The sequence below is a fragment of the Pigmentiphaga soli genome (genome assembly GCF_039541095.1).
GTDB classification, from domain to species: Bacteria; Pseudomonadota; Gammaproteobacteria; order Burkholderiales; family Burkholderiaceae_B; genus Pigmentiphaga; species Pigmentiphaga soli.
Genome location: NZ_BAABFO010000005.1, coordinates 1 through 111,314 on the forward strand (window position 1 = coordinate 1; position 111,314 = coordinate 111,314).

The window sequence follows — 111,314 nt, forward strand, 5'->3', positions numbered from 1 at the left end:
ACGCCGCCGATCCGGCTCCGCCGGTCGGCCAGCGTCGCCCCCTGGGGGGCGCGCGTCAGCGCGTAGGGGGGAACTCCATACACCCTGAGCGGCTGTAGGCGGGGTCGGCGCCGCAGGCATGGGCGAGGGCGGCCAGGCGGGCGGCGGAGTTGGTGGCGTTGAGGGTGGCGAGTTCGGCGCCTACGCGGACCGGGGGCGAGGCTTCTTCGATCAGCGCGAGCCAGGCCTGGCGCACGTCGGGCGGGCAGGAGGCGAGCAGGGCGCGGGTTTGCGGCGCCTGGCGTTCCAGGGCCAGGGCGGCGTCGGCCAGGCGGGCCGCGGCGGCGTGGATCTCGCCGTCGGTGCCGGCCGCCACGCGGTCGGCCAGTTGCTTGCCGGCGGTGGCGAAGGCGTCGAGCAGGCGGGCCAGCGAGTCGAGCGTGATGCGGGGGGCGGACGGCGTCATGGCGCGGGCGGGAGCAGGTCGCGTTCGAATTCCAGCAGTTTGTCGGCCACCGCTTCGGCATCGACCGTGAAGCGGCCTTCGCGCATGGCCTGCTTGATGCGCTCGACCTGCTCGACGTCGACCGGCGGCTCGCCGGCCTGGCGGGCCGCCAGCCGCGCCGCCATCGCCGACAGGCTGATGGAATCGGGTTCGCCGCCGGGGGCCGGTGCCGGCGTGGACGCCGCCCGCGGCTCGCCCGGCATTGGCCGGGAGCCCTGGATCGCATCCGTGCCTTTCCGGGTGATCTTCAAGGTGTGGCTCCGTTTGTGCGCCGGCGGCAACGCCCCGGTGCGGTCATGCGCATTTTATCGGCGCCCCCGGCTCGAACTTAATGCCGGATGCCTTTTGCTTACAAAGAAAGAATCGGCGGCGCCGGCCGGGGCCTACAGTCCGACTTCGATCTCGTGGTCATTGCGCAGGGTGCCGGCCACGGTACGGCCGGAGTCGAGCTGCACGCGCGCCGATTGCCCCGGGTTGGCGGCGTTCAGCGCCTTGCCGGTGGCTTTCACGGTGAAGCCGCGGCCCACCAGGATGACCTGGACCGAATCACCGGCGTCGAGCCGGCCCGGCGCGACCAGGGCATCGGGCGGCACCGGTTCGCCGGTACGCAGCGGGCGCGATACGCGTGCGCCCGCCAACTGCCCGGCGTCGGCCACCGCGCCGCGCGGCCAGTCCGCCAAGTCCACCTCGGCCAGCGCCCAGTCGGAATCCTGCACGGCCGTGCCGGCCGCCAGCGGGCGCAGCAGCACGGGGATCTTCGCGTAGGCCGAAACCTGGGCGGGAATGCGCGCCTGCCAGCGGCGGTCGGTACAGCGCAGTCCGACCGTGGTGCGGCCCCAGGGCCGCGCGCCCGGTACGATGAAGGCCTGCGGAGCGCACGGCGCAAGGCCCGCGCGCGCGCGCGCCGCCGCCGGGAACCGGACCTCGATGCGCGCGCCGGCCGCCTGCGCGGCCGGCCCGGCATGTTCGGCCAGCGCCTGCCGCGCGCTTTCGAGCGCCGCATCCGCGGCAGATGCGGCTCCCGCAACAGGCGCGGCCACCGCGAAAGAGGCGGCTGCCGTCGCGGCGCTGATACACAGCGCGCAGATCCACGGCATGGCCGCGGCGGCGAGGCGTTTCATGGCGGAATCCCGGATATCGCAGACGGCCCACTCTACCGCGCCGCCCCACCGCACAAGAACGAAACAGCAAGGAAAAACCCGCGGTACTCCCTCTTTGCCTGGCGCCGTCCACGCCAATAATGATAGTGGCCCCTCAAAGCCCGCTCCGCGCAAGCCATCCCTCTACCCGGGGCGCCGCGGATCCGGCTCCGCCGGCCCGCCAGCGCCGCCCCCCGGGGCCGCGAAGCGGGTAGGGGGCATATGAAGCGGGGCATATAGGAGCTCTTGTGATCAATCGCATCGGTGACGAACTGAAGTTCAACGCCCAGGCCCTCGAACTGCGCGCCCAGCGCCAGGAGGTGCTGGCCGCCAACCTGGCCAACGCCGAGACCCCGGGCTACAAGGCGCAGGATTTCGACTTCGGCGCAACGCTGCGCGCGGCCGTGGGCGACGCCGGCGCGGGGCTGCCTGCGGTCCGGATGGCCGTCACCCAGCCCGGCCACATGGCGGGCGATGCCGGTGCCGGCCTGCCCGTCGCGCTGCAGTACCGCACGCCGTCGCAGCCGGCCATCGACGGCAACACGGTCGATCCGGACATCGAGCGCACGCAGTTCACCGACAACGCCATGCGCTACGACGCCGCGCTGCGGATGCTGAACGGCCAGATCCAGACCCTGCAGCGCGCCATCCAGAACAACTGAGCCGGAGCCCATCATGTCCCTCAACAAGGCATTCGAGATCGCGGGGTCGGCGCTCACCGCCAACAGCCAGCGCCTGAACGCGGTCGCCAGCAACCTTGCCAATGCCGAGAGCGTGGCCGGCCCCGACGGCCAGGTCTATCGCGCCCGCAAGGTCGTGTTCGAGTCCTACATGGTGCCGGGCGCGGCCGACGGCGGGCAGGGCGTGCGCGTGAGCGAGGTGGTGGCCGACCCGTCGCCGCCCAAGCGCATCTACCAGCCGCAACACCCGATGGCCGACGCCGAAGGCTACGTGAGCATGCCTAACGTCGACGTAGTCGACGAAATGGTCGACATGATCGCCGCCTCGCGCGCCTACCAGACCAACGTCGAGGTCATGAACACGACCAAGACGCTGATGCAGAAAACCCTGACGCTGGGCAGCTGAGGAGTCCGCCTGTGAGCACCGTACCCAATGTAGGCGGCACGCAGTCGCCGCAGTCGGGCATCGCGCCCGACGACACGTCGGCCCAGGAGCTGTCCGACCGCTTCCTGACCATGCTCACCGCGCAGATGAGCAACCAGGATCCGCTCAACCCCCTCGACAATGCCGAGATCACGTCCCAGCTCGCGCAGATCAGCACCGTCACCGGCATCAGCCAGCTCAACAGCACCATGCAGTGGCTCGGCTACAGCATGGGCAGCCTGCAGTCGACGCAATCGGCCTCGCTGATCGGCCGCAAAGTGCTGATGACCGGCAGCGACCTGGAACTGGCCGACGGCACCGCCACCGGCGGCTACCAGCTCGACATCCCGGTCGAGCGCGCCGAGGTCGCGGTACGCAATGCCGACGGCACCGAGGTCGCGCGCTTCCAGGTGGCCGGGGTCGACGCCGGCACGCACGTGTTCCAGTGGGACGGCAGGATGGCCAACGGCGACACGGCCCCCGACGGCAGCTACACCTTCGAGGTCGACGTCGGCCAGGACGACGACGTTGGCGTGGCGCCTTCGCTGATGGTGGCGCAGATCGCCGCCGTGCGCCCCTACGCCGGCGGCACGTCGGTCATCGACGAGAAAGGCAACGTGGTCAATCTTTCCGACGTCTACCAGGTCTGGTAAGACGGTCGGGCAGCCCCGCATCGCGCAAGGAAGGCATCGATGAGTTTCCAGCAGGCACTGAGCGGCTTGAACGCCGCGAGCAAGAATCTCGACGTGATCGGCAACAACGTGGCCAATGCCAACACCGCCGGTTTCAAGGGCGCGCGCGCCGAGTTCGCCGACGTCTACGCGTCGACCTCGATGGGCGTGAACACCGGCACGGTCGGCATCGGCACCCAGGTGTCGGGCGTGAGCCAGTCCTTCACGCAAGGCAACGTGTCGGTCACCGACCGGCCGTTCGACATCGCGATCTCGGGCGACGGCTTTTTCCGGATGGACGACAACGGCAACATCGTCTACACCCGCAACGGCCAGTTCCAGCGCGATGCCAACGGCTACCTCGTGAACGCCAACGGCATGCGCCTGACGGGCTTCCCGGCCGACGCCACGGGCAACATCAATATGTCGCAGCCGGGGCCGCTGCAGTTGCTGGTCAACTCGATCGAGGCGCGCGCCACGCAGACCGCCACCCAGGGCGCCATCATCGATTCGCGCTCCGACGTGATCGACGCCGCCGATGTGCCGTTCGATCCCGACAATTCCCAGTCGTTCACGCACGCCACGTCGATGAACGTCTACGATTCGCTCGGCAACAGCCACATGATGTCGACCTACTACGTCAAGCGCGACTCGGGCGACTGGGCCGTCTACGTCAGCATCGACGGCCAGTTCGCCAACCAGCCGACGCCGCCTTCGGCCACGATCGAGCCGGTGACCACGCTGGCCTTCGGCAACAACGGCAAGCTCGATACCTCGGGCTCCAACTCCAACGGCCACGTCACCATCGGCCCGATGGACCTCGACAATGGCGCGGCGCCCATCTCGTTCGCCTACGACCTGTCGCAGACCACGCAGACCGGCCAGGATTTCAGCAACGACGTGCAGCTGCAGGATGGCTACACCTCGGGCCGGCTGACCAGCTTCTCGATCGACGACCACGGCATCATCACGGCCAACTATTCCAACCAGCAGTCGCGCGCGCAGGGCCAGATCCTGCTGGCCACCTTCAACAACCCGGAAGGCCTGGCCTCGGTCGGCAACAACAACTTCGCCGAGACCACCACCTCCGGCGTGCCGCGCCTGGGCGGCCCGGCCAGCAGCGATTTCGGCTCGGTGCGGGCCGGCGCGCTGGAAGACGCCAACGTCGACCTCACCAAGGAACTGGTCGACATGATCACCGCGCAGCGGGTCTACCAGGCCAACGCGCAAACGATCAAGACGCAGGACTCCCTGATGCAGACCCTGGTCAACCTGCGCTGACTGCCAGCCCATGGACCGAGCCCTCTACATCGCCGGCACCGGCGCGCGCGAACTGATGCGGCGCCAGGACGTGCAGGCCTCGAACCTGGCCAACGCGCTCACGCCCGGCTTCCGCGCCGAGATCGCGGCCCAGCGCACCGCCCCCGTGGTGGGCGGCGCCGGCATGCCGACCCGCGCCTATGCAGTGGAATCCACGCCCGGCGCCGATCTCACGCCCGGCGCGCTGATGGCCACCGGCCGCCCGCTCGACGTCGCGGTGCAGGGTTCCGGCTGGTTCGCGGTGCGCGCCGCCGGCGGCGAAGAGGCCTATACGCGCGCCGGCAATTTCGCCGTGTCGCCCGACGGCATGCTGGTCGACCACGCCGGCCGGCCGGTGCTGGGGGTCGATGGCGCGCCGATCGCGATACCTCCCGATGCCAGCGTCGACGTCAACCCCGACGGCTCGATTTCGTCGGTGGCCGCCAACGACCGCGTGACCGCCCTGGTGCTGGGCCAGCTCAAGCTGGTCGACCCGGCCCCCGGCCAGCTGGTGCGCGGCGGCGACGGCCTGTTCCGGCTGGCCGGCGGCGCCGCGGCGCCGGCCGACCCCGGCGTGCGCGTGGCGCCCGGCATGCTCGAGAGCAGCAACGTCAGCGCGGTCGAAACCATGGTCACGATGATCTCCGCGGCCCGGCATTTCGACCTCCAGGTGCAGATGATGCAGAACACCGAACAGAACCAGCGCGCGGCCGACCAGCTGCTGTCGCTGAGCTAGCCTTTCACCCGACGGGATTTCCGCCATGATGCGATCGCTCTGGATAGCCAAGACCGGGCTCGATGCCCAGCAGACCCAGCTGGACGTGATTTCGAACAACCTCGCCAACGTCAGCACCAACGGATACAAGCGCGCCCGCGCGGTATTCGAAGACCTGCTCTACCAGACGGTGCGGCCGGCCGGCACCCAGTCGACCCAGCAGAACCAGGTGCCCGCCGGGCTCACGCTGGGCACCGGCACGCGGCCGGTGGCCACCGTGCGCAACGACGAGCAGGGCGGCCTGCAGCAGACCTCCAACGCCTTCGACGTGGCCATCAACGGCGCCGGCTATTTCCAGGTGCAGATGCCCGACGGCACCCTGGCCTATACGCGCGACGGCGGCTTCCACGTGGACAGCCAGGGCCAGCTGGTCAACGCCAACGGCTTCGTGATCGATCCCGGCATCGTGGTGCCCGAAGGCGCGAAGGAATTCACCGTAGGCCAGGACGGCACCGTGACAGTGACGGTGCCCGGCCAGGTCGCGCCGGTGCAGCTTGGCCAGATGCAGCTGGCCACCTTCATCAATCCGGCCGGCCTGGCGCCGCTCGGCCAGAACCTGTTCGGCGAGACCGCCGCCTCGGGCGTGCCCACGGTCAACGAGCCCGGACAGAACGGCGCGGGCCTGATCAACCAGGGCTATGTCGAGGCCTCCAACGTCAACGTGGTCGAAGAGCTGGTCGGCATGATCCAGACCCAGCGCGCCTACGAGATCAACTCGCGGGCGATCTCCACCGCCGACCAGATGCTGCAGCGCATCGCCCAGTTGTGATGGCAAGCCGCGCCTTCCCCATCGCCGCCGCGCTGGCGGCCGCCATGCTGGCGGGCTGCGCGGTGCCGAAGGTCGACGTGGCCGAACCCACCACGGTGCGCCCGCCCGACCAGGTCGCGGTGGCCGCGGCGCAGCGCCCCACCGGCGCCATCTACGGCGCCGCGCAGGGCGGCTACCGGCCGCTGTTCGAAGACGTGCGCGCGCGCAGCGTGGGCGACACGCTGGTGATCCGGCTGGAAGAGCAGATCAATTCCTCGCAGCGCAACAACACCTCGGCCCAGCGCACCGCCTCGGCCAACGTCGGCATCCCCGTCATCGACAAGCTGCCCGGCGGCGGGCTGCTGCGCGGCCTCGGGATCCAGTCCAACAGCGACAACAAGTTCAACGCGCGCGGCGAGACCGGCGCCTCCAACGCGCTGACCGGCACCATCGCGGTCACCGTGACCGAAGTGCTGCCCAACGGCAACCTGGCGGTGGCCGGCGAAAAGCAGATCGGCACCAACCGCGAGACCGAGCGGGTGCGCTTCTCGGGCGTGGTCAACCCGGCCACCATCATCGGCGGCAATTCGGTCAGTTCCACGCAGGTGGCCGACGCCCGTATCGAATACCGCGGCGCGGGCGCCGTCGACGAAGCGCAGACGGTGGGTTGGCTGTCGCGCTTCTTCTTCTCGTTCCTGCCTTTCTGAGGAGCGGTCCATGGCGTCGATCCCGCTCCGCGCGCCTGGTGCCCCGTGGCGCATCGCGGCCGCCGCGCTGCTGGCGCTGGCCACCGTCGCCGCCGGGCCCGCGCGGGCCGCGCGTATCAAGGACATCGCCTCGGTGCAGGGCGTGCGCAACAACCAGCTGGTGGGCTACGGCCTGGTGGTCGGCCTCGACGGCACCGGCGACCAGACCACGCAGACGCCGTTCACCACGCAGACGCTGATGTCGATGCTGTCCAACCTGGGCATCAACGTGCCGCCGGGTACGCGGCTACAACTGCGCAACGTCGCGGCCGCGATGGTGACGGCCACGCTGCCGCCGTTCGCCCAGCCCGGGCAGGCCGTGGACGTGACCGTCAGCTCGATGGGCAACGCCAAGTCGCTGCGCGGCGGCACGCTGCTGCTGACGCCGCTCAAGGGCGTCGACGGCCAGGTCTACGCGATGGCCCAGGGCAGCGTGTCGGTCGGCGGCGCCGGCGCGCAGGCCGCCGGCAGCCGGGCGCAGATCAACCACCTGAGCGCGGGCCGCATTCCGGCCGGCGCCACCGTCGAGCGTTCGGTGCCGACGCCGTTCGCCGACGACGGACGGCTGCGGATCGAGCTGACCGATGCCGATTTCTCCACCGCGCGCGCGGTGGTCGAAGCCGTGAACCGTTTCTTCGGCATGCGCGTGGCGCGCGCGGTGGACGGCCGGGTGATCGAACTCGACGCGCCGCCGTCGCCCGATGCCCGGGTCGCTTTCATGGCTCAGCTCGAAGACATCGAGGTGGCCGGCAGCCGCGCGCCCGCGCGCGTGGTGGTCAATGCCCGCACCGGCTCGGTGGTGATGAACGAAAGCGTGCGGCTGGCGCCGGTCGCGGTGGCGCACGGCAACCTCAGCGTGACGGTGAGCGCCTCGCCGGTGATCAGCCAGCCGGGACCGCTGTCTTCGGGGCAGACGGTGGTCACCGAACGGGCCGACATCGAGGTCCGGCAGGCTGGCGGCGCGCTGGTCCACCTCGACGGCGGCGCGCAACTGGCCGACGTGGTCAAGGCCCTGAACATGCTGGGCGCGACGCCGCAGGATCTCATTTCCATCCTGCAGGCCCTGAAGACCGCCGGCGCGCTCACGGCCGACCTGGAGATCATCTGATGGCCCGCACGCCGCCGCTGCCCGACGTCGCAGCCGATTCGCGCGCGCTCGACGCGCTGCGGCTGCGCGCCGAGCGCGATCCTTCCGGCAGCGCGCGCCAGGCGGCGCGCCAGTTCGAGGCGCAGTTCGCGCAGACGCTGCTGTCGCAGATGCGCCAGACCTCGCTGGCCGGCCAGGGTGGCCTGGCCAGCGTGCTGAACAGTCCGGCCACGCAGACCTGGCGCAGCATGCTCGACCAGCAGATGGCGCAGTCCATCGCCGGCGTGGCCAGCGCGCAGGGCGCCGGGCCCGCCGTCGTCCCGGAACACAGCGGCCTGGGCCTGGCCGACATGATCGAACAGCAATTGAACCGCAAGGCCGTGTCGCCCGATTCGCTGCGCGGGCTGCCGCCGTCGATGTCGACACTGGAGCTGGCGCGCCGGCGCGGCCCGTCCGCGCAGCCGGGGCCGGGTTTCGCCGGCGATCCCGGCGGCGACCTACCGGCGGCAAGCTTGGCCGGCGCTGCGCGGCGCATCCAGTCGGGCAAGTTCGTTGCCTATGCGCCGCCTGACACGCCGCCTTCGCCGGCGGCGTCGGCGCCGACTTCGGGAGCCGCATCGGGATCGGCTGCCGCGGCGGACGGACGAGCCGCCGGGACGCGCGCCGGCGGCCGCGCCGCCGCAGCCGGCAACGATACCCGCGCGCCCGCGTCCCCCGCCGAGATCCGCGCCGAATTCCTCGGCAAGTACCTGCCCGCCGCGCGCCGGGCAGAGGCGGCCACCGGCATTCCCGCCGTCTACATCCTGGGCCAGGCCGCGCTAGAGTCCGGCTGGGGCCGCCACGAGATCCGCGGCAGCGACGGCCGCCCCAGCCACAACCTGTTCGGCATCAAGGCCACCGGCTGGAGCGGCCGGGTGGCCGAGGTCCGCACCACCGAATACCGCAACGGCCAGCCCGAGCGCGTCTCGGCGCGCTTCCGCGCCTACGATTCCTACGAGGATGCGTTCGAAGACTACGCCCGCATGCTGGCCTCCAACCCCCGCTACGCCGGCGCGCTGCGCGCCTCGGGCAACGCCGAGCAGTTCGCGCGCGGCCTGCAGCGCGCCGGCTACGCCACCGACCCGCGCTACGCCGAAAAGCTCGCCAGCACCATCCGGCATGCGATGAAGGTGGTGGTATGAGAGTACGCGCTCAAGCCGGCGCAATACCCGCCGTTAAGACTAGTTGTATGGCCGGACGACACGGCGGCGCCGCCGCGGCGGACCGGCAGGCTGCCCAACCATGACCACCAATATCGTCAACATCGCGTTGACCGGGCTGAAGGCCGCGCAGGCGGGCCTGACCGTCACGGCCAACAATATCTCCAACCAGGGCACTCCCGGCTATTCCCGGGAAGAACTGGTGCAGCAGGCCTCGTTCTCCACCTTTTCGGGCGCGGGCTATTTCGGCCAGGGCGTCGACGTCAAGGCGGTGCGCCGCGCCTACAGCGACTTCCTGACCAGCCAGGCCACGCAGTCGGCGTCCCGGCTGTCTTACCTGAGCACCTATTCCGACCAGATGAGCAGCCTGATGAACCGCCTGGGCGACGTCCAGACCGGCATCAACAGTTCGCTCAACGACCTGTACGGCGCCTTCGGCGATTTCTCCCAGCATCCCGACGAATCGGCGTCGCGCGGCGCGGCGCTGTCGGCCGCCCAGGCCACCGCGGCGCGCTTCCGGTCGCTGGGCCAGGACCTCGCCACGCTGAAGCAGGGCACCAACCAGCAGATCGGCGCCGCGGTCGACCAGGTGAACTCGCTGGTGCAGTCGATCGCGTCGTACAACGACAAGATCGGGCTGGCGATCGCCTCCGGCGGCGGCCAGGCGCCGAACGACCTGCTCGACCAGCGCGACGTGCTGGTGCGCCAGCTGGGCCAGCTGACCGGCATTTCCACCAGCACCCAGGGCAGTTCGATCAACATCTTCCTGAGCAACGGCCAGCCGCTGGTGGTCGGCAACACCACCTCGCAGCTCAAGTTCGCCGACGACCCCTCCAGCCCGTCGGGTTCCAGCGTGTGGCTGGTCAGCGGCGGCCATAGCGTGCTGATGCGCGAATCCGACATCGACGGCGGCCAGGTCGGCGCGCTGCTGCAGTTCCGCGACAACGAACTGGCCCAGGCCAGCTCCCAGCTGGGCCGGCTGGCGATCGGCATGGCCTCGGCCTACAACCAGCAACAGCAGTTCGGGCTCGACGCCCAGGGCGATCCCGGCGGCGCGCTGTTCAAGATCGGCGCGCCCCAGGCCTGGGCCGGCCGCGCCAACGCCGGCGACGCCGTGCTGCGCGTGGGCGTCGGCGATACGCGCGCGCTGACGGGCGACGATTACGATCTTACGCGGGTGGACGGCGATTACGTACTCACGCGCGCCGGCTCCGGAGAGGTGGTGGGCACCTTCGATTCGCTGCCGCAAGACGTGGCGGGCCTGCACATCGAACTGGCCGGCGGCGAGATGGAAGACGGCGATACCTTCCACATCGACGTGACCGGTTCGGCCGCCAGCGGCATGGCGGTGTTGCTGACCGATCCGCAGCAACTGGCCGCGGCCGCCCCGATGCAGATCGACACCTCGGCCGCCAACACCGGCACCGGCGCCGCCGGCCGCCTGCGCTCGGTGGCCGGCGGCACGCCCGACTACGGCACCTCGGTCGACCTGGTGTTCACCAGCGCCTCGGCATACGAGCTGCGCGCCACCGACGGCACGGTGCTCGGCAGCGGCACGCTGTCGCCGTCGTCGACCACGATTTCGCTCAACGGCTGGGCGCTCGATTTCACCGGCACGCCGGCGGCGGGCGACCGCTTCACGATCAGCGCCTCGCCGGGCGACCCGTCGGGCGACAGCCGCAACGCGGTGGCGCTGGCCGCGCTCGGTACCGCCAAGCTGGTCGACGGCGACACGCTCACCAACCGCTATGCCGCGGTGGTGTCGCAGGTCGGCACCCGCGCGGCGTCGATCAACGTGGCGAAGTCGGCGCAGCAGTCCGCCTACGACCAGGCGATCGACGCCGAGCAGTCCACCGCCGGCGTCAACGTCGACGAAGAAGGCGCGCGCCTGATCCGCTACCAGCAGGCTTATTCGGCTGCCGGCAAAGTACTGTCGATGGCCTCGCAGCTGTTCGACGAACTCATCACCGCCATGGGTTGATGGGACCTCCCCTATGCGCGTCGCGCGCTCCCCAGGGGCGGCACTGGCGGACCGGGGAGCCGGATCCGCGGTGCCCTGGATGGGGGCGCAGATTTCGTGTGCGGGGGAAACTGAAATGACGAGGGCAGAGCGATGAGAATCAGCACCAACCAGTTCTACGACGCCAGCATCCGCTCGATCACCGACCAGCAGAGCGCGCTGCTGAAGGTGTCGCAGCAGTTGTCGGCGCAGCGCACCCTGCTGAACCCGGCCGACGATCCGGTGGCGGCCGGCCGCGAGGTGGCGCTCGACGCCAGCCTGAGCCTGTCGAACCAGATGGTCAAGAACCAGGCCGACGTCAGGAGCCAGCTCCAGCAGACCGAGAACTACATCCAGCATGCCAGCGACGTGCTGCAGTCCTTCCAGTCGCGCATGGTGCAGGGCGGCAGCGGCATCCTGGCCGCCAACGAGCGCCAGTCGATCGCCACCGACCTGTCGGCCCTGCGCGACGAGCTGCTGGGCGTGGCCAATACGCAGGACGAGAACGGCAACTACGTGTTCGCCGGCTACAAGCGCGACACCCGCCCCTTCGTGCAGACCGCCGACGGCGTGGTCTACCAGGGCGACGGCGGCGTGCGCCAGAGCCAGATCGGCCCCGACCGCTTCATCGACACCAATTTCTCGGGCACCTACCTGTTCGACAACATTCCCGGCGGCAAGGGCGGGCTGACGGTCTCGGCCGGCGACGGCAACATGGGCAGCCTGCTGCTGAACGGTATCTCGACGACGGATCGCGACGCCTGGCAGGCGGCGTCGGCTGCCGGGCCCTTCACGGTCACCTTCGGCGCCGACGGCGCCTACAGCGTGGCCGACGGCGCCGGCGAGGAAGTGTCTACCGGCACGCTGGCAGCCGGCGCGCAGTCGCTTACGGTGAACGGCGCCACCGTCACGTTCACCGGCACCCCGGCCGACGGCGACACGCTGTCGATCGGCGCCTCCGGCAACGCCAGCATCTTCGATTCGCTCGACAAGGCCATCGCCGCTCTGCAGATGCCCGATTCGCCGCAGGAATCCGTGCGGCGCGCCAATGCGCTGTTCTCGGCCGGCCTCGACATCGACGCCGGCTTCTCGCGCGCGCTGGAGGCGCGCACCGCGATCGGCACCCGCATCAACGAGATCGACGCCGCCACCAACGCCGACACCGCGCGCGGCGATGCGGTGCAGGACGAGATCTCGCGCGTGGTCGGCAGCGACATTTCGACGCAGACCGAATTGACCGGCGAACTGGCCAAACGAACGTACACTGTGCAGGCTGCGCAGTTGACCTACACCCGCGTATCGCAGCTGTCGATTTTCGACTACCTGTGACCGCATCCGCGCCCCGGCGCAGGGCCGCGGCGCAGCGGCCCGTGTCACGGAAGGACGCGCAGGCGCGATGGCGCGGTCTGTTTTCAACATCCTCGCGGTCGACGACGACCCGCCCAGCCTCGAACAGCTATCCGAACATCTGTCGTCCTACCGGGTGTGCGGCGTGCGCGATGCCGAACAGGCATGGGACGTCCTGCAGCACAGCGGCGTGGAGTTCGACCTCGCGCTGCTCGAGCGCCGGATGCCGGGCGTGGGCGGCACGGGCCTGCTGGCCCGCATCAAGGCCGACCGCCGCTTCGCCGACCTGCCCGTCATCATGCAGGCCGCCGACCCCGCGCCGCACGGCCGCGGCATCGCGATGGCGAAGATGCTGGCCTTCGACGACCTCGCCTATGCCGACGGCGGCCGCCAGGCCGTGGCACCATCCTGGCGCCTACTCCACCAGCTTGTGTTTGAGCGCGTAGTGCGTCAGCTCGGAATTGTTCTTGAGCTTCATCTTTTCGAGCAGGCGCGCGCGATACACCGACACCGTCTTGGGCGACAGCGACATTTCCTCGGCGATCTGGGTGAGGGTGCGGCCGGAGGCGATCATCGACATGGTCTGGTATTCGCGGTCCGACAGCAGTTCGTGCGGCGGCCGCTCGTCGCCCTGGCTCAGGTGGCTGGCCAGCTGTTCGGCCAGTTCGGGAGTGATGTACTTCTTGCCGCGCGACACCGTGTGGATGGCCTCCAGCACGGTCTCGGGCGGCGAATTCTTGTGCAGATAGCCCGACGCGCCGGCCTTGACGCAGCGCACCGCGTACTGGTCTTCTGGGTACATGCTCAGCATCAGCACGGCCATCTTGGGCCAGCGCTCGCGCACCTGCTTGAGGGCGTCGAGACCGCTCTTGCCGGGCATCGAGATGTCCATCAGGATCACGTCGGTCTCGGTCTTGCGCAGCAAGTCAAGCAGTTCGCCCGAGTCGGCCGCGTCGCCCACTACGTTGATGCCGCCGTCGGTCTGGGCGATCTGGCGCAGGCCGGAACGGACGATGGCGTGATCGTCGACGATGACCAGGCGGATCATTCTGCATCCTCGCGTTGCCGCGCAGGCTTGGCCGGGGTGGGTGGCATGGCCGTCTCCTGGGGATGAAGGGGAATCGAAATCATAAGTGTAGTGCCTCGCGATGCCGAGCCGTCAGTGCCCGGGCCGCCGCTGACGTCCATCCAGCCGCCCAGGCTGTGCACCCGTTCCATCATGCCGCGCAGGCCGAACGAGGTCTGCTTGCGCAGCGCATCGGGCGCCAGCCCGACGCCGTTGTCGTGTACTTCGAGGCTGAGCGCGGTGCCGTCGGAAAACAGTTCGATGTCGACCCGCGTGGCCTTGGCGTGCTTGAAGATATTGGTCAGGGCTTCCTGGAAGATGCGGAACACCGCGGTCGACTGCTCCAGCCCGAGGGCGAGGTCGTCCTGGTTGGTGTGCACATTGATCGCGATGCCCGAGTGCTGCGCGAACTCGCGCGCCTGCCATTCGATGGCGGCGACGATGCCGAAGTCGAGCACCGGCGGCCGCATCGCGCGCGCGATGCGCGAGATCGCCACTCCCAGCGAGGCCACCAGCTGCTCGGCCTCGTCCAGCAACTGGGCGGTGTCTTTCTCGCGCGAGCGGCGGCGGGCAAGCACCAGGTCGGCGCGGATCCGGGTCACCAGCGCGCCGAGGTCGTCGTGGATCTCGCGCGCCAGTTCCGCCCGTTCGTTCTCGCGCAGCATCTCGGTATGGCGCGACAGTTCGCGCAATTGCTGTTCGGAGCGGCTCAGCTCGGCCTGCGCGCGCGCCAGGTGGGTCACGTCCGACATCGACACCACGCAGCCGGCCGGTGGGTCGCCGCTCAGCGGGCTGGCCGACACCAGCAGCTCGCATTGCTCGCCGCGCACCGTCATGCCGAACGGCTCGCCTTCGACCGGCCGGCCATGCAGCGCCGGCGCCACCAGGGCCAGCAGCCGCGCCGCATCGTCGGCATGCGGCAGCGTGAAGGGACGGTGGATGACCTGGGCGGCGTCGAGCCCGGTCAGCGCCTGGGTGGCCGGGCTCCACAGCGTGACGGTATGGTCCTGCGCCACCGCGAACAGCGCCACCGGCGTGGCCGAGAAGATCGCGTTCAGGTGGTCGTGGGCGTCGGCCAGCGCGCTTTCGGCGCGCATGTGCCGCTGGCGCGTGGCGACCTCGCGCAGGCTGCGTTCCAGCGCCGGCGGCAGGCGGCGCAGGTTGTTCTTCATCACGTAGTCGTCGGCGCCGGCACGCATCGCCTCGACCGCGGTTTCCTCGCCGATGGCGCCCGAAACGATCAGGAACGGGCCGCAGAACCCGACTTCCTTGGCGATCTCCAGCGCGCGGTAGCCGTTGAATGTGGGCAGTGAGTGGTCGCTGATGATGGCGTGCCACTGCTGTTCCGCCAGCGCCCGCCGCATGCTCTGCTCGGTATCGACGCAGCGGGCCGAGACGTTCATGCCGGCGTTGATCAGCACGGCCCGCATCAGGGCGAAGTCGGCCATCGAATCTTCGACGAACAGGATCGACAGCAGGTCTGGGTCGGGATCCGGCAGGGACGGGTGGGGGCTTGCCATCGGTTGTGGGGGTATTGCGTGGTGGTGCGGCGGACGCCGCGGTCAAGGTGTGCGGCTTCCTGCCGATAATGATGCAATGATAGCCGGCGGCTGCCCGGCGACAACGAAGGCTAATGGTGAGCTTGAAATCCAGTCCGTCGATTACGCCGGAAAATCCCCTGTTTTCGGCATCGCAGCCGGACGTGCCCGGCGAATTCGCCTTTCACGGCGAAGATTTCGAACGGGTCCGCGCGCTGCTCAAACAGCATACGGGCATTTCGCTGTCGGAGGCCAAGCGCAGCATGGTCTACAGCCGGCTGGCGCGCCGCCTGCGGGCCAACGGCGTCACCTCGTTCCGCGCCTATCTCGACGCGCTGCGGCACGGCAAGCCGGAATGGGAGCATTTCGTCAATGCGCTGACCACCAACCTCACGTATTTCTACCGCGAGGCGCACCACTTCCAGATCCTGGCCGAGCACTTCAAGCGCCGCGCGCGGCCGGGCGAGGTGCTGCAGGTATGGTGCGCGGCCGCCTCCACCGGCGAGGAAGCCTGGACCATCGCGCTGACGGCCGCCGAGACCTTCGCCACGCTCGCGCCGCCGGTCCACATCCTGGCCACCGATCTCGACACCAGCGTGATCGACACCGCCCGCCGCGGCGTCTATCGCGGCGAACAGGTGGCGCGCATTCCGGAAGGACCGCTGCGGAGACACTTCGTGCACGAGGCGCCCGACCTGTACCGGGTCCGGCCCGAATTGCGCGCGCTCGTCACCTTCCGGCAATTGAACCTGCTGGGCGCCGATTGGGCGGTACGCGGGCCGCTCGACGCGGTATTCTGTCGCAACGTGCTGATCTATTTCGATCGCGCCACCCAGCTGCAGGTCGTCGAGCGCATGGCGCCGCTGCTGCGGCCGGGCGGCCTGCTGTTCGTCGGCCATTCCGAGCATTTTTCCCATGGGCAGCGGGTGTTCTCGCTGCAGGGCAAGACCGTCTACGTGCGCAACTAGGGCCGAGGTCGATGAGCGTTTGCGGTACTAACGGCCCGGTCCACGGGCCGGTGCTCCCCGGCCACCGGGTGCTGGTGGCGATCGGCGCCTCCACCGGCGGCACCGAGGCCATCCGCGACGTGCTGCGCGGCCTTCCGCCCAACCTGCCGCCCATCGTCATCACCCAGCACATGCCGCCGGGCTTCACCCGCAGCTTCGCCGAGCGCCTGGATCGCCACTGTGCGCTGCGCGTGAAGGAAGCCGAGCACGACGAGCGCCTGCTGCCCGGCCACGTCTACATCGCGCCCGGCCACGCCCACCTGCTGGTGCGCCCCGCGCTGCAGGGCTATACCGCGGCGCTGTCGGAAGGCGAGCCCGTCAACCGCCACCGGCCTTCGGTCGAGGTGCTGTTCCTGTCGGCCGCGCGCGTGGCCGGCCCGGCGGCGATCGCGGTGCTGATGACCGGCATGGGCAAGGACGGCGCGCGCGCCATGCTGGCGCTGCGCCGCGCCGGCGCCTACAACATCGTGCAGGACGAATCCACCAGCGTCGTGTTCGGCATGCCGCGCGAAGCGATCGCGCTGGGGGCGGCGCACGAGGTGGTGCCGCTGCCGCAGATCGGCGCGCGGCTGGCGGCGGCGGTGGCCGAGCGGCGGCGGATGTTCGGGGAGTAGGGAGGTGCCGCGGGGCGATGCCGCCCCAGGGCCGGTGCCGGCCTCAGCGCAGCCCCAGCACGTCCTGCATGTCGAACAGCCCGCTGTCGCGATCGGCCAGGAAGCGCGCGGCGCGCAGGCTGCCTTCGGCGTAGGTGGCGCGGCTGGAGGAGCGGTGGGTGACCTCGATGCGTTCGCCGGGGCCGCAGAAGAACACCGTGTGGTCGCCGACCACGTCGCCGCCGCGGGCGGAGGAAAAGCCGATGCTGCCCGGCTTGCGCGGGCCGGTGTCGCCGTGGCGGGCCCATTCGGCCACCTGTTCCAGCGGCCGGCCGAGGGCGGCGGCCACCGTCTCGCCCATTTTCAGCGCCGTGCCCGAGGGCGCGTCGACCTTGTGCTTGTGATGCAGCTCGAATACTTCCACGTCGTAGTCGTCGCGCAGGATGCGGGCGGCCACGTCGAGCAGCTTCAAGGTGACGTTGACGCCCACGCTCATATTGGGCGCGAACACGATGCCGACCCGCCGCGCGGCGTCGGCGATGGCGGCGCGGCCGGCCTCGTCGAAGCCGGTGGTGCCGATGACCAGCTTGACGCCGTGGCGAGCGCAGGCCTCCAGGTGGGCCAGCGTGGCCTGGGGCCGGGTGAAGTCGATCAGGCAGTCGGCGCCGGCCAGCGCGTCGAGGTCGGCGCGGATCGGCACGCCGCTGTGGCGGCCGAGGAATTCGGCGGCGTCGCGGCCGATGGCGGCGCTGCCGGCGTGGCCCAGCGCCGCGGCCAGTTCGAGATCGGGCGCCGCCAGGACCGCTTCGGTCAGCATGCGGCCCATGCGGCCGTTGGCGCCGGCGATTGCGATGCGCATGGTGCTCATTCCTTCGGCGTGGCGGAGGGCTGGGCGGACGGGTCGAGCGCGGCGGGCGCGGGCGTGCCGTCGGTGGTGGGCGGGCGATTGCGGTCGGGGATCAGCGGCGGCGAGATGACGGCGCCAGGAGCCGGCGGGGCCGCCTGGCCCTGCGGGGCGGCCCCGCCGGGCTGGCCAGGCGCAGCCTGGGACGCCGGCGCGCCTGTCTGATCCGGCGCGGCCTGGGCGTCAGGGGCGCCAGCCTGGCCGGGCGCGGACTGCGAATCCGGACCGGACGCCTGCGGCGGCTGGCTTGCCTGCGGCGCCGCGGGAACGGCGGCGGCCGGGGCCGGGGGCATGGTCTTGATCGTGTCGGTGGTCTGGAACGGCTGGCGCGCCGGCTGCGGGTCGCCCTCCCAGCGCACCAGGCGGTCGTCGGCGAAATACACGCTGAACTTGCGTTCCTCGGTAACGCCGCTCTTGCCGCCCTTGAACAGATAGGGGTAATCCCAGCGGTCGGCGTGGAAGATGTCGGTCAGCGTGGGGCTGCCCAGCGCGAACCGCACCTGCTCGCGCGTCATGCCGGGCCGCAGCAGGTCGACCTGGCTTTGCGTGATCCAGTTGCCCTGCTGGACGTCGGGCCGGTAGGGCCGGATGAAAGTGGGCACGTAATTGTTGATGGAACTGCAGCCGGCGAGCAGTGCGATCGCGGCCAGGGGCGCCAGGCGGGCGGACCGGCGGACGCGGCCGGCGGACGGACGTAGGGTTCGGGTTACGGCGTTTGGCACGGCGGCGCGACTCGTCTTACTAGAGGAAACCGTTATCATAAGGGCTGGATGCAGCAAGCGGCGACAAAGGTGCCACCATGACAGACCAGAGCGAACTCAAAAGTATAGGCCTGAAGGCGACCTTCCCGCGGCTGAAGATCCTCGACGTCTTCCGCAAATCGGAAGCGCGCCACATGAGCGCCGAAGACGTCTACCGCGCGCTGATCGGCGAAAGCGTGGAAATCGGCCTGGCCACCGTGTACCGCGTGCTCACCCAGTTCGAGCAGGCCGGCCTGCTCACCCGCAGCCAGTTCGACAGCGGCAAGGCGGTGTTCGAGCTGAACGAAGGCGATCACCACGACCACCTGGTTTGCACCAACTGCGGCCGGGTCGAAGAGTTCTACGACCCCGACATCGAAAAGCGCCAGCACCGCATCGCCAAGGAGCACGAGTTCACGCTGACCGGGCACGCGCTGTCGCTGTACGGCATCTGCTCCAAGTGCGCGGCGCGCTGAGGTCAATGGCTGCCGAGCATTTCCCGCGCGTGCTTGCGCGTGGTGGGCGTGATCTCGATGCCGCCCAGCATGCGGGCGATCTCGTCCACCCGGCCGCCGCGGTCCAGCGGCGCCACGGTGGATACCGCCCGGCCGTCGCGCTGTTCCTTGCCGACCCGGAAGTGCACGTTGCCGCAGGCCGCCACCTGCGGCAGGTGCGTCACGCACAGCACCTGGTGCAGGCTGCCCAGCTCGCGCAGCAGGCGGCCCACCACCTCGGCCACCGCGCCGCCCACGCCGCTGTCGACCTCGTCGAAGATCAGCGTCGGTACCCGGGCGGCCCGGCTGGCGATCACCGATAGCGCCAGCGATATCCGTGCCAGTTCGCCGCCCGAGGCCACCTTGGCCAGCGCGCGCGGCGTGGCGCCGGCGTGGCCGGCCACCCGGAATTCGATCGCGTCGGCGCCGGCGGGGCCCGGTTCGGCCGGCCCCAGCTCGATCTCGAAACGGCCGCCGCCCATCGCCAGCGTCTGCATGGCCTGGGTGACGGTTTCCGCCAGCGAGCGGGCCGCCTTGCGGCGCGCGCGGCTGAGCGCGGCGGCGGCGCCGTCGTAGGCCTTGCGGGCGGCGTCGGCGCGGGCCCGCAGCGCCTGCAGGTCGCTGGCGTCCTGCAGGGTGTCGAGCCGGGCCTGCAGTTCTTCCAGCCGTTGCGGCAGTTCCTCGGGCTGCAGGCGGAATTTGCGGGCGGTGTCGAACACGGCCTGCATGCGCTGTTCGACCTCCTGCAGGCGGCGCGGATCGAGTTCGAGCCGGTTCTGGTAGCTGTTGAGGTCGGAAATCGCTTCCTGCAGCGCGATGCGGGCCGATTCCAGCGACTCGGCCACCGGCGCCAGCGCGGCGTCGTGGCCGGCCAGCTGGCCGATCCGGTGCGCGGCGGCCGCCAGCCGGCCGTAGGCCGCGTCGTCGCTGTCTTCCAGCGCGGCCAGCGCCTGGGCGCTGCCGTCGATCAGCGACTGCGCATGGGCCAGCCGCGAATGCTCGGCCTGCAGCGTATCCCATTCGCCGGCGGCCAGCCCCAGCCGGCCCAGTTCGTCGGCCTGCCATTGCAGCCGCTCGCGTTCCTGCTGCAGGGATTCGGCATCGCGCTCGACCGCCTCCAGCCGGCGCGCCACGTCGCGCCAGGCGCGCCAGGCCTCGGCCACCGCGCGCCGCAGTTCGCCGTGGCCGCCGTGGCCGTCGAGCAGCTCGCGCTGGGAATCGGCCTTCAGCAGGCTCTGGTGGGCGTGCTGGCCGTGGATGTCGACCAGCTTTTCGCCCAGCTCGCGCAACTGGGTGAGGGTGGCTGGCACGCCGTTGACGAAGCCCTTGCTGCGGCCCTGGCCGTCGACCAGGCGGCGCAGCACCAGGCTTTCGGTGTCGAGCTCGTGCTGCGCCAGCCAGTCGCGCAGATCGGGCGGCACGTCGAACACCGCGCTGACCTCGGCCCGTTCGGCCCCTTCGCGCAGCACGGAGGCGTCGGCCCGTTCGCCCAGCGCCAGCGCCAGCGCGTCGATCAGGATCGACTTGCCGGCGCCGGTCTCGCCGGAGAAGACGGTGAAGCCGGGGCCGAATTCCACCTCGGTGCGGTCGACGATCACGAAATCGCGGATATGCAGGGCACGCAGCATACGGGCTAGTTAGTCGGCGGCGGCCCCGGACATCTGGTTCCAGTGCAATTTGCGCCGCAACGTGGAAAAGTAACTGTATCCGGCCGGATGAAGGAAGCGGATGGTGTGGTCCGCGCGTTTGACCACCAGACGGTCGCCCTCCTGCAGCGACGACCAGCTCTGCATGTCGAAATGCACGCTGCAGCCCTGGTCGTGGCCGCTGGGGGCCCGGGTGAGCGTGACTTCGATGGTGCAGTCGTCGGGGATGGCGATGGGGCGGTTCGACAGCGTTTGCGGCGCCACCGGCACCAGCACCAGGCCGCGCAGCGCCGGGTGCAGGATCGGGCCGTTGGCCGACAGCGCATAGGCGGTCGAGCCGGTGGGGGTGGCGATGATCAGGCCGTCGGCCCGCTGGTTCGACATGTACAGCCCGTCGACCTGGACGGTGGCCTCGATCATGCCGCCGGCGCCGGCGCGGCTCATGACCACGTCGTTCAGGGCCAGCGCCGATACCATCGGGGTGCCGTCGCGGACCACGCACGACGACAGCAGCGTGCGTTCCTCGGTTTCGTACTGGCCGTCGAGGATGCTGGCGATCGCGTCGGTGGCGTTTTCGAGCGGGATGCTGGTGATGAAGCCCAGCCGCCCGTGGTTGATGCCGGCCAGCGGCACGCCGAACGGCGCCAGCTGGCGGGCTAGCGCCAGCATCGTGCCGTCGCCGCCGACCACGATGGCCAGCGCCGCGCGGCGGCCGATTTCCTCGACCGTGGCCGACGGGTAGCCGGTCACGCCGGTATTGGCGGCGGTGTCGGACTCGAACAGCACTTCGCGGCCGGCATCGCGCAGCATCTGGGCGACGGCAAGCAGCGGCGCGGCGATGCCGGTGTCGTGGTAGCGGCCGACCAGGGCGACGGTGGGAAAATGCATGGGCTGGATTATAGGTCCGGGCCGCGCGCGCGCCGATGACAAAAACGTCCGAAGACCTGTCGTTGCGCGGCCCGGCGGCAAAAAACGCGGCAACCCCACTACAATAGGGACATGGACGAACGCGCGCGAACGCTACTCAAGGCACTGATAGAACGATACATCAGCGATGGGCAGCCCGTCGGCTCGCGTACGCTTTCCAAGGTGTTCGATCTGTCGCCGGCCACCATCCGCAACGTGATGGCCGACCTGGAAGATTCCGGCCTGATCCATAGCCCGCACACCTCGGCCGGCCGCGTGCCCACGCCGCGCGGCTACCGCATGTTCGTCGACACGCTGCTCACCGTCCAGCCGTTCGAGGTCGACGAAGCCTCGCGCATCGAACGGCTGCTGCCGGCGGCCGAGCCGCAGCGCGTGATCGCCGCCGCCGCCGGCCTGCTGTCCAAGCTGTCGAGCTTCGCCGGCGTCGTGATGGCCCCCCGGCGCACCCAGGCCTTCCGCCAGATCGAATTCATGCGCCTGTCGGAAAAGCGCGTGCTGCTGATCATCGTCACCCCCGAGGGCGATGTGCAGAACCGGATGCTCTCGGTGCAGCGCGACTACACCAGCGCCGAACTGACCGAGGTCGCCAATTTCTTCAACACCCATTTCGGCGGCAAGGCGTTCGACGACGTCCGCCAGACCCTCCAGCGCGACCTCAGCCAGCTGCGCGAAGACATCTCCCGCCTGATGCAGCAGGCGGTCGAGGCCGGCACCGAGGTGGCGGCCGACGAGGCCGACTCGGTGGTCATCTCGGGCGAGCTGAACCTGCTGGGCGTGTCCGACATGACGGCCGACATGGCTCGGCTGCGCAAGATGTTCGAGCTGTTCGAGAAAAAGACCGACCTGCTGCAGCTGCTCGACGTCTCCAGCCGGGCCCAGGGCGTGCAGATCTACATCGGCGGCGACTCGCAACTGGTGCCGGTCGAAGAGGTCAGCGTCATCACCGCGCCGTACGGGGTCGATGGCAAGGTGGTCGGCACGCTGGGGGTGATCGGGCCCACCCGCATGTCCTACGACCGGGTGATTCCCATCGTCGACATTACCGCCCGGCTGCTGTCCAACGCCTTGAGCCAACACTGAGCCCGCCGGCCGGGTTCGCGGCGGGCGCCGCGGGGCCCGCCCGCCACAGGATTCGCATGCCCCTTTCCTCCGAAACCTCTTCCCCCCGGGATGGCGCCCGCACCGGCCTGCTGCTGGTCAACCTGGGCACGCCCGACGCGCCTACGCCGGCCGCGGTGCGCCGCTATCTGGCGGAATTCCTGTCCGACCCGCGGGTGGTCGAGCTGCCGCGCGCGCTGTGGTGGCCGGTCCTGCACGGTCCGGTGCTGATGCTGCGGCCGCGCGAGGCCGCCCGGCGCTACGCCTCGGTGTGGACGCCGGAAGGATCGCCGCTGCTGGCCTGGAGCCGGCGGCAGCAGGCGGCGCTGGCCGCCGAACTGGCCGCCCGCGGGCACGAGGTCGAGGTGGCGCTGGGCATGCGCTACGGCAGCCCCTCGCTGGGGCAGGAACTGGACGGCTTGCGCGCGCGCGGCTGCGGCCGCATCCTGGCGTTGCCGCTGTATCCTCAGTATTCGGCCAGCACCACCGCCACCGTGTTCGACGCGCTGGCGCAGCGCATGGGCCGGCTGCGCGACCAGCCGGAGCTGCGCATGGTGCGCCAGTTCCACGACGACCCCGGCTACATCGGCGCGCTGGCCGCCCGCGTGCGCGATTTCTGGCGCCGCAACGGCCGCGGCCGCCTGCTGGTGCTGAGCTTTCACGGCCTGCCGCAACGCAGCGTGCGGCTGGGCGACCCCTACCATGGCCAGTGCCTGGAGACGGCGCGCCTGCTGGCGCAGCGGCTGGAACTGGCCGAGGGCGAAGTCATGGTCACCTTCCAGAGCCGCTTCGGCGCCGCCGAATGGCTGCAACCCTATACCGAGCCGACGCTGCAGGCGCTGGCGCGCGACGGCGTGGCCGAGGCCGACGTGTTCTGCCCCGGCTTCGTGGCCGACTGCATCGAAACCCTGGAAGAGATCGCCCAGCAGGCCCGGGCAGCTTTCTTGCGGGCCGGAGGCCGCGAACTGCGCTACATCGCGGCGCTCAACGACAGCCCCGAGTGGATCGGCGCCCTGGCGGACATGGCCCTACGGAATCTGCAAGGATGGCCGACCCGGCCCGCCGGGGCCGTGGCACCCGGCGCGGGCAACTGAAGCGAGATGGACGAACAACGCATCGACAAATGGCTGTGGGCGGCCCGTTTCTTCAAGACGCGCACCCTGGCCCAGGAAGCGGTGGAGGCCGGCCAGGTACGGATGGGCGGCGACCGCATCAAGCCCTCGCGCGCGGTGCGGCCGGCCGACGTGCTGCAGATCCGCGCCGGCGAGCAGGACTGGGAGGTGGTCGTCAAGGGCCTGTCGGCTCAGCGGGGCCCGGCGGTATTCGCTCGCACCCTGTACGATGAAACCCCGCAGGGGCTGCGGCGCCGGCTCGAGGCCCAGGCCCTGCGCCGGCAGAACCAGGATCCCTCGCTGGGGATCAAGGGCCGGCCCACCAAGCAGGACCGCCGCAGCCTGGACCGCTTCAAGCGCGGCGGGATGCCGTGACGGCCGGGCGCGCCGGGGCAGGCCGGGCGCAATTCCCCTCTTGAAAGCGCTGGCTTTATCCCCATCTCCCGCATAGCAATCGAACAAGTCACTGATTTTTCTGGATTTTTTAACTGGAGGAACCGATGTCGGCTGAGCAATCGCCTGGCGATCCGACCCACACCCGTCCCACGCCGGACGAGCCGAATCAGGCCCAGGCCCAGCCCCAGGCGGCCGAACCCCAGGGCGCCGACCCGCTGGCCGAGCTGCAGGCCCGCCTGGCCGAGGCGCAGGCCCAGGCCCAGGAGCATTTCGACGCTTTGCTGCGCGCCCGCGCCGAGGCCGAGAACGCCCGCCGGCGCGCCCAGGAAGAGGTGGCCAAGGCCCACAAGTTCGGCATCGAGTCGTTCGCCGAGAGCCTGGTGCCGGTCAAGGACAGCCTGGAAGCGGCGCTGGCCCAGCAGAACCAGACGCTGGAGTCGCTGCGCGAAGGGATCGACATCACCCTCAAGCAGCTGGCCGGCGCCTTCGAGCGCCACAAGCTGTCCGAGATCGCGCCCGGGCAGGGCGCCAGGTTCGACCCGCACCAGCACCAGGCCATCGCCTCGGTGCCGGCCGAAGGGCAGGCGCCCAATACCGTCGTGCAAACGCTGCAGAAAGGCTATCTGATCGCCGAGCGCGTGCTGCGCCCGGCGCTGGTGACCGTGGCGGCGCCCAAATGAGGCACCGGCCCGCGCCCGGCAGCCGCGCGATCCCGCCGCGGCGCATTGGCGAAGGCTATCGCCCTCATTGAAAAAAGCGCCAAGCGACTCATTTACTGTTCAACCAAATTTTTTCTGATCATTTTTCAGGAATCCGGATCATGGGCAAAATCATAGGTATCGACCTGGGCACCACCAACAGCTGCGTGGCCGTGCTCGAAGGCACCCAGGTCAAGATCATCGAGAACTCGGAAGGCGCCCGCACCACGCCCTCGATCGTCGCCTACATGGAAGACGGCGAGATCCTCGTGGGCGCGCCCGCCAAGCGCCAGGCGGTCACCAATCCCAAGAACACGCTGTACGCGGTCAAGCGCCTGATCGGCCGCAAGTTCAGCGAAGACGCGGTCCAGAAAGACATCCACCTGATGCCCTACCAGATCGTCAAGGCCGACAACGGCGACGCCTGGGTGCAGGTGCGCGACCGCAAGCTGGCGCCGCCGCAGGTGTCGGCCGAAGTGCTGCGCAAGATGAAGAAGACCGCCGAAGACTACCTCGGCGAGGAAGTGACCGAGGCCGTCATCACGGTGCCGGCCTACTTCAACGACAGCCAGCGCCAGGCCACCAAGGACGCCGGCCGCATCGCCGGGCTGGACGTCAAGCGCATCATCAACGAGCCGACCGCGGCCGCGCTGGCCTTCGGCCTCGACAAGAACGAGAAGGGCGACCGCAAGATCGCGGTGTACGACCTGGGCGGCGGCACGTTCGACATCTCGATCATCGAGATCGCCGACGTCGACGGCGAAAAGCAGTTCGAGGTGCTGTCCACCAACGGCGACACCTTCCTGGGCGGCGAAGACTTCGACCAGGTGCTGATCAACTACATCATCGGCGAGTTCAAGAAAGAGCAGGGCGTCGACCTGTCGAAAGACGTGCTCGCGCTGCAACGCCTGAAGGAAGCCGCCGAGAAGGCCAAGATCGAGCTGTCGTCGTCGACCCAGACCGAGGTCAACCTGCCGTACATCACGGCCGACGCCTCCGGCCCGAAGCACCTGAACCTGAAGGTCACCCGCGCCAAATTCGAAGCGCTGGTCGAAGACCTGATCAACCGCACCATCGAGCCGTGCCGCGTGGCCATCAAGGACGCCGGCATCAAGGTCTCCGACATCAGCGACGTGATCCTGGTGGGCGGCATGACCCGCATGCCCAAGGTGCAGGAGAAGGTCAAGGAATTCTTCGGCCGCGATCCGCGCAAGGACGTGAACCCCGACGAGGCCGTCGCCGCCGGCGCCGCCATCCAGGGCTCCGTGCTGTCGGGCGACCGCAAGGACGTGCTGCTGCTCGACGTCACCCCGCTGTCGCTGGGCATCGAGACCCTGGGCGGCGTGATGACCAAGATGATCAAGAAGAACACCACGATCCCGACCAAGTTCTCGCAGGTCTTCTCGACCGCCGACGACAACCAGCCGGCCGTGACGATCAAGGTGTTCCAGGGCGAGCGCGAAATCGCCGCGGCCAACAAGGCGCTGGGCGAGTTCAACCTCGAGGGCATTCCGCCGGCCGCGCGCGGCACGCCGCAGATCGAGGTCACCTTCGACATCGACGCCAACGGCATCCTGCACGTGTCGGCCAAGGACAAGGGCACCGGCAAGGAAAACAAGATCACGATCAAGGCCAACTCCGGCCTGACCGAGGAAGAAGTCCAGCGCATGGTGCGCGACGCCGAGGCCAATGCCGAGGAAGACCGCCGCGTGGCCGAGCTGGCGCAGGCCCGCAACCAGGCCGACGCGCTGGTGCACGCCACCCGCAAGTCGCTGACCGACTACGGCGACAAGATCGAAGCCTCTGAAAAAGAGGCGATCGAAGCCGCCATCAAGGATCTCGAAGGCGTGCTGAAGGACGGCGACAAGGCCGCCATCGACGCCAAGGTCGAGGCCCTGTCCAAGGCGTCGCAGAAGCTGGGCGAGAAGATGTACGCCGACATGCAGGCCCAGGCGCAGGCCGCGGGCGCGGCCGGCGAGGCCGGCGGCGAAGCCCCGCAGGGCGGCGCCAAGGCCGACGACAACGTGGTCGACGCCGACTTCAAGGAAGTCAAGCGCGACCAGTAAGCGGTACCTACGGAGCCGCCCGCGAGGGGGCTCCTTTTTTTGCATTGACCGGGGCCATGTATCGATGGCCCTGCGTCGTTCAGGCCCCCACGCACCATGGCAAAACGAGATTTCTACGAAGTGCTTGGCGTTGCCCGCAACGCCACTGACGACGAGATTAAAAAGGCCTACCGCAAGCTGGCCATGAAGTACCACCCCGACCGCAACCCCGGCGACAAGGACGCGGAAGAGAAATTCAAGGAAGCCAAGCACGCCTACGAGGTGCTGTCCGAGCCTGAAAAGCGCGAAGCCTACGACCGCTATGGCCATGCCGGCGTCGACGCCGCCGCGGCCGGCGGCATGGGCGCCGGCGCGGGCAGCTTCGCCGACGCCTTCGGCGACATTTTCGGCGAGATCTTCGGCGGCGGCCGCGCCCGCGGCGGCTCCCAGATGTACCGCGGCGCGGACCTGAAATACGGCCTGGAGATCACCCTCGAACAGGCGGCGGCCGGCTTCGACACCGAAATCCGCGTGCCGAGCTGGGACAACTGCGAAACCTGCCACGGCAGCGGCGCCAAGCCCGGCACCCGGCCCAAGACCTGCCCCACCTGCGGCGGCAACGGCGCCGTCCGCATGCAGCAGGGGTTCTTCAGCGTCCAGCAGACCTGCCCCACCTGCCACGGCAGCGGCAAGATCATCCCCGAACCCTGCCCGGCCTGCGAAGGCGCCGGCAAGGTCCGCCGCAACAAGACCCTGCAGGTCAAGATCCCGGCCGGCATCGACGACGGCATGCGCATCCGCTCCAGCGGCAACGGCGAGCCGGGCGTCAACGGCGGCCCCCCGGGCGACCTGTACGTCGAAATCCACATCAAGAAACACCCGATCTTCCAGCGCGATGGCGACGACCTCCACTGCGAGCTGACCATCCCGTTCACCACCGCCGCGCTGGGCGGCGACCTGGAAGTGCCCACGCTGGGCGGCCGCGCGCAGATCTCGATTCCGGAAGGCACGCAGTCGGGCAAGGTGTTCCGCCTGCGCGGCAAGGGCATCCGCGGGGTGCGCGCCAACTACCCTGGCGACCTTTACTGCCACGTGGTGCTGGAAACCCCGGTGCGCCTGACCGAGAAGCAGAAGCAACTGCTGCGCGAGTTCGAGGCGTCGCTGGGCGAGGGCGGCGACAAGCACTCGCCGCAGAGCAAGTCCTGGACGGACCGGGTCAAGGAGTTTTTCAGCTGACGGACCGTTCCGGCGTCGCCGCGACGTTTGTCTAATAAATGAGAATGGCCGCCCGAAAGGCGGCCATTCTCATTTATTGCCGCCGGCCCTTGCCGCGCTTATTCCCGCCGCCCCGTTTCCCGGCGAAATATGCCTTTTATCGGGGCGCTTCGCACTTATTCGGTGCGGAAAACGGGAAAGTCGGCAAAGGCATACAGGATATACATTTTTAGACAAAGGAAATATTATGATTCTCTCGTGACAGCGGAACGAATCCGTCACGGACGCAGCGGCATATGGGAAATGCCGGCGCTACAGGGGGAATATCGATGGGAATCAAGCCGTTCGACATCATGCCGGCCGCGGCCGGCGCAGCGCGCGCCCTGCCGGACGCCGGCCGCAGGCAATTCGCCGCCCGCATGGCCGCGCTCGGGGCGGGCGCCGCCGGGCTGGGCAGCCTGCGTCTGGCGCGCGCTGCCGGTTCCGATATCGTGCTGGCCAATTTCGGCGGCGATGCCTTGCGCGCCACCAATAGCTGTTATGTCGAACCGTTCCAGAAGGCCAATCCCGGCGTGAAGGTGCGCATCGACGGCTCGGGCCCGACCTCGGGCAAGGTCAAGGCCATCGTGGAAAGCGGCCGCATCTCATGGGACGTGGTGGACCGCAACTTCCACGGCTCGCTCGAACTGGGCCCGCAGGGCCTGCTGGAGGAAATGGATTATTCCATCGTCGACGGCAGCAAGGTCCTGCCCGGCTATGCGGGCAAATGGGGCCTGGGTTCCTATACCTACGCCAACGTGCTCACCTGGAACACCAAGGCCTTCGGTGGGCGGGCGCCGCGCACCTGGGCCGACTTCTGGAACGTCAAGGATTTCCCCGGCAAGCGCACCATGCGCAAACATACCGACGGCGTGCTCGAGGCGGCCCTGCTGGCCGACGGCGTGCCGAAAGACAAGCTGTACCCGCTCGACCTGCCGCGCGCTTTCAAGAAACTGCGCGAACTGAAAGACCACCTGATCTTCTGGAACAGCCATACCGAGAGCTACCAGCTGCTGCGCGACCGCGAGGTCACGATGGGCTGCCTGGCTTCGTCGCGCGCGGTGCCGCTCAAGCGCGACACCAAGGGCGAGATCGACTACACCTTCAACGAAGGCAGCTTTTTCGTATCGGGCTGGGCGGTGCTGAAGGGGGCGCCCAGCGGCAAGAAAGTATTCGAATTCATCGCTTCCACCCAGGATCCGCAGAGGCAGGTGGAGTTCTTCAAACAGATGGGCTGCGGGCCCATCAACCCGGCCGCCAACGCGATGATCCCGGCCGACCTGCAGGAAACCAACCCCTCCAATCCCAAGCACCTCGCCGTCATGGTGGCGGCCGACAACGATTGGTATGCCAAGAACAGCGCCGACGCGCTGAAGCGTTTTTTCGACGAAGTCCTGGCCTGAGGCGCCATTCCGGAGACCACAGCACGATGAGTCCGTCCGCCCTGGGCCGTACCGAAAGGCCTTCCACGCTGCACCTGGCCGCCGACGAGATCCCGGTCCTCGATCTCGGCCCCTACCTGGCCGGCGAGCCCGGCGCCATCGATGCCGTCGCCCGCGACCTGCTCTATGCGTCGACCAACGTGGGCTTCTATTACCTGAAGAACCACGGCATCCCGCAATCGATGATCGACCGCGTGTTCGCCGAATCGGAGCGTTTCCACCGCCTGCCCGAAGAGGAAAAGCAGAAGCTGAAGATCGACAAGAACAAGATCGGCTATTTCGGCGCCGAATCCACCGTCACGCGGCACAGCGAGCTGGGCAAGGGCACCAAGCCCAATCTTTATTCGGCCTTTTGCGTGCGCAACGACCTTGCGGCCGACGATCCCGACGTGCTGGCCGGCAAGCTGTTCCGCGGCTTGAACCAATGGCCCGGCAACCTGCCCGGCTTTCGCGAAAACGTGATGGCCTACAGCAACGCGCTGGAAAACCTGGGCCGCCGCCTGCTGCCGATTTTCTCGCGCGCGCTGAACCTGCCGCCGGATTTCTTCGACGCCGCGTTCAGGAAGCCGCTGCTCAACATGCAGTTGAACTACTACGCGCACCAGCCGGATTTCGACGGCAGCCAGTACGGGCTGGCCCCGCATACCGACCGCACCTTCATCACCATCCTGTGCCAGGCGAAGGTGCCCGGCCTGGAGATCCGCACGGCCGACGGCCGCTGGGTGGTGGCGCCCGCGCTGCCGGGGCATTTCCTGGTCAATACCGGCGACCTGCTGCGCCTGTGGACCAACGAGCTGTTCCTTTCGACGCCGCACCGGGTCATCAATACTTCCCAGGTGGAGCGCCATTCGATCCCGTTCTTTTTCAATCCCGATCCGGATACCGTGATCGAATGCCTGCCGACCTGCCAATCGGCCGAACGCCCGGCCAAGAATCCGCCGGTCACGTATTCGGACTATTACGAGTGGTTCGTGCGGCAGAACTACCCCGACGTGGTGACCGCGATGGCGGCCCACCGGCCGGCCGCATCCGCGTCGTCGTGAACGTGCCGCAACGGGACCGAAGAACTTGAGCCTAGTCGTAAGAAAGCTGAGCAAGCGGTATGGCGTCGTCAAAGCGCTCGACGACGTCGACATGGTGATCGAAAAAGGCAGCTTCACCACGCTGCTGGGGCCGTCGGGCTCGGGCAAGAGCACGCTGCTGATGTGCATGGCGGGTTTCATCGAGCCGACCTCGGGCGAGATCGAACTCAACGGCCGTTCGCTGGTGGGGGTGTTGCCCGAGAAGCGCGGGCTGGGCGTCGTGTTCCAGGGCTACGCCTTGTTCCCCACGATGACCGTGGCGCGCAACATCGCCTTTCCGCTGCGCATGCGCGGCTGGAGCGCGGCCGACATCGACCGCGCGGTCAGGCGCATGCTGCAGCTGGTGCAGCTGGAGTCCTTTGCCGGGCGCAAGCCGGCCGAGCTGTCCGGCGGCCAGCAGCAGCGCGTCGCGCTGGCGCGCGCGCTGTCGTTCAATCCCGAGATCGTGCTGCTCGACGAACCGCTGAGCGCGCTCGACCGCGCACTGCGCGAAAGCCTGCGGGCCGAACTGAAGGAGATCCATCGTTCCACCGGCACCACCTTCGTCATGGTCACCCACGACCAGGAAGAGGCCTTGTCCCTGTCGCAGAAGATCGTCGTCCTCAACGGCGGCCGCGTGGAGCAGCAGGGCGATCCGGTGGACATCTATCTGCGGCCGCGCACGCTGTTCGCGTCACGTTTCGTCGGCATGGCCAATCTGTTCGAGGTGACGGTGTCGGCCGTCGAAGACGGCGTGGCGGTTTGCGCGCTGCCCGACGGCGGCCGGCTGTTCGCGCCGGTCGACCCCGGGCGGCCGTTCTGCGCCGGCGACAAGGCCGTCCTGTGCGTGCGGCCCGAATCGGTCGAGGCGGGCGAATCGCCGGCGGCGCCTGGCGCGGCGGTCAACGTCCAGCGGGGCCGGCTGGTCTCCGACTGTTTCGAGGGCTTCGACCGCATACTGGAAGTCGATACCGCGGCCGGCCTGCAAAAAGTGCGGCTGCGCGCCGCCGGCGCGCAGCGCCGGTTCGACGTCGGCCAGCCGCTCACGCTGTCCTGGCCGGCCAGCGCCGGCCACCTGATCGCGGCGCAAGCGGCATGAGCCGGCGTGGCGCTTCCACGGCCTATCTGGCCTGGCCCGCGGTTGCCGTGCTGACCGTGCTGTTCCTGGTGCCGCTGGCGGCGGTGCTGGCCATCAGCGTGACCGATCCGCAGCCGGGGCTGGGCAACTACCGGCTGCTGCTGGAGTCGCGGGCGAGCCAGGCCATTTTCCTGAAGACGGCGCAGATCGGCGTCATCGTGACGCTGCTGGCCACCGCCTTCGGCTACCTGATCGCGTTCGCGATGATCCACGGCCAGCGCCGCTGGCAGACGGTGATCCTGGCCGGCGTGCTGATCCCGCTGTGGTCGTCGGTGTTGATCCGCGCCTTCGCCTGGGTGACGCTGCTGCGCAGCAACGGCCTGGTCAACCAGGCGCTGATGGCGGCCGGCATCGTCGACATGCCGCTCGAACTGATGCGCAACGACGTCGGCGTGGTCATCGGCATGGTGCATGTCATGATCCCGCTGGCCACGCTGCCGATCTATTCCGTGATGCGCGGCATCGATCGCCGGCTGGTCAGCGCCGCCCGCACGCTGGGCGCCAGCGAGACGCGGGCCATGCTGGAGGTGTTCGCGCCGCTCACGCTGCCCGGCGTGGCGGCCGCGGCGGTGCTGGTGTTCGTGACCTCGATCGGCTTCTACGTGATCCCCGCCGTGCTGGGCGGCGGCAAGACCGTCATGATCGCCGAATACATCGAGGTGCAGATCAATTCCACGCTGCGCTGGGGCCTGGGGACGATGCTGGCCGCGGTGCTGCTGGCCGCCGTGGGCTGCCTGTTCGCGATCGGCGCGCGCATCCCGGCGCTGCGCCAGCGCTACGGAGGCTGACGCCATGCTGCAACGCGTTGCCAGGCTCTGCACCGTGGCGCTCCTGATCTATCTGGTGCTGCCGCTGCTGGTCATCGTTCCGGTATCGTTCACCGACGAACGCACGCTGTCGCTGCCCAGCGAATCGCTGTCGCTGCAGCACTACGCCAGCCTGTTCGCCGACGGCGACTGGCTGGCGGCTGCCGCGCAGAGCCTGCTGATCGGCGCCAGCTCCGCCACGCTGGCCACCGCGCTGGGTTTCCTGGCCGCCAGCGCCGTGTGGCTGAACCGGGGGCTGTCCACGCGCATGGTCACGGCGCTGGCGGTCATGCCCATGGTCGTGCCGCCCATCGTCACCGCGCTCGGGCTGTACAAGCTCTACGTGCCGACCCGGCTGATCGACACCTATGCCGGCGTCATCGCCGCGCACGTGATCGTCGGCCTGCCCTATGCGTTCGTGCTGTGCCTGGCGGGGCTGTCTGCCACCGCGCCGAGCCTGTTCCATACGGCGCGCTCGCTGGGGGCGCCGCCGCTGGCGGCTCTGTGCCGGGTGGTGCTGCCCAGCGTCTGGCCGGCCGTGCTGTCGGGCTGGATCTTCGCCTTCCTGCACTCCTGGGACGAACTGCTCATCACGCTGTTCGTGTCCAGCCGCACGGTCTACACGCTGCCGCGCATGATGTGGGACGGCCTGAACGAGAACCTCGACCCGGTCATCGCCTCGGTGTCGGTCCTGCTGCTGCTGCTTTCCACGCTGCTGCTGTTCGCCAGGGAACTGCTGGGCAGGAAAGCCGCCCCCCTACGCGCTTCGCGCGCCCCCCAGGGGGCGATGCGGGCGGAACGGCGGAGCCGGATCCGCCGCATCCTGGATGGAGGCGGCGCAGGTTCGCACGATTGAGGTGGCGCGTGGCGCCATGGAATTGGACGGAGATATGGAATGCCAGATACACCGCTGCCGTTGCTGATCCAGGGGAGCCGGCTGCTGGACCCGGTGTCCGAACTGGACGACCCCGCCGTCGAAGACCTGTTCCTCGACGGCGGCCGGATCGCCGCGCGCGGCGCCGAGGCCGTCAGCCGCGCGGCGGCGGTCGCACATCGACGCATCGACGGCGAAGGCATGCTGGCCGTGCCCGGCTTCGTCGACGCCCACTACCACTCGCACGACGTGCTGCTGCGCGGCCTGTTCGAACAATGGCCGCTGGACGTATGGAGCCTGCACAGCTTTCCGTCGTACTACCCGCCGCGCAGCGCCGACGAAGTGGCGCTGCGCACCGCGCTGGGGGCGGCGGAATGCCTGCTGGGCGGCATCACCACGGTCCAGGACATGGTCACCATCGTGGGGCCGAACCGCGCCCACGTCGACGCCGTTTCAGCGGCCTATGCCGAGGCGGGGCTCAGGGTCTGCCTGGCGCTGCAGATCGGCGACCGGCCGACGATAGACACCATGCCGTTCTGGCGCGAACAGCTGCCCGCCGGGATCGCGCAGCGGTTCGCGGCGCCGATCAGCCCCGGGGCGATGCAGGAGCTGGTGCTGGCGGCGATGGACGCCGGCGCGCGCGACGGACTGAGCTGGGCCCTGGCGCCATCGACCCCGGAGCGCTGCAGCGAGGAACTGCTCGGCTGGGTCCGCGACGCCTCGGCGCAACGCGGCCTGCGCGTGTTCACCCATGTGTACGAGGCCCGCGCCCAGGCCGTGCTGGCGCGGCTGCGGCACCAGCGCGACGGCGGCTCGATGATCGCGCTGCTCGACCGCGTGGGGCTGCTGAACGAACGCCTGACGGTGGCGCACGGCATCTGGATCGCACCCCACGAAATCGAGCGCATGGCGGCCGCCGGCGCCAGCCTGGCCAGCAACCCGGTGGCCAACCTGAAGCTGCTCGACGGCGTGGCGCCGGTCCACTCCTATATCGAGGCCGGCGTCAACGTCGGCCTGGGCACCGACAACTGCAGCTGCAGCGATGCGCACAATATCTTCCAGGCGATGAAGATGTTCGCCATCTTCCTGGCGTACCAGGACGGCGACGGCGAACAGCGCGCCGCCCGCCGCGCTTTCCGGGCAGCCACGCTCGGCAGCGCGCGGGCACTCGGACTCGAAGGCGAGGTCGGCACGCTGGAGGTCGGCCGCCGCGCCGACGTCGTGCTGATCGACACCCGCAACCCCGCCTACCGCCCGCTGCACAGCGCCGTCCGCCAGCTGGTGTACGGCGAATCGGGGCGCAACGTGCATACGGTGGTGGCGGGCGGCAGGGTGGTGGTCGAGGGCGGCAGGCTCGTCTCGCTGGACGAGGAAGCGCTGTACCGCCGCGCCGACGCGGCCCGCGCCGCGGTGCAGGCCGACCACGCCGCGCTGCGCGACAGCCACCGCGACGTGCTCGGCCACCTCTGGCGGATCCGCCGGCTGGTCGAGGATTTCCCGCTCGACATCGACCGGCTCCGGTTGAACTGAGCGCGGCTGAGGCAGGTCCGGTTCAAGGCTTGCGCAGGAAGGCGCCGACCGCATCGGCATGCTCGGCGCTGGTGGCGCATAGGGCCTGCGCATGCCGGGCGAGATCGAAAATGTGCGTGGCCGACGCGTCCAGGGATTGGTTCAGGATGCTCTTGCTCAGCGCCAACGCGGTCGGAGAGCCCTTGCACAGGGACGCTGCCCAGGAGATCGCCGCGGGCAACAGCGTTTCCGCCGTTTCGAGCTTGTCGACCAGTCCGATCGACAGGGATTCGGCCGCGTCCACCCGGCGGCCGGAATAAATGAGTTCCTTGGCTCGCGACAGGCCGACGCGCCGGGGCAGCAGGTACAGGGCGCCATCGGGGACGAGGCCGCGCGCGACGTAGCTGAAGATCATGGCGGCGGAGTCGGCCGCCACGACGAGATCGCAGGCCAGCGCCATGTCGCAGCCGACGCCGGCTGCCACGCCATTGAGCGCCGCCACCGTCGGCTTGCCCAGGTCCATCAAGGCGCGGATGCTCTCCATGGTGCGCGTCTGCCGCTGCCACGTCGAGAAAGCCTGTCGCCCGGGCGGCAGCGCCAGCCGTTGCCGCATGGCCGAGATGTCGCCGCCGGCGCAGAAAGCCGGGCCGGCACCGGTCAACACCAAGGCGCGCGCCTGGTCGTCGCGGCCTACGGCGTGCAGCGCCTGGAGCAATTCTTCGCGCATCGCGTCGTCGATGGCATTGCGCACCTGGGGGCGGTTCAGCGTGAGGATGGCGACTCCGTCGGCGCGATCGAGTGTCAGGTGGCTGTATGGGGATGTCGTCATGGCGATGGCGTCGCGGGATAGTACAGGGAGATAGCCTCGGCTACGCAGGCTGGCCGGGCCGAGCCGTCGATTTCCACGACGCACAGCCATTCGAACTGCCAGGCTGCTTGTTTCTCCGCAAAAGCGGCCGACGCCAGCGTGAAGCGCGCGCGGATCCGGTGATCCACGGGCACGGGCGCGGTGAAGCGTACGCGGTTCAGGCCGTAGTTGACGCTGTGCGCGGCGTCGGTCACGCGGATGGCGTCGGTCCTGAAGCGGGAAAGCATCGACAGGGTCAGGTAGCCATGGGCGATGGTGGAGCCCGCCGGCGTGGCGCGTGCGCGCACCGGGTCGGTATGTATCCATTGGAAGTCGCCCGTCGCCCGCGCGAACAGATCGATCTGTTCCTGGGTGACCAGGTGCCAATCGCCGACGGCCACTTCCCGTCCGGCGCACGCCGCCAGTTCCCGCAGTGTGAAATCACGCCTCATCGTCGCTCCGGACATCGGTCATTGCAGCGGAATGTTGGCGGCTTTGATGAGATCGGCCCACCGTTTGGCGTCGCTGGCTACGCGCTCGCCCAGTTCGTCCGGCGTGCTCGACTTGACGACATACCCGCCGGTGGCTTCCAGCCGCTTCCTGACCTCGGCGTCGTCGAGCGCCGCCACGATTTCCTCGTTCAGGCGGCGAATGATTTGCGGCGGCGTGCCCGCCGGCGCGAAGAAGGCCAGCCAGCCGTCGGGCATTGAAAAGCCGGCCAGTGTTTCGCCTGCGACCGGTATGGACGGCATCGCGCTCACGCGGCGCACTCCGGTCAGTGCGATGGCCTTGACCTTGCCCGTCTGCAAGTGAGGATAGGCCACTGGCAGATTGAGGAACATGAAATCGACCTGGCCGCCCAGCAGATCGGTCAGGCCGTAAGGCTCGCCGCGATACGGCACGATGACCGCTTCGAACTTGCCTGCCTTCTGGAGCATTTCGCCGGCCACCCGGTTGGTCGTGTTGCCGATACCGAACGTGAGCCTGCCGGGCGCTGCCTTGGCCAGGTCCACGACGTCTTGCAGCGTGTTCGCGCGGTGGTCGGCCCGCGCAATCATGACCGCCGGGATCTCTCCGGCCATCGACACCGGGACGAGGTCCTTGATCGGATCGTAGGGCAGGCTCTTGAACAGGCTCTGGTTGATGGCGTTGGTCGAGTTCGAGCCCAACAGCAGCGTGTAGCCGTCAGCCGGCGCCTTGGCGACGTTGGCCGCGCCGACTATGCCGCCCACGCCTGGCTTGTTTTCCACGATCACAGGCTGGCCGAGTCCTTCGCGCATGTGCTCGGCGATCACGCGCGCCACGACATCGGTGATCGAGCCAGCGCCGAACGGAACCACGATCTGGACCGGCTTGGCCGGGAAGCCGCCGGCGCCGGCGGCCAGCGGCGCCAGCAGCGTGGCCAGTCCCAGCGCGCGCCGGATTGTTGAAATCGAAATCTTGTTGTGCATTTCTGGTCTCCTCCAGAGGTTCATGAAAGTTCGTCGAGCAGGATCCGGTCGAACATGCCTCGCCGCCGCAGTTCGCCGTCGATCATCGCGGCTTGTCCCATCGCGAAGACGCTGCGTATGCCCAGGTTCCGGTCCAGCACCAACAGGTCGGCGTCACATCCGGGAGCCAGCCGGCCCTTCTGCGTCAGACCCGTGGCCCGCGCCACGTTGCTGGTGACGGCCGCCAGCGCCTGCGGCAGTTCGGCTATCCCTTCATCCATAATGCGGCACAGTGCCCGGTGCAGATTGCGCATCGGCATGTAGTTCGCCACCCGCGGCTTGTTTTCCCCCTTTTCTTCCTTAGGGGGCGCCCCGTTGCCATCGGAACTGATCAGGATCCGGTCGGCGCCCACGCCGGCTTCCAGCAGGCGCCGGTAGGCCTCGCTGGGCAGCGTCGCGCGGGCGTAATTGTTCTCGGGCGAATAATTGGCGCCAATGTCGACCCAGCCGCCGCGTCGGCCCCATTCCGCGGCGTCCTCCATGTAGCCGTCGGTCTGGTTGACGTGCGAGGGGATGAAATGCGTGATCGGTATGCCCGTTTTCTCGACGACCTGGAACATGGGCTTGAGCACCTGGCTCAGGTATGGGGGAACCTGCAGGCACAGATAGCCTGCCTTGCGGCTGAGCCGACCTGCCAGCAGGCCGGCGACGGCCGCCTCGGCCACGTACTGGGCGCCGGCGCCGAAACTGTCGTAGCCGTATCCCAGTTCGGAGATGGAAATCTCGCCAACGCCAATGATCTCGTCCACGAACGCGATGTCGGTCCGGATCATGCCGGTCAGCGTGGGGACGGGATGTTCCAGCGTGGCACCGGTCAGGCAGTAGGCCGATACGCCGTCCTCGCGCAGTGCTTTTGTCTTGGACACCAGCGCGGCCATGTTCTTGGACGTGGCGTCGAAGCCGAGCATGCCGATGACGGAGGTGATGCCCGCCTTGATCAGTTGCGACGCCTGGAGCTCCGGCGCGCGGCTGCTGAAGCCCAAACCGCCCCCGCCGCCCAGCACGTGGGCGTGATTGTCGACGAAGCCGGGGCACACGATGTCGCCGCCGGCGTCGTATTCGTCGCATTCCAGGCCGCCGGTGGTCACGCCGCATTGATGGATGGCGGCGATCTTGCCCGAACAGACGACGATGTCCCGCAGACCTAGCGGTTCGGGGGCATGGAGATTTGCGTTGCGGATGATTTTCATGGTTTGTCTGCTCCCGTTTCCTCCAGTTCCTCAAGTACTTCTTGAGTGTGTTCCCCCAGCTGGGGGGCGTGGTGCCGCAACTGCCAGTCGTGGCCGGCGAAGCGGATCGGGCTGCGCCAGAGCCGGTAGCGGCCTTGCGTGGGATGGTCGGCCGACAGGAGCATGCCGACCTGTTCCAGGTGAGGGTCCGCCCAGAGCGCTTCCATGGCCAGCACCGGCGCCGCGGGAATGTCGCGGCGCTCGCAGAATTCGAGCAGTTCCGCGGAACTGCGAGTGGCGGCAAAGGCCTCGACGATGCGGTACAGGTCGTCGATGTTCAGCGCCCGGTCGGCCAGCGTGGCGTAGCGCGGATCGGCCGCGATCTCGGGGCGTCCGGCGTAGGCCAGGAAGTCCTGCCAGTTGCGATCGGAATACGGCAGCAGGCATACGTAGCCGTCGAGCGTGCGGAAAGGCTTGCGCATCGGGCTGACGTTGCGGGCCCAGCCGATTTCGCCCAGCGGCGGATCGAAAGTGGCGCTGGCGAGGTTTTCGGCCAGGTTGAAGGCCACCATGCTTTCGAACATCGGGACCTCCACCTCGGCGCCGATGCCGCGGACGGCGCGCTGGTGGCAGGCGGCCAGAATCGCAATGGCGATCATCTGGCCGACAACCTTGTCGCAGATCATGGCCGGTACGTATTGGGGCGTGCCCTGGACCTTGGCGAACATGGCCGCGAGACCCGACCTGGCCTGGATGACGTCGTCGTAGGCGGGTTTGTCTGCATCTGCGCCGCCCGAGCCGAATCCATAGGCCTTGCAGACGATGATGCGGTCGTTGACGGCTTTCAGCCGTTCATAGCCGGCGCCCAGCCGTTCGGCCACTTTGGGGCGGAAGTTGTGGAGCACCACGTCGCAGCTGGCCGCGAGCCGCCACAGCTGCTCGCGTCCCTCTTCCGTCTTGAGATCGAGGACGGCACTGCGTTTGTTGCGGTGCAAGGATAGGAACAGGCCGCTCATGCCGGTGCCGCGCTGTGGCTTGTAGTAGCGCGTCTGGTCGCCGGAGGGGGGCTCCAGCTTGATGACGTCGGCGCCGAGGTCGGCCAGGATCTGGGATGCATATGGGCCCATCACGACGGTGCTCAGGTCGAGAATCCTGAGTCCGTGCAGGGGGCCGGAGGGAGAGTTCGCTGGTGAAGTCATTCGCTGCCTCGTTGGTGCACGCATTCTCGAGGCAGCATCGCTATTCGTGAAATACTGTTTTCAGGATAGACTGATACGAAATTCGAATGACCGGAACAGAATTCGAGGGCAGTGGTGGAACTGAAGCGTATTAGGTACTTCCTGGCGGTTGCGGAAGAACTGCACTTCGGCAGGGCGGCGGCGCGGCTGAATATGTCGCAGCCGCCATTGAGCGAGCAGATCCGGCTGATGGAGGAAGACACGGGCATCCGCCTTTTCGATCGCTCCACCCAAGGCGTGCGCCTGACCGCGGCCGGCAGCGTCTTGTACGACGCAGTACGGCGCGGCGTCCAGATCATGGATCTGGGCGTCCATTCCGCGCGGCTGGTAGCCGCCGGTCAGGGCGGCCGGCTGGTCATTGGCTTCGTCAGTTCCGCGAGCATCACGATCGTGCCCCGGCTGGTGCGCCACCTCACCCAGAGCTTGCCGGCGGTAGAGCCCCAGCTCAGGCAGTACGGCAGCGCCCGTGAGATCGAAGAAGACCTGGTCGGGAACGCGCTCGACATCGGCCTGGTCCGTCCGCCTGTCGTAAGCGCGGGGCTGACGGCGGTGCACCTTATCGACGATGCGATGTTGTGCGCGCTGCCGGATGTACACCCGCTGGCGAAGCGCAAGTCGATCGCCATCGAAGAACTGGCCACCGAGCGTTTCATCATGTTCTCGTCCAGCACGCCCAATAACGTGAACTTGCTCGTGCAGCGCGCCTGCGCCAGGGCCGATTTCATTCCCCGAGTGTCGCAGTACGTCAACGACGTCTATGCCATGGTGGGGCTGGTGGCGTCGGGCCTTGGCGTGGCGTTGGTGCCTCGTTCATTGGCCAATCTGGCAGTGCACGGGGCGAAATTCGTGCCGGTAAGGAATGTGGTCGAACAGTTCACGCTGAGCGTGGCCTGGCGCGCCGACGAGCGCATGCCGGTGGTCCGCCGCGCGGCCGAGACGATCATCGAACTGTTCGCCGGCGCCGGCAAGGCGCCGGCGTCGTTCCCCGCTACTCTTTGAATGTGCCGGCCACCGCCGTGCTGAACGATCCGGGCTTCAGGTACTTGCGCAGCGCCTCGTTCACCTGACCGGCCGTCAACGCCCCAAACTTGCGGTCCAGCTCGGCCGAGTAGGCGAAGCTGCGCTTGAGTTCGATGTAGTCGGACCACGTACGCACCACCGTGCGGTCCTGCGCGCGCGCCAGGCGGCGCAGGTTCAGCAGCGAGGCGACGCCGTCCTTGACCTCGTCGGCGGTGAAGCCGTCGCGCAAGGCGCGCTGGATCTCCTCGTTCACCGCCGTTTCCAGCCGGGCGCGGTTCGACGGCGCATAGATCGCGTAGATCGTCCAGTTGCCCACCGGCAGGAACGAGGATACCGACAGCGCGCTGCGCACGTTGTACGACAGGCCCTCGCGTTCGCGCACCCGGGTCCAGAGGCGCGACGTTTCCGAGCCGCCGAGCAGGTAGTTGGCCAGGTAGGCGGCCGGGAAGTCGGGGGCGGTGTCCTGCATCTGCACCGGCTGGGTGGCCGAATAGTAGGCGTTGGCCTTGTCGGGCAGCGACAGGTCGAAGCGCTTCGGCGGGATCGGCCGGTACGGGTCGTCCACCCGGGTGTAGGCCGGCGCCTGCCGCCAGCCCTGCAGGCCGCGCGCCAGCGATTGCTGCACCGCCTGGGCGTCGAAATCGCCCACCGCCACGAAGGAAATGTTGCCGGCGCCGTAGAAGCGCCGGTGGAAGGCCACCAGGTCGTCGCGCTTCAGGCTTTTCGTGATGGCCACTTTCTCGTCGAAGGTGGGCACGTAGCGCAGGTCGTCGGCCGGCCACGGATTGCCGTTGCGCGCCAGCGCGCGGCGCGCCACCGCCACCGGCTCCTGGCGGTCGTTTTCGATCGCGGTCAGCTCGCCGCGGCGGAATTCGTCGAGCTGGTCGTCGGGGAAGCTGGCGTTGCGCAGCACGTCGAGCGCCAGCTCCACCGCCGGGCCGAGATTGTCGCGCGTGGTGGAAATGCTGACACCGACGTCGGTGGCGCTGCCGCCGAAGCCCACGCTGGCGTGCAGCGCGTCGAAGCGGTCTTCGATCTGCTGGCGCGTCATGCTGGCGGTGCCGCGGTCGAGCAGCGCCGCGGTGGCGTAGGCTACGTCGCGCTGGCCGCGCAGGCTGTCGGCATCGCCGAAATGCAGGATCAGCCGTGCGTTGACCACCTTGCCGCGGGTCTGCTTGGGCAGCAGCGCCAGTTCGACCGGGCCGTTGTCCAGCTTCAGCGTCGTGCGCCGGGTGCGCGCGTCGATGTTGGCCGGCGTCGGGTCGAACGCCTCGCCCTGCGCGAAATCGGGGTCGCCGCGATAGCCCTTCAGCGCCGCCGCCAGGTCGACCGGCTGCGGCAGCGGGGCGCGCTGCGGCGTTTCGGTCGGCACGTAGCTGCCCAGCGTGCGGTTGGATTGCAGCAGATAGCTTTCGGCCACGCGCTGCACGTCGGCCAGCTTGACCCCGCGGACGCGGTCGCGCTCCAGGAAGAACAGGCGCCAGTCGCCCTGGGCGATGCTTTCCGACAGCGACACGCCCACCCGCTGCGGATCGCTGTAGGCCTGGTCCCAGTCCTTCAGCCATTTGGTGCGGGCGCGTTCCAGTTCCTCGGCGGTGATGGGCTCGGTCCTGGCCGATTCCAGCGTGGTCAGCAGCAGGTCGCGCGTGGCGTCCTGGATCGGGCCCGGCGGCAGCTGCGCGCCGAACATCGCCACGCCGGGATCGTACATGTCGAAGGTGAAGCCGAAGGTGTCGGAGGCCAGCTTGGACTCCACCAGCGCCTTGTACAGCCGGCCCGACGGCGCGTCGCCCATGATGCCGGACAGCAGTTCCATCGCGGCCGAGTCGGGATGGCCGCCTTGCGGGATGTGGTACATCGCGCCCAGCAGCGGAGCGCCGCCGGTGCGGCGCAGCGTCACGGCACGCTCGCCGTCCTGCACCGGCTCCACCGTGTACAGGCGCGGCAGCGCGCGCGTCGGCCGCGGCAGCGGGCCGAAGGCCGAGGCGATGGTGGCCAGCGTGCGCGCCGGGTCGAAATGGCCGGCCACGATCAGCACCGCGTTGTCGGGCTGGTAGTAGGTGCGGTAGAAAGCGCGCAGGCGGTCGATGTCGACGCCTTCGACGTCGGAGCGGGCGCCGATGGTGGTCTTGCCGTAGTTGTGCCACTGGTAGGCGGCGGCCATCATCTTGCTCATCAGCACCCGGAACGGGTTGTTCTCGCCGCTTTCCATCTCGTTGCGCACCACGGTCATCTCGGAATCGAGGTCTTCGCGGGCGATGCGCGAATTGACCATCGCGTCGGCCTGCCAGCGCAGGTACCAGTCGAGGTTGTCGTCGTTGGCGGCGAAGCTGGCGAAGTAGTTGGTGCGGTCGGTCCAGGTGCTGCCGTTGGCCTGCAGGCCGCGGCGGGAGAACTCGCCCAGCGCGTTGCGCTGGGTCTGCGTGCCCTTGAACATCATGTGTTCCAGCAGGTGGGCCATGCCGGTCTCGCCGTAGTTCTCCTGCCGCGAGCCCACCAGGTAGGTCATGTTGACGGTGGTGGTGGGCTTGGACTGGTCGGGCGCCAGCAGCACGCGCAGGCCGTTGTCGAGACGGTATTCGGTGATGCCTTCGACCGCGGTGACTTCGGCCACGCCGGCCGGCGGCGCGGGCGGCGTCTGGGCCTGGACGGCAGGCAGCAGCAGGACGGCGGGAAGGATGGCGCGGGTGGCGAAGCGGCGGAAACCGTAGGCGAAGGGCGGGAGCGGCTTGGTCATTTGGGCTTCTTGTAAGGGCTGCTGGTCGGCGGCGGGATCGAGCTTGGAGTGCGGACTCGCGCCGGTGTTCCCGCCGGCAGGCCGCGTTATGTTACGCCCGGCACGTCGGCCCTGGGCGGCGTGCGGCCGGCCGCGCTATTTCGACAGCAGCCGCATGGCCTGTTCCAGCCCGCTGAGCGTGACCGGATACATCCGGCCCTGGACGATGCGGCGGATGATGTCGACCGACTGGCGGTAATTCCACAGGCCCTCCGGCTCGGGGTTGAGCCAGGCGAAGCGCGGGAAGGCCGCCGTCATGCGCTGCAGCCACGCGGCGCCGGCCTCGGCGTTGTTGTATTCCACCGAGCCGCCGGGCTGCAGGATCTCGTACGGGCTCATGGTGGCGTCGCCCACGAAGATCAGCCGCCAGTCTGGGTTGTAGGTGCGCAGCACGTCCCAGGTATGGAAGCGCTCGGCGTGCCGGCGCCGGCCGCTTTTCCACAGCCACTCGTACAGGCAGTTGTGGAAGTAGAAGACTTCCAGGTTGCGGAATTCGCTGCGCGCCGCCGAGAACAGCTCTTCGACCCGCTGCACGTGGCTGTCCATGGTGCCGCCCACGTCGAGCAGCATCAGCACTTTCACCGCGTTGCGCCGCTGCGGCACCATGCGCAGGTCGAGCCAGCCGGCGTTGCGCGCGGTCTGGCGGATGGTGCCGTCCAGGTCCAGTTCGTGTTCGGCGCCTTCGCGCGCGAAGCGGCGCAGGCGCCGCAGCGCGACCTTGATGTTGCGGGTGCCGAGTTCCACGCCGTCGTCGTAGTCGCGGAAGCTGCGCGCGTCCCAGGCGCGCGCCGCGCCGTTGCCGCGTTCGCGCTGGTCGCGGCCGTCGTCATCGCCGCCGATCCGGATGCCCTCGGGGTGGTAGCCGCCGTTGCCGAAGGGCGAGGTGCCGCCGGTGCCGATCCACTTGCTGCCGCCTTCGTGGCGTTCGCGCTGTTCCTCCAGGCGCTGGCGGAACAGTTCCATCAGCTTGTCCCAGCCGAGCTTCTCGATGGCCGCCTTGTCGGCATCGGACAGGTCGCGCGCCAAGCGCTTGACCAGCCAGTCGAGCGGGATCTCCTTGCCGGGCGGGAAGGCGGCCGCGATGCCGCGGTAGTAGCTGCCGAACGCGAGGTCATAGCGGTCGAACAGGGTTTCGTCCTTGATCAGCGCGATACGCGCGAGCAGGTAGAACTCGTCCAGCGACGGCGCGATCACCTGCCGGCCCAGGGCTTCGAGCAGGGCCAGGTATTCCTGGATCGACACCGGCAGCTGGTGCCGGCGCAGGTGGTAGAAGAAATCGATCAGCATCGCGGATCTCCACGGCGTGCCCAGGCCATGGGCGTCAGGGCCCGCGCCGGCCGTTGCGCGCCATCAGCACCAGCCGCTCGAACAGGTGGACGTCCTGCTCGTTCTTCAGCAGCGCGCCGTGCAGCGGGGGGATGAAGGCGTCCTGGTCGCCGCTGCGCAGCGCCTCGGCGGGAATGTCTTCGGCCAGCAGCAGCTTGAGCCAGTCCAGCAGTTCCGAGGTCGACGGTTTCTTCTTCAGGCCCGGCGTTTCGCGCAGGCGGAAGAAATTGTCCATCGCGGCCGCCAGCAGCTCCTGCTTGAGGGTGGGGAAATGCACGCCCACGATGCGCTGCATGGTTTCCTTGTCGGGGAAGCGGATGTAGTGGAAGAAGCAGCGGCGCAGGAAGGCGTCGGGCAGGTCTTTCTCGTTGTTGGAGGTGATGATCACCAGCGGCCGGTGCGCCGCGCGGATGGTCTGGCGCGTTTCGTACACGTGGAATTCCATGCGGTCCAGCTCGCGCAGCAGGTCGTTCGGGAATTCGATGTCGGCCTTGTCGATCTCGTCGATCAGCAGCACCACCGGGCGGTCGGCCTCGAAGGCCTGCCACAGCACGCCGCGCACGATGTAGTTGCCGATGTCGCGCACCCGTTCGTCGCCCAGCTGCGAGTCGCGCAGCCGCGAGACCGCGTCGTATTCGTACAGCCCCTGGCTCGCCTTGGTGGTCGACTTGATGTGCCATTGCAGCAGCGGGCGGCCCAGCGCGCGGGCCACTTCCTCGGCCAGCATGGTCTTGCCGGTGCCCGGCTCGCCCTTGATCAGCAGCGGCCGCTCGAGCGTGAGCGCCGCGTTGACGGCCAGTTTCAGGTCGTCGGTGGCCACGTAGCTGTCGGTTCCGTCGAAGCGGGCCGGCGCGGCGGAGGAAGAGGGTGCGGACATGGGGTTCGGGGTTCCTGATGTATTATTAGGGGTTGAGTGGAGGAGGGGACTGCGCCCAGGGCCGGTCCAGGCCCTGCTCTTGCCGCCCGGTACCGGTTTCTTCGATCTGCAGCGCCTTCCAACAAGAGCCTTCTAAATGAAGTTGAGCATAACGAAGCGGGCCGCGCCCGCGCTGGCCGCCCTTGCCGCCTGTGCGGCCGTCGGCTCCGCCGCCGCCCAGTCCGCCGCACCCGCCCCCATCACCGGCAACGCCGAAGCCGCGCGCGACAAGGTCTCGATGTGCATCGGCTGTCATGGGATCCCGGGCTACCGGGCCAGCTTTCCTGAAGTGTATTCCGTCCCGATGATCGCGGGGCAGAACGCCAAGTACATCGAATCCGCGCTGAAGGAATACGCCAGCGGCGCGCGCTCGCACCCCACCATGGTTGGCATTGCCAAGAGCCTGTCCGAGCAGGACATCGCCGATGTGGCGGCTTATTACTCCAACCTGAAGTGAGGCGGGGCACCATGAAATCGATCAAGCGCGTATCCCTGGCCCTCGCGGGCGCCCTGCTGGCCTGCGCCGGCGCTTCGGCCGTGGCGGCCGGCTCGGCCGAGGCCGGCAAGGCCGTCTACCAGCGCGTCAACTGCGCCCAGTGCCACGGCGCCGACGCCAAGACCACCACCGATCCCAGCTACCCCAAGCTGGCCGGCCAGCATCCCGACTACCTCGTGCACGCGCTGCGGGCCTACCAGCGCGGCCAGACCAACGCCGCGCCCAGCGCCAACATCCGCAAGAACCCCATCATGGGCGCCTTCGCCGTGCAACTGTCCGACCAGGACATCCAGGACGTCGCCGCCTACCTGTCCGACCTGCCGGGCGACCTGGCCGTACGCAAGTAAGCCGGGCCCGCGCAACGCGGGCTCGCGCCAGACGGGCCGCGCCGCCCGGCAAGGCCGCTAGCGGCCGGCGCGCCGCCGGATGAGGTCGATGTAGGCCTCGGTATCGAGCGGCCTGCCCAGGCGCTGGGCTTCCCATACCACCTGTCCCAGGCATTCCATGACCTCGTGGGCCGCCTGGTGGGCGTCGCTGCGCTGCACCAGCGCCTGGTAGGCGGCGCGAACGCCGGGCGGCTGATCGATCGAGAGCTGTTCGGCGATCGCCAAATGCATGGAGAGATGCAGGAAGGGGTTGGTGCGGCCGGCCTCGACGCTGTAGTCGGCGGCCAGCGCGTCGCCCCGTTCCAGGTCGGCATGGTATTCCGGGTGTTCCAGGATCCAGTCGAGCGCCATCGCCTCGATCGGCGCGAGGACTTCCCCGGCGCGGTGCTTGCGCCAGGTGTCGACGAAGAATTGGCGGACCTGGTCGCGGGTCGGATTGAAGATCATGGCTTCATTGTACGGCGCCCGCCCGGGCCGCGTGGCGCTGGCCCGGCGAATACGGGATAATCGTCGCCACACAGAAGAGACGGCGGCGCCGGCCGCCCGCACAGCCGGAAATCCCATCGCATGTCCTACCAGCACATCCAGGTGCCCGCCGAAGGGGCCCCCATCCGCGTCAGGGCCGATTTCTCGCTCGACGTGCCCGATCAGCCCATCGTTGCCTATATCGAAGGCGACGGCACCGGCCGCGACATCACCCCGGTGGCGATCGCCGTGGTAGACGCGGCGGTGGCCAAGGCCTACGGCGGCGCGCGTCGCATCCACTGGATGGAGGTCTATGCCGGGCGCAAGGCCACGGAGCGCTACGGGCCGGACGTGTGGCTGCCGGACGAGACCGTGGCCGCGCTGCGCGAGTTCGCGGTCGCGCTGAAGGGGCCGCTCGGCACGCCGCCCGGCGGCGGCTGGCGCTCGCTGAACGTGATGCTGCGCCAGCGGCTCGACCTGTACGTATGCCTGCGGCCGATCCGCCACGTGCGCGGCGTGCCGTCGCCGCTGCTGCGGCCCGAGAAGACCAATATGGTCATCTTCCGCGAGAACTCGGAAGACATCTACGCCGGCATCGAATACGCCGCCGGCTCGCCCGAGGCCATCGAGCTGATCTCGGTGCTGAAAGACCGCCTCGGCGCGCGCCAGCTGCGCTTCCCGGCCACCTCCGGCATCGGCGTCAAGCCGGTCTCGCGCGAGGGCACCGAACGCCTGGTACGCAGGGCGATCCAGTACGCGATCGACCACGACCGCCGCTCGGTCACGCTGGTGCACAAGGGCAACATCATGCGCTACACCGAGGGCGCTTTCCGCGACTGGGGCTACGAGGTCGCGCGCCGCGAGTTCGGCGCGGTCACCATCGACGGCGGGCCGTCGTGCCGCATCGCCAATCCCCGCACCGGTCGCGACGTCATCGTCAAGGACAGCCTGGTCGACGGCTTCGCGCAGTCGATGCTGCTGCGTCCGGTCGAATTCGACGTGATCGCCACCATGAATCTCAACGGCGACTATCTTTCGTCGGCGCTGGCCGCGCAGGTGGGCGGCGCCGGCATCGCCCCGGGCGCCAACATGAGCGATTCGGTGGCCGTGTTCGAGGCCACGCACGGCACGGCGGTCAAGTACGCCGGCAAGGACTATGTCAACCCCAGTTCCGAGATCCTGTCGGCCGAAATGATGCTGCGCCACATCGGCTGGAGCGAAGCGGCCGACCTGATCGTGCCGGCGATGGAAAAAACCATACTCTCCAAGCACGTGACCTACGATTTCGCGCGCCAGATGGAAGGCGCCACCCAGCTGTCGTGCTCGGGGTTCGGGCAGGCGGTGATCGGGAATATGTAGCGCGCAGCCGCCGAGGCGGCCGGCCGGAAAATCAGCGCGCGTATTAGACGCTGCGGCGCCGCCACGCTTGGTGGTCGACAAGTTGCATGGGGCGATTCAGAAGGCCCTGCAGGTGTCCGGCGGACGCGCCCGGCTGGTCGACATGGGCGGCGAGGTGCCCGGCAGCACGCCGGAGGCGACGGCGGCGGTCAGAGGTTATTGGCCGCGAAGGTGTCGCACTGGTCGAGCCGGCCGGACTTCCAGCCGCGTTCGAACCATTGCACCCGCTGCGCCGAACTGCCGTGGGTGAACGAATCGGGCACCACGTAGCCCTGGCTCTGCTTCTGCAGCCGGTCGTCGCCGATGGCGCTGGCGGCGGTGAGCGCCTCCTCGATGTCGCCGGCTTCGATGATGTGGCGGGCCTGGTCGGCGTTGCGCGCCCAGATGCCGGCGTAGCAGTCGGCCTGCAGTTCGATCCTCACCTGGATCTGGTTGGCCTGGCGCTCGCCCACGCTGCGCTGCATCTGGCTGGCCTTGCCCAGCGTGCCGAGCAGGTTCTGCACATGGTGGCCCACTTCGTGGGCGATCACGTAGGCCTGGGCGAAGTCGCCCGGCGCCTTGAAGCGCTGGCTGAGCTCGTCGAAGAAGCTCAGGTCGATGTAGACGCGGCGGTCGTTCGGGCAGTAGAAGGGGCCCATCGCGGCCTGGCCGGTGCCGCAGGCCGTTTGCGTGGCGCCGCGGAACAGTACCAGGCGCGGGTCTTCGTAGCTGCCGTTGGTCTGTTCGCGGAACACGGCGCTCCAGGTGTCTTCCGTTTCGCCCAGCACGCGGGCGACGAAGCGGGCCTGCGGATCGTCGGTCGGCACGCCTTGCGATTCCGTCTGCGGCGCCTCGCCCGGGCCGCCCGCCATCTGCAGCACGACCGAGGGATCGACGCCGAAGTACATGGCCACCAGGGCCAGCACGATGGTGCCGATGCCGATGCGGCCGCCCAGGCCTGCCATGCCGCCGCCGCGGCGGTCTTCCACATTGCTGCTTTCTCTTGAATTGTCCAGGCGCATGACGGTTCCGTCGGTCGGGTCCGCAGGTTTTTTTCCGGCGGCAATATCGCACGAATTTCTCATAAATCACGGCCGCCGCGCGCGCTGCCGCGCCCACTATTTGCAAACAATCGTCACCAACCGCCGGCGTGGCAAGCCCGTTCGGAACCGGTAAATATTGCAAGAGGGTTGTATATTCGGAACGAGGCCCGGCCCGGGCCGGGCCGGCCGCGATGCGGGCGCGGCGCAGAGTCCGGCCCGCGCCGGGCGCGTGCCGGCGCCACGCGCCCGGCCACGGGGGCCAGGGCGCGCAAAACAGGCATCGGTTTTGCATGGCTGACGGATTCGCATCGCCACCCAGGGAGTCACATGCTTATTTCCTTCGATAACGCCGCCGGCCGCCGGGCCGCCGCCTCCCCGCCCGCGCCCGCCAGCCGGCCGCGCCCGGCCAGGCCGGAGAGCCCCGCCGACGCCGATCCGCGCGCCGCCGAACTTTGCGAGGGGCTGCTGCGCCGCTCCGCGCGCATCGATCCGAAATTCCTGTACGACGCCCAGGGTTGCGTGCTGTTCAGCGCGATCTGCGAACTCGACGAGTACTATCCCACCCGCACCGAACGCGAGATCTTCCGCAGCCAGCGAGAGGCCATCGCCCAGGCGCTGCCCGACCCCTTGCAATGGGTGGACCTGGGCTGCGGCGACTGCGCCAAGTCGCGCGACTGGCTGTCCCACGTGGGCGCGCGCCGCTATCTGGGCGTGGACATCGCCGCCGAGTGGGTGACGGGCGCGGTGGCCTCGCTGGGTGCGCAGCATCCCGGCATCGAATGCGTGGCGGTGGGCGCCGATTTCACCGCCGGGTTCGACATCCGCGACCGGCTGGGCGATGTGCAGGCGCTGCCGCCGGTGCTGTTCTATCCCGGCTCTTCGATCGGCAATTTCGCGCCCGATGTCGCGGTGCCGATGCTGGCGGGCTTTCGCCGGCACCTGGGGCCGCACGGCCGGCTGCTGATCAGCGCCGACCTGCGCAAGGACACCGCCGTGATGAAACGCGCCTACGCCGACGCGCTGGGCGTGACCGCGGCCTTCAACCGCAACGTGCTGCGGGTGTGCAATCGCCTGACCGGCAGCGATTTCCGGCCCGAGAACTTCCTGCACCAGGCGCGCTTCGACGAAGCCCGCAGCTGTATCGAGATGCGCCTGGTGGCCGGCAGCCGCCAGTTCGTGCGCATCGGCGGTCAATTGCGCGTGTTCGAGGAAGGCGAGGCCATCGTCACCGAGCACTCGTACAAATACACCCCTGAACGCTTCGGCGCCCTGCTGGACGAGGCCGGCTTTTCCTCGCACCGGATGTGGACCGATCCGCACGGATGGTTCGGCGTGTTCCTGGCGCAGCCGTGATGGCGGCGGTGGCGGCCGTACGGCCGTTCGAAGGCGAGGACCGGCACGTTGCGCTGGCCGGGCGGCTGCGGGCCGTGCGCGCGGCCACGCTGGCGCTGCTGGAAGGCCTCACGCCCGAAGACTGCATGATGCAGTCGATGGCGGAGGCCAGTCCCGTCAAGTGGCACGTCGGCCACGTCAGCTGGTTTTTCGAGACCTTCCTGCTGGAAACCGGCGAACCGGGGTTCCGCCCCTTCCATCCGCGCTTCCGCGAGCTGTTCAATTCCTACTACGTCGGGGTCGGCGCGCGCCAGCCGCGCGGCTGGCGGGGGTTGCTGTCGCGGCCGGCGCTGCAGGAGGTGCTGGATTACCAGCACGCCGTGCAGCAGCGGCTGCTGGCCTTGCTGGGCCGCGGCGGATTGCCGGCCCAGGCGCTCGACCTGATCGAGCTCGGCATCAATCACGAACAACAGCACCAGGAACTGATCGTCACCGACCTCAAGCATCATTTCTGGCACAACCCGCTGCGGCCCGCGTGGCGCGGCAGCCCGGCGGCGCCCGCGGAAAACGCCGCGCCGGCCGGCTTCGTCGCCTTCGACGGCGGCCTTTGCGAAATCGGCCACGCCGGCCCGTCGTTCGCGTTCGACAACGAGCGGCCGCGCCACCGCGTCTGGATCGCTCCGTTCGAATTGGCGGCGCGGCCGGTGTCCAATGCCGAATTCCTGGCCTTCATCGACGACGGCGGCTACCGCCGGCCCGAGCTTTGGCTGTCGGACGGCTGGGACGAGCGCTGCCGGCAGGGCTGGGAGGCGCCGCTCTACTGGTGGCGCGACGACGGCCCCTGGCACAGCTACACGGTGGCGGGCGACGCTCCGCTCGACCCGGCCGCGCCGGTATGCCATGTGAGCCATTACGAGGCGGACGCCTACGCCCGCTGGGCCGGCGCACGCCTGCCGACCGAGGCCGAATGGGAAGTCGCCGCCGCGGCGACGGCGCCCGGCCCCGCCGACGACTTCGCCGAAGGCGGCGGCTTTCATCCGCGGCGTCCGGGCGCCGGCCGCCTGGCCGGCCTGTGGGGCGGCGTATGGGAATGGACCCAGAGCGCCTATTTGCCGTATCCCGGTTTCGAGGTGGCTCCCGGCGCGGTCGGCGAATACAACGGCAAGTTCATGATCAATCAGATGGTGCTGCGCGGCGGCTCGTGCGCGACGCCGCGCAGCCACATTCGCGCCAGCTACCGCAATTTCTTCGGGCCGGCGGCGCGCTGGCAATTCTCGGGCCTCCGGCTGGCGCGCAAATGACAGCGGGTACTATCACGACTTGCGTATACTGCGCGCTCATCCGTCTCTTCCTGCCTGCGGAGCCCGAAACCGATGCCCACCCCGCCTGATCCGGCACCTGAACCGACCCCGTCCGCCGCATTGCGCATCCTGGTGGTGGACGACAACCGGGATGCGGCCGAGGCGCTGGCGATGCTGCTCGAAATGTTCGGGCACGAGGTGCGCAGCTGTTTTGACGGCGAGGCGGCGGTGCAAGCCGCCCGGGAGTGGGCGCCCGGCCTGGTGCTGCTCGACCTCACCCTGCCGGGCATGGACGGCTGCGAGGCCGCGCGCCGCATCGCCGCCGACGCCGGCGCGCAACGCGCGCCGTGGCTGGTGGCGCTGTCGGGTCATGCCGGCGCCGAAGAGCGCGAACGCACGCGGCAGGCGGGTTTCCGCCAGCACCTGGTCAAGCCGGTGCCGATCGAAGTGCTGACGGCCGTGGTGGAGCAGGCCGTGCGCTGGCGCGCCGCCTAGTTCCCGGCGGCGGGAACGACGCTTGCACGGATCCGGTTTTCATCGAGGAGACCGCCATGCCAGCCGTTCCCCCACCCGACGCCCCGCCGGGAGAAACCACGTCGAAGGACGAACTCGGCCGCGACCAGCCGCGCCTGCCGCACGAACACGACGAATCGGGGCATAGCCAGGAAAGCGGGCCGCGCAAGGTGATCCGCCAGGCCTACGACGACGTGCAATCGGGGCAGGAAGACACCGACCTGCGATCGACGCGCGGCCAGCGCGTCGATGTCGTGCCGAAGAATACCGATACAGAATCGCCGAAGCGCGGTTGATCGGCAGGCCCCGCCCGTGCCCGTGCGCGGGCGGGCTGCCCTCAGCGCCCGGCGCCGCCGGCGGCGGGCGCCTTCTTCGTGGGTACCGGCGCCTTCGAGTTGGCGGCGGCGCCCCGCACTTCCGACAGCAGCGCCTGGCAGTTGGCGTCGGTGCCCGGCCCGGTCTCGATCAGCGGTATCAGCGCCGCCAGCGGGTTGATCAGGCCCAGCGCCACCGCCGCGCCGGCGCGCGCGAACAGGCGGGTCTTGTCGATGCTGAAGCCCGGCTTGCCGAAGGTGCCGATGATGTTGACCGGCGAGCGCAGCGACAGGATGCTCTTGTCCTTGGGCAGCGGTTCCAGCCGCACCGCGAGTTTTTCCGAACCGAAGTCGATCGAGCCGCTGCCGTTGATGCGGGTGTCTTCGGTATCCAGCACCATGCCCTGTACCTTCGCCAGCCCCTTGTCCACGTCGAAGGTCGACACGGCGCAGCGCAGCCGCGTCTTGCGGTCGCCGCCCACCAGGTAGCCCAGCGCCTGACCCGCGTCGAGCCCGACCACCTCCATCAGCAGCACCGACAGATCCCCGCCGGTCACCGCCAGCCCGATCGTGCCGTCGGCGCGGCCGAGCATGGTGCGCACCGAATTGCCGGTGGTCTTCAGGCGGACGTCGGCGCCCAGCGTGCCGTCGCTTTTCTTCATCAATTCGATATTCGGGAACAGCCGGCTCAATTGCCCGCGCCGCAGCGCGATCTGCGCATCGGTGCGGATCACCGGCTGCCGCGCGTCCAGCGTGATGTCGGAACGCAGCAGACCGCCGGCATAGCCGAAATTCAGCGGCGTCAGCTTCAGCACGCCGTCGTTCAGCAGCAGGTGGACGGAGAAATCGTCGAACGCCCACGGGCCTTCGTAGCGCACCGAGCCGGCATCCAGCGATACGTCGGCATCGATCGCGTTCAGGCGGCCGATATGGAATTCGTTGGCCGGCAGCACGCGGCCTTCGGGGTCCGGCGGCTTGGGCGTTTTCTGCTTGCTGCCTTTGTCGCCGGTGCCGATCAGCGGGCCGAGATCCTTGATGTCGAGCACGCGGCTCTTGAGCTGCGCGGTCAGCTTGGGCCGCTCGGTACGCTGTTCGTAGGTGGCGTCGCCGGCGATGTCGGTTGAGCCGATGGTGCCGCGCATGCCGGTCAGCCGGAAATTCATGCCTTCGCGGTGCAGCCGGCCGCGGATGCGGTAGGGCGGGGTATCGGGCAGCGGCAGGTTGATGAAGGGGTAGAGCTTCGACAGCGTCGGGCCGGCGATGTCGAGCGCCACGTCGACCTGGGCCGCGCCCAGCACGTCGCCGATCTGCCCTTGCGCGTGCACGCGGGTGTCGCCGCCCTTGCCATCGATCAGGAAGGGGAAGGGCGTGCCGGAATCGCGCAGCGTCAGGATGCCGCCGGTGAAGGCGGTGCCGCCGAAGGCGCCGCCATGGTAGTGGCCGTCGAAGTCGAGCCGCAGGCCGTACTCGGGGCCCGCGGGCGTGGCGTTCGGCGCGGCCGCGGACGGGGCGGCGGGCGCTGCAGGCGTGGACGAGGCCGGTGCGGGTGCGGACGAGGCGGACCCGGACCCGGCCGCGCTGGCCGCGCTGCCGCCGGCGTTGCCATTGCCCGGCACGGCGATCGGCTGCCCGGTCGGCGTGGAGGCGCGCAGGTGGGCGGTAACGTCGAGCGGCCGGTCGTCGTAGTAGACGTCGACCCGATCGAGCGTCAGCGTCTTGAGCTGCACGTCGGGCGGGGTGTCGTCCTCCTTTTTGTCCTCGCGCTCCGGCAACGTCCAGTTGTTGCTGCCGTCCTTGTCGCGCGCCAGGTGGACCTCGCCGCCGCGCACCGCCAGCGTCTCGATCCGCACCGCCTTGCGCAGCAACGGCAGCAGGCGGATGCGGGCATCGATGGCTTCCACGTCGGCCATCCTGTCCGGCTGGCCGCCGGGCACGTTGGCCACTTGCAAGCCGCCCAGGTGGATGCGCAGCGTGGGCCGCAGGGCCATGCGAAACTCGGCCAGCGACACCGGCCGGCCGAGCTGCTTGGTGGCGATGCGTTCCACCGGGCCGCGCAGGAAGCGCCAGTCCGTCAGCAGCGCGGCGGCAACCAGTACCGCCAGCACGGCAGCCACAGAAATCGCGATTTTTGCTTTTTTATCCATCCCGACGTGCTGCCTCCAAGTCGATGCCGGTCAGGCGTGCCGGCGCAGTTCTGCAGGGGGTACCTTCATCAGGCCCCGGTATTTGGTAACGGTGCGGCGCGCCACCACCACGCCCTGGTCGGCCAGCATGCGGGTCAGCGATACGTCCGACAGGGGATCATCCCGATTTTCCGACGCGATCATGTCCCGCAGCAAGGCCCGCACCGCGGCCGCCGAACATTTGCCGCCGGTTTCGGTGGCCAGCTCGCGCGAGAAGAAGTGCTTGAACTCGAACACGCCGCGCGGCGTGGCCATGTATTTGTTGCCGGTGGCGCGCGAGACGGTCGATTCGTGCAGGCCCAGTTCGTCGGCCACCTTGCGCAGCACCAGCGGCTTGAGCGCGATCTCGCCGTAGTCGAAGAAGGTGCGCTGGTGGGCCACGATGGCTTCGGCCACGCGCTGGATGGTGGCGAAGCGCTGTTCCACGTTGCGGATCAGCCAGCGCGCTTCCTGCAGCTCCTGGGCCAGCGGCGCGCGATCGTCGCAGCGCGCGCGGCGAAACAGCTGGGCATAGGCCTGGTGCAGCCGGGCGCGCGGCATTACCGCCGGATTGGTGGTCACCACCCATTTGCCCTTGATCTTGCGCACGATGACGTCGGGCACGATGTGGTCGGTTTCGGCGCGCGCGAACCGCAGGCCGGGCTTGGGATCCAGGCTGCGGATCAGCCGGCAGGCCACGGCCAGCGCTTCGTCGTTGCAATCGAGCCGGCGCCGCAGCTCGGCGGTCTCGCGCCGCGCCAGCAGGTCCAGGCAGCCGGCGGCGATGCCGCGCGCCAGCGCCAGGCCCTCGGTATCGGGATCGAGCGCGTCCAGCTGCAGCAGCAGGCATTCCGACAGGCTGCGCGCGCCCAGCCCGGGCGTATCGAGCTGCTGTACCAGCCGCAGGGCCACCGCCCATTCCTCCTGGGCGGGGGCCGGGTCCAGCGAAAAGGCCGCGGCCAGTTCGTCGAAGCTCTGGCGCAGGTAACCGTCGTCATCGAGCGCCTCGATCACCACCTCGGCCAGCAGGCGGTCGCGGTCGCCCAGCCGGTAGCCGCACAATTCGCGCTGCAGGTGGTCGTGCAGGTCGGGCGCGGCGCGCGTCCATTGGCCGATGTCGTCGGCATCGTCGTCGCGGTCGGCGCGGCTGGCGCGGCCGTAGTCCGTCGCATAGGCGGCCGAGTCCGCCGCCGTCACCACTGCCTCGGCCGGCGCGACGGCCTCGGCGGCGGCAGGTGCGTCGCCTGCCTCCTGCCGGCCGTCGGCGCCGGCCGCAATGGTCTCCTCGTCTTCCTCCAGGAAAGGATTGCTGGCGATCGCATGCTGCAGTTCCTGAGTGAACTCAAGCGCCGACATCTGCAGCAGCCTCACCGACTGCTGCAGGCGCGGAGTAAGCGAGAGCTGCTGCCGCGCGCGCATTTCGTAGCTGGCCTGTACCACGGATTTTTCCCCTAGAAGTAAAGCCCACCCCTACGCGCTTCGCGCGCCCCTCAAGGGGCGGCACTGGCGGACCGGCGGAGCCGGATCCGCGGTGCCCTGGGGGGCTGCGGCTTTAGGCGCGGCGACATGAATGACTGGGATGCCGTTACGCCGGTGGGCGTCCGTGGTCGTGCAAACTCCATGCCATGCCCGAACGATATGCGGGACGCGGCGCCGGCAGCCGGAGCGTTGGCGGGATTTGCGCCGGCCGGTAAGTTTTACGCATGAGTTGCGGACGCCGGCGCCGCAACCCGCGTGCCTGCCGCATGGGCACGAGGTTTGCCTCTGCTGCCGCATCGGGACTCTGGCGGCCGCAGCCGGCCGCGATGCCATGAGACGGATCGTGCGACTGCTGTCGGCCGCGGCCTGTATTGCCATCCTGAGCCACTGCGCGGCCTTGCCGGATGCCGGCACGGTGGAGCAGGAAGGGGCGCCGGTAAGGATATCGACCGACAGCGGCTGGCTGACCTACCGGCAGAGCCAGCGCATCATCGGCCGCCTGGCGCGCGGCAACGGCGATTTCCTGGCCCGCCACCTGCAGGTCGAAGAAGCGGTGTCGCCGACGCCGCTGGTGGCCGGCAACAAGGTCACGCTATTCAGCGACGGGCCTTCCACCTATCGCGCGATGGGCGAGGCGATCCGCTCGGCGCGCCAGTACATTCACCTGGAAAGCTACATCTTCGAGGCCGACGAGGTCGGCAACGGACTGGCCGACCGCCTGATCGCCAAGCGCGCCGAAGGCGTGGCGGTGGCAGTGATGGTGGACGACGTGGGGACGCTGAACGTGCCGCGCGAGCTCTTCGACCGCATGCGGGCGGCCGGGATCCAGGTCGTTTTCTTCAATCCGGTCAACCCGCTGAAGGCGCGCGGGGGCTGGTCGATCAACCAGCGCAGCCATCGCAAGATATTGGTGGCCGACGGCAGGATAGGCTTCGTCGGCGGCATCAACATGAGCAGCGTCTATTCGTCGCGGCCCAGCCTGCGCGGCTCGTCGGGCCGTTCGGGCGGCGGCAAGGAAGGCGGCAAGGAAGGCGGCAAGGAAGGCGGCAAGGAGGCCGCGGACAACGCGCCGTGGCGCGACACGCACCTGAGCATCGAAGGACCGGCGGTGGCCGACATCGAGCGCGTGTTCCTGGCCGGCTGGCACGACCAGAAGGGACCGCCGCTCGATCAGCGCGAGTTCTTTCCGCCCCCGCGCACGGCGGGGCCGCAGGTGGTGCGCATCCTCGACAACGACCCAGGCGGCAAGGATACCTACGCCATCTACCTGACGCTGCTGTCGGCGATTTCGACCGCCGAGCGCTCGGTGCACATCACGATGGCCTACTTCGTTCCCGACCCGGCCTTCGTGCAGGCATTGTGCGACGCGGCCAGGCGCGGCGTCGACGTGACGCTGATCCTGCCCGGCTTCAGCGATTCATCGATCGTGCTGCACGCCGGGCGCTCGCATTACGACGAACTGCTGGCGGCCGGCGTGCGCATCTACGAGCGCCGCGGCGCGCTCTTGCACGCCAAGACGGCCGTGGTGGACGGCGTGTGGTCGACCGCCGGCTCGAGCAACCTCGACTGGCGCAGCTTCACGCTCAACCACGAGATCAACGCCGTGATCCTGGGCGAGGCGTTCGGCGCCGAAATGGAAAAGCTGTTCGCCGCCGACCTGCAGGCCTCGCAGCCCATCGACCCCGCGCAATGGGCGCGGCGGCCGGTGAGCGAGCGTTTCATGGAATTCTTCTCGCGGCTGGGCGAGCGCTGGCTGTGAGGCCGCGCCGTCAGCCGCCGCTCTTGGCGCCTGCCTTGTAGGTTTCGAGCCGGTTGTACAGCGTCTTCAGGCTGATGCCGAGCGTGCTGGCCGCCTGCCTCTTGTCGCCGCCGAAATGCGCCAGCGTGGCCAGGATGATCTCGCGCTGCGCGTCGAACAGCGGCGTGCCGACCCATACTTCCACGCTGCCTTCCTTGCGCACCGTGCGCCGGCCGCGCGGGGCGGGCGCCGGCGGCGCGAATTCCACCACCTGGTCGGCCAGGATGAAGGCCCGGTGCACGGCATTCTTCAGTTCGCGCACATTGCCCGGCCACGGATTCTGGCGCAGCGCCTCCAGCGTGCGGCGGGAAAACGTCTTCGAGGTTTTTTCCGCGGCGTTGAACTGGTCCAGGAAGCGCTGCGCCAGCAGTTCGATGTCGTCCTGCCGCTCGCGCAGCGGCGGCACGCGCAGCGGAATCACGGCCAGCCGGTACAGCAGGTCTTCGCGGAAACGGCCTTCGCGCGCGGCCAGCTGCGGATCGCGGTTGGTGGCGGCGATGACCCGCACGTCGACCTGGATCTGCTCGGTGCCGCCCACGCGGTGAAAGCTCCCGGTTTCGAGCACCCGCAGCAGCTTGATCTGCATCTCGGGCGCCATTTCCGTCACTTCGTCGAGGAAAATGGTGCCGCCAGCGGCGTTCTCGAAATAGCCGACGTGCTGCTGCAGCGCGCCGGTGAAACTGCCTTTTTCGTGCCCGAACAATTCGCCTTCGATCAGCGAGGCCGGAATGGCGCCGCAGTTGACCGGAATGAACGGGCCGCCGGCGCGTTCGCTCTTGTCGTGGATGGTCTTGGCGATCAATTCCTTGCCGGTGCCGCTTTCGCCGATGATCAGTACGGTCAGCGCGGTGGCGGCCACCCTCTCGATCTGCCGGTACAAATTGCGCATCGGTTCCGATGTGCCGTACAGCAGGCCGAACGGTTGGTCCGGGCCGCCGGCGGCGAGCGTATCCGGCATTGCACGCGCGCGGCCCCGGGTGCCGGGCCGGACCTCCGGCGCGCGCGCGCGGCGGGATGGGGCGCCTGTCTGCATCGATGTCCTTGTCTTCTTGCTGTGGCACGCCTGGCCAGCGCGCATCCCGTCCGTTGCGCGGGCCTTCCGCATTATCGGGCGGAACAGGCTTGCCGGTTATGCATTTATATCCATATGTCGGGCGCATTGCCCGTGCGTATGGCGGCAATCGTACCGCGTTTGGGCGCCCAGCCCAGGCGAAGAACGTTACTTGGTTGGTTGTTGGTAACCATTGTTCGCACCGCATTGCGCCCATGGGTAAATTTACACCGAACGATGCAATTCTTGCCGTCGGCCGCCTGGTCGGACGCCCGGCGCGGCCCGGCGGCGTCCGATCCATGCGGGTTTGAAGTTTCTGCTCGGCTGGCACGAAACCTGCAAAGACCCTGTTGCCCGGGGCTTCGCGCGATATGGCCGCGAATATGGCGGCGCGCCGGGGCATCGATCATAAACGCAGAGCGGCCCGGCCGCCTTTCCTTTTCGGAAGGGTCACTCTCTATACAAGGAGTAAGCGATGTTGCGATGGGCAGCCATTTTCCTCGTAATTGCACTGATCGCGGCCGTGCTCGGTTTCGGCGGTATCGCCGCGGGCGCCGCCGAAATTGCCAAGGTATTATTCTTCATATTCCTGATCATTTTCGTCGTCACCCTCCTGATGGGAGTTTTCCGATAGCCGGAACGGCGACGGAAAATCAAACCTCAAGGGAGCCAATATGAAATCGAGAATGTCCGGCGTGCAGCGGAGCACGCAGCAGATCGCCGACAGCGTGCGGGGCCTGGTCGAAGGCGCCGAGGAGTTGTTGAAATCGACCTCGTCGTATGCCGGCGAAGACCTGGACGGCGCGCGCGGGCGGCTGAGCCGCCAGCTCACGCGGGCCAAATCGCTGTTCGACGACCTGGAATCGACGGCTGCCGATACCTACCGGCAGACGTCGGCCCAGGCCGAGGCCTATGTGCGCGACAACCCCTGGCGCGCAGTCGGCATCGCCGCGGCGGTTGGGGTGCTGGTCAGCCTGGTGGCCTTGCGCCGATGAAGTCCGGACCGGGCGCTCCAACGCCCGGCCATACGCTATATTTTTTCAGGTCGCGCCATGCGACGCCGCCGGTACGGCGGCTGCCGGCATGGCGCGCGCTTTTCTGCGCCACAACTAGACGAGACGATAAGACGGAGTTCGTTGCATGCCTCACGTATTGATCGTGGATGACGAAGCCAATACCCGCGCCGCGCTGGGTGAGATCGTTGCCGACGAAGGCTTCACCACGGCCGTGGCGGCCGACCTGCGCGAGGCGCGGATACAGATCATCCGCCAGGCGCCCGACGTGGTGCTGACCGACCTGAAGCTGCCCGACGGCTCGGGCATGGACCTGTTCAAGGAACTGGACCCGAGCATCCCGGTGGAAGTGATCCTGATCACCGGCCACGCCAGCGTCGAAAGCGCCGTGGACGCGCTGCGGCTGGGCGCGGCCGACTACCTGGTCAAGCCGATCAACATGCAGCGGCTGAAGGCCATCCTCGACCGCATCCCGCGCGCCGGCGACCTGAAGGCCGAGATCGGCTCGCTGCGCGGCGAGTTGCGCCGCTTCGGCCGTTTCGGCCGCATGCTCGGCAATTCGCCGGCCATGCAGCAGCTGTACGACCAGATCGGCAAGGTGGCGCCCACCGAAGCCACGGTGCTGCTGATCGGCGAAAGCGGTACCGGCAAGGAGCTGGCCGCGCAGACGGTGCACGACCTCAGCCTGCGCCGCAAGCGCCCCTTCCTGGCCGTCAATTGCGGGGCGATCTCGCCCAACCTGATCGAAAGCGAGATGTTCGGCCACGAGCGCGGCAGCTTCACCGGCGCGGAGCGGCAGCACAAGGGGTATTTCGAGCGCTCGCACGGCGGCACGCTGTTCCTCGACGAGATCACCGAGATGCCGATCGAGCTGCAGGTCAAGCTGCTGCGGGTGCTGGAAACGGGCCTGTTCATGCGGGTCGGCACCAACCAGGAAATCGAAAGCGACGTGCGCATCATCGCCGCCACCAACCGCGACCCGCAGGAGGCGGTGGCCGAGGGCAAGCTGCGCGAAGACCTCTATCACCGGCTCAACGTCTTCCCGCTGCACCTGCCGCCGCTGCGCGAGCGCGGCAACGATGCCGAACTGCTGGCCAAGAGCTTCCTGGCGCAGCTCAACGAGGCGCACGGCACCGACAAGGCCTTCAGCCCCGAGATGCTGGCCAGCCTGGCCGCCCATCCGTGGCCCGGCAACGTGCGGGAACTGAAGAACTACGTTCAGCGCGCCTACATCATGGCCGACGAGGGCACCATCGGCGCCTTCGCCGCGCCGATGCAGCTCAACACTTCGCGGCCGGCCACCGAATCGGCCATCACCATCCCGGTGGGCATGTCGCTTGCGGAGGCGGACCGGCAGCTGATCTTCGCCACGCTGGAGCATTGCGGCGGCGTGAAAAAGCATGCCGCCGAGGTGCTGGGGATCAGCCTGAAGACCCTTTACAACCGCCTGGAAGAATATTCAGCTTCCGACGCCAGCGCGGAATAGCCGGCAACGCCGGTCGTTGCGTGCGGATAGGCAAGGAGATCTCATGGCATCCGTGCAATTCCATTCCGTTCCTCCGAACCCGCCGGTTAGCGATCCGCCGCCGATAGGCGATCCGCCCCGGCCGCCGATCGGCGATCCACCGCCCCCGCCGGCCTCGCCCGAGCCGGATCCGATCGATCCTGATCCGGGGCAGCCCGAAGAGCCCGACGAGGTTCCGCCGCCGCCCGCGCCGCCGCGCCACTGAGCGCGCCGGCGCGGGCGGCGGAGCGTCCGGTGGCGAGGCACGCTTCATGCTGGCTTCATAGCGGTGTCCACGCGAGGAGAATTCGTCATGTCGCTTATCGTCGCAGCCCGTTTCGATAGTTTTCCCGAGGCCGAGGCGGCCGCCCGGCGCCTGTTCGGCCAGGGCATCGCCGAGGAGGACGTATCCATCTTTTTCGTCAATCCCGCCGGCCAGCACGACCGTTATCCGCTCGGCGGCGATACACGTGCCGATCCGGGCGCCAGGCATGCGCACTTCGGCGCGTTGGCCGGCGCCGGGCTGGTCGGCATGGCCGGCGCTGCGGTGGGCGGGCTGGTATGGATCTATGGCGATGTTTCGCCGCTCATGCTTGCCATCGCAATCATGGTCGGCGCCTACATCGGCTCGCTGGCCGGCGCGCTGGTAGCTACGCGGTCGGCCGCCCGCCGGGCGGTGGCGGGGCACAGCACGGGCGTGCGCCGCGCCGGCGTATTGACGGCTGTGCATGTCACGCCCGATAACGAGGCGCAAGTGGCGCGCACGCTAAAGGCCTGCGGCGGTCTGGACGTGGAAAAGGCCGCCGGGCGCTGGCGCGACGGCAACTGGGTCGATTTCGATCCGGTCGCTCCGCCGGTACTCAGCGACAAGGTGCCGCCGCGTCCGGATCCGGCGGCGCCGAACAGTCCCCGCACCGCCGGCACCGCGGGCTAGCTAGTCCGCCGGCCCACGGACGGCCGCGGCGGCATCCGTGTCGTCGCTGTCGCCCGGGTTCGAACGAACCAGTTCTTCTTCTTCGACCACATCGTCCGGCACGAGATCGCCCCCAGTGGGGTCATCCTCTCCCGGCCTCACCGACACGCGCTCGCCGGTCCCGGCCGAGTCCGTGTCGCTGTCCGAGCCTCCCAATCCGGCCACGTCGCTCCCCGAGTCCGAAGCATCGCTCGGGCCGAGATCGCTGATGCTCCGGCCCTTGCGCGGATCGAGTTCGGTGCCGTCGTCGTCATGCAATAGGGTGCTGGTCGCCATGTCTGTTCTCCTTTCGTTGGTGCCCGGGCCGTCTTCACCACGGCCAGACCTGCAGGCAGAACGGCAAGCGGCGTGCCTGCCGGGCCGCGGCATGTCGCAGCCAGACCGATGGATGACGGGCTTGCCCGGGGGCGCGGAAATTACGCGGCGCGCCGCGCGCCGGCCCGCGAGCGGGGCGCGGGGGCATCGGCCGGCCGGGTCTTGTCGCGGTACTCGCACAGGTCGGCGATGCCGCACTGCGGGCACTTGGGCGTGCGCGCCACGCACACGTAGCGCCCGTGCAGGATCAGCCAGTGATGGGCGTCGAGCAGGAATTCCTTGGGCACGACTTTCAGCAGTTTGCGTTCGACCTCGACCACGTTCTTGCCCGGCGCCAGCCCGGTACGGTTGCTGACGCGAAAGATGTGGGTGTCGACCGCCATCGCCACCTGGCGGAAGGCCGTGTTCAACACCACGTTGGCGGTCTTGCGGCCGACGCCCGGCAGGGCCTCCAGCGCCTCGCGGTCGGCCGGCACCTCGCCGCCGTGGCGCTCCAGCAGCAGCCGACAGGTGGCGATCACGTTCTTGGCCTTGGTCTTGTACAGGCCGATGGTGCGGATATAGGCCGACAGGCCTTCCTCGCCCAGCGCCAGGATTTTTTCCGGCGTGCCGTGCTCGGGGAACAGCCGGCGCGTGGCCAGGTTGACCGATTTGTCGGTCGCCTGGGCCGACAACATCACGGCGATCAGCAACTGGAAGGTGGAGCCGTATTCGAGTTCGGTCTGCGGCGTGGGATTGGCCGCGCGCAGCCGCTCGAAGATTTCCTTGCGTTTGGCGGGATTCATGGAGAGGGGGAGGCGGCCGGCGGCCGCCGGGCGTGGGTAGTGGACACGTCAATGGGCGCCGCGCCGGGCCCGGGCACGGGCCAGCGCGGCGGCGAGAATGGCGCGCTTGCGGTCTTCGGCATCGGCCGGCGGCCGGCCGTCGCCGGTGCGCGCGGCGGCAGGGCCGGCCGCATCCGCTTCGCGCGCCGCGGCAGGGCCGCCTGCCTGCGTTTCGCGCGCCGCCGGCTCGTCGCCGCCAAGCCGCCGCGCGCGCCGGCGATCGCGCGCCCGCGCGGCGTCGGCGTCGGCCGCCGTCCAGTCGCGGCCGGCGGGCTCCATCCGGATGCAATCGACGGGGCAGGGCGCCACGCACAGCTCGCAGCCGCTGCACAGGTCGGGCAGCACGGTATGCATGCGCTTGTTGGCGCCGACGATGGCGTCGAGCGGGCAGGCCTGGATGCACAGCGTGCAGCCGATGCAGTGGCGCTCGTCGACCACGGCGACGGTGAGCGGGCCCGGCCGGCCGCGCTGCGTATCGAGGGGCACGACGGGTATGCCGAGCAGCGAGGCCAGCTGCGCGATGCCCGGGTCGCCGCCGGGCGGGCAGCGGTCGATGCCGGCCTCGCCGCACGCGATGGCCTCGGCATAGGGCCGACAGCCGTCGAACCCGCAGCGGGCGCATTGGGTCTGCGGCAGGATGGCGTCGATGGCATCGGCCGCGGCCCCGTGGGGGCGCGGCGCGGCGGGGGGATCAGGCGGTCTCGGTGGCGTGCTCATGCGCCCGGATGAATTCGGCGATTTTCGGGCAGATGATATCGCGCCAGCGGCGCCCCGAGAAAATGCCGTAGTGGCCGCAATTGGGCGCCGTGAAATGCTGCTTGTGGGCGGCCGGGATGCCGCTGCACAGTTCCTGCGCGGCGCGGGTCTGGCCCGAGCCGGAAATATCGTCGAGTTCCCCCTCGATGGTGAACAGCGCCACGTTCTTGATCAGCGCGGGCTTCACCGGCTTGCCGCGCACCTTCCAGGTGCCGCGCGGCAGCCGGAATTCCTGGAACACGATACGGATGGTATCGAGGTAGTACTCGGCCGGCATGTCGAGCACGGCGTTGTATTCGTCGTAGAAACGGCGATGGGCCTCGGCGTCTTCGTCGTCGCCGCGCACCAGGTCGAGATAGAAGTCGTAGTGCGACTTCAGGTGGCGGTCGGGATTCATGCTGACGAAGCCCGCATGCTGCAGAAAGCCCGGGTAGACCTGCCGGCCGGCGCCCGGGAAACGCGGCGGCACGCGGTGGATCAGCTGGTTCTCGAACCAGGAATACGGCTTGGTGGTGGCCAGGTTGTTGACCTGGGTGGGCGATTTGCGCGGGTCGATCGGACCGCCCATCATCACCATCGTGCGCGGCAGCTTCGGGTCGTTGTCGGCGGCCATCAGCGACACCGCCGCCAGCACCGGCACGGTGGGCTGGCAGACCGAAATCACGTGGACGTCGGGGCCCAGCAGGCGGATGAAATCGCGGATGTAGTCGACGTAATCGTCGAGATGGAAGGGCCCGGCCGAGAGCGGCACCATGCGGGCATCCACCCAGTCGGTTACATAGACGTCGTGGCGCGGCAGCAACGCGCGGACGGTATCGCGCAGCAGCGTGGCATGGTGGCCGGACAGTGGCGCGACGACCAGCACGGTCGGGTCTTGTTGCGACGCATCATCGGCGTCCGCCGGCCGGTCGAACGTCCGTTCGAAATGAATGAGGTTGCAGAACGGTTTCGACATCAGGATGCGCTCGCGCACAGTGGCGTTCACACCGTCGGCCGACGTGGTGGTCAAGCCCCAGGCAGGTTTTTCGTAATCCTTGCCGAGCCGGTAGAGCAGTTCGTAGCCGGCCGCGATCCGCCTCGACAAAGGCGTATACGCGAGGGGGCTGTACGGATTGGAGAACAGTTGCGCGGTGGCGTCTGCCAACTGGGCGAAAGGCGTCAACAGCGCACGCTGCATCTCATGCAATTGATAAAGCATCGGTACTCCGTAACCCCTGGAGGGATAAACCGATTATTGCGCCGCGATTGGTATAGTGCAATGCACAAAATGCAATGCGCGAAACAGGGCCGGCGCTCGATCGCCTGTCATTCACCAGTAATTTTCGACCGCAAGATTACCCGGTTTGCCGCGCCGCGACGCGCCGAAACCGCGGCCGGCCAATTCCTTGCGCAGGTCAGCCACCATGGCCGGGTTGCCGCACAGCATGACGCGCGAGCGGGACGGATCCAGCGCGACCCCGGCCGCGCGTTCCAGCGTGCCGTCGGCCAGCAGGGCGGTAATGCGCCGGTCGAGCGCGCCCGCCACGTGTTCGCGCGTGACCGACGGCAAATAAACCAGCTTGCCGGGCTGCTCGCGGCATAGCGCGCCGAAATATTCGTGTTCGCGCAGCCCTTCGATCATGTCGCGATAGGCCAGTTCTTCGGCCGTGCGCGCGCTGTGTACGAGTATCAGATGGCGGTAGCTGTCCCAGACTTCAAGATCCTGCAATACCGAGAGGAATGGGGCCAGACCCGTTCCCGAGGCCAGCATCCACAAGTCTTCGCCCTGCGGAAAAGCGGCCGTGGTCAGGAAACCGTAAGCCGTTTTCTCGACCAGGATGGGATCGCCCTCGCGCATGTGCTCCAGCCGGCTGGTGAATTCCCCGCCGGGCACCACGATGGAAAAGAACTCCAGGAAATCGTCGTGTGTGGCCGACACGATGGAGTACGCGCGCCAGACCGCCTCGCCGTCCTCGCGCCGCAGGCCCAGCCGGGCGAACTGCCCCGGCGCGAAGCGAAAGGCCCGGTCGCGCGTGGTGCGGAACGAGAACAGCTTGCCGGGAACCCAGGTCCGTACCCAGGTGATCGTTTCGGCGGTGTATTTATCCTGGCTCATCGATATGCAGTCCCTCAACAGCCCCCGCCTGATCCAGGGCACGGCGGGTCCGGCTCCTCCGGTCCGCCAGTGTCGCCCCCTGGGGGCGCGAAGCGCGTAGGGGGGCTATCTTTCCAGCAGGTCGAGCTTGCCTTCCTTGTCCTTCCATTCGTCGGCGTCGGGCAGCGGCGGCTTGGTGCGGGTGATGCTGGGCCAGGAACGCGCCAGTTCGGCGTTGAGCTGGATGAAATGCATCTGGTGGACGGGCACGTCTTCCTCGGCCAGGATGGCGTTGGCGGGGCATTCCGGGATGCAGACGGCGCAGTCGATGCATTCATCGGGGTCGATCGCCAGGAAGTTGGGCCCCTCGCGGAAACAGTCCACCGGACATACATCGACGCAATCGGTGTACTTGCATTTGATGCAATTCTCGGTGACGACGTGAGTCATGAAATACTCCGGGCGAGCGGTCGAAAAATTCGGCTAAGCCAATGATTTTACCGGACTCCCGGATCGCGGGCCGCGATAACCCCTCGGCCGGCGCGGCGCGCCGCGCCGCGGGAAGTTTGCTCCTCGCTGTGCTATGTTGGAGAATTCACCGCCACGACAGGCGCGGCAACAAGGAGACCCCGATGCGCAGTACCCTCACCGCACTCAGGAAAAAACTGGCGGCCGGCCGCAAGCTATCGATGCTGACCTGCTACGACGCCAGTTTCGCCCGGGTGTTCGACGAGGCGGGCGTGGACTGCCTGCTGGTGGGCGACTCGCTCGGCATGGTGGTGCAAGGGCGCGATTCGACGCTGCCCGTCACGGTGGCCGACATCGCCTACCACGTCGCCTGCCTGCAGCGCGGTTCGCCCCGCGCCTTCCTGCTGGCCGACCTGCCGTTCGGCTCCTATCAGGAAGGGCCTACCCAGGCGCTGCGCAACGCGGTCACGCTGATGCAGGCCGGCGCGCAGATGGTCAAGGTCGAAGGCGGCGCCGAACTGGCGCCCACCGTGGAACTGCTGGTGCGCAGCGGCATCCCGGTATGCGGCCACGTCGGCCTCCTGCCTTCCCACGTCCATGCGCTGGGCGGCTTTCGCGTGCAGGGCAAGGCCCAGGCCGAGGCCGAGCGCATCGTGGTCGACGCGCAGGCGCTCGAAGCCGCGGGCGCGGCGATGCTGGTGATCGAGGCGGTGCCAGAGCCGGTGGGGCGCGCGGTGTGCGAGCAGACCAGCCTGATCACGATCGGCATCGGCGCCAGTCCCGCCTGCGACGGCCAGGTGCTGGTGCTGCACGACATGCTCGGCGTGACAGCCTCGCCCGCCAAGTTCGTCAAGAACTACATGGCCGGCGCCTCCACCCGGGGCGACGCGGTGGCCGACGCCGTGCGCCGCTACGTGGAAGAAGTCGCCAGCGGCGCCTTTCCCGGCCCGGAGCACGTATACGGCGCGGCGGCGGAGGCGGTGCCGCGCATCTACGGCGCCTGACGCGCAGGACAGCCGACGATGATCATCACCTCGCTGCTCGATACCGACCTGTACAAGTTCACGATGATGCAGGTGGTGCTGCATCATTTTCCCGCGGCCCAGGTCGAATACAAATACAAATGCCGCACGCCCGGCATCGACCTGCGCCCGTACGTCGGCGAAATCCGCGACGAGATCCACGAGCTGTGCCAGCTGCGCTTCACCGACGAAGAACTGGCCTACCTCGGCAGCATGCGCTTCATCAAGAGCGACTACGTCGACTTCCTCGGCCTGTTCCACCTGCCCGAGCGCTGCATCTCGGTCACGGAGTCGGCCGAGGTGCCAGGCGAGCTCGATATCGTCGTCAAGGGGCCGTGGCTGCATACCACGCTGTTCGAGATCCCGGTGCTGTCCATCGTCAACGAGGTCTACTTCCGCAACCGGCACCGGGTGCCCGCCTACGACGAAGGCCGCCAGCGGCTCAACGCCAAGATCGACATGGTGCTGGCCGATCCCGAGCTGCGCGACATCCGCATCGCCGACTACGGCACGCGCCGGCGCTTTTCCAAGGCCTGGCACGAGGAAGTCATCACCACGCTGAAGAACCGGATGGGCGAGTGCTTCGCCGGCACCAGCAATGTGTTCTTCGCGATGCGCCACGGCCTGACGCCGCTGGGCACGATGGGCCACGAATACCTGCAGGCCTGCCAGGCGCTGGGCCCGCGGCTGCGCGATTCGCAGATCTTCGGCTTCGAGATGTGGGCCCGCGAGTACCGCGGCGACCTCGGCATCGCGCTGTCCGACGTCTACGGCATGACGGCCTTCCTGCGCGACTTCGACATGTATTTCTGCAAGCTGTTCGACGGCGCCCGCCACGATTCGGGCGACCCGTTCCAGTGGGGCGAGCGGCTGATCGCGCACTACCGCGCCAATCGCGTCGACCCGCGCACCAAGACGCTGGTGTTCTCCGACAGCCTGACCTTCCCGCTGGCCATCGAACTGGCCAAGCGCTTCAAGGGGCGCTGCCAGACAGCCTTCGGCATCGGCACCAACCTGACCAACGACCTGAGCTACCAGCCGCTGCAGGTGGTGATGAAGATGGTCCGCTGCAACGGGCAGCCGGTGGCCAAGGTGTCGGACACGCCCGAGAAGACCATGTGCGACGACAAGGCCTATCTGGCCTATCTGCGGCAGGTGTTCGAGATCCCGGGCTAGCCGGGCCGTTTGCGTCGCTGCGGCGGGGTGCGCCGCCGGGCCGCGTGCGCGGCCATCGCTTTCATCTCTTTCCGTGCGGCAGATCGACGTGGATCACGCTATGGTCCGCCGAAGGCGTTTCGCAGCTGCCGCAGGTGCTGCAGCCGCTGTCGCAGCCGCCGGCGGCTGCCGGTTTCCGCGCCCAGCGCCGGCCCAGCGCCTGCGCCCAGCCCGGATGGCCGGGCCGCTCCAGCCACGCGCCGGCGCCGGCCAGCAGGCTCGCGCGGGCGCGCGGCGCCAGCTTGCCGAAGGCGGTGAACAGGCAGGCCGCGACGATGGCGACCACGACGAAGGTCTCGAATACCGAATAAGCCGTCATATCCAGTCATCCATATGGCATGCCGCCGGCGCTACACCGCTCCGGATGCGGCGGATCCGGCTCCGCCGGTCCGCCTGCATCGCCCCTTGAGGGGCGCGCGAAGCGCGTAGGGGTGGACCTCGCCTTGCGCGCGAAGCGCGTAAGGGTGGGTTCATCCCGTCAGCATCCTCGTGACGTGATAGGTGATGAACGACGCCAGGTAGGCCAGCACGAACAGGTAGATGGTGGCGGTGGCCACCATTTTCCAGGACCCCGTTTCGCGCCGGATCACCGCCAGCGTCGACAGGCATTGCGGCGCGAACACGTACCAGGCCAGCAGCGAGAACGCGGTGGCCAGCGGCCATTGGGCGGCGATCAGCGGCGTCAGCATGGTGGAGGCGCTGTCGTCGTCGGCCGCGCCCGACAGCGCGTACACCGTGGCCAGCGCGCCCACCGCCACTTCGCGCGCGGCCAGGCCCGGCACCAGCGCGATCGAGATCTGCCAGTTGAAGCCGATGGGCGCGAATATGGTTTGCAGCGCCGCGCCGATGCGGCCGGCGAAGCTGTATTCGATGGCCGGCCCCACGGCGCCCTCGGGCGGCGCGGGATAGCTCGACAGGAACCAGATCAGCACGGTCAGCGCGAGGATGATGCCGCCCACCCGCGACAGGAAGATCCGGGCGCGTTCCCACAGCCCGGTGGCGATGTCGCGCAGGTGTGGCACGCGGTACGAGGGCAGTTCGAGCAGCAGCGCGTGCTCGGCGGTGTCGCGCCGCAGCCGCTTCATCACCCAGGCCACCGCCAGCGCGCTGGCGATGCCGGCCACGTACAGCACGAACAGCGTCACGCCTTGCAGGTTGAAGATGCCCAGCACCGGACGGCCGGGCACGAAGGCGCCGATCAGCAGCGCGTAGACGGGCAGCCGCGCAGAGCAGGTCATCAGCGGGGCGACCAGGATGGTGGTCAGGCGGTCGCGCGGGTCCTGGATGGTGCGGGTGGCCATGATGCCGGGAATGGCGCAGGCGAAGCTCGACAGCAGCGGGATGAAGGAGCGGCCGGTGAGGCCGGCGCCCAGCATCATGCGGTCGAGCAGGAAGGCCGCGCGCGGCAGATAGCCGGATTCCTCCAGCAGCAGAATGAACAGGAACAGGATCAGGATCTGGGGCAGGAACACCAGCACGCTGCCGGCCCCGGCGATCACGCCGTCCACCAGCAGGCTGTTGAGCGGCCCTTCGGGCAGCGCCGCGCCGACCAGGCCGCCCAGCGCGCCGACCGAGGATTCGATCAGGTCCATCAGCGGCTCGGCCCAGGAGAATACCGCCTGGAACATCAGGAACATCACCGCCGCCAGGATGGCGAGACCCCACGCGGGATGCAGCACCCAGCGGTCGATCGCGTCATCGATCTCGGCCGTGCGGCGCGGCATCGATACCGCGGCCCGCAGCAGGCGGTTGACCTCGGCATGCAGGTCGGCGCCGTCCGGCAGGGGCGGCGGCGGGGGCGGGGTGCCGGCGTCGAGCGCTTGCAGCAGGGGGCCGGCGCCGCCGCGGCGCACCGCCACGGTTTCCACGATGGGAATGCCGAGGTCGGCCTCCAGCCGCGCGCGGTCGATCCGGATGCCGCGGCGCGCGGCGGCGTCGCACATGTTCAGCGCCAGCACCATCGGCAGGCCGAGCTGCTGCAGCTCGAGCACGAAGCGCAGGTGCAGCCGCAGATTGGTGGCGTCGACCACGGCCACCAGCATGTCGGGCCGCGCTTCGCCGCGGAAATTGCCGAGGCAGACGTCGCGCGTGATGGCTTCGTCGGGGCTGGTGGCGTGCAGGCTGTAGGCGCCCGGCAGGTCGAGCACGCTGACCGAGCGGCCCGACGGCGTGAGCAGCCGGCCTTCCTTGCGCTCGACCGTCACGCCGGCGTAGTTGGCGACTTTCTGGCGGCCGCCGGTCAACTGGTTGAACAGCGCGGTCTTGCCGCAGTTGGGATTGCCAACCAGCGCGATGCGCGGCGGCGTCAGGGGAGTGGAAGACATGCGGTCAGGAGGCCAATGGAACGACCAGCACCCGGGCGGCTTCGTTGCGGCGCAATGCGAAACGGGTGAAACCGATCTGCACCAGGATGGGATCGGCCCCGATGGGGCCGCGCGCCACGATCCGCACCGGCTCGCCCGCCACGAAGCCCAGGTCGCGCAGGCGGATGGCGATCGGATCCACGGGGGTGGCGTCCTGCACGGCGTCGACGGCGGCATTCTGGCCATGGGGCAGTTCGGACAGGCGTAGCGCCATGGGAATCCCTGCTGAATGAAAACGATTGCTAATTATAGGAAGTATAGGATCAATGGGCGCCGCCGGGTGCCGGTTCCGGCAAAAACGCGCCGGAGCGGGCAAGGCGTGCCATCATACGCGGCTCCATACCCCGCAAAACACAGGAGGAGCTCCATGTCCCGCCCCGTCGTGGCGATCACCCGCCGCCTTTTCCCCGACAGCGACCAGCCCCTGCAGAGCCGGGCCGAGGTGAGGCTGAACCCGGCCGACACCCCGCTCGTCCCGGCGCGCATGGTCGAGTACGCCGCCGGCTGCCAGGCGCTGGTGGCGACCGCCGGCTGTCAGGTGCCGGCCGAGGTGATCGAAGGCCTGCCGGGGCTGAAGCTGATCGCCAACGTGGGCGTGGGCTACAACAACATCGACGTGGCCGCCGCCAATCGCGCCGGCGTCATGGTCACCAATACGCCCGACGTGCTGACCGAGGCCACCGCCGACATGGCGTGGGCGCTGCTGCTGGGCGCCGCGCGGCGCACCGGCGAATCCGAGCGCTGGCTGCGCGACGGCAAGTGGAACGTGTGGGGCATGGGCCTGTGGCTGGGCGCCGACGTGCACGGCGCCACGCTGGGCATCATCGGCATGGGCCGCATCGGCCGCGCCATCGCCCGCCGCGCCAGCGGCTTCGGCATGCAGGTCCTCTACCACAACCGGCGCGAGCTGCCGGCGGAGGAAAGCCAGGGTGCGCGCTGGGTGGGCAAGGAGGAATTGCTGCGCAGCGCCGACCACGTGGTGCTGGTGGTGCCGTATTCGCCGGCCACCCACCACATCGTGGGCGCGCCGGAACTGGCGCTGATGAAGCCGACCGCGGTGCTGGTCAACATCGGCCGCGGCGGGCTGGTGGACGACCGCGCGCTGGCGCAGGCGCTGCAGGAAGGGCGGATCGCCGCGGCCGGGCTCGACGTGTTCGAGGGCGAGCCCAAGGTCGCGCCGGAACTGCTGGCGGCGCCCAACGCGCTGCTGACGCCGCACATCGGCAGCGCGACTTCGAGCGCGCGGCGCGCGATGGCCGACCTGGCGATCGCCAACGTGGTCGACTGGCTCGACGGCAAGCGGCCGCGCACGCTGGTCAATCCGGAAGTGCTGACTGGCGCGTAAACATTGCTACGGGCTCTTGCCGCGGCACCCGCCCGCGCCGGCGATACGGTATCTTGCCGCCTCGACAACGGGAGGGAATCGACATGAAGGCTTCGCTGATCATCGGCGTGCTGCTGATCGTGCTGGGCGTCGCGGCGCTGGGCTACAAGAGCTTTTCGTACACGTCGGAAGAAACGCTGCTGAAGGTCGGCCCGGTGGAGGCCACGGCCGACACCCGCAAGACGGTCGGCATCCCCACGTGGGCAGGCATCGCCGCCATCGCGGTGGGCCTAGTAGTAATCGTCGCTGGCCGGAGGCGGGGGTAAAGCCCTGACGCGCTTGGAGCACCCCTTCCAGGACGCCGCGGATCCGGCTCCGCCGGTCCGCCAGCGTCGCCCCCTGGGGGGCGCGCGAAGCGCGTAGGGGGGGTCAACGCACCTCTGCGGTTTCGGCGGGCTCGCGGGTGGCTTCGGCGCCTGCGGGGTGCAGCGGCGGGCGCGAGGCCAGGGCGGAGGGCAGGGCCGGCAGCTCGAAGGCGCGGCGGCGTTTCGGCTTGGCGGCGGCGGGGGGCTCTTCCATGCTGAGCCGGGTCCAGTAGACCAGCTGCAGGCGGCCTTCGTCGTCTTCGGCCAGCGCCGACAGGCTTTCCACCCAGTCGCCGTCGTTGCAGTAGAGCACGCCCTCGACCTCGCGGATCTCGGGCTTGTGGATATGGCCGCACACCACGCCGTCGTAGCCGCGCCGCCTGGCTTCGCCGACCAGCACGTGCTCGAAGTCGGTGATGAAGGCCACCGCGTTCTTGACGCGGTGCTTCAGGTACTGCGACAGCGACCAGTAGTGCAGCCCGAGCCGCCGCCGCACGCGGTTGAAGTGCAGGTTCAGCCACAGCGTGAAGGTGTAGAGCGTGTCGCCCAGGTGGGCCAGCCATTTGCTGTGCTGGATGACGCCGTCGAACTGGTCGCCGTGGGTCACCCACAGCCGCCTGCCGTCGGCCGTGACGTGCACCGCGTCGTCCTGCACCTCGATGTCGCCGAAGGCGTAGCCGATGAACTGGCGCGCGAACTCGTCATGGTTGCCGGGGATGAAGATGACCCGCGTGCCCTTGCGCGCCTTGCGCAGCACCTTCTGCACCACGTCGTTGTGGGCCTGCGGCCAGATCCAGCTGCGGCGCAACTGCCAGCCGTCGATGATGTCGCCGACCAGGTACAGCGTGTCGGCTTCGTTGTGGCGGAGGAAGTCCAGCAGGTGCATCGCGTTGCAGCCAGCGGTGCCCAGATGCAGGTCTGAAATCCAGAGGGTGCGCCAATGCCGGGGGGCTGTCGTTGTCATGCTCGACGTCTGCCATGTGTCCGTTTAATGAATGGAAACATGGCGCGATGACGTCTTCGTGACCACATCACGAATATCCGATGACGCATGCCCCGGCGGGGGAAAACCCCGTCCGCGGCGGACCCGGGGGACCGTCCCGGCAGCGTTTCAGGCGCGCGGATGCAGCGCTTGCAGGCGGCCGTCGAGGTAGTTGCGCACGGCGCGGTCGGACAGCAGCGCCATGTGGCCGACGCCGCCGCGCACCAGTTGCGGCGCGCCGTCGACCAGCGCCTGTCGCGCCGGCGCCACCACGTTGTCGTGCAGCGACGCGATGCAGGTCAGGCGGTCCGCCGCGCCGGCCTGTTCGCGTCCGGCCAGCGCCCGCAGCCACGGGCTGGCGGGCAGCATCTGCGGCGCGCATTCGCCGCGCCCGTAGCGCGCGCTCCAGGTGCCGTGGTGCGGGGTGCCGAGGGTGATGAGGTGCGCGATGGGAGCCTGCGGCGACTGGCACAGCGCGGCGCGCGCCGCCAGCCCGCCCATGCTGTGCGCGACCACCACCACCGCCGGGTGCCCGGTGCGCGCGGCCAGCCGGGCGGCGGCCGCGGCCACCTGCGCGCCGAAGTCGTCGATGCCCGCGTGCGGCGGTTCCAGGTCGGGCGCGTCGACCGCCCAGCCGCGCCGCGCGAGCCAGGTGTCCAGGCCGCGCCAGATGCCGCGGTTGCAGCCGTAGCCGTGCACCAGCAGCACGCTGCCGCGCGCGCCGGCCGGCAGCCGGGGCGGCCAGCGGTGGCGCCAGGGGATGTCCAGGTACATGTTGCGCATCGACAGCGCGGCCTCGCCTGGCAGCGCGCGCAGCCAGCCCCAAGCCGGCGGCGCGTCGGGGCCGCGGCAGCGCCGGGCGGCGATGGCGAAGCCGATGGCCACCGCCAGCGCGTGCAGGCCGACCGCCAGGCCGGCGCTGGCGGCGACCGCGCCGGCCACGCCCAGCCGCGGCGACAGTGCCCACGCGACCAGCGCGCCGAGCACGAGCACCCCCGCGATGAAGGCGCGCATCCGGGCGGCCATCATGGCGCCGCTCCGGCGGTGCGTCGTGCCGGATGGAAGCAGGCGCCTCCGGCGCGCAGGCAGCGCGGCGGCGGGCCAAGCAGGAACGTCGAAGCCGGCATCCGGCGGCGCGCTGCCGCGATCAATCTCAATCGCGCGTGGACACCAGCCGCGTGCCGAGCAGCCGGTCTTGCGGGAATTGGGCCTCGCGGTCGAACGCCGACCAGATGAAGCCCAGGCCCGACAGCGTGATCGGCCAGGCCAGCACGTAGCGCGCGACCGCCTTCCACAGCGGCACGCGGCCGCCGCCGGCGTCGACCAGCCGGATGTTCCAGGTCTTCATCGGCAGCGTCTGGCCGCTGATGCGCCAGCACGACACGAAATAGGCGCCGATCACCAGGAACAGCCAGGCCTGGCGCTCGTGGCGCAGCATCAGCGCGTTGCGGCTCTGGGTAAGCGTGTCGAACAGGTAGTCGGCCACGAACACCACGCCGAACAGCAGGATGGATTCGTACATCATGCAGGCGAAGCGGCGCCAGCGTCCGGGCGCGGGCATGGGCGCCGGGGCGGGCGCGGCGGAAGGGATCGCGTTCATGGGCCGTAAGATAACCCGAACGGCCCGTCGTGCGCAGGCCACGCGGCGCGCCGGGCGCACCGGCGGCGGCTTGACTGCGGTGCAGCAAGCCTGCTAATGTGACCGGCTACCCGGAAACGCCAAAAAAGTCTACGGGTACCTGCTTCCGATGCGGCGCCTCACACATGGGCGCCGCCCCGCTTGGCAACCAATCCAGCCCAGGTCCGCGCCACAAGCGTTGCGGCCGCCCAGCCACCTGCTGCGCGGTCCGGCCCTGGCCTTCCGTTTCAACCTTCAGCGCCCGTTCCGGAGAACGTGGGCTGGACCGGCAAGGTGTCCGGGCAGAGCGGTTCCGTGAACCGCGAAGCGCCGCCGCATGTTGCCGGGGCCAGTGCAGGTCAGGGCCGTCGCCGTTTTCGGCGGGGCCGTCCGGGGTGGCTGCGCGGACTTTGAATGGACGCACATTCAGATGGAAATGACAGGCGCCGAGATCGTCGTGCGCAGCCTTGCCGATGAGGGCGTCGAACACGTGTTCGGCTACCCCGGAGGCTCGGTTCTGTACATCTACGACGAGATCTTCAAGCAAGACAAGTTCAAGCACATCCTGGTCCGGCACGAGCAGGCCGCCGTGCACGCGGCGGACGCCTACTCGCGCGTGTCCAACCGCGTGGGCGTGGCCCTGGTCACCAGCGGCCCCGGCGTCACCAACGCCGTCACCGGCCTGGCCACGGCCTACATGGATTCGATCCCGCTGGTGATGCTGACCGGCCAGGTGCCCACCGCGGCCATCGGCCAGGACGCCTTCCAGGAAGCCGACACGGTGGGCATCACGCGGCCGTGCGTCAAGCACAACTTCCTGGTGAAAGACGTCAAGGACCTGGCCGAGACGATCCGCAAGGCCTTCTACATCGCGCGCACCGGGCGCCCTGGGCCGGTGCTGGTCGACATCCCGAAAGACATCACGGTGGCCCGCTGCAAATACCACCCGCCGAGCGGCGAGATCCGGATGCGTTCGTATTCGCCGGTGGTCAAGGGCCACCAGGGCCAGATCAAGAAGGCCGTGCAGCTGCTGCTGCAGGCCGAGCGGCCGATGATCTACACCGGCGGCGGCGTGATCCTGTCCGACGCCGCGCCCGAGCTGACCCGGCTGGTGCAGATGGTCGACGCCCCCGTCACCAACACGCTGATGGGCCTGGGCGCGTTCCCGGCCAGCGACCGCCGCTTCGTCGGCATGCCCGGCATGCATGGCACCTACGAAGCCAACATGGCGATGCAGCACTGCGACGTGCTGGTGGCCATCGGCGCGCGCTTCGACGACCGCGTGATCGGCAATCCCAGGCACTTCGCGCAGAACGCCCGCAAGATCGTCCACATCGACATCGACCCGTCGTCGATCTCCAAGCGCGTCAAGGTCGACGTGCCCATCGTGGGCGACGTGAAAGACGTCCTCGGCGACTTCATCGCCCAGTACGAGGCCGCCTCGCGCGATGCGCCGTCCGAGCCGGGCCGCCTGGCGCCGTGGTGGAAGCAGATCGAGGCCTGGCGCGGGCGCGAATGCCTGAAGTATCGCCGTTCCGACGACGTCATCAAGCCGCAGTTCGTGATCGAGAAGCTGTGGGAAGTGACCGGCGGCGAAGCCTTCGTCACCTCCGACGTGGGCCAGCACCAGATGTGGGCCGCGCAGTACTACCGCTTCGAGAAGCCCCGCCGCTGGGTCAATTCCGGCGGCCTGGGCACGATGGGCGTGGGCCTGCCGTACGCGATGGGCGTGCAGATGGCCCACCCGGGCGCTGACGTGGCCGTCATCACCGGCGAAGGCTCGATCCAGATGAACATCCAGGAGCTGTCGACCTGCCACCAGTACGGCCTGAGCCCGAAGGTGCTGTGCCTGAACAACCGCTACCTGGGCATGGTGCGCCAGTGGCAGCAGATCGACTACGGCTCGCGCTATGCCGAGTCGTACATGGATTCGCTGCCCGACTTCGTCAAGCTGGTGGAGGCCTACGGCCACGTCGGCCTGCGCATCGAGCGCCCGGGCGACGTCGAAGGCGCGCTGCGCGAGGCCTTCGGCAAGCACAAGAAGCGGCTGGTGTTCCTGGATTTCATCACCGACCGCACCGAGAACGTCTGGCCGATGGTCAAGGCGGGCAAGGGGCTGACCGAGATGCTGCTCGGTTCCGAAGACCTGTAAGGAGCACGCATGAGACACGCCATATCCGTGCTTCTGGAAAACGAAGCGGGCGCGCTGTCCCGCGTGGTGGGGCTGTTCTCCGCCCGCGGCTACAACATCGAGACCCTGACCGTGGCGCCCACCGAAGACGCCACGCTGTCGCGCATGACCATCGTCACCTCCGGTTCCGACGACGTGATCGAGCAGATCACCAAGCACCTGAACCGCCTGGTCGAGGTCGTCAAGGTGGTCGACCTGACCGAGGCACCCCACATCGAGCGCGAGCTGATGCTGATCAAGGTGCGCGCGGTAGGCAAGGAACGCGAGGAAATGAAGCGCATGGTCGACATTTTCCGCGGCCACATCGTCGACGTGACCGACAAGAGCTACACCGTCGAGCTCACCGGCGACAAGAGCAAGCTGGACGCCTTCATCGAGGCGCTCGACCGCGCGTCCATCCTCGAAACGGTACGCACCGGCAGTTGCGGCGTGGGCCGCGGCGAGCGCGTACTGAAGATTTGAATTCCCGGAGAACCCCATGAAAGTTTTTTACGATAAAGACTGCGACCTGTCGCTGATCAAGGGCAAGAACGTGGCCATCATCGGCTACGGCTCGCAAGGCCACGCGCACGCGCAGAACCTGAACGATTCGGGCGTCAACGTCACGGTCGGCCTGCGCAAGGGCGGCGCCTCGTGGAACAAGGCCGCCAACGCCGGCCTGGCCGTCAAGGAAGTGGACGAAGCGGTGCGCGGCGCCGACGTCGTCATGATCCTGCTGCCCGACGAGAACATCGCCAAGGTCTACGCCGAGAACGTCGGCCCGAACCTGAAGCCGGGCGCCGTGCTGGCCTTCGCCCACGGATTCAACGTGCACTACGGCGCCGTGGTGCCGCGCGACGACATCGACGTCATCATGATCGCGCCCAAGGCCCCGGGCCATACCGTGCGCTCCACCTACACCCAGGGCGGCGGCGTGCCGCACCTGGTGGCCGTCTACCAGGACAAGTCCGGCGCCGCGCGCGACATCGCGCTGTCGTACGCGATGGCCAACGGCGGCGGCCGCGCCGGCATCATCGAGACCAACTTCCGCGAAGAAACCGAAACCGACCTGTTCGGCGAGCAGGCCGTGCTGTGCGGCGGCACGGTCGAGCTGATCAAGGCCGGCTTCGAGACGCTGGTGGAAGCCGGCTACGCGCCCGAGATGGCCTACTTCGAGTGCCTGCACGAGCTCAAGCTGATCGTCGACCTGATCTACGAAGGCGGCATCGCCAACATGAACTACTCGATCTCGAACAACGCCGAATACGGCGAGTACGTGACGGGTCCGCGCATCGTGACCGAAGACACCAAGAACACGATGCGTGCGGTGCTGAAAGACATCCAGTCCGGCGAATACGCCAAGAGCTTCCTGCTCGAGAACATCGCCGGCGCGCCGACGCTGAAGTCGCGTCGTCGCCTGACGTCCGACCACCAGATCGAGCAGGTCGGCGGCAAGCTGCGCGACATGATGCCCTGGATCCGGAAGAACAAGCTGGTCGATCAAAGCAAAAATTAGGTCCCCCCGTACGCGCTGGCGCGCGCCCCCCAGGGGCGGTGCTGGCGGACCGGCGGAGCCGGATCCGCGGCACCCTGGATGGGGCGGGGGCTGGCGTAGGAAGGGAGTGCTGTGGAGGCCCTGGTGTCTATTTGATGATGCCGGGGCTTTCTTTTTGGGTCTGTGGGAATGGGTTTTGCTGTGGGGAAGTGCGGCGCGGGATCGGGCCGCGCAACGGCAGATGGAGGTTCGCCATGGATATTTCGCTCAAGCCTCTGGATGAGCAGGTCGTGGTCATTACCGGCGCGTCGAGCGGCATCGGGCTGGCGACGGCGCTGGCGGCGGCGCAGCAGGGGGCGCGGCTGGTGCTGGCGGCGCGCAGCAAGCAGACGCTGGACGAGATCGTCGAGCGTATCGGCGCCAGCGGCGGCGAGGCCGTTGCGGTCGAGGCCGACGTGGGAGTGCGGGCGGACGTGGAGCGAATCGCGCGGGTGGCGCTCGAGCGCTTCGGGCGCATCGATACCTGGATCAATGATGCGGGCATTTCGGTGTACGGCCGCCTGGACGAGGTGTCCGACGAGGACAGCCAGCGCGTGTTCCAGACCAATTTCTGGGGCGTGGTGTACGGCTCGCTGGTGGCGGTGCCGCATTTGAAGGCGGCCGGCGGCGGGGCGCTCATCAATGTCGGCAGCGAGGCCTCGGATGCGGCGGTGCCGCTGCAGGGCATGTATTCGGCCAGCAAGCACGCCGTCAAGGGTTTCACCCATGCGTTGCGGATCGAGCTGGACGCCGACAAGGCGCCGGTGTCGGTCACGCTGATCCAGCCGACGGCGGTCGATACGCCTTTTCCCGAGCATGCCGGCAACTACCTGAGCCAGGAACCCAAGCTGCCGACGCCGATGATCGATCCCGACAAGGTGGCCGCCGCCATCCTGGACGCCGCCACCGAATCGGCGCGCGACGTCCGCGTCGGCGCGATGTCGGTCATCAACACCACGACGGCCAAGGTGCTGCCGGCGCTCGGCGAGGCGATGGCGAAGATGCAGATCGGGCGCCAGCAGCGGGCCGAGCCGCCGCATTCGCGCGAAGGGTCGCTGTACCGGGCCGGCGAGTCGGGCCGCGTGCGCGGGCGCGGCAACCAGAACGCCGCCGATCCCGCCCAGGCGCGCCGCGCCAACGTCCGGGACGGCGGCCTGCGGTGAAGGGGCGGCGCGGTGGCCGCGATGTTGCGTGCGGCAGACGTTTCACCTCTCGGCCGTGATCGGCTATAGCATAGGGAATCCCGACCGTCAGGTATGGCCCGCGCCGTGGTGCCTGCACCGATGCCCCCCAACGAAGCGGAACGCCAGTTCCGCGTGCAGCAGCTCTGCCTGACCGACAGCACGCCGGACAGGGCGTTCGATCGCATCGTCGCGATGACGGCCGAGTATTTCGAGGCGCCGATCGCGCTGATTTCCATCCTCGACGAGCAGCGCCAGTGGTTTCGCGCCAGCGTGGGCCTGGGCGTGCGCCAGACGCCCCGCCGGGACGCGTTCTGCGGCTACACGATACTTGGCCGGGATGTGCTCGAAGTGCCGGACACGGCACAGGACGAGCGGTTTCGCGACAATCCGCTGGTGACCGGGCCGCCCGGCATCCGTTTCTACGCCGGTATGCCGCTGGTAACGGAAGACGGCCTCGGCCTGGGCAGCCTGTGCGTCATCGACACCAGGCCGCGGCCGCCGCTGAGCGCGCGCGACCGCTCGATGCTCCGGCATTTCGCGGGGCTGGCGATGGGCCGCATCGCCACGCTGCGCGACCGCAGCTATATCGACGAGCCCACCGGCCTGTTCAATCGGCTGCGCCTGGAGGCGGACGTGGGGATGGCGCTGGAGCGGCGCGAACACCTGGTGGTCGTGGCCGCCGACATGCTGTCGCCGCGGTTCGTCAACGACATCGTGAACGCGCTGGGCTACCCGTTCTTCAACGAACTGATGCTGGCCATGCAGGACCGCTTCCAGTCGCTGCTGCCGCCCGGCTGCCTGCTGTACAAGATCACGCCGACGCGGTTCGCCTTTCTGCTCGGGCCGGCCCACCGCGGGCTGGAGCAGGGTCTCTACGAGCGCATCCTCGGGGGCTTCCACGCGCCGGTGATGTGCCGCGGCATCCCGGTGCGCGCCGAGGTCGGCCTGGGCGTGCTGCCGCTGGATGCCGGCCGGCGCGAGCGCCAGGACTGGCTGCGGCTGGTGGTGAGCGCCGCCAACGAAGCGCGCGACCGCGACATCGGCTGGACGCATGTCGAGCCGGAAATCGACCGGGCGCAGCAGCGGGCGTTCGCACTGCTGACCGGGCTGTCGCGCGCCGTCGCGACCGGCGAGCAGCTGTGGCTGGCTTATCAGCCAGTCATCGAGCTGGCCACCGGCCAGTGCACGGCGGTCGAGGCGCTGCTCAGGTGGCGGCATCCCACGCTGGGGCCGATCGGGCCGGGCGAATTCATCCCGCTGGCCGAGAAAACGGCGCTGATCCGGCCGCTGAGCCGCTGGGTATTGCAGCGCAGCGTCGAACAGGCGGCGGCATGGCGGCGGCGGGGATTCGCGTTCAAGGTGGCGATCAACGTATCGGCCCAGGATTTCGCCGGGCCGTCGTACATCGATCTGATGATCGAACTGCTGGCCCGGCATGGCGTGGATCCCGCCGGCTTCAAGCTCGAATTCACGGAAAGCGCGCTGATGAGGGATCCGAAAGAGGTGGCGCGCCTGCTGCACCGGGCGCACGACGCCGGCGTGACGATCGCCATCGACGATTTCGGGACCGGCTACAGCAATTGGACCTATCTTCGCGACCTGCCCGCCAGCGTGGTCAAGCTCGATCAGTCGTTCGTCCGCAACCTGGGCGCCGGCGAGCGGGACAGGCTTCTGGCCCGGACCATCATCGAACTGGCCGGGCAGCTGGGATACCGGGTGGTGGCCGAAGGGATCGAGACCGCGGAAACGCTGGCGCTGTTGCGGCAGTGGGGGTGCGACGAAGGCCAGGGCTATTTGATCGCCAGGCCGATGACGGCCGAGGCGCTGGCCCAATGGATGGACGCGCACCGGGCCGGCGGTGGGCAAGCCCTACTTCGAAAGCCAGACGCCCTTCAGTGACGAGCGCGAACCGTCGGGATCGAAATCCAGGCCGTGCACGCGCTTGTTGTAGAAAGTGTAGAACGGCGCGTCCATCACCGGCAGCAGGGGCAGGTCGCGCATCGTCACGCGCTGCAGGTCGTAGAACTGCTGCACGCGCTTGGCAGGGTCCGGCTCTTTCTGGTAGGCCTCGATGATCCTGTCGACTTCGGGGCTGGCATAGCCGGTAGCCGAGATGTAGGGCACGCCGGGCGAGACGGCCTTCGACCAGTACTGGCGGGTCAGCCCCATTTCCGGGTCGAACAGGGTCGAGAAGCCGTTGATGATGACGTCGTAGTCGTAGTTGGTCCAGATCTTCTTCAGGTAGGCCGACGGTTCCGACGATACGGGCTTGACATCGATGCCCACCTTGCGCAGGTTCTGCCGCAGGTATTCGCCGGCCGGCACGAAGGCGTTGGAGCTGGGCGACAGGTCCAGCTGCACCGAGAACCGGATGCCGTCGGCCTTGCGCGGGTAGCCCGCTTCGTCGAGCAGCTTCTCGGCCAGCGCCGGGTCGTAGGCGTAGGTCGGCTTGTCCTTGGTGTAGAACCTGGTCAGCGAATCCGGGATCGGGCCGTCGGCCGGCTTGCTCAGGCCGTACCACACGGTGTCGATCAGGCCCTGCTTGTCGACCGCGTGGGCGAAGGCCTGGCGGACCTTCAGGTTGCCGGTGATCGGGCGCTTCAGGTTGAACATCAGGAAGTAGATCTGCGCGTTGTAGACGTAGCCGCGCGGATCGAACACCAGGTCTTGGTTCTGGCGCAGGCGCGCCACGTCGGAGAACGGCACGCCGGCGAACGGCAGGTACAGGATGTCGCCGGTCTCCAGCGCCGCCGCGCGCGCGGCCGGGTCGGGGATCTCGCGGAAGATCAGGCGGTCCAGGTAGGGCTTGCCCTTGTCCCAGTAATCGGGGTTGCGTTCGAGCTCGACGTATTGGCCCTTCTTCCATTCCTTGAAGCGGAACGGGCCGGTGCCGATCGGCTTGGCGTTGTACGGATTGGTGCGGACGTCCGTGCCCTCGTACAGGTGTTTGGGGATGATTTGCGCCTCGGCCGTGTTCAGCGACAGCAGGATCACCGGCGCCGGGTGCGACAGCCTGAGCACCGCGGTGTACGGGTCGGGGGTTTCTACGTCTTCGACCGCGCTGAAGGTGATGCGGGCGCGCGGATGCACCTTCTTCAGCACTTCCATGATGCTGTAGCGCACGTCGGCCGAGGTGAACTCCACCCCGTCGTGCCACTTCACGCCCTTGCGCAGGTGGATCGTGATGCGTAGCCCGTCGGGCGATACGTCGAGCGAGGTGGCCAGCTGGCCGTGGGCGTTCTGCTTGTCGTCGTAGGTGAACAGGCCGTCGAAAACGTTCGCCGATACCGCCGAATTGGCGTACTGGTTGTTGAAGGTGACGTTGAGCTGGTTGGGGGCGGGATATATCGCGGCCACCAGCGTGCCGCCGCGCACGGGCTGCCCGGCGGGAGCGGGCTGGGCCGCGGCGACGGCCGGCGGCAGCATCGCCATGGCGACGGCCGTGGCCACGATGGCGGCGGCGCGGGATAATGTGGAAAACATTTTTGGCATATTCTCAACTCGGGTTGTCGATGCCGCGGATTCTACGGATTATTCCGGCGCGCAATAGATTATTTTCTAATATGTATTTACATATGCGGTTGATATTCATGGATATTTTCACCATATCGAATATGGCCGGGTAATATCGAAAGATGTTTTTCTTGGTTTTCTCCGTGCGTGGGTTGGATATTATTTCGAGAATCCATTCGCGGAGAAAATCCAATGAGCGCCCAATTGCAGATCCCGCCGTCCTTCCCGTGGTCGGCCGCCGAGCAGCAAACCCGGGAAGACCTGGCCGCCGTGGCGCGGTCGCTCGCGGAACTGGGCTGGACCAAGCTGGTTTTCAATCACATCACGGCGCGCGTGCCCGACCAGCCCGATGCCTTCCTGGTCAATCCCGCCGGCGTGTTCTACGACCAGTTGCGGGCGTCCGATTTCGTCAAGCTCGATCTCGACGGCAACCCCGTCGGCCCCAACCGCTGGACCTTCGGCCGCGCCTCGTTCGTGATCCACAGCGCCGTCTACGCGGCCCGGCCCGACGTGGTGGCGACGATCCACACGCACACCGACGGCGGCACCGTGGTGTCGGCGCTGCAGGAAGGGCTGCTGCCGCTGACGCTGGAAGGCGCGCAGTTCTACAGCCGGGTCGGCTACCACGACTTCGAAGGCATGGCGCACGACATCGACGAGCGCCAGCGCATCGGCGCCGACCTGGGCGACCACGCCGCGCTGTTCCTGCGCAACCATGGGCTGGTGGTGACCGGCTCTACCATCGCCGAGGCCTTCCACCGCAACTACAACCTGGAATACGCCTGCCGCATCCAGGCCCAGGCGCTGGCCACCGGCCGCCCGCTGAACCTGATCTCGCACGAGGCGGCCACCAAGACGGTGGCGCAGGTGAAAGCCAACCCGGCGCGCAGCGAACCGCTGCTGGCGGCCATCCACCGCCGCCTGTCGCAGATCGATCCGTCCTACAAACTCTGACCGTCCTGGCCGGCCCGGCCAGGCACCCTCGCCAGCGCAGTCATTCGACGCCGCCGCATGGCGGCGTTCATCTGGCCGCGGGCGCCAGCCAGACGTCCTTCAGCGCCGACAGCACGCCGTCCGGCTTCACGTTCAGCCCGTGCGCTGACGTAGGGGACGCCGGGCTTGGCCGCCTTGGACCAGAACAGGCGGGTCAGGCCCGGCTCCGGGTCGAGCAGCGGCGAATAGGGCTGCAGCAGTACGTCGAAGTTGTAGTCGATGTCGGTGCCGATCTGGTCGATGCGGTGCGAGGCGTTGTGGTGGATGTGCACTGCGCGGTAGACAGGCAGTAGCGGGCGGTCTGCTCGACCACCAGCAGCGACACCAGCGGATCCTTGTCCAGCGCGCCGCCGCCCAGGCCGCCGATTTCCTCGCTCAGCGCGGCGGCGCCGTAGCCGGCGGCCACCAGATCCTTGAGGTTCTCGAGCGGCGTGGCGGCCTTCGCGTCGTAGTCCGCGGCGCGCGCGGCAAAGCGCGTGCGGCCGAGTTCGCCGACGGTCTCGTAGATTTCCCGTTGTCTGGGCGTGCAGTCGAAGTCCATGATGTCTTGGAGGAGTGGAAAGGCGGAGCGTCAGGGGGTGTGCGCGGCCCGGGCCGCGGCGGCGCCGGCGGGCAAGGCCGCGTGGGCCGGCGCCTGGCGGCGCATGAAGTGCACCACCTGGCCGGTCTGGCCGGCGGGTTCCGGCCGGCCCGCCAGGGCGTCGCGCAAGTGGCAGGCCACGGTGTGCCCGGGCGCGATTTCCTCCAGCGCCGGCGTCCGTTCGCGGCACAGCGCGACGGCATGCGGGCAGCGGGTATGGAAGCTGCAGCCCGCCGGCGGCTGGAACGGATTGGGCAGGTCGCCCTGCAGCATCGGCTTGTCGGCGATGCGAACCCGGCGCGGATCGAGCACCGGGATCGCGCCGATCAGCGCGCGGGTGTAGGGGTGCGCGGGACGGCGCCAGATCTCGGCGCGCGAGGCCAGTTCGACGATGCGGCCGAGGTACATCACGGCCACCCGGTCGGCCACGTGCTGCACCACCGATAGATCGTGGCTGATGAAGAGATAGGCCATGCCGTGCGTGCGCTGCAGGTCGGCCAGCAGGTTCAGGATCTGCGCCTGCAGAGATACATCGAGCGCGGAGACCGGCTCGTCGCACACGATCAGCTGCGGATGCAGGGCCAGCGCGCGGGCGATGGCGATGCGCTGGCGCTGTCCGCCCGAGAACTCGTGCGGCAGGCGCTCGGCCATGTCGGGCCGCAGCCCCACCTGCTGCATCAGTTCCTGCACGCGCGCCTTGCGCTCGGCCACGGTGCCCAGCTTGTGCAGCGCCAGCGGCGTCTGCAGCAGCTTGGAGATCCGCTGCCGCGGGTCGAGCGAGCCGCCGGGGTCCTGGAACACCATCTGGAAGCGCTTGCGGTGCGGCCGCAGTTCCGACGGCGAAAGATGGGTGATGTCGAGATCCTCCAGCCGGACCGATCCCGAATGGGGTTCGAGCAGGCGCATGACGGCCTTGCCGAGCGAGGATTTGCCGCATCCCGATTCGCCGACCAGGCCCAGGGTCTCGCCCGGGGCGAGCTCGAACGATACGCCGTCGACGGCATGCAGCACGCCGCGCCGGGTCCGGTAGCGCACGTGCAGGTCTTGTACGCTGAGCAGGCTCATGGCAGGGCTCCGGTGAGATGGACGCCGTCGCCTCGCAACTGGTGGCAGGCGGCGCTGGCCTGCGCGCCGAACGGCAGCAGCAGCGGCCGCGCGGCGCGGCAGACATCGGTGGCGATGTCGCAGCGGGCGTGGAAGGCACAGCCGCCCTGGCCGCTGCCGGGCGCCGGCACGATGCCCGGAATCTCCTGCAGGCGCCCGCGTTCGCCCGCGGCGCCCGGCGTGAAATGCGGCCGCGCCTGCATCAGCCGGCGGGTATAAGGGTGCAGCGGCCGGTCGAACAGGCCGGTCACTTCCTGTTGCTCGACCTGCCGGCCGGCATACATGACCAGCACCCGGTCGGCGTTCTCGGCCACCACGCCGAGGTCGTGTGTGATCAGGACCAGCGCCATGCCGAGTTCTTCCTGCAGCCGCTTGAGCAGCGCGAGGATCTGGGCCTGGATGGTCACGTCCAGCGCGGTGGTGGGTTCGTCGGCGATCAGCAGCGAGGGGTTCGAAGCCAGCGCCATCGCGATCACCACGCGCTGGCGCATGCCGCCGGACAGGCGGTGCGGGTACTCGTCCAGCCGGTGGCGGGCCTGCGGAATGCGGACCAGTTCCAGCAGTTCCTCGGCGCGCGCGCGGGCCGCCTTGGCGTCGACCGCCTCGTGCGCGCGGATGGCCTCGGCCAGCTGGGCGCCGATCGTCATCACGGGATTGAGGGCGGCCATCGGGTCCTGGAAGATGATCGCCAGCCGGTTGCCGCGCACGGCTCGCATGCGCTTTTCCGGCAGCGCGGCCAGGTCCTGGCCTTCGAACGCGACGTGGCCGTCGATGCGCGCCGTGCGCGGCAGCAGGCGGGTCAGCGCGAGCGCGGTAACCGACTTGCCGCAGCCCGATTCGCCCACGATCGCCAGCGTTTCGCCGCGGCGCACGGAAAAGGTCAGGTCTTCGACCACGGCGATGCGGCGGCCGGCGCCGGCGAAGCTGACGCCCAGGCGGTCGACCGCCAGCACCGGCGCGCTTGCCGTGCCCTCCTGTCGCCGCGCGACATCCTCCCCGCGGGCGGGCGCACTCATCGGGCATGCCCCTTGGGATTGAGCGCGTCGTTGATGCCGTTGCCGAGCAGCGTGAACGCGATCACGGTCAGGCAGATGGCCAGGCCGGGCTCGGCCGTCATGTACCAGGCGGTGCGCAGCACCTGGCGGCCGGCCCCGACCATGGCGCCCCACGACATGCTTTCGTTGTCGCCCAGCCCCAAGAAGGAGAGGGCGGCCTCGGCCAGGATGACGTGGGCGATCAGCTCGGAGGCCGCCACCATCACGGGCGACAGGCTGTTGGGCAGGATGTGGCCGAGGATGATGCGCCCGTGGCCCATGCCCATCGTCACGGCCGCGCTCACGTAGTCGTACTGCCGCGCGCGCATCGCCTCGGCGCGCACCAGCCGCGCGATCTGCGGCCACGAAGTCAGCCCCAGCGCCAGCGCGATGCTGGACTGCGACGGGCCGAGAATGATGACCAGCGCGATGGTGAACAGCAGCGTCGGCATGGTCAGGAAGATTTCGGTGAAGCGCATCAGCGCGTCGTCCAGCGCGCCGCCGAAATAGCCGCACACCACGCCCACCAGCACGCCCACCGCTACCGCCAGCAGCGTGGCCGCCAGTCCGATCGCCAGCGACTGGCGCGCGCCGTGCAGGATGGCCGAGGCCATGTCGCGGCCGAGCATGTCGGTGCCCAGCGGGAAGCGGGCGTCGGTGCCGGGCCAGATCGTGGCCGCGCCCACCATGTCGCGCGGGTCGCCCGGATACAGCCAGCCGGCCAGCAGCGCCGCCGCCAGCGCCGCGCCTACCAGCAGCAGGCCGGCCAGGGCCGCCGGCGAGCGGACCAGCCGCCGGCCCAGTTCGTGCGCGCGCACCGTCATGCCGCCACCTCGATGCGGGGGTCGAGCACGGCATAGAGCAGGTCCACCACCAGGTTCATCGCGACCACCAGGAAGGAACTGCACAGGAAGATCGACAGGAACAGGTTGATGTCGCGCGCCGTGACCGCGTCGTAGGCGATGCGGCCGATGCCGGGCCAGCCGAAGACGGTTTCGATCACCACCGTGCCGCTGAACAGGCCGCCCAGTTGCAGCCCCGTCACGGTGGCGATCGGCAGCAGCGCGTTGCGCAGCACGTGCCGCACCACCACGCGCCACTCCGAAATGCCCTTGGCCCGCGCGGTGCGGACGAAGTCCAGATCGAAGATTTCGAGCATGGCCGAACGCGTCAGCCGCACGTACAGCGCCAGGTAGAAACAGCCCAGCGATAGCGCGGGCAGAACCAGGTGGGCGGCCACGTCCTTGGCGTAATCCCAGTTCGAGGCGTAGTCCATGCCGACCGTGGTCAGGCCGGCCACCGGCAGCCAGCGCAGCTTGACGCCGAACAGCACGATCAGCATCAGGCCGACCCAGAACAGCGGGGTGGCGAAGCCGATGCTGGAGACGACCGTGATGCCCGTGTCGAGCGGCGTGCCGCGGAAGCGGGCGGCGATGGCGCCCAGCGCGATGCCCAAAGCCACGGCGAACAGGATGGCGGTCAGCGACAGCAGCAGCGTGGCAGGCAGCGCGCTCCAGATCAGTTCCGACACCGGCATGCTGTCGCGGAACGAATAGCCCAGGTCCAGGTGCGAGACGTTCTTCAGGAAGGTCAGGAACTGCTCCTGCACCGGCACGTCGAGGCCGTACAGCTTGCGCATGTCTTCCATGTATTCGGCAGTGGCGCCGCCCGACTCGCCGGCGATCACGTCGACCATGTCGCCGGGGGCGCTTTTCATCAGCACGAAGGAAACCAGCACGATCACGAGTGCGGTCGGGATCACCTGCAGCAGGCGCTTGAGCAGGTAGCGGTGAATGGGGGCGAGGCGAAGGGCGGCCGTCATCGGTCGGGTTTGCGATCCACGAAAAATGCAAAGCCGGCCATGCGGCCGGTTTCGGTACTATTATTTATCCGGCCGGAAATAAGAATGAATTTGTTTGCCGAAGAATATGCGGTTTTATTAATAAGGCAACCGCTGCCGGCATATATCGGAAAAATATCGTGGCGCGGCGTGCGTGGGCATCCTGCTGGGCTCTAGTGTTTCCGGCGGCGGCCGGCAACACAGAAAAGATAATAAGGATATTTAATACTGTGATATTGACTGCAGCCCGATTGCAATAAAATCCAGAAACCCGGCCGGCTGCCGCGATGCAGCATCGGGGCGCACGGGCGAGCCGCATCCGGATCGGGAATGGCCATCGTCTTCGCGGCGCCGCCGTTCATGTCCGGAAGCATCGAGGGTCGTCATGGAACTGCGTCATCTCCGCTATTTCGTCGCGGTGGCCGAAGAGGGGCACGTCACGCGCGCCGCACACCGGCTCGGCATGCGGCAGCCGCCGCTCACCCAGCAGATCCAGATCCTGGAGCGCGAACTGGGCGTGCAATTGTTCGACCGCAGCCCGCGCCGGATCGAACTGAACCAGGCCGGCAGATTGTTCCTGGACGACGCGCGCGACATCCTGGCGGCCGCCGACGCCGCCATCCAGAAGGTGCGCCGCTTCGATCCCGCCTCGCAGCGCACGCTGCGCGTGGGCTTGACCACCTCGTCGGCCATCCATTCGCGGACCCGGGCGCTGCTGAACCGCTTCCGCGACGACGGGCACGTCGCGTCATTGCACATCGAGGAAGGCGCCGCGATCGATCTGCTCAAGGCCCTGGCCGATGAAGCCCTCGACGTCGCCTTCATCCGCGCCGACGCGCCGCCCACCCAGGCGCTGGCGTCGCAGTGGCTGGCCGAGGACGATCTGGTCGTCGCGCTTCCTGCCGACCATCCGCGGGCGGAGCAGGACTACCTGAATCTGCACGATCTGAAGATGGAGAAACTGGTGATCTACCGGCAGGAGCGGTGCGTGGGCATCGCCCAGATGCTGCTGGCGCGCTGTGCCCGCTCGGGCTTCGAACCGAAGGTGGCGGCCGAAACCCGGCGCTTGCTGTCGGCGCTGAACATGGCCGCCGCCGGAGGCGGGCTCACCGTCATTCCACGCTCTATGGAGGCGTTCCGGCTGGACGGTATCGTCTACCGGCCGCTGGTGGCCAGCCCGTCGCTCACGGCGCCGGTCAATATGGTGTACCGGCGCAGCGATACGCGGGAGGACGTGAGGCGGTTCCTGGATATGGGGCAGCGGGTATCGGAGGCCGAACTGGTGGCGTAGGGCTGCCTGGCCTTGGCCGTGACAGGCCTGGCTGGTGCAGCTTGGCAGGGTACTTTCCCTCAGCGTGCGTGCATGGGCGCCGCTTCCCAGCGCCTTCCGGAATGCTCGGCCTGCCACAGGTCGTAATCCGCCTGCATATGCAGCCACATGATCGCGGTGGGCGCAGGGATCCACTTCGACAGCCTGATCGCCAGATCGGGCGTGACGCCCGATTTGCCATTGATGAAACGCGACAGCTGGACACGCGACACGCCCAGCTGTGCGGCTGCCTGGGTCACGGTCAGTTCGAGCGCCGGCAATACGTCTTCCTTGAGGACGCTGCCGGGGTGAGGGGGGCTGTGCATGCGCACGATCTGCTCCTAGTGATAGTCCTGGTAGTCCACCAATCTGGCGTCTTCTCCTTCGAAACGGAAGGCCAGCCGCCAATTGCCGTTGATCCACACCGCCCAATGGCCCGTCAGGTCCTGCCCTTTCAGCGGGTGCAGGCGCCATCCGGGAACGCCCATGTCTTCGGGCCGCGCCGCGCGATTGAGCGCAAGCAGCTGGCGCCGGAGCTTGTCGGCATGGGGGGCGTGGATCTTGGCCCTGGAGCCCGTTTCAAAAAATAGTTGCAAGCCCTTGTGGCGGAAGCTTTTTATCATCTGATTTCGTTCCTTATTGTATCTTGTATCGATACAGGATACAAACGGAGCGTTGTCATCCGGGCAGCACGCGCGCCCGCCAGGCACCTGCTTCCGTATGCGTGACTTCAACCCGGACGATGGGCCGCGGCGTATCGTTGCCGGTGTCGCCACGCGCCGGCCCGGCGTCCGTGGTGCGCGAGAAGACCTCGCCATCGGCGGCGGTGGCGATCTGTAGCGTTACCCGGCGCGCTTCGGTGCTGGCGTAGGGATTGATGCCTATCTGGTAGATGCCGGGCAGCAGGCGGGCGGCGTCGCAGGTGGCGTAGTAGTGTTCCGGGCCGTCGGCGACGGTGTCGTCCGTGTCCAGGTAGCCGCTGTCGCCATGGCGCTGCCGGTAGTAGACGTGCGCGCCGCCGGGTTCCGCTACATGGAGGTCGACGTCGCCGGGGCCGTCCCAGGTGATGGTTGCCGTGAAGAAGCCGGCGTTTTCGGGCGACCCCGGCGTGACCAGCGCGCGCAGTGCGGCTTGCAGGGCGTCGGCGGTCTGTTGCCCGGATTGCAGGTCGGTGGCGAGATAGGTGGCCGCGAACATGTGGCCGCTCGGGTCCGTCAGCAGGTGGCCGGCCGGCAGGTAGGCCGTGATGGGCGGGACGGAGGCGGCGCCTTGCAGGCGCAGCGCGTTGATGACCAGGTCGAGGTCGGCCAGCACGTGCGGGCCCGACAGGGTGGGCGAGGCGGGCGCCACGTGGATGGCGCGGATGCGGCCGGAGCCGGCCTTGGCGGCGGCTTCGCGGTAGGCCTGGTTCATGAAGAGATTGCCTTGCGAATGGGCGACCAGGATCAGTTTCCGGCCTTCGGCCAGCAGGCCTTGGATGCGGGTGCGCTGGGCGGCATAGGCGGACGCCAGCGGCGGGTCGCTCAGCAGGGCGGACCAGCCGGCGGCCGATTTGGCGATGAGATCGGTGTAGACGGCGTGCAGCAGGTCTTTCAGCGCCGGGCCGGCTTCGGCGATCACGTCGGCCGCCCGGCGGCGCGCGGCCAGGCCGCCGGGAGCGCCGGCCAGCAGTTCCCAGAAGATTTCCCAGCGGTTGGACAGCGCGCCGTCCAGTTCGTCGGCGCGCTGGATGAAGACCTCGGCGATGTCTTCCAGCGCGCTCGCGCCGGCGCGGCCGATGCCGGTCTGGTTGTAGAACAGTTCGTAGTCCAGGCGGGCGCCGTCGAATACCTCGCCGGCCGTTTCGCGCAGGTGGCGCAGGCTTTCGTCGGCCTGGGCGCGGGTATTCCAGACGCCGTTGAAGAAGCCGACGACGTAGCCGGCCGGTTCGCACAGCGGCATGGGCGCGGGCACGGCCGTGGCGGGGGCCGCGTGGAACAGGAAGGCCGGCATGGCAAGGCGCAGGGCCCGCCGCGGCCACGCTGCCGATCGCGCCGCCGACCGCACCCGTACGGGCCGCCGCGGCTCAGCCATCGCAGGTATCCCCGGACAACAGGCGCGACACGGACCCCGAAAGCGCGCGATTGAAACCCATGTAGCGCGCCGAGCGTTCGCGCGTGTCGGCCGTGAAACCTTCGAGGGCGGTGATCAGCCCGGAACGGTTCGGCACGTGGCGGAAGGCCAGGCACTGGCCGGCGCGCGACAGGCCGAGGGCGGCCTGCCGGACCGCGGCTTCGTCGGCCGGGTCGGCCGCCAGGGTGGACTGGAGCGCGCGGGCGAACTGTTCAGCGGCCGACGCCTGCGTGGGTTCTAGCGCCAGCCCGGCCAGGTAGCGGTCGATATCGTCGCGCACGCCATTGCCGTCGGCATCGGGACCGAGCAGGCCCGCGGTACGGTCGAGTGCCGGAATGTCGCCGCCGGCCTCCAGCGCGGCCACCTGCTCCGCCGCGGAATCCTGCTGCGCATCGCCGCCGGCGCCGCAGCCGGCCACAAGAACGAGACAGGCGCACGCCAGCGCCGGACCGTACCGCTTCATGGACGAACCTCCGTGTATGGCGGGTGATCGCCGGGCATGCCGGCGTGCGGCCCATGCCGCAATGCCGATACTAGGCAGCGTCATGTTCACGCGTAAGGTGAAAGTGGACGCAACTGTCCGTGACATCGGTATCCGAGAGGGAAAGCGAGAATGGCCGCGACGCGCCGTTGCGGGGAGCATCGTGCCGGTGACTGTGTGACCCCAGGCACACGCGGCCGCGGCGGCCGATTGGCGCCCCGCACGGCATCGGTTAACCTTGTTCCATGAACCTCATATTTCAGTCCGGTCCCCGCGCATGGGCGATCGGCGCCCGGTCCGCGGGGGCCGGCATGCCAAGATGACTCGCAAGACCATGAGAGACCCCGAACTCCGCCACCGCGGCATCTACCTGCTGCCCAACGCCTTCACCACGGCCGCACTGTTCGCCGGCTTCTACGCCATCGTCCAGGCCATGAATGAGCGCTTCGAGGCCGCCGCCATCGCCATCTTCGTCGCCATGGTGCTCGACGGCATGGATGGCCGCGTGGCGCGGCTCACCAACACCCAGTCGGCCTTCGGCGAGCAGTACGATTCGCTGTCCGACATGGTGTCGTTCGGCGTCGCGCCCGCGCTGGTGATGTACGAGTGGATCCTGAACGGCATCGGCCGCTGGGGCTGGCTGGCCGCGTTCATCTACGTGGCGGGGGCCGCGCTGCGCCTGGCCCGCTTCAACACCAACATCGGCGTGGTCGACAAGCGCTTCTTCCAGGGGCTGCCCAGCCCGGCGGCGGCGGCGCTGGTGGCCGGCTTCGTCTGGCTGACCATCGACAACAAGCTGCCCATCAGGGAACTGTGGATGCCATGGGCGGCCTTCGTGGTCACGGTCTACGCCGGCGTGAGCATGGTGTCGAACGCGCTGTTCTTCAGCGGCAAGTCGTTCGCGCTCGGCCGCAGCGTGCCGTTCTGGGTGATCCTGCTGGTGGTGCTGGCCTTCGTGTTCATCTCCAGCGATCCGCCCATCGTGCTGTTCACGCTGTTCGTGATCTACGGCATATCGGGCTACGTGATGTGGGCCTGGCGCTGGCACCGCGCGCGCCGCCTGCAGCAGAGCCGGCGCGGCTTCGGCTGATTCGGCGGGCTGCAAGGCCCGGCATCGGCCTGCCATGGGGGGCCGGTTTAAAATGGACCTCCCCAGGAGAACCGCCGATGGCCGACAAGCTGATCATTTTCGACACCACCCTGCGCGACGGCGAGCAAAGCCCCGGCGCGTCGATGACCCGCGAGGAAAAAGTCCGCATCGCCAAGCAGCTCGAAAAGCTGCGGGTCGACGTGATCGAAGCGGGCTTCGCGGCCGCCAGCAACGGCGATTTCGAATCGGTGCGCGCGATCGCCGCCGCCGTGCGCGACGCCAGCGTCTGCTCGCTGTCGCGCGCCAACGACCGCGACATCGCCCGCGCCGCCGAGGCGCTGCGCGGCGCGGCCCGGCCGCGTATCCACACCTTCATCGCCACCAGCGCGCTGCACATGGAAAAAAAGCTGCGCATGACGCCCGACCAGGTGTTCGAGCAGGCGCGGCTGGCCGTGCGCTTCGCGCGGCAGCATAGCGACGACATCGAATTCTCGCCGGAAGACGGCAGCCGCTCGGATCCCGATTTCCTGTGCCGGGTGATCGAGGCCGTGATCCGGGAAGGCGCCACCACCATCAACGTGGCCGATACCGTCGGCTACGCCATGCCCGAACAGTACGGCGAATTCATCCGCATGCTGCGCGAGCGCATCCCCAACTCCGACCGCGCCGTATGGTCGGTCCACTGCCACGACGACCTCGGCCTGGCGGTGGCCAATTCCCTGGCCGGCATCAAGATCGGCGGCGCGCGCCAGGTGGAATGCACCATCAACGCGCTGGGCGAGCGCGCCGGCAACTGTTCGCTGGAAGAAGTTGTGATGGCCGTGCGCACGCGCAAGGACTACTTCGGGCTCGAGGTCGGCATCGACGCCACGCAGATCGTGCCGGCTTCGCGCTTGGTGTCGGGTATCACCGGCTTCGTGGTGCAGCCGAACAAGGCCATCGTCGGCGCCAACGCCTTCGCCCATGCCTCCGGCATCCACCAGGACGGCGTGCTGAAGGCGCGGCAGACCTACGAAATCATGCAGGCCGAAGACGTGGGCTGGTCGGCCAACAGGATCGTGCTGGGCAAGCTGTCGGGGCGCAATGCCTTCAAGCAGCGGCTGTCGGAACTCGGCATCGAGCTCGACTCCGAACAGGCCTTGAACGACGCCTTCGCGCGTTTCAAGGAACTGGCCGACCGCAAGTCGGAGATCTTCGACGAAGATATCCATGCGCTGGTGTCGGGCGACCACGTCGACGCCGGCGAGGGCTATTACCGTTTCGTCGCCTTGTCGCAGAGATCGGAAACCGGCGAACGGCCGCAGGCCCGCGTGGTGTTCGCCGAGGGCGACAGCGAAATCATCGCCAGCGGCGAAGGCAACGGTCCGGTGGACGCCACCGTGCGTGCCATCGAAAGCCACGTGGGTAGCCAGGCGGAACTGCTGTTGTTTTCCGTCAACGCGATCACGACCGGCACCGAGTCGCAGGGCGAGGTGACCATGCGGCTGTCGAAGGCCGGGCGCATCGTCAACGGCGTGGGCGCCGATCCCGACATCGTGGTGGCGGCGGCCAAGGCCTACCTGGCGGCGCTGAACAAGCTGCACGCCACCGTGGAGCGGGTGTACGCGCAAGCGCCGCAGTAGGCGGGCCCGTACCGCGCTCCTCAAGGCGAAGGCGGTATAGTGGCTCCCTCGCTCGCTACCCCCGAGCGCACCGGAGCGTTTTCATGAAGGACCCGTCGCATCAATCGGCGCGCGGCCCCGGGGCCACGCTTTTGTTTGATGCCACTCCCAAATACCTGCAGGTCCGCACCATCCTGCTGCGCTGGCTGGCCACGCTGGCGCCGGGCGACAAGCTGCCCACCGAACCGACGCTGGCCAGCCAGTTCGGCGTGAGCCGCGAAACCATTCGCGCGGCGCTGCGCGCCCTGGAAGAGGACGGCATCATCGCCCGCCGTCCGCGCGTCGGCACCTGGCTGGCGCGCCAGGTGGACGGGCCGGAAGACCGGCGCATCACCGGTCCGATCGAAGACCTCGCCGCGATGGGCATCACCACGCGCGCCAAGCTGGTCAGGCAAGGCATGGTCGCACCCGGCGCCGAGGTGGCGCAAGCCCTCAAGCTGGCGGAGGGCGGCAAGGCGTTCGAGATCAACCGGCTGCGTTTCCTGGACGGCAGCCCGCTGGTGCTGCTGCAGGCGTCGTTCCCGGTGGAAACGGGCCGCCAGATCGCCAGGATGCGCCTGCGCACCGGCTTGTTCGTGCCGGCGCTGCGGTCCATCCACGGTCCGGCGGTGGAAGAGGAATATCGCCACATCGATGCGGCGATGGCGGCGCCCGAGGTCGCCGAACTGCTGGACATGCCGGCCGGCACGCCGCTGCTGCTGGTCAAGCGCCTGTTCGTGGACGCGTGCCGCCGGCCGGTGGTGTATTTCGTGTCGCACTTCCGGTCGGACCGCTATTTCTATACGGTGAACCTGCCACGCGCGCGCGGCGCGGGCCAGGCGCGGCGCGCGCGCACGGCGGGCCGCGCCTGAACGCGGCGCCGGCCCGATTGCATCCGGGGCGGCGCCAGGCCCGTCCGCTCGTGCCTACAGCACCCGGTCCAGGAACGCCCGCGCGCGGCCGGTGCGCGGGTTGGAGAAGACCTGGGCGGGCGGCCCTTCCTCGATCACCCGGCCGCCGTCCATCATGATGACGCGGTCGGCCACGTCGCGCGCGAATTTCATCTCGTGGGTGACGACCAGCATGGTCATGCCGTCGCGCGCCAGTTTCCGCATGACTTCAAGCACTTCGCCCACCAGTTCCGGATCGAGCGCCGAGGTGGGTTCGTCGAACAGCATCGCCTTCGGGTGCATGGCCAGCGCGCGGGCGATCGCCGCGCGCTGCTGCTGGCCGCCCGACAGATAGGCGGGATATTCGTCGCGCTTGGCCGACAGGCCCACCATGTCGAGCAGGTGCTCGGCCTCCGCCACCGCCTCGGCCCGCGGCCGCTTCGACACCAGGATCGGCGCCTCGATCACGTTCTGCAGGATGGTCTTGTGCGGGAACAGGTTGAAGCTCTGGAACACCATGCCCATTTCGGCCCGCAGGCGGTCGATGTTGCGCTCGGCATCGCGCCGGCGCCGCCCGCCGCGCATCGTATAGCCCACCGTGGCCCCCATGAAGCGGACGTCGCCGTCGTCGTATTCCTCCAGGAAGTTCAGGCACCTGAGCAGCGTGCTCTTGCCGCCGCCGCTGGGGCCGATGATCGACAGCGTTTCGCCGGCGGCCACGTCGAACGAGACGCCGCGCAGCACTTCGTTGCCGCCGAACGACTTGCGCAGCCCGCTGACCTGGAACACCCGGGCAGGAGTCTGCGGCGCCTCGGCGGCGGTCAATACCTGCGCCTGACCCATCGTTGCTCCAGCCATTTCGACCCCAGCGTGATCGGGAAGAGGATGATGAAGAAGATCGCCGCCAGCACAGTGTAGACCTCCAGCGGCCGCTGCACATCGATGATGATGTTGTTGGCCTCGTGCATCAGTTCGTAGACCGCCAGCGTCGAGGCCAGCGTGGTCAGCTTGCTGAGGTTGACGAATTCGTTGATCAGCGGCGGCACCATGCGTTGCAGGGCCTGAGGCAGCACGATGCGGCGCAGCGCCTGGTGCCGGCTCATGCCCAGCGAGCGCGCGGCGTGGGTCTGCCCGCGTTCCACCGATTCGATGCCGGCGCGGAATATCTCGGCGAAGTAGGCGGCCGAATGCATGCCCAGCCCGATGCCCACCGAGGTGAAGCTGGAAAGCTGGATGCCGGTGAATATGGGCAGCGAGTAGTAGATCCAGAACAGCTGCACCAGCGCGGGCGTGGTCCGGAAGATCTCGATGTAGGCCATCGCAAGATAGCGCAGCGGACCGCTGTTGCCGCCGCGCAGCAGCGCCAGCAGGAGGCCCAGCGCCAGCCCGATGCCGGTGGCGGCCAGCGTCAGCAGCGCCGTCATGCCGGCGCCGCGCAGCAGGGCTTCGCGCAGCGGCCAGACGCTGCCGAAATCCATCGTATAGCTCATGTCAGCTCTCCGCCGGGCGGCCGTGTCGTCTCTCAAGCGCCCATTACGGAATAATGGGCGTCGGTCGGCGTGCATTCGGCGCCGTTGATGGGCAGCATATCCTGCGGGCAGGCCGAGAACACCATCACGCAGTCCATCAGCGCGCGCAGCTCGATGTAGTCGCCCGGCCGGCACGGCGGCGCGGCGAATTCCAGGCTGCCGTCGGCCTTCCACGGGATGTTCATGAACAGGTTGAGCGGGCAGGGCGGCTGCCTGGGCGGTACGCCCAGCTGCTTCAGCTGTTCGTTGAAATTGTCGGTGCAGTTGCGGTGATAGCCGGTACAGCCGAGCCCGTGGTAGCGGTAGATGTCGCAGGCGGCGATCAGCGTATCGTGGACGCCGGGCGAGGTATCGGCCGTGATCGCCAGGATCGGCCGCCGGCGGTTGGTCAGCAGCACGTCGCCCACGCGCGGCCTCAGGCGCGACAGGCCGGCGCGGGTGTGCTCCATCGACAGGTATTCCGCCGGATCGCCGCGGCACAGCGCCCAGGTGTCGACTACCTGCTGGCCGTGGGTATTGATGACGCGGATCGACTGGCCCGCATCGACCAAGGCCATGCTGCCATGGCGGGCGGGAATCAGGCCTTGCTGCGCTGGCTTCATGGGCGTTCTCCAGGGCGCGGGAAGCCGGCCCGCCGCGGCGGGCGGCCGGCGGACGGAATGTCAGAACGTACCGAAGGGCACCAGTTGCGGCGTGTCTTTATAGCGGCCGGTGGGGCCGTATTTCGACACGATGCCGTCCCATTTGCCCGAGGTCAGCATATAGGTGAGGCTGGTGTTCATGAAGTTCAGCAGCGTCATGTCGCCGCGCCGCACGGCCCAGGTGATGGGCAGCGTGTTGAACAGCTTGCCGCCCAGTATGGCCTCCACTTCCGGATGCGCCGGCACGTAGCGCTTTACCTGCGACTCGTCCTGGATGGCCACGTCGGCGCGGCCGGCGCTGACTTCCAGGAAGGGCTGCTGCAGGTTGGCGGTGGCCAGCGCGACCACCTGCGCCTGCGGCAGGTTCTGCGTGACGAACTCGTGCCCGGCGCTGCCCTGGACCACCGCGATCCGCACGCCGGGCTTGTTGAGATCGGCCAGATCCTTGAACTGCGCGCCGCCCTTGCGGGCGACGCCGCTGAAGCTCTGGTAGTTGATGGGCTCGGTGAACGATACCGCCATCGCGCGCGGGATGGTGGCGAAGGTGGCCGCGATCGACACGTCGAACTGGTCGGCCTGCAGGCCGGACACGAAATTGGCCCAGGTCGTTTCGACGAACACGGGTTCGACCTTCATGAGCTGGGCGATGGTGCGCGCGGCGTCGACGTAGAAGCCAGACAGTTCGCCCGAGGCCGGGTTGCGGATGATGCCGGGCGGGGCCGTGATGTAGCCGAAGCGGATCTTCTTTTCGCTGAGGATGCGTTCGAACGTATCGCGGGTCTGGGCCTGCGCCCGCGCGGACGAGGCGGGGGCCAGGATCGCCGCGGCGGCGAGCGCCGCCGCACAGGCCAGGGTGGACCACTTCGAGAAAGACGTGCTGGGGCTACTCATCGCTAGGGCTCCTAGGTCACCGTCAGGAAATCGATAGGGGTACGTTCACGTGCAGCTTGTCTGCCCATTTGGACAGTTCCGGCATGATGCCCGGATACGGCGCGACGCCGTCCTGCAATTGGCGGGCGCGCAGCGCGTTGGCGGTGTCGCCTGGCATGCGCACGGGGGCATCGGCGCTGCGCGGCCGGCTGGCGCGGCAGGCCTGCGCCAGCCACGAGGTCTCGCGCACCAGCGCGCCGCCGCCGGCGAAGAAGTCGGGGTTGATGATCTGCAGGAAGACCGGCGTGCCGCCGGCGGCTTCCTGCGGATTGGCGCGGCCGGTGCCCGACAGCGCCGCCGTCAGCACCTCCACGATCAGGCCCAGCGCGAAGCCTTTGTGGCCGAGCGCGAGCCCGCCCAGCGGCAGCATCGAGCCGCCCGGCTGGCCGAACAGCGTGGCGGGGTCGTCGCTGAGCCTGCCCTGGGCATCCTGCAGCCACGGTTCGGGCAAGCGCCTGCCTTCGGCCGCCCAGCGGCGGATCCAGCCGTTGGCGATGGGCGAGGTGCTGGTGTCGATCAGCACCGGCTGGCCGTCGGTGGGATAGCCGAAGGCGAGCGGATCGGGCGCCAGCTGCGGGTCGAGCGAGCCGGCCGGCGCCACGGTGCGCATGGCCGGATCGGAGTTCATGATCCAGATGACCATGCCGCGCTCCGTGGCCCGGCGCAGGTAGGCGCCCAGGCTGGCGATGTTGGCCGAGCGGCGGATGACATAGGTGACGACCGGGTGTTCGGCCGCGCGCGTGCAGGCTTCGTCGATGGCGCGCGACAGCAGCCAGGTGCCGGGCAGCTTGTTGCCGTCCCACACCACCGAGGCGCCATGGTCGGCGACGACGACCGGTTCCCCGCCGGCGTTGAGCGCGCCGCCCTCGATGTTCTTCAGCATGCCGGGCAACTGCGCCAGGCCGTGCGTGCTGTGCCCCATCAGGTCGGCCTCGAGCAACACTTCGGCCAGCACCGCGGCGCGGTCGCGCGGCAGGCCGGCGGCCGCGGCCAGGCCGGTGGCGTAGTCGAGCAGCGCCGCGTAGTCGTAGCGTGGGATGTCGTGCTGGCTGGCGGTCATGCCGGGCTCCTGGCGAGGTCGGGGTAGACGTGGTCCACCACCCAGTTGTCGATGGCGTGGACGAGGATTTCCCGCTCGGCGTAGCGGCCGGGTCGGGCCAGCGGCGAGTTCAGGCCGGCGAACTGCAGCTCCATCGCCGCATTGTCTTCCTGCACCACCTTGCGGAAGCGCCGGTAATACATCGGCGCCTTTTCGGCGAAGTCGGCGCGGGCTACCGTTTCCTTGTGGAAGCAGTAGGTGGCCTTCAGCCGCACGGTATCCGGACCTTCCGGGATCATCTGCTTGAACCAGATGGAATCGACGTCGCAGCCGAGCATGGCGTACGGGTAGAGCAGGACGTATTGCGAACCCTCGCGCGCGGCGCCGGTGAGCACCGACACGACCGGGAAGCCGCCGCCGCTTTCCAGCATCGCGCGCGATTCGCCGCGCGCCTGCGAGCGCACCAGCAGGTAATCGGCCGGCGCGCCTATCACCACCTGCCGCTCGATGGTGGCCACCTTGCGGGCGATGGATTGCTTGTGCACCGTCATGTGGTGCAGCCATTCCATCGAGTTTTCGACGAAGGCTTTCCAGTTGGTCTTGACCACGTACTCGTCGCCGCCCACGGTGACGACGTTCTCGAAATCGTAGGGCGCCAGGTGTTCGTCCAGGTTGCCGAGCTGGGCGGCCAGCGGCGCGCAGTGCGGGTCGAAGTTCACGAATACGAAGGTATGCCACGTTTCCAGGCGCAGCGGCAGCAGGCCGAAGTCGCTCCTGTCGAAGGCGGCCGTATGCTCCATGCCCGGCGCGGCGCGCAGGCTGCCGTCGAGCTGGTAGGCCCAGCTGTGGTAGGGGCACACGATGCGCGACAGCGTACAGTCCCGGGCGATCAGTTCGGCGCCGCGATGGCGGCAGCTGTTGGCGAAGGCGCGCAGCGTGCCCGACTCGTCGCGCACGATCAGGAAGGGGATCCCGAACAGCCGGAAGCTGCGGCATGCGCCGGCCTCTTTCCATTCGTCGCTGCGGCCCACCAGGATCCACTTCTTCTTGAAGATGTGCTCGACCTCCAGGGCATGGAATTCGGGCGAGTGATAGCAGGAGGGGGGCAGCGTTGCCGCTTCCGGCCAGGGCCTGCGTACGTCCAGAATGGATTCGGCTGAAATCATCGAGCTTCCCCCTCACTGCATGGTGTGCAATGGTTGCGCCGCGTGTCGTCCATACTATTTGTACGGATAACCATACAAGTGGCCCGGTACGCTGTCAATCGTTGATTCGACGCGCGCGAGCGGCCGCCCCAGGGTGGTGCCCGGTATGGCACAGCGTTGGCGGCGCGGGCGCGAACCCAGTCGATTCGCGCATCTGCACAGGCCCGGTGCAGGCGACGCGGCCGCCGCACCTGAATCGGTCAGATAACCGTGGCATGCCACATATTTGTGCCGGCGAAGCGGCTTCGCCGGGCCGCGCGGGGCGGGCCCCCGGCGCCATCGTTTCCCAGGGAAAACCGTGCTTCGCGCCGTGCGCGCGCGGCACACTGGCACAGCTCTTGCACGATCCCGTGGACTCTTCGTCCCGTCCCCAGGAGCTACGCCATGACGCTCGACTGGAACACCCGTCCGCTGTCGCCGCACATCGGCTGTGAAGTCCTCAACGCCGACGTACGCCGGCTCTCCCCCGCGCTGAAGGACCTGACCGAGGCGCTGATCTACACCCATCACATGCTGGTCTTCCGCGACCAGGATCTGACCCCGGCAGAACTGCTGGACTTCACCCGCCTGCTGGGCGAGATCGACGGCTCTCACGTGCAGAGCGAGTTCACCCATCCCGAGTATCCCGACATCTTCGTGATCTCCAACACCCAGCGCGAAGGCCGGCCATTCGGCACCAAGATGGTCGGCCATCACTGGCACACCGACTGGGCCTACAAGGCGCGGCCGGCTTCGTTCACGCTGTTGTACGGCGCCGAGGTGCCGGCCCGGCCGCACCACACGCTGTTCGCCAGCCAGCGCCGGGTGTACGAGCAGTTGACCGAGGAAGAAAAGGCCGACCTGCGCGGCCGGCAGGCCTTCTACCGCTACGAGAAGACCCACGGCGTCAAGCACTGGTATGCGCCGCTGACCGAGGCGCAGAAGGCGATGACGCCCACGGTGTCGCATCCCATGCTGCGCATCCATCCCGGCACCGGCAAGGAAGGGCTGTTCGTCAACCGCGCCGATTGCGTGGGCGTGAGCGGCATGAGCGAGGAAGAGGGCGTGGCGATGGTCGATGCGCTGGTGGAGCGCATCGTCGATCCGGCCCACGTCTATGCCCACCCGTGGCGGCCGCGCGACCTGGTGATGTGGGACAACCGCGTGCTGCTGCACGCCGCCACGCCCTACGACATGGAAAACGACCGCCGGCTGATCTACCGCACGACCACGCTGGGCGAACGGCCGATCGCGCCGCGGCCCGAAGTGGCCGAGCCGCTGGCGGGCTGAGCGCCGGCGGTCGGCGCCCTGGCGGACGCCGCGCGAGGAGGGGGAGCAGGGCCGCTGGTCAGAAGGCACGCAGGTTTTCTTTCGGCATTCGCCGAGCGGAGCTATCCATGAGCATGCTGAAATCCTCCACGATGTTTTCTTCGCGCCTGCGCGCCGCCGGTCTGCGCCTGGGCCGCGCATTGCGCCCGATCGGCCTCGCGCTGGCGCTGGCGGTCGCCTATCCGCAGGCCTGGGCCGCCTGGCCCGACAAGCCGGTGAAGTTCATCGTGGCCTGGCCGCCGGGCGGCAGCGCCGACGCCGTGGCGCGGATCATGGCCGAACAGCTGTCGAAGCGGCTGGGCCAGCCGGTAGTGGTGGAGAACCGCCCCGGCGCCGGCGGCAAGATAGGCACGCTGGCCGTGGCGCGGGCCGATCCCGATGGCTATACGCTGCTGTTCGCCGCGCCGTCGGAACTGTCGATCGCCGCGGCCACCGTGCAGAGCATGCCTTACGACCCGGTCACGGACCTGCAGCCGGTGGTGCAGGTAATGGCCGGCCCCTACGTGCTGGCGGCCAATCCTGCGTTTCCGCCCAACACGCTGCCCGAGCTGATCGCCTATGTGAAGCGCAATCCCGGCAAGGTCAATTACGCCTCGTTCGGCAACAACACGCTGAACCATCTGTACGGCGAACAGCTCAATGTGGCCGCGGGCATCGATGCGACGCACGTGGCCTACAAGGGCGGCGCGCCGGCCGTGGCCGACCTCGTTACCGGGCAGGTGCAGTACATCTTCGACAACGCGGCGTCGGTGCTGCCGCTGGTGGAAAGCGGCAAGCTCAAGGCGATCGCGGCGATGGCGCCGCAGCGGCTGCCGATCGCGCCCTCGGTGCCGACCATGGACGAGGGCGGATTGCCGGATTTCGGCTCCGGCACCTGGCTCGGGGTGCTGGCGCCGGCCAATACGCCGCGGCCGGTGGTGGACCGGCTCAACCGCGAAATGGCGGCCTTGTTGCGCACGCCCGAGATGGCGAAGACCTTCGAGCGGCGCGGCATCCGGCCGGTCGGCGAATCGCCCGAGGCGTTCGGCGACCTGATCCGGTCGGAAACGGCCAAGTGGAAAAAGCTGGTGGCCCGGCTGGGCCTGCAATTGGAATGAGCAGCCGCGCGGCCTCGCGCCGGCCGTGGCCCTATGCATGGCGCAGGGCCGGCATCGCGAAGCCCGGCCCGCTGTTTCAGAACATGAACATCCCGTCGCGCGGTTCGGCCAGCGGGTCGGGCCCGGGATGGAAGCGCTCGACCTTGCCGCTGTCGCTGATGTAGATATGCATCAGCGAGTTCCACACCCCATCCTGCCGATAGCGGTACGACCAGACGAGATGCTCGCCGCGCAGCCCGACGCGGCTGATTTCCGCCGGCGGCCCGAATTCGTACCGCAGGCGCTCGGTATCCCATTCGCCGATCTTGATGCGGTCGAAGTTCTCGGTGGTCAGCGCCTGCTGGTTGGAGATGGTCTTGCCGCTGGCGTCGACGTCGGTCACCCAGACGAACTGCCCCATCGGCTGGGTCGACCAGATCAGCCGGGTGCCGCCGTCGGGGCGCGGCATTTCGAGCGTGGGCCGGCCCAGCCGCTGGGTGACCGAGCCGAGCGGCTCCCCGGGCTGGATGCTGGCGGGGCTGGCACAGGCTGCCAGCAGTAGCGCGGCGGCCGCGGCGGCGGTCGCGCCGCGCAGGGATTTGGCAATGCCCATGGATCCGTCCTCCAATCTTGGTGAGCCCGGCGGCGGTTCTGCGCCGCGTGCCGGCGATAGGTTATGGTTATTGTATGGCGTCGGCGCACCGCCAGGCGCGGCCCGGGTGGCCGGAACTGGCGCAACAGCGCTGGGATGGGCTATACTTACTGGCTGCCCGGCCAATAGCCGGCAGTTCATGCCGCAGCACGGGTGCGCACCCGGAAGCGGCCGTTCGCAAGAAATCACTCACGACGGGGCGCCTCGGCCCCGCCGCCTGTCTGGAGAGGACATCATGTCGGTTGCTGACATCAACAAAGCAAGCATCGTTTCAGAATTCCAGCGCGCCCAGGGCGACACCGGTTCGCCCGAAGTGCAGGTCGCGCTGCTGACCGCCCGCATCAACGAGCTCACCGGTCACTTCAAAGAGCACACCAAAGACCACCACTCGCGCCGGGGCCTGCTGCGCATGGTCAGCCGCCGCCGCAAGCTGCTCGACTATCTCAAGGGCCGCAACGCCGACGCCTACCGCGCGCTGATCGAGAAGCTCGGTCTGCGTAAGTGAGCATCGCCGCCAGCGCGGTCCATGCCCGCGCGGCGTTCGCCGCCCGGGCGCCGGAGGCCGGCCGTGTTCCACGGTCGCGGCCCCGCCGCGCCGGCACACCCGCCATGCCGTCCTGAAGTTCAAGAGTGCCTGTGTCAGGACCGCCTGTCACAGGCATTTTCGTTTCGGGGCGGCAACCAACAAGGATGCCTGTCATGTTCAATAAAGTCACCAAAACATTCCAATACGGCCAGCATACCGTCACCCTGGAAACCGGCGAAATCGCGCGCCAGGCGTCGGGCGCCGTGGTCGTGTCGATCGAAGACACGGTGGTGCTCGCCACCGTGGTCGGTTCCAAGCGCGCCAAGCCGGGCCAGGATTTCTTCCCGCTGACGGTCGACTACATCGAGAAGACCTACGCGGCCGGCCGCATTCCCGGCGGCTTTTTCAAGCGCGAGGGCAAGCCCTCCGAAAAGGAAACGCTGACCTCCCGCCTGATCGACCGCCCGCTGCGGCCGCTGTTCCCGGAAGGCTTCTACAACGACGTGCACGTGGTCATCCACACGCTGTCGGTCAATCCCGAGATCGATCCCGACATCGCCGCGATGATCGGCTCCTCGGCCGCGCTGGCGATCTCCGGCATCCCGTTCAACGGCCCGATCGGCGCCGCCCGCGTGGGCTGGATCGACGGCCAGTACGTGCTGAACCCCACCACCTCGCAGCTGAAGAATTCCAAGCTCGACCTGGTGGTGGCCGGCACCGACGCCGCCGTGCTGATGGTCGAATCCGAGGCGCAGGAGCTGTCGGAAGAAATCATGCTGGGCGGCGTGGTGTTCGGCCATGAGCAGCAGCAGGCCGTCATCAACGCCATCAACGACCTGGTGCGCGAAGCCGGCAAGCCCGAGTGGGACTGGCAGCCGCCGGCCAAGAACGAGCCGCTGATCGCCGCCGTGCGCGCGGTGGCCGAAGAAGGCCTGAAGGCCGCCTACCAGATCCGCCAGAAGCAGGACCGCACCACCCGCCTGCGCGAAGTCTACGCCGACGTACATGCGCGCCTGGCCGCGCAGGCCGAGGCCAGCGGCGGCAACGTGCCGGATTCGGTCGAGGTCGACAACATCCTGTTCGACTTCGAGGCGCAGATCGTGCGCGGCCAGATCCTGAACGGCGAGCCCCGCATCGACGGCCGCGACACCCGCACGGTGCGCCCGATCAGCATCCGCCTGGGCGTGCTGCCGCGCGCCCACGGCAGCGCGCTGTTCACCCGCGGCGAAACCCAGGCGCTGGTGATCGCCACCCTCGGCACCAAGCAGGACGAGCAGGTGATCGACGCGCTGATGGGCGAGTACCGCGACCGCTTCATGCTCCACTACAACATGCCGCCGTTCGCCACCGGCGAAACCGGCCGCATCGGCACGCCCAAGCGGCGCGAAGTGGGCCACGGCCGCCTGGCCAAGCGCGCGCTGGTGGCGATGCTGCCGGCGCCGCAAGACTTCCAGTACACCATCCGCGTGGTGTCGGAAATCACCGAATCCAACGGCTCGTCGTCGATGGCTTCGGTGTGCGGCGGCTCGCTGGCGATGATGGACGCCGGCGTGCCGATCAAGGATCACGTGGCCGGCGTGGCCATGGGCCTGATCAAGGACGGCGGCAAGTTCGCCGTGCTGACCGACATCCTGGGCGACGAGGACCACCTGGGCGACATGGACTTCAAGGTGGCCGGCACCGCCAACGGCGTGACGGCGCTGCAGATGGACATCAAGATCCAAGGCATCACCAAGGAAATCATGCAGGTCGCGCTGGCCCAGGCCCGCGAGGGCCGGCTGCACATCCTCGGCAAGATGCGCGAGGCCCTCGACGGTTCGCGCGGCGAGCTGTCGGCCTTCGCGCCGCGCATGCTGTCGATGAAGATCAACCCCGAGAAGATCCGCGACGTGATCGGCAAGGGCGGCGCCACGATCCGCGCGCTGACCGAGGAAACCGGCACCCAGATCGACATCTCCGACGACGGCACCATCGTCATCTCCAGCGTCGACCTGGACCGCGCCAAGGAAGCCCAGCGCCGCATCGCCGACCTGACCGCCGACGTCGAAGTGGGCCAGGTGTACGAAGGCAGCGTGCTGCGCCTGCTCGATTTCGGCGCCATCGTGCAAGTGCTGCCGGGCCGCGACGGCCTGCTGCACATTTCCGAGATCGCCAACCACCGCATCGCCAACATCAACGATGTGCTCAAGGTAGGCCAGCAGGTTCGCGTCAAGGTCATCGAGGCCGACGACAAGGGCCGCCTGCGCCTGTCGATCAAGGCGATCGCCAACGCAGAGGCTGTGTAAACCCCCCTACGCGCTTACGCGCGCCCCCCAGGGGGCGATGCGCGCGGACCGGCGGAGCCGGATCCGCCGCATCCTGGGTGGGGCGGTGGCATGCGCAGGGCGGCACTGGCGGACCGGCAAAGCCGGATCCGCTGTGCCCTGGAGGGGTTGCCGCAAAAACGGCGTCCGGGGGCAATCCCGGGCGCCGTTTTATTTACTGCAGCGGGCTCAGGTGGCCAGGTCGAAGCGGTCGAGGTTCATGACCTTGGTCCAGGCCGTCACGAAGTCGCGCACGAACTTTTCTTTCGCGTCGGCGCTGGCGTAGACCTCGGCCAGGGCGCGCAGGATGGAGTTCGAGCCGAATACCAGGTCTACGCGCGTGCCGGTCCATTTGACTTCGCCGGTCTTGCGGTCGCGGCCTTCGAACAGGTCTTGCGCGTCGGACAGGGCTTTCCACTGCGTGCCCATGTCGAGCAGGTTGACGAAGAAGTCGTTGGTCAGCGCGCCGGGCTGCCTGGTGAAGACGCCGTGGTCGCTCTTGTCGGCGTTGGCGCCGAGCACGCGCAGGCCGCCGACCAGGACCGTCATTTCGGGCGCGCTCAGCGTCAGCAGGTGCGCCCGGTCGACCAGCAGGACTTCGGCCGGCACGCTGTATTTCTCGCGCAGGTAGTTGCGGAAGCCGTCGGCCAGCGGTTCGAGCACGGCGAACGATTCGACGTCGGTCTGTTCCTGCGAGGCGTCCATGCGGCCGGGCGTGAAGGGGACCGTCACGCTGTGGCCGGCGTTGCGGGCCGCCTGTTCGACGCCGGCACAACCGCCCAGCACGACCAGGTCGGCCAGCGAGATTTTCTTGTCGCCGGTCTGCGCGGAATTGAAGCTGCCCCGGATGCCTTCCAGCGTTTCCAGCACCTTGGCCAGCTGCTGCGGCTGGTTGATCTCCCAGTCCTTTTGCGGGGCGAGACGGATGCGCCCGCCGTTGGCGCCGCCGCGCTTGTCGGAGCCGCGGTAGGTGGAGGCCGAGGCCCACGCGGTCGACACCAGTTCCGATACCGACAGGCCCGAGGCCAGGATTTTGGCCTTGAGGCCGGCGATATCCTGTTCGTCGACCAGCGGGTGGTTGACCGCGGGGATGGGATCCTGCCAGATCAGCTCTTCGGCCGGCACTTCCGGGCCGAGGTAGCGCACGCGCGGGCCCATGTCGCGGTGGGTCAGCTTGAACCACGCGCGGGCGAAGGCGTCGGCGAACTGGTCCGGGTTCTCGTAGAAGCGGCGCGAGATCTTTTCGTAGGCCGGGTCGAAGCGCAAGGCGAGGTCGGTGGTGAGCATGGCAGGCGTGCGCCGCTTGTCCGGATCGTGCGGGTCGGGCACCGTGCCGGCGCCGGCGCCGCCCTTGGGCTGCCATTGGTGTGCGCCGGCCGGGCTCTTGGTCAGTTCCCAGTCGTAGCCGAACAGGTTCCAGAAGAAATTGCTGCTCCACCTGGTGGGCGTGGTGGTCCAGATCACTTCCAGGCCGCTGGTGATCGCATCGGCGCCCACGCCGGTGCCGTAGCTGCTGCGCCAGCCCAGGCCCTGCTCTTCGAGGCCGGCGGCCTCGGGCTCGGGGCCCACGTGGGTGGCCGGGCCGGCGCCGTGGGTCTTGCCGAAGGTGTGGCCGCCGGCGATCAGCGCGACGGTTTCCTCGTCGTTCATCGCCATGCGGGCGAAGGTTTCGCGGATGTCCTTGGCCGCGGCCACCGGATCGGGGTTGCCGTCGGGGCCCTCGGGGTTGACGTAGATCAGGCCCATCTGCACGGCCGCCAGCGGGTTTTCCAGCAGCCGCTCGCCGGTGTAGCGCTTGTCGCCGCCCAGCCAGGCGGTTTCGGCGCCCCAGTAGACGTCCTCGTCGGGCGCCCAGGCGTCTTCGCGGCCGCCGCCGAAGCCGAAGGTCTTGAAGCCCATCGATTCCAGGGCCACGTTGCCGGTCAGGACGATCAGGTCGGCCCAGGAGATCTTGCGGCCGTATTTCTGTTTGATCGGCCAGATCAGGCGGCGCGCCTTGTCGAGGCTGACGTTGTCGGGCCAGCTGTTGAGCGGCGCGAAGCGCTGCTGGCCGGAGCCGGCGCCGCCGCGGCCGTCGCTGGTGCGGTAGGTGCCGGCGCTGTGCCATGCCATGCGGATGAAGAAGGGGCCGTAGTGGCCGAAATCGGCCGGCCACCAGTCCTGCGAGTCTGTCATCAGCTCGCGCAGGTCTTTTTTCACCGCCGCCAGGTCCAGGCTCTTGAACGCTTCGGCGTAGTTGAAGTCTTTGTCCATGGGATTGGACTTCGGCGGGTGCTGGGACAGGATTTTCAGATTCAGCTGCTGCGGCCACCAGTCGATATTCGACCGGCCGACCACGGATGCCCGATTGAGCGCTCCGCCCGAAAACGG

109 protein-coding genes and 1 pseudogene (1 of these 110 running past the window's edge) are annotated in these 111,314 nt (G+C 68.6%); 58 read left to right on the forward strand and 52 right to left on the reverse strand.

The features are described from left to right. Positions 1-55 precede the first annotated feature (55 nt). From ABD927_RS06350 to flgA, 3 genes are all read right to left on the reverse strand, one after another. Entirely contained in the window at positions 56-445 is a 390-nt protein-coding gene (locus ABD927_RS06350; RefSeq protein WP_345247467.1) for a hypothetical protein, read from the reverse strand. Continuing rightward, positions 442-735 carry a flagellar biosynthesis anti-sigma factor FlgM gene (gene flgM, locus ABD927_RS06355; RefSeq protein ID WP_345247469.1) on the reverse strand — a complete coding sequence of 98 codons (294 nt, stop codon included), beginning with the start codon at positions 733-735 and terminating at the stop codon, positions 442-444. Before flgM ends, ABD927_RS06350 begins: the two co-directional genes overlap by 4 nt. Positions 736-867: 132 nt before the next feature. Then, a complete protein-coding gene (flgA, locus tag ABD927_RS06360; RefSeq protein ID WP_345247471.1) occupies positions 868-1,605 on the reverse strand; it encodes a flagellar basal body P-ring formation chaperone FlgA in 738 nt (245 codons plus the stop codon). Between the two features lie 266 nt (positions 1,606-1,871). Between flgA and flgB the strand changes: the two genes are divergently transcribed. From flgB to ABD927_RS24535, 12 genes and pseudogenes are all read left to right on the forward strand, one after another. After that, positions 1,872-2,285 (forward strand): flagellar basal body rod protein FlgB, encoded by a 414-nt coding sequence (gene flgB, locus ABD927_RS06365; protein ID WP_345247473.1) that lies wholly within the window; start codon positions 1,872-1,874, stop codon positions 2,283-2,285. A gap of 13 nt (positions 2,286-2,298) precedes the next feature. Next, entirely contained in the window at positions 2,299-2,709 is a 411-nt protein-coding gene (gene flgC, locus ABD927_RS06370; protein ID WP_345247474.1) for a flagellar basal body rod protein FlgC, read from the forward strand. An 11-nt stretch (positions 2,710-2,720) separates the two neighbouring features. Further along, on the forward strand, positions 2,721-3,380 hold the full coding sequence (locus tag ABD927_RS06375; protein WP_345247476.1) for a flagellar hook assembly protein FlgD: 660 nt from the start codon (positions 2,721-2,723) through the stop codon (positions 3,378-3,380). A 39-nt stretch (positions 3,381-3,419) separates the two neighbouring features. Then, positions 3,420-4,679, forward strand: coding sequence for a flagellar hook protein FlgE (gene flgE, locus ABD927_RS06380; RefSeq protein ID WP_345247478.1), 1,260 nt, complete (start codon positions 3,420-3,422; stop codon positions 4,677-4,679). A gap of 10 nt (positions 4,680-4,689) precedes the next feature. After that, on the forward strand, positions 4,690-5,433 hold the full coding sequence (locus ABD927_RS06385; RefSeq protein WP_345247480.1) for a flagellar basal body rod protein FlgF: 744 nt from the start codon (positions 4,690-4,692) through the stop codon (positions 5,431-5,433). A 25-nt stretch (positions 5,434-5,458) separates the two neighbouring features. Continuing rightward, on the forward strand, positions 5,459-6,241 hold the full coding sequence (flgG, locus tag ABD927_RS06390) for a flagellar basal-body rod protein FlgG (protein ID WP_345247482.1): 783 nt from the start codon (positions 5,459-5,461) through the stop codon (positions 6,239-6,241). Further along, entirely contained in the window at positions 6,241-6,927 is a 687-nt protein-coding gene (locus ABD927_RS06395) for a flagellar basal body L-ring protein FlgH (RefSeq protein WP_345247484.1), read from the forward strand. The genes flgG and ABD927_RS06395 overlap by 1 nt, the downstream gene beginning before the upstream one ends. Positions 6,928-6,937: 10 nt before the next feature. Next, the gene (locus tag ABD927_RS06400; RefSeq protein ID WP_345247486.1) at positions 6,938-8,074 is read left to right on the forward strand and encodes a flagellar basal body P-ring protein FlgI; all 1,137 of its coding nucleotides are present in this window, start codon (positions 6,938-6,940) and stop codon (positions 8,072-8,074) included. Further along, a complete protein-coding gene (gene flgJ, locus ABD927_RS06405) occupies positions 8,074-9,234 on the forward strand; it encodes a flagellar assembly peptidoglycan hydrolase FlgJ (RefSeq protein ID WP_345247488.1) in 1,161 nt (386 codons plus the stop codon). The genes ABD927_RS06400 and flgJ overlap by 1 nt, the downstream gene beginning before the upstream one ends. Positions 9,235-9,334: 100 nt before the next feature. Further along, positions 9,335-11,233 (forward strand): flagellar hook-associated protein FlgK, encoded by a 1,899-nt coding sequence (flgK, locus tag ABD927_RS06410; RefSeq protein WP_345247490.1) that lies wholly within the window; start codon positions 9,335-9,337, stop codon positions 11,231-11,233. A gap of 132 nt (positions 11,234-11,365) precedes the next feature. Beyond that, complete coding sequence (gene flgL / locus ABD927_RS06415) at positions 11,366-12,580, forward strand: flagellar hook-associated protein FlgL (protein ID WP_345247492.1); 1,215 nt, start codon at positions 11,366-11,368, stop codon at positions 12,578-12,580. A gap of 67 nt (positions 12,581-12,647) precedes the next feature. After that, positions 12,648-12,896: pseudogene (locus tag ABD927_RS24535) on the forward strand (response regulator); the annotation flags it as partial. Positions 12,897-13,013: 117 nt separating this feature from the next. Here the strand turns inward: ABD927_RS24535 and ABD927_RS06420 are convergent. Both ABD927_RS06420 and ABD927_RS06425 read right to left on the reverse strand, forming a co-directional pair. After that, positions 13,014-13,646, reverse strand: coding sequence for a response regulator (locus ABD927_RS06420; RefSeq protein WP_345247494.1), 633 nt, complete (start codon positions 13,644-13,646; stop codon positions 13,014-13,016). Further along, on the reverse strand, positions 13,643-15,184 hold the full coding sequence (locus ABD927_RS06425; protein ID WP_345247496.1) for a hybrid sensor histidine kinase/response regulator: 1,542 nt from the start codon (positions 15,182-15,184) through the stop codon (positions 13,643-13,645). The genes ABD927_RS06420 and ABD927_RS06425 overlap by 4 nt, the downstream gene beginning before the upstream one ends. 113 nt (positions 15,185-15,297) lie before the next feature. Here ABD927_RS06425 and ABD927_RS06430 point away from each other — a divergent pair, with 113 nt between their 5' ends. Together ABD927_RS06430 and ABD927_RS06435 are read left to right on the forward strand one after the other, a co-directional pair. Beyond that, entirely contained in the window at positions 15,298-16,170 is an 873-nt protein-coding gene (locus tag ABD927_RS06430) for a CheR family methyltransferase (protein ID WP_425570199.1), read from the forward strand. A gap of 11 nt (positions 16,171-16,181) precedes the next feature. Beyond that, entirely contained in the window at positions 16,182-16,823 is a 642-nt protein-coding gene (locus tag ABD927_RS06435) for a CheB methylesterase domain-containing protein (protein WP_425570200.1), read from the forward strand. 43 nt (positions 16,824-16,866) lie between these two features. Here ABD927_RS06435 and dapB read toward each other — a convergent pair whose 3' ends face one another. Beyond that, entirely contained in the window at positions 16,867-17,661 is a 795-nt protein-coding gene (gene dapB, locus ABD927_RS06440) for a 4-hydroxy-tetrahydrodipicolinate reductase (protein WP_345247499.1), read from the reverse strand. 5 nt (positions 17,662-17,666) lie between these two features. Further along, the gene (locus tag ABD927_RS06445; RefSeq protein WP_345247501.1) at positions 17,667-18,308 is read right to left on the reverse strand and encodes an outer membrane protein assembly factor BamE; all 642 of its coding nucleotides are present in this window, start codon (positions 18,306-18,308) and stop codon (positions 17,667-17,669) included. Between the two features lie 197 nt (positions 18,309-18,505). Here ABD927_RS06445 and fur point away from each other — a divergent pair, with 197 nt between their 5' ends. Beyond that, positions 18,506-18,922: a ferric iron uptake transcriptional regulator gene (gene fur / locus ABD927_RS06450; RefSeq protein ID WP_345247503.1), complete on the forward strand. Its 417-nt coding sequence runs from the start codon at positions 18,506-18,508 to the stop codon at positions 18,920-18,922. A 2-nt stretch (positions 18,923-18,924) separates the two neighbouring features. Here fur and recN read toward each other — a convergent pair whose 3' ends face one another. Both recN and ABD927_RS06460 read right to left on the reverse strand, forming a co-directional pair. Continuing rightward, positions 18,925-20,568, reverse strand: a complete 1,644-nt coding sequence (gene recN, locus ABD927_RS06455; protein WP_345247505.1) for a DNA repair protein RecN — start codon at positions 20,566-20,568, stop codon at positions 18,925-18,927. A gap of 9 nt (positions 20,569-20,577) precedes the next feature. Beyond that, positions 20,578-21,474, reverse strand: a complete 897-nt coding sequence (locus tag ABD927_RS06460; protein ID WP_345247507.1) for an NAD kinase — start codon at positions 21,472-21,474, stop codon at positions 20,578-20,580. A 111-nt stretch (positions 21,475-21,585) separates the two neighbouring features. On the opposite strand from ABD927_RS06460, the gene hrcA reads away from it, so the two are divergent. From hrcA to ABD927_RS06520, 12 genes are all read left to right on the forward strand, one after another. Beyond that, on the forward strand, positions 21,586-22,593 hold the full coding sequence (gene hrcA / locus ABD927_RS06465) for a heat-inducible transcriptional repressor HrcA (protein WP_345247509.1): 1,008 nt from the start codon (positions 21,586-21,588) through the stop codon (positions 22,591-22,593). Between the two features lie 56 nt (positions 22,594-22,649). Further along, on the forward strand, positions 22,650-23,705 hold the full coding sequence (gene hemH, locus ABD927_RS06470) for a ferrochelatase (protein WP_345247511.1): 1,056 nt from the start codon (positions 22,650-22,652) through the stop codon (positions 23,703-23,705). Positions 23,706-23,711: 6 nt separating this feature from the next. Next, complete coding sequence (locus ABD927_RS06475) at positions 23,712-24,098, forward strand: RNA-binding S4 domain-containing protein (protein WP_345247513.1); 387 nt, start codon at positions 23,712-23,714, stop codon at positions 24,096-24,098. Between the two features lie 125 nt (positions 24,099-24,223). After that, positions 24,224-24,799, forward strand: coding sequence for a nucleotide exchange factor GrpE (gene grpE, locus ABD927_RS06480; protein ID WP_345247515.1), 576 nt, complete (start codon positions 24,224-24,226; stop codon positions 24,797-24,799). 140 nt (positions 24,800-24,939) lie between these two features. Continuing rightward, positions 24,940-26,883 carry a molecular chaperone DnaK gene (dnaK, locus tag ABD927_RS06485; RefSeq protein ID WP_345247517.1) on the forward strand — a complete coding sequence of 648 codons (1,944 nt, stop codon included), beginning with the start codon at positions 24,940-24,942 and terminating at the stop codon, positions 26,881-26,883. Between the two features lie 96 nt (positions 26,884-26,979). Next, positions 26,980-28,098, forward strand: coding sequence for a molecular chaperone DnaJ (dnaJ, locus tag ABD927_RS06490; RefSeq protein ID WP_345247519.1), 1,119 nt, complete (start codon positions 26,980-26,982; stop codon positions 28,096-28,098). 308 nt (positions 28,099-28,406) lie between these two features. Then, the gene (locus ABD927_RS06495) at positions 28,407-29,519 is read left to right on the forward strand and encodes an ABC transporter substrate-binding protein (protein WP_345247521.1); all 1,113 of its coding nucleotides are present in this window, start codon (positions 28,407-28,409) and stop codon (positions 29,517-29,519) included. 26 nt (positions 29,520-29,545) lie between these two features. After that, complete coding sequence (locus ABD927_RS06500) at positions 29,546-30,601, forward strand: isopenicillin N synthase family dioxygenase (protein WP_345247523.1); 1,056 nt, start codon at positions 29,546-29,548, stop codon at positions 30,599-30,601. A 25-nt stretch (positions 30,602-30,626) separates the two neighbouring features. Continuing rightward, on the forward strand, positions 30,627-31,718 hold the full coding sequence (locus ABD927_RS06505) for an ABC transporter ATP-binding protein (RefSeq protein WP_345247525.1): 1,092 nt from the start codon (positions 30,627-30,629) through the stop codon (positions 31,716-31,718). After that, positions 31,715-32,545 (forward strand): ABC transporter permease, encoded by an 831-nt coding sequence (locus ABD927_RS06510; RefSeq protein ID WP_345247527.1) that lies wholly within the window; start codon positions 31,715-31,717, stop codon positions 32,543-32,545. Before ABD927_RS06505 ends, ABD927_RS06510 begins: the two co-directional genes overlap by 4 nt. A gap of 4 nt (positions 32,546-32,549) precedes the next feature. After that, positions 32,550-33,419 carry an ABC transporter permease gene (locus ABD927_RS06515; RefSeq protein ID WP_345247530.1) on the forward strand — a complete coding sequence of 290 codons (870 nt, stop codon included), beginning with the start codon at positions 32,550-32,552 and terminating at the stop codon, positions 33,417-33,419. Between the two features lie 39 nt (positions 33,420-33,458). Beyond that, positions 33,459-34,967, forward strand: a complete 1,509-nt coding sequence (locus ABD927_RS06520) for an amidohydrolase family protein (protein ID WP_345247532.1) — start codon at positions 33,459-33,461, stop codon at positions 34,965-34,967. 22 nt (positions 34,968-34,989) lie between these two features. Here ABD927_RS06520 and ABD927_RS06525 read toward each other — a convergent pair whose 3' ends face one another. Genes ABD927_RS06525 through ABD927_RS06545 form a run of 5 tightly spaced genes read right to left on the reverse strand, consistent with a single transcriptional unit; the run spans position 34,990 to position 39,651 of the window. After that, positions 34,990-35,775 (reverse strand): enoyl-CoA hydratase/isomerase family protein, encoded by a 786-nt coding sequence (locus ABD927_RS06525; protein ID WP_345247534.1) that lies wholly within the window; start codon positions 35,773-35,775, stop codon positions 34,990-34,992. Next, entirely contained in the window at positions 35,772-36,245 is a 474-nt protein-coding gene (locus ABD927_RS06530; RefSeq protein WP_345247536.1) for a MaoC family dehydratase, read from the reverse strand. Before ABD927_RS06530 ends, ABD927_RS06525 begins: the two co-directional genes overlap by 4 nt. Before the next feature lie 18 nt (positions 36,246-36,263). Beyond that, the gene (locus ABD927_RS06535) at positions 36,264-37,244 is read right to left on the reverse strand and encodes a Bug family tripartite tricarboxylate transporter substrate binding protein (protein ID WP_345247538.1); all 981 of its coding nucleotides are present in this window, start codon (positions 37,242-37,244) and stop codon (positions 36,264-36,266) included. 20 nt (positions 37,245-37,264) lie between these two features. Beyond that, positions 37,265-38,473 (reverse strand): amidohydrolase family protein, encoded by a 1,209-nt coding sequence (locus tag ABD927_RS06540; protein ID WP_345247540.1) that lies wholly within the window; start codon positions 38,471-38,473, stop codon positions 37,265-37,267. Further along, the gene (locus ABD927_RS06545) at positions 38,470-39,651 is read right to left on the reverse strand and encodes a CaiB/BaiF CoA transferase family protein (protein ID WP_345247542.1); all 1,182 of its coding nucleotides are present in this window, start codon (positions 39,649-39,651) and stop codon (positions 38,470-38,472) included. The genes ABD927_RS06540 and ABD927_RS06545 overlap by 4 nt, the downstream gene beginning before the upstream one ends. A gap of 114 nt (positions 39,652-39,765) precedes the next feature. Here ABD927_RS06545 and ABD927_RS06550 point away from each other — a divergent pair, with 114 nt between their 5' ends. Then, positions 39,766-40,689, forward strand: a complete 924-nt coding sequence (locus ABD927_RS06550) for a LysR family transcriptional regulator (protein WP_345247544.1) — start codon at positions 39,766-39,768, stop codon at positions 40,687-40,689. Here ABD927_RS06550 and ABD927_RS06555 read toward each other — a convergent pair. The 3 genes from ABD927_RS06555 to ABD927_RS06565 form a co-directional block, all read right to left on the reverse strand. Beyond that, positions 40,679-43,447, reverse strand: a complete 2,769-nt coding sequence (locus ABD927_RS06555; protein WP_345247546.1) for a M16 family metallopeptidase — start codon at positions 43,445-43,447, stop codon at positions 40,679-40,681. The two genes, ABD927_RS06550 and ABD927_RS06555, sit on opposite strands and share 11 nt — an antisense overlap. 135 nt (positions 43,448-43,582) lie before the next feature. Next, positions 43,583-44,773 (reverse strand): vWA domain-containing protein, encoded by a 1,191-nt coding sequence (locus ABD927_RS06560; RefSeq protein ID WP_345247548.1) that lies wholly within the window; start codon positions 44,771-44,773, stop codon positions 43,583-43,585. 34 nt (positions 44,774-44,807) lie between these two features. Further along, positions 44,808-45,689: an AAA family ATPase gene (locus tag ABD927_RS06565; RefSeq protein WP_345247550.1), complete on the reverse strand. Its 882-nt coding sequence runs from the start codon at positions 45,687-45,689 to the stop codon at positions 44,808-44,810. 136 nt (positions 45,690-45,825) lie between these two features. Here ABD927_RS06565 and ABD927_RS06570 point away from each other — a divergent pair, with 136 nt between their 5' ends. Continuing rightward, positions 45,826-46,185 carry a c-type cytochrome gene (locus tag ABD927_RS06570; RefSeq protein WP_345247552.1) on the forward strand — a complete coding sequence of 120 codons (360 nt, stop codon included), beginning with the start codon at positions 45,826-45,828 and terminating at the stop codon, positions 46,183-46,185. A gap of 20 nt (positions 46,186-46,205) precedes the next feature. Continuing rightward, positions 46,206-46,571, forward strand: coding sequence for a c-type cytochrome (locus tag ABD927_RS06575; protein ID WP_345247903.1), 366 nt, complete (start codon positions 46,206-46,208; stop codon positions 46,569-46,571). Positions 46,572-46,628: 57 nt separating this feature from the next. Here the strand turns inward: ABD927_RS06575 and ABD927_RS06580 are convergent, their stop codons facing one another. After that, a complete protein-coding gene (locus ABD927_RS06580) occupies positions 46,629-47,054 on the reverse strand; it encodes a DUF1841 family protein (RefSeq protein WP_345247905.1) in 426 nt (141 codons plus the stop codon). A 123-nt stretch (positions 47,055-47,177) separates the two neighbouring features. On the opposite strand from ABD927_RS06580, the gene icd reads away from it, so the two are divergent. Then, complete coding sequence (gene icd, locus ABD927_RS06585) at positions 47,178-48,434, forward strand: NADP-dependent isocitrate dehydrogenase (RefSeq protein WP_345247554.1); 1,257 nt, start codon at positions 47,178-47,180, stop codon at positions 48,432-48,434. Between the two features lie 188 nt (positions 48,435-48,622). Here the strand turns inward: icd and ypfJ are convergent, their stop codons facing one another. Beyond that, positions 48,623-49,474 carry a KPN_02809 family neutral zinc metallopeptidase gene (gene ypfJ, locus ABD927_RS06590; protein WP_345247556.1) on the reverse strand — a complete coding sequence of 284 codons (852 nt, stop codon included), beginning with the start codon at positions 49,472-49,474 and terminating at the stop codon, positions 48,623-48,625. A gap of 348 nt (positions 49,475-49,822) precedes the next feature. On the opposite strand from ypfJ, the gene egtD reads away from it, so the two are divergent. From egtD to ABD927_RS06610, 4 genes are all read left to right on the forward strand, one after another. Then, entirely contained in the window at positions 49,823-50,848 is a 1,026-nt protein-coding gene (gene egtD, locus ABD927_RS06595; protein WP_345247557.1) for an L-histidine N(alpha)-methyltransferase, read from the forward strand. Continuing rightward, the gene (gene egtB / locus ABD927_RS06600) at positions 50,848-52,128 is read left to right on the forward strand and encodes an ergothioneine biosynthesis protein EgtB (RefSeq protein WP_345247907.1); all 1,281 of its coding nucleotides are present in this window, start codon (positions 50,848-50,850) and stop codon (positions 52,126-52,128) included. The genes egtD and egtB overlap by 1 nt, the downstream gene beginning before the upstream one ends. 72 nt (positions 52,129-52,200) lie before the next feature. After that, positions 52,201-52,623: a response regulator gene (locus ABD927_RS06605; RefSeq protein ID WP_345247559.1), complete on the forward strand. Its 423-nt coding sequence runs from the start codon at positions 52,201-52,203 to the stop codon at positions 52,621-52,623. 56 nt (positions 52,624-52,679) lie between these two features. Next, positions 52,680-52,937 carry a hypothetical protein gene (locus ABD927_RS06610; RefSeq protein WP_345247561.1) on the forward strand — a complete coding sequence of 86 codons (258 nt, stop codon included), beginning with the start codon at positions 52,680-52,682 and terminating at the stop codon, positions 52,935-52,937. A gap of 41 nt (positions 52,938-52,978) precedes the next feature. Here ABD927_RS06610 and ABD927_RS06615 read toward each other — a convergent pair whose 3' ends face one another. Both ABD927_RS06615 and ABD927_RS06620 read right to left on the reverse strand, forming a co-directional pair. Further along, the gene (locus ABD927_RS06615) at positions 52,979-55,099 is read right to left on the reverse strand and encodes an AsmA family protein (RefSeq protein ID WP_345247563.1); all 2,121 of its coding nucleotides are present in this window, start codon (positions 55,097-55,099) and stop codon (positions 52,979-52,981) included. Between the two features lie 30 nt (positions 55,100-55,129). Further along, the gene (locus tag ABD927_RS06620) at positions 55,130-56,557 is read right to left on the reverse strand and encodes an RNA polymerase factor sigma-54 (protein ID WP_345247565.1); all 1,428 of its coding nucleotides are present in this window, start codon (positions 56,555-56,557) and stop codon (positions 55,130-55,132) included. 370 nt (positions 56,558-56,927) lie between these two features. On the opposite strand from ABD927_RS06620, the gene ABD927_RS06625 reads away from it, so the two are divergent. Beyond that, entirely contained in the window at positions 56,928-58,355 is a 1,428-nt protein-coding gene (locus ABD927_RS06625) for a phospholipase D-like domain-containing protein (RefSeq protein ID WP_425570201.1), read from the forward strand. 10 nt (positions 58,356-58,365) lie between these two features. On the opposite strand, the gene ABD927_RS06630 is transcribed toward ABD927_RS06625, so the two are convergent. Continuing rightward, positions 58,366-59,352, reverse strand: a complete 987-nt coding sequence (locus ABD927_RS06630; protein WP_345247569.1) for a sigma-54 interaction domain-containing protein — start codon at positions 59,350-59,352, stop codon at positions 58,366-58,368. Between the two features lie 568 nt (positions 59,353-59,920). On the opposite strand from ABD927_RS06630, the gene ABD927_RS06635 reads away from it, so the two are divergent. The 4 genes from ABD927_RS06635 to ABD927_RS06650 all read left to right on the forward strand — a co-directional run bounded on the left by ABD927_RS06635 (position 59,921) and on the right by ABD927_RS06650 (position 62,896). Further along, positions 59,921-60,079, forward strand: a complete 159-nt coding sequence (locus tag ABD927_RS06635; RefSeq protein WP_345247571.1) for a DUF1328 domain-containing protein — start codon at positions 59,921-59,923, stop codon at positions 60,077-60,079. Positions 60,080-60,119: 40 nt separating this feature from the next. Beyond that, on the forward strand, positions 60,120-60,440 hold the full coding sequence (locus tag ABD927_RS06640) for an ElaB/YgaM/YqjD family protein (protein WP_345247573.1): 321 nt from the start codon (positions 60,120-60,122) through the stop codon (positions 60,438-60,440). A gap of 145 nt (positions 60,441-60,585) precedes the next feature. Beyond that, complete coding sequence (locus ABD927_RS06645) at positions 60,586-61,944, forward strand: sigma-54-dependent transcriptional regulator (protein WP_345247574.1); 1,359 nt, start codon at positions 60,586-60,588, stop codon at positions 61,942-61,944. Between the two features lie 331 nt (positions 61,945-62,275). Then, entirely contained in the window at positions 62,276-62,896 is a 621-nt protein-coding gene (locus tag ABD927_RS06650) for a hypothetical protein (protein WP_345247575.1), read from the forward strand. Here ABD927_RS06650 and ABD927_RS06655 read toward each other — a convergent pair whose 3' ends face one another. From ABD927_RS06655 to fdxA, 6 genes are all read right to left on the reverse strand, one after another. After that, on the reverse strand, positions 62,897-63,211 hold the full coding sequence (locus tag ABD927_RS06655; protein ID WP_345247577.1) for a hypothetical protein: 315 nt from the start codon (positions 63,209-63,211) through the stop codon (positions 62,897-62,899). It abuts the gene before it with no gap. A gap of 140 nt (positions 63,212-63,351) precedes the next feature. After that, positions 63,352-64,035: an endonuclease III gene (gene nth, locus ABD927_RS06660; RefSeq protein ID WP_345247579.1), complete on the reverse strand. Its 684-nt coding sequence runs from the start codon at positions 64,033-64,035 to the stop codon at positions 63,352-63,354. A gap of 48 nt (positions 64,036-64,083) precedes the next feature. After that, positions 64,084-64,791 carry an electron transport complex subunit RsxB gene (gene rsxB, locus ABD927_RS06665; RefSeq protein WP_345247582.1) on the reverse strand — a complete coding sequence of 236 codons (708 nt, stop codon included), beginning with the start codon at positions 64,789-64,791 and terminating at the stop codon, positions 64,084-64,086. Next, positions 64,766-66,028: a polyhydroxyalkanoate depolymerase gene (locus ABD927_RS06670; RefSeq protein WP_345247584.1), complete on the reverse strand. Its 1,263-nt coding sequence runs from the start codon at positions 66,026-66,028 to the stop codon at positions 64,766-64,768. Before ABD927_RS06670 ends, rsxB begins: the two co-directional genes overlap by 26 nt. Before the next feature lie 111 nt (positions 66,029-66,139). Further along, entirely contained in the window at positions 66,140-66,925 is a 786-nt protein-coding gene (locus ABD927_RS06675) for a ferredoxin--NADP reductase (RefSeq protein ID WP_345247586.1), read from the reverse strand. Positions 66,926-67,030: 105 nt separating this feature from the next. Further along, a complete protein-coding gene (gene fdxA / locus ABD927_RS06680; RefSeq protein ID WP_345247588.1) occupies positions 67,031-67,354 on the reverse strand; it encodes a ferredoxin FdxA in 324 nt (107 codons plus the stop codon). A gap of 182 nt (positions 67,355-67,536) precedes the next feature. On the opposite strand from fdxA, the gene panB reads away from it, so the two are divergent. Further along, positions 67,537-68,376: a 3-methyl-2-oxobutanoate hydroxymethyltransferase gene (gene panB / locus ABD927_RS06685; protein ID WP_345247590.1), complete on the forward strand. Its 840-nt coding sequence runs from the start codon at positions 67,537-67,539 to the stop codon at positions 68,374-68,376. Positions 68,377-68,394: 18 nt separating this feature from the next. Beyond that, entirely contained in the window at positions 68,395-69,570 is a 1,176-nt protein-coding gene (gene pncB / locus ABD927_RS06690) for a nicotinate phosphoribosyltransferase (protein WP_345247592.1), read from the forward strand. 61 nt (positions 69,571-69,631) lie between these two features. Here the strand turns inward: pncB and ABD927_RS06695 are convergent, their stop codons facing one another. The 3 genes from ABD927_RS06695 to ABD927_RS06705 form a co-directional block, all read right to left on the reverse strand. Beyond that, on the reverse strand, positions 69,632-69,928 hold the full coding sequence (locus ABD927_RS06695) for a DUF6587 family protein (RefSeq protein ID WP_345247594.1): 297 nt from the start codon (positions 69,926-69,928) through the stop codon (positions 69,632-69,634). A 151-nt stretch (positions 69,929-70,079) separates the two neighbouring features. After that, entirely contained in the window at positions 70,080-71,933 is a 1,854-nt protein-coding gene (feoB, locus tag ABD927_RS06700; RefSeq protein ID WP_345247596.1) for a ferrous iron transport protein B, read from the reverse strand. A gap of 4 nt (positions 71,934-71,937) precedes the next feature. Continuing rightward, the gene (locus ABD927_RS06705; RefSeq protein WP_345247598.1) at positions 71,938-72,186 is read right to left on the reverse strand and encodes a FeoA family protein; all 249 of its coding nucleotides are present in this window, start codon (positions 72,184-72,186) and stop codon (positions 71,938-71,940) included. Positions 72,187-72,339: 153 nt separating this feature from the next. Between ABD927_RS06705 and ABD927_RS06710 the strand changes: the two genes are divergently transcribed. Both ABD927_RS06710 and ABD927_RS06715 read left to right on the forward strand, forming a co-directional pair. Next, positions 72,340-73,317 carry a 2-hydroxyacid dehydrogenase gene (locus tag ABD927_RS06710; RefSeq protein ID WP_345247600.1) on the forward strand — a complete coding sequence of 326 codons (978 nt, stop codon included), beginning with the start codon at positions 72,340-72,342 and terminating at the stop codon, positions 73,315-73,317. 83 nt (positions 73,318-73,400) lie between these two features. Continuing rightward, entirely contained in the window at positions 73,401-73,622 is a 222-nt protein-coding gene (locus ABD927_RS06715) for a hypothetical protein (RefSeq protein WP_345247602.1), read from the forward strand. A 103-nt stretch (positions 73,623-73,725) separates the two neighbouring features. On the opposite strand, the gene ABD927_RS06720 is transcribed toward ABD927_RS06715, so the two are convergent. The 3 genes from ABD927_RS06720 to ABD927_RS06730 form a co-directional block, all read right to left on the reverse strand. Beyond that, entirely contained in the window at positions 73,726-74,625 is a 900-nt protein-coding gene (locus ABD927_RS06720) for a UDP-2,3-diacylglucosamine diphosphatase (protein WP_345247604.1), read from the reverse strand. A 147-nt stretch (positions 74,626-74,772) separates the two neighbouring features. Then, complete coding sequence (locus ABD927_RS06725) at positions 74,773-75,672, reverse strand: esterase/lipase family protein (RefSeq protein WP_345247606.1); 900 nt, start codon at positions 75,670-75,672, stop codon at positions 74,773-74,775. 124 nt (positions 75,673-75,796) lie between these two features. Then, complete coding sequence (locus tag ABD927_RS06730) at positions 75,797-76,243, reverse strand: RDD family protein (RefSeq protein WP_345247608.1); 447 nt, start codon at positions 76,241-76,243, stop codon at positions 75,797-75,799. A 448-nt stretch (positions 76,244-76,691) separates the two neighbouring features. On the opposite strand from ABD927_RS06730, the gene ABD927_RS06735 reads away from it, so the two are divergent. The 5 genes from ABD927_RS06735 to ABD927_RS06755 all read left to right on the forward strand — a co-directional run bounded on the left by ABD927_RS06735 (position 76,692) and on the right by ABD927_RS06755 (position 83,048). Beyond that, the gene (locus ABD927_RS06735; protein ID WP_345247610.1) at positions 76,692-78,413 is read left to right on the forward strand and encodes an acetolactate synthase 3 catalytic subunit; all 1,722 of its coding nucleotides are present in this window, start codon (positions 76,692-76,694) and stop codon (positions 78,411-78,413) included. Between the two features lie 9 nt (positions 78,414-78,422). Beyond that, on the forward strand, positions 78,423-78,914 hold the full coding sequence (gene ilvN, locus ABD927_RS06740; protein ID WP_345247612.1) for an acetolactate synthase small subunit: 492 nt from the start codon (positions 78,423-78,425) through the stop codon (positions 78,912-78,914). 16 nt (positions 78,915-78,930) lie between these two features. Beyond that, positions 78,931-79,947, forward strand: coding sequence for a ketol-acid reductoisomerase (gene ilvC / locus ABD927_RS06745; protein ID WP_345247614.1), 1,017 nt, complete (start codon positions 78,931-78,933; stop codon positions 79,945-79,947). Positions 79,948-80,180: 233 nt separating this feature from the next. Then, on the forward strand, positions 80,181-81,128 hold the full coding sequence (locus ABD927_RS06750) for an SDR family oxidoreductase (RefSeq protein ID WP_345247616.1): 948 nt from the start codon (positions 80,181-80,183) through the stop codon (positions 81,126-81,128). Positions 81,129-81,248: 120 nt separating this feature from the next. After that, positions 81,249-83,048 (forward strand): putative bifunctional diguanylate cyclase/phosphodiesterase, encoded by a 1,800-nt coding sequence (locus ABD927_RS06755; RefSeq protein WP_345247618.1) that lies wholly within the window; start codon positions 81,249-81,251, stop codon positions 83,046-83,048. On the opposite strand, the gene ABD927_RS06760 is transcribed toward ABD927_RS06755, so the two are convergent. Continuing rightward, complete coding sequence (locus tag ABD927_RS06760; RefSeq protein ID WP_345247620.1) at positions 83,019-84,632, reverse strand: ABC transporter substrate-binding protein; 1,614 nt, start codon at positions 84,630-84,632, stop codon at positions 83,019-83,021. The genes ABD927_RS06755 and ABD927_RS06760 overlap by 30 nt on opposite strands. Before the next feature lie 222 nt (positions 84,633-84,854). On the opposite strand from ABD927_RS06760, the gene ABD927_RS06765 reads away from it, so the two are divergent. Continuing rightward, the gene (locus tag ABD927_RS06765) at positions 84,855-85,616 is read left to right on the forward strand and encodes a class II aldolase/adducin family protein (protein ID WP_345247622.1); all 762 of its coding nucleotides are present in this window, start codon (positions 84,855-84,857) and stop codon (positions 85,614-85,616) included. Between the two features lie 193 nt (positions 85,617-85,809). Here the strand turns inward: ABD927_RS06765 and ABD927_RS06770 are convergent, their stop codons facing one another. Genes ABD927_RS06770 through ABD927_RS06790 form a run of 5 tightly spaced genes read right to left on the reverse strand, consistent with a single transcriptional unit; the run spans position 85,810 to position 90,195 of the window. Beyond that, on the reverse strand, positions 85,810-86,196 hold the full coding sequence (locus tag ABD927_RS06770) for an acyl-CoA dehydrogenase family protein (protein ID WP_345247624.1): 387 nt from the start codon (positions 86,194-86,196) through the stop codon (positions 85,810-85,812). Positions 86,197-86,226: 30 nt separating this feature from the next. Then, the gene (locus ABD927_RS06775; RefSeq protein ID WP_345247626.1) at positions 86,227-87,300 is read right to left on the reverse strand and encodes an ABC transporter ATP-binding protein; all 1,074 of its coding nucleotides are present in this window, start codon (positions 87,298-87,300) and stop codon (positions 86,227-86,229) included. Further along, positions 87,297-88,355: an ABC transporter ATP-binding protein gene (locus ABD927_RS06780; protein ID WP_345247628.1), complete on the reverse strand. Its 1,059-nt coding sequence runs from the start codon at positions 88,353-88,355 to the stop codon at positions 87,297-87,299. The genes ABD927_RS06775 and ABD927_RS06780 overlap by 4 nt, the downstream gene beginning before the upstream one ends. Then, entirely contained in the window at positions 88,352-89,197 is an 846-nt protein-coding gene (locus ABD927_RS06785) for an ABC transporter permease (RefSeq protein WP_345247630.1), read from the reverse strand. The genes ABD927_RS06780 and ABD927_RS06785 overlap by 4 nt, the downstream gene beginning before the upstream one ends. Beyond that, on the reverse strand, positions 89,194-90,195 hold the full coding sequence (locus ABD927_RS06790) for an ABC transporter permease (RefSeq protein WP_345247632.1): 1,002 nt from the start codon (positions 90,193-90,195) through the stop codon (positions 89,194-89,196). The genes ABD927_RS06785 and ABD927_RS06790 overlap by 4 nt, the downstream gene beginning before the upstream one ends. Positions 90,196-90,598: 403 nt before the next feature. Between ABD927_RS06790 and ABD927_RS06795 the strand changes: the two genes are divergently transcribed. Next, positions 90,599-91,504, forward strand: a complete 906-nt coding sequence (locus ABD927_RS06795; protein ID WP_345247634.1) for a LysR family transcriptional regulator — start codon at positions 90,599-90,601, stop codon at positions 91,502-91,504. A 59-nt stretch (positions 91,505-91,563) separates the two neighbouring features. Here ABD927_RS06795 and ABD927_RS06800 read toward each other — a convergent pair whose 3' ends face one another. From ABD927_RS06800 to ABD927_RS06815, 4 genes are all read right to left on the reverse strand, one after another. Beyond that, positions 91,564-91,857, reverse strand: coding sequence for a HigA family addiction module antitoxin (locus tag ABD927_RS06800; RefSeq protein ID WP_425570206.1), 294 nt, complete (start codon positions 91,855-91,857; stop codon positions 91,564-91,566). A 6-nt stretch (positions 91,858-91,863) separates the two neighbouring features. Next, the gene (locus tag ABD927_RS06805) at positions 91,864-92,145 is read right to left on the reverse strand and encodes a type II toxin-antitoxin system RelE/ParE family toxin (protein ID WP_345247638.1); all 282 of its coding nucleotides are present in this window, start codon (positions 92,143-92,145) and stop codon (positions 91,864-91,866) included. Between the two features lie 55 nt (positions 92,146-92,200). Continuing rightward, positions 92,201-93,514: a hypothetical protein gene (locus ABD927_RS06810; protein WP_345247640.1), complete on the reverse strand. Its 1,314-nt coding sequence runs from the start codon at positions 93,512-93,514 to the stop codon at positions 92,201-92,203. A 73-nt stretch (positions 93,515-93,587) separates the two neighbouring features. After that, positions 93,588-94,097, reverse strand: a complete 510-nt coding sequence (locus tag ABD927_RS06815; protein WP_345247642.1) for a hypothetical protein — start codon at positions 94,095-94,097, stop codon at positions 93,588-93,590. Between the two features lie 337 nt (positions 94,098-94,434). Between ABD927_RS06815 and pssA the strand changes: the two genes are divergently transcribed. The 3 genes from pssA (at position 94,435) to ABD927_RS06830 (ending at position 97,717) form a co-directional block, all read left to right on the forward strand. Then, positions 94,435-95,205, forward strand: a complete 771-nt coding sequence (gene pssA, locus ABD927_RS06820; protein WP_345247644.1) for a CDP-diacylglycerol--serine O-phosphatidyltransferase — start codon at positions 94,435-94,437, stop codon at positions 95,203-95,205. Positions 95,206-95,282: 77 nt separating this feature from the next. After that, positions 95,283-96,827 (forward strand): 2-isopropylmalate synthase, encoded by a 1,545-nt coding sequence (locus ABD927_RS06825; RefSeq protein WP_345247646.1) that lies wholly within the window; start codon positions 95,283-95,285, stop codon positions 96,825-96,827. Between the two features lie 83 nt (positions 96,828-96,910). Next, positions 96,911-97,717, forward strand: a complete 807-nt coding sequence (locus tag ABD927_RS06830) for a GntR family transcriptional regulator (protein WP_345247648.1) — start codon at positions 96,911-96,913, stop codon at positions 97,715-97,717. Between the two features lie 54 nt (positions 97,718-97,771). Here ABD927_RS06830 and ABD927_RS06835 read toward each other — a convergent pair whose 3' ends face one another. Genes ABD927_RS06835 through ABD927_RS06860 form a run of 6 tightly spaced genes read right to left on the reverse strand, consistent with a single transcriptional unit; the run spans position 97,772 to position 103,040 of the window. Next, complete coding sequence (locus ABD927_RS06835; protein WP_345247650.1) at positions 97,772-98,578, reverse strand: amino acid ABC transporter ATP-binding protein; 807 nt, start codon at positions 98,576-98,578, stop codon at positions 97,772-97,774. Then, positions 98,557-99,225 (reverse strand): amino acid ABC transporter permease, encoded by a 669-nt coding sequence (locus ABD927_RS06840; protein ID WP_345247652.1) that lies wholly within the window; start codon positions 99,223-99,225, stop codon positions 98,557-98,559. The genes ABD927_RS06835 and ABD927_RS06840 overlap by 22 nt, the downstream gene beginning before the upstream one ends. Before the next feature lie 32 nt (positions 99,226-99,257). Continuing rightward, the gene (locus tag ABD927_RS06845; RefSeq protein ID WP_345247654.1) at positions 99,258-99,866 is read right to left on the reverse strand and encodes a DUF1989 domain-containing protein; all 609 of its coding nucleotides are present in this window, start codon (positions 99,864-99,866) and stop codon (positions 99,258-99,260) included. Positions 99,867-99,926: 60 nt separating this feature from the next. Then, positions 99,927-100,796, reverse strand: coding sequence for a substrate-binding periplasmic protein (locus ABD927_RS06850; protein ID WP_345247656.1), 870 nt, complete (start codon positions 100,794-100,796; stop codon positions 99,927-99,929). A gap of 22 nt (positions 100,797-100,818) precedes the next feature. After that, a complete protein-coding gene (locus ABD927_RS06855) occupies positions 100,819-101,895 on the reverse strand; it encodes an Ldh family oxidoreductase (protein WP_345247658.1) in 1,077 nt (358 codons plus the stop codon). Next, a complete protein-coding gene (locus tag ABD927_RS06860) occupies positions 101,892-103,040 on the reverse strand; it encodes an aromatic ring-hydroxylating oxygenase subunit alpha (protein WP_345247660.1) in 1,149 nt (382 codons plus the stop codon). Before ABD927_RS06860 ends, ABD927_RS06855 begins: the two co-directional genes overlap by 4 nt. 423 nt (positions 103,041-103,463) lie before the next feature. Between ABD927_RS06860 and ABD927_RS06865 the strand changes: the two genes are divergently transcribed. Together ABD927_RS06865 and ABD927_RS06870 are read left to right on the forward strand one after the other, a co-directional pair. After that, positions 103,464-104,348 carry a TauD/TfdA dioxygenase family protein gene (locus ABD927_RS06865; RefSeq protein WP_345247662.1) on the forward strand — a complete coding sequence of 295 codons (885 nt, stop codon included), beginning with the start codon at positions 103,464-103,466 and terminating at the stop codon, positions 104,346-104,348. A 107-nt stretch (positions 104,349-104,455) separates the two neighbouring features. After that, positions 104,456-105,484, forward strand: coding sequence for a Bug family tripartite tricarboxylate transporter substrate binding protein (locus tag ABD927_RS06870; RefSeq protein ID WP_345247664.1), 1,029 nt, complete (start codon positions 104,456-104,458; stop codon positions 105,482-105,484). A gap of 76 nt (positions 105,485-105,560) precedes the next feature. Here the strand turns inward: ABD927_RS06870 and ABD927_RS06875 are convergent, their stop codons facing one another. Further along, positions 105,561-106,076, reverse strand: coding sequence for a hypothetical protein (locus tag ABD927_RS06875; RefSeq protein ID WP_345247666.1), 516 nt, complete (start codon positions 106,074-106,076; stop codon positions 105,561-105,563). A gap of 274 nt (positions 106,077-106,350) precedes the next feature. Between ABD927_RS06875 and rpsO the strand changes: the two genes are divergently transcribed. Together rpsO and pnp are read left to right on the forward strand one after the other, a co-directional pair. Further along, on the forward strand, positions 106,351-106,620 hold the full coding sequence (rpsO, locus tag ABD927_RS06880; RefSeq protein WP_345247668.1) for a 30S ribosomal protein S15: 270 nt from the start codon (positions 106,351-106,353) through the stop codon (positions 106,618-106,620). Positions 106,621-106,814: 194 nt separating this feature from the next. Beyond that, positions 106,815-108,926, forward strand: a complete 2,112-nt coding sequence (gene pnp / locus ABD927_RS06885) for a polyribonucleotide nucleotidyltransferase (RefSeq protein ID WP_345247670.1) — start codon at positions 106,815-106,817, stop codon at positions 108,924-108,926. A 207-nt stretch (positions 108,927-109,133) separates the two neighbouring features. Here the strand turns inward: pnp and katG are convergent, their stop codons facing one another. Further along, positions 109,134-111,314, reverse strand: the 3' portion of a protein-coding gene (gene katG / locus ABD927_RS06890; protein WP_345247672.1) for a catalase/peroxidase HPI. 21 nt of this gene lie beyond the right edge of the window; the window shows 2,181 of its 2,202 coding nt (coding positions 22-2,202); the start codon falls outside the window, past its right edge; the stop codon is at positions 109,134-109,136.

Excerpts from the sequence above, each read along its gene's own strand:
- ABD927_RS06610 (WP_345247561.1), top strand. The coding sequence starts at position 52,680 with ATGCCAGCCGTTCCCCCACCCGACGCCCCGCCGGGAGAAACCACGTCG.
- dnaJ (WP_345247519.1), top strand. The coding sequence starts at position 26,980 with ATGGCAAAACGAGATTTCTACGAAGTGCTTGGCGTTGCCCGCAACGCC.
- ABD927_RS06795 (WP_345247634.1), top strand. The coding sequence starts at position 90,599 with ATGGAACTGCGTCATCTCCGCTATTTCGTCGCGGTGGCCGAAGAGGGG.
- egtB (WP_345247907.1), top strand. The coding sequence starts at position 50,848 with ATGGCGGCGGTGGCGGCCGTACGGCCGTTCGAAGGCGAGGACCGGCAC.
- flgK (WP_345247490.1), top strand. The coding sequence starts at position 9,335 with ATGACCACCAATATCGTCAACATCGCGTTGACCGGGCTGAAGGCCGCG.
- ABD927_RS06425 (WP_345247496.1), bottom strand. The coding sequence starts at position 15,184 with ATGGCAAGCCCCCACCCGTCCCTGCCGGATCCCGACCCAGACCTGCTG.
- ABD927_RS06535 (WP_345247538.1), bottom strand. The coding sequence starts at position 37,244 with ATGCACAACAAGATTTCGATTTCAACAATCCGGCGCGCGCTGGGACTG.
- hrcA (WP_345247509.1), top strand. The coding sequence starts at position 21,586 with ATGGACGAACGCGCGCGAACGCTACTCAAGGCACTGATAGAACGATAC.
- ilvN (WP_345247612.1), top strand. The coding sequence starts at position 78,423 with ATGAGACACGCCATATCCGTGCTTCTGGAAAACGAAGCGGGCGCGCTG.
- ABD927_RS06725 (WP_345247606.1), bottom strand. The coding sequence starts at position 75,672 with ATGATGGCCGCCCGGATGCGCGCCTTCATCGCGGGGGTGCTCGTGCTC.
- ABD927_RS06615 (WP_345247563.1), bottom strand. The coding sequence starts at position 55,099 with ATGGATAAAAAAGCAAAAATCGCGATTTCTGTGGCTGCCGTGCTGGCG.
- ilvC (WP_345247614.1), top strand. The coding sequence starts at position 78,931 with ATGAAAGTTTTTTACGATAAAGACTGCGACCTGTCGCTGATCAAGGGC.
- ABD927_RS06695 (WP_345247594.1), bottom strand. The coding sequence starts at position 69,928 with ATGACGGCTTATTCGGTATTCGAGACCTTCGTCGTGGTCGCCATCGTC.
- ABD927_RS06540 (WP_345247540.1), bottom strand. The coding sequence starts at position 38,473 with ATGAAAATCATCCGCAACGCAAATCTCCATGCCCCCGAACCGCTAGGT.
- ABD927_RS06715 (WP_345247602.1), top strand. The coding sequence starts at position 73,401 with ATGAAGGCTTCGCTGATCATCGGCGTGCTGCTGATCGTGCTGGGCGTC.
- flgC (WP_345247474.1), top strand. The coding sequence starts at position 2,299 with ATGTCCCTCAACAAGGCATTCGAGATCGCGGGGTCGGCGCTCACCGCC.
- ABD927_RS06815 (WP_345247642.1), bottom strand. The coding sequence starts at position 94,097 with ATGAAGCGGTACGGTCCGGCGCTGGCGTGCGCCTGTCTCGTTCTTGTG.
- ABD927_RS06765 (WP_345247622.1), top strand. The coding sequence starts at position 84,855 with ATGAGCGCCCAATTGCAGATCCCGCCGTCCTTCCCGTGGTCGGCCGCC.
- ABD927_RS06625 (WP_425570201.1), top strand. The coding sequence starts at position 56,928 with ATGAGACGGATCGTGCGACTGCTGTCGGCCGCGGCCTGTATTGCCATC.
- ABD927_RS06630 (WP_345247569.1), bottom strand. The coding sequence starts at position 59,352 with ATGCCGGATACGCTCGCCGCCGGCGGCCCGGACCAACCGTTCGGCCTG.
- fdxA (WP_345247588.1), bottom strand. The coding sequence starts at position 67,354 with ATGACTCACGTCGTCACCGAGAATTGCATCAAATGCAAGTACACCGAT.
- ABD927_RS06520 (WP_345247532.1), top strand. The coding sequence starts at position 33,459 with ATGCCAGATACACCGCTGCCGTTGCTGATCCAGGGGAGCCGGCTGCTG.
- egtD (WP_345247557.1), top strand. The coding sequence starts at position 49,823 with ATGCTTATTTCCTTCGATAACGCCGCCGGCCGCCGGGCCGCCGCCTCC.
- grpE (WP_345247515.1), top strand. The coding sequence starts at position 24,224 with ATGTCGGCTGAGCAATCGCCTGGCGATCCGACCCACACCCGTCCCACG.
- dapB (WP_345247499.1), bottom strand. The coding sequence starts at position 17,661 with ATGCGCATCGCAATCGCCGGCGCCAACGGCCGCATGGGCCGCATGCTG.
- ABD927_RS06705 (WP_345247598.1), bottom strand. The coding sequence starts at position 72,186 with ATGGCGCTACGCCTGTCCGAACTGCCCCATGGCCAGAATGCCGCCGTC.
- ABD927_RS06825 (WP_345247646.1), top strand. The coding sequence starts at position 95,283 with ATGGCCGACAAGCTGATCATTTTCGACACCACCCTGCGCGACGGCGAG.
- rpsO (WP_345247668.1), top strand. The coding sequence starts at position 106,351 with ATGTCGGTTGCTGACATCAACAAAGCAAGCATCGTTTCAGAATTCCAG.
- ABD927_RS06750 (WP_345247616.1), top strand. The coding sequence starts at position 80,181 with ATGGATATTTCGCTCAAGCCTCTGGATGAGCAGGTCGTGGTCATTACC.
- ABD927_RS06650 (WP_345247575.1), top strand. The coding sequence starts at position 62,276 with ATGTCGCTTATCGTCGCAGCCCGTTTCGATAGTTTTCCCGAGGCCGAG.
- dnaK (WP_345247517.1), top strand. The coding sequence starts at position 24,940 with ATGGGCAAAATCATAGGTATCGACCTGGGCACCACCAACAGCTGCGTG.
- ABD927_RS06555 (WP_345247546.1), bottom strand. The coding sequence starts at position 43,447 with ATGACCAAGCCGCTCCCGCCCTTCGCCTACGGTTTCCGCCGCTTCGCC.
- icd (WP_345247554.1), top strand. The coding sequence starts at position 47,178 with ATGTCCTACCAGCACATCCAGGTGCCCGCCGAAGGGGCCCCCATCCGC.
- ABD927_RS06525 (WP_345247534.1), bottom strand. The coding sequence starts at position 35,775 with ATGACGACATCCCCATACAGCCACCTGACACTCGATCGCGCCGACGGA.
- ABD927_RS06545 (WP_345247542.1), bottom strand. The coding sequence starts at position 39,651 with ATGACTTCACCAGCGAACTCTCCCTCCGGCCCCCTGCACGGACTCAGG.
- flgJ (WP_345247488.1), top strand. The coding sequence starts at position 8,074 with ATGGCCCGCACGCCGCCGCTGCCCGACGTCGCAGCCGATTCGCGCGCG.
- ABD927_RS06775 (WP_345247626.1), bottom strand. The coding sequence starts at position 87,300 with ATGAGCCTGCTCAGCGTACAAGACCTGCACGTGCGCTACCGGACCCGG.
- ABD927_RS06870 (WP_345247664.1), top strand. The coding sequence starts at position 104,456 with ATGAGCATGCTGAAATCCTCCACGATGTTTTCTTCGCGCCTGCGCGCC.
- panB (WP_345247590.1), top strand. The coding sequence starts at position 67,537 with ATGCGCAGTACCCTCACCGCACTCAGGAAAAAACTGGCGGCCGGCCGC.
- ABD927_RS06805 (WP_345247638.1), bottom strand. The coding sequence starts at position 92,145 with ATGATAAAAAGCTTCCGCCACAAGGGCTTGCAACTATTTTTTGAAACG.
- ABD927_RS06385 (WP_345247480.1), top strand. The coding sequence starts at position 4,690 with ATGGACCGAGCCCTCTACATCGCCGGCACCGGCGCGCGCGAACTGATG.
- ABD927_RS06865 (WP_345247662.1), top strand. The coding sequence starts at position 103,464 with ATGACGCTCGACTGGAACACCCGTCCGCTGTCGCCGCACATCGGCTGT.
- ABD927_RS06840 (WP_345247652.1), bottom strand. The coding sequence starts at position 99,225 with ATGAGCTATACGATGGATTTCGGCAGCGTCTGGCCGCTGCGCGAAGCC.
- ABD927_RS06710 (WP_345247600.1), top strand. The coding sequence starts at position 72,340 with ATGTCCCGCCCCGTCGTGGCGATCACCCGCCGCCTTTTCCCCGACAGC.
- ABD927_RS06720 (WP_345247604.1), bottom strand. The coding sequence starts at position 74,625 with ATGACAACGACAGCCCCCCGGCATTGGCGCACCCTCTGGATTTCAGAC.
- ABD927_RS06810 (WP_345247640.1), bottom strand. The coding sequence starts at position 93,514 with ATGCCGGCCTTCCTGTTCCACGCGGCCCCCGCCACGGCCGTGCCCGCG.
- ABD927_RS06645 (WP_345247574.1), top strand. The coding sequence starts at position 60,586 with ATGCCTCACGTATTGATCGTGGATGACGAAGCCAATACCCGCGCCGCG.
- recN (WP_345247505.1), bottom strand. The coding sequence starts at position 20,568 with ATGCTGCGTGCCCTGCATATCCGCGATTTCGTGATCGTCGACCGCACC.
- ABD927_RS06515 (WP_345247530.1), top strand. The coding sequence starts at position 32,550 with ATGCTGCAACGCGTTGCCAGGCTCTGCACCGTGGCGCTCCTGATCTAT.
- ABD927_RS06835 (WP_345247650.1), bottom strand. The coding sequence starts at position 98,578 with ATGGGTCAGGCGCAGGTATTGACCGCCGCCGAGGCGCCGCAGACTCCT.
- ABD927_RS06605 (WP_345247559.1), top strand. The coding sequence starts at position 52,201 with ATGCCCACCCCGCCTGATCCGGCACCTGAACCGACCCCGTCCGCCGCA.
- ABD927_RS06755 (WP_345247618.1), top strand. The coding sequence starts at position 81,249 with ATGCCCCCCAACGAAGCGGAACGCCAGTTCCGCGTGCAGCAGCTCTGC.
- ABD927_RS06655 (WP_345247577.1), bottom strand. The coding sequence starts at position 63,211 with ATGGCGACCAGCACCCTATTGCATGACGACGACGGCACCGAACTCGAT.
- flgL (WP_345247492.1), top strand. The coding sequence starts at position 11,366 with ATGAGAATCAGCACCAACCAGTTCTACGACGCCAGCATCCGCTCGATC.
- ABD927_RS06420 (WP_345247494.1), bottom strand. The coding sequence starts at position 13,646 with ATGATCCGCCTGGTCATCGTCGACGATCACGCCATCGTCCGTTCCGGC.
- ABD927_RS06475 (WP_345247513.1), top strand. The coding sequence starts at position 23,712 with ATGGACGAACAACGCATCGACAAATGGCTGTGGGCGGCCCGTTTCTTC.
- ABD927_RS06845 (WP_345247654.1), bottom strand. The coding sequence starts at position 99,866 with ATGAAGCCAGCGCAGCAAGGCCTGATTCCCGCCCGCCATGGCAGCATG.
- ABD927_RS06735 (WP_345247610.1), top strand. The coding sequence starts at position 76,692 with ATGGAAATGACAGGCGCCGAGATCGTCGTGCGCAGCCTTGCCGATGAG.
- fur (WP_345247503.1), top strand. The coding sequence starts at position 18,506 with ATGACAGACCAGAGCGAACTCAAAAGTATAGGCCTGAAGGCGACCTTC.
- ABD927_RS06780 (WP_345247628.1), bottom strand. The coding sequence starts at position 88,355 with ATGAGTGCGCCCGCCCGCGGGGAGGATGTCGCGCGGCGACAGGAGGGC.
- ABD927_RS06395 (WP_345247484.1), top strand. The coding sequence starts at position 6,241 with ATGGCAAGCCGCGCCTTCCCCATCGCCGCCGCGCTGGCGGCCGCCATG.
- ABD927_RS06460 (WP_345247507.1), bottom strand. The coding sequence starts at position 21,474 with ATGCATTTTCCCACCGTCGCCCTGGTCGGCCGCTACCACGACACCGGC.
- ABD927_RS06530 (WP_345247536.1), bottom strand. The coding sequence starts at position 36,245 with ATGAGGCGTGATTTCACACTGCGGGAACTGGCGGCGTGCGCCGGACGG.
- ABD927_RS06495 (WP_345247521.1), top strand. The coding sequence starts at position 28,407 with ATGGGAATCAAGCCGTTCGACATCATGCCGGCCGCGGCCGGCGCAGCG.
- ABD927_RS06510 (WP_345247527.1), top strand. The coding sequence starts at position 31,715 with ATGAGCCGGCGTGGCGCTTCCACGGCCTATCTGGCCTGGCCCGCGGTT.
- flgA (WP_345247471.1), bottom strand. The coding sequence starts at position 1,605 with ATGAAACGCCTCGCCGCCGCGGCCATGCCGTGGATCTGCGCGCTGTGT.
- ABD927_RS06785 (WP_345247630.1), bottom strand. The coding sequence starts at position 89,197 with ATGACGGTGCGCGCGCACGAACTGGGCCGGCGGCTGGTCCGCTCGCCG.
- ABD927_RS06635 (WP_345247571.1), top strand. The coding sequence starts at position 59,921 with ATGTTGCGATGGGCAGCCATTTTCCTCGTAATTGCACTGATCGCGGCC.
- ABD927_RS06830 (WP_345247648.1), top strand. The coding sequence starts at position 96,911 with ATGAAGGACCCGTCGCATCAATCGGCGCGCGGCCCCGGGGCCACGCTT.
- ABD927_RS06875 (WP_345247666.1), bottom strand. The coding sequence starts at position 106,076 with ATGGGCATTGCCAAATCCCTGCGCGGCGCGACCGCCGCCGCGGCCGCC.
- pssA (WP_345247644.1), top strand. The coding sequence starts at position 94,435 with ATGACTCGCAAGACCATGAGAGACCCCGAACTCCGCCACCGCGGCATC.
- pncB (WP_345247592.1), top strand. The coding sequence starts at position 68,395 with ATGATCATCACCTCGCTGCTCGATACCGACCTGTACAAGTTCACGATG.
- hemH (WP_345247511.1), top strand. The coding sequence starts at position 22,650 with ATGCCCCTTTCCTCCGAAACCTCTTCCCCCCGGGATGGCGCCCGCACC.
- nth (WP_345247579.1), bottom strand. The coding sequence starts at position 64,035 with ATGAATCCCGCCAAACGCAAGGAAATCTTCGAGCGGCTGCGCGCGGCC.
- ABD927_RS06430 (WP_425570199.1), top strand. The coding sequence starts at position 15,298 with ATGGTGAGCTTGAAATCCAGTCCGTCGATTACGCCGGAAAATCCCCTG.
- ABD927_RS06675 (WP_345247586.1), bottom strand. The coding sequence starts at position 66,925 with ATGAGCCAGGATAAATACACCGCCGAAACGATCACCTGGGTACGGACC.
- ABD927_RS06790 (WP_345247632.1), bottom strand. The coding sequence starts at position 90,195 with ATGACGGCCGCCCTTCGCCTCGCCCCCATTCACCGCTACCTGCTCAAG.
- ABD927_RS06400 (WP_345247486.1), top strand. The coding sequence starts at position 6,938 with ATGGCGTCGATCCCGCTCCGCGCGCCTGGTGCCCCGTGGCGCATCGCG.
- ABD927_RS06565 (WP_345247550.1), bottom strand. The coding sequence starts at position 45,689 with ATGTCCGCACCCTCTTCCTCCGCCGCGCCGGCCCGCTTCGACGGAACC.
- ABD927_RS06500 (WP_345247523.1), top strand. The coding sequence starts at position 29,546 with ATGAGTCCGTCCGCCCTGGGCCGTACCGAAAGGCCTTCCACGCTGCAC.
- ABD927_RS06850 (WP_345247656.1), bottom strand. The coding sequence starts at position 100,796 with ATGAGTAGCCCCAGCACGTCTTTCTCGAAGTGGTCCACCCTGGCCTGT.
- ABD927_RS06560 (WP_345247548.1), bottom strand. The coding sequence starts at position 44,773 with ATGCTGATCGATTTCTTCTACCACCTGCGCCGGCACCAGCTGCCGGTG.
- ypfJ (WP_345247556.1), bottom strand. The coding sequence starts at position 49,474 with ATGCGCCTGGACAATTCAAGAGAAAGCAGCAATGTGGAAGACCGCCGC.
- ABD927_RS06760 (WP_345247620.1), bottom strand. The coding sequence starts at position 84,632 with ATGTTTTCCACATTATCCCGCGCCGCCGCCATCGTGGCCACGGCCGTC.
- ABD927_RS06860 (WP_345247660.1), bottom strand. The coding sequence starts at position 103,040 with ATGATTTCAGCCGAATCCATTCTGGACGTACGCAGGCCCTGGCCGGAA.
- ABD927_RS06770 (WP_345247624.1), bottom strand. The coding sequence starts at position 86,196 with ATGGACTTCGACTGCACGCCCAGACAACGGGAAATCTACGAGACCGTC.
- flgG (WP_345247482.1), top strand. The coding sequence starts at position 5,459 with ATGATGCGATCGCTCTGGATAGCCAAGACCGGGCTCGATGCCCAGCAG.
- rsxB (WP_345247582.1), bottom strand. The coding sequence starts at position 64,791 with ATGAGCACGCCACCGAGACCGCCTGATCCCCCCGCCGCGCCGCGCCCC.
- ABD927_RS06570 (WP_345247552.1), top strand. The coding sequence starts at position 45,826 with ATGAAGTTGAGCATAACGAAGCGGGCCGCGCCCGCGCTGGCCGCCCTT.
- feoB (WP_345247596.1), bottom strand. The coding sequence starts at position 71,933 with ATGTCTTCCACTCCCCTGACGCCGCCGCGCATCGCGCTGGTTGGCAAT.
- ABD927_RS06435 (WP_425570200.1), top strand. The coding sequence starts at position 16,182 with ATGAGCGTTTGCGGTACTAACGGCCCGGTCCACGGGCCGGTGCTCCCC.
- ABD927_RS06640 (WP_345247573.1), top strand. The coding sequence starts at position 60,120 with ATGAAATCGAGAATGTCCGGCGTGCAGCGGAGCACGCAGCAGATCGCC.
- flgE (WP_345247478.1), top strand. The coding sequence starts at position 3,420 with ATGAGTTTCCAGCAGGCACTGAGCGGCTTGAACGCCGCGAGCAAGAAT.
- pnp (WP_345247670.1), top strand. The coding sequence starts at position 106,815 with ATGTTCAATAAAGTCACCAAAACATTCCAATACGGCCAGCATACCGTC.
- ABD927_RS06730 (WP_345247608.1), bottom strand. The coding sequence starts at position 76,243 with ATGAACGCGATCCCTTCCGCCGCGCCCGCCCCGGCGCCCATGCCCGCG.
- ABD927_RS06670 (WP_345247584.1), bottom strand. The coding sequence starts at position 66,028 with ATGCTTTATCAATTGCATGAGATGCAGCGTGCGCTGTTGACGCCTTTC.
- ABD927_RS06855 (WP_345247658.1), bottom strand. The coding sequence starts at position 101,895 with ATGACCGCCAGCCAGCACGACATCCCACGCTACGACTACGCGGCGCTG.
- ABD927_RS06350 (WP_345247467.1), bottom strand. The coding sequence starts at position 445 with ATGACGCCGTCCGCCCCCCGCATCACGCTCGACTCGCTGGCCCGCCTG.